The following is a 110,709-nucleotide window of genomic DNA, read 5'->3' on the forward strand; positions in this document are numbered from 1 at the left end:
TCCGTCCGGGAATATCTCGATACCCTGGATGAGGCTGCCTGGGGCGCAGCCAGCGAGACGGTACCGAAGTTCATCTCCAGATCGGATCCGGCCGCGCAATGGACCGGCGCTCACAAAGGGCATGCCTCGCCGATAACTACCTGATCGACCTGAAGGCGGCGATCATCGTCGATGTCGAGGCGACACGAGCTATCAGGCAGGCCGAGGTCGGTGCGGCACGCACAATGATTGAGCGCACCGAAGATCGCCTTGGGCTCTGTCCCGAGCGCTTGGCCGCCGACAGTGCTTACGGCTCAGCTGAGATGCTGGGGTGGCTGGTTAACGAGCACGCGATCGAGCCGCACATTCCGGTGTTCGACAAGTCGGCCCGCGACGATGGGACGTTCTCCCGCGAAGACTTCGCCTACGATCAGGAACACGATCTCTACATCTGTCCCGCCGGCGAGGTGCTGAGCTCTACCGGAACTCTGGTGAATGATGGGGCAACACTGCTCTACCGCGCCAGCAAGTATGACTGCGATGCTTGCGAACTGAAGCCGCGGTGTTGTCCGAAAATGCCTGCCCGCAAGGTCCCGCGTTCAATCCACGAACAGGCCCGAGACGTTGCGCGCGACATCTCGAAGACCGATGCCTATGTCAGGTCGCGCCGTGAACGGAAGAAGATCGAAATGCTGTTCGCGCATCTGAAGCGCATCCTGCGCCTCGATCGGCTTAGGCTGAGAGGTCCATTTGGTGCTCAAGACGAGTTCCTGCTGGCTGCCACCGCCCAGAACCTCCGAAAGCTGGCAAAGCTGATCCCGCTGCCCGTCCCAACGCCGGCCTGAGAGCAAACAAACTCACGCGCGCCCTGATTACTTACAACATCCCAAACATTTGAGCCGCCGACTTCTTCAACACAATCGGCACAAAGCGGACATTCCTACCCCAGTTCCAGTCGGGCACGGCCGGCGAGTTCTCGATGAAAGCCACCTATACGCTGCCGGTCGGGAAGCCACTGAACGTCCAGCCGGGTGTCGTGGAAGAAAGTCGCAGTCCTCAGCATGCTCGCCTGTGGTTTGAACTGTGGTTACGAGATAAGAAGCCCGTTAAGTGATTGAGTTGACGATAGTTCAAGCGGACAGGTGGGCCGTAGCACCATTTAAGGATATGGGTTCGACGACGTCCGACGTGGTTGATCTCCAGGCCGATGCGCATTGGCCATAGATAGCCACTTGGTTAGTCCTTGCGAACACATGTGGCCGTGGGTCACCCCCCGCGAAACATGTGGCGGTACCCCCCCGCAGAGAGACATTCTTACCCGCTCCATGCGCAACTGCGCCTGATGAATTTTCTGCTCAATATCCCTTGTTTCAGTGGGCAATCCCTCAATGGCGACTGCGCCGAACCCCCGCCACCGAAGCGCCCCACATTGAATCACAGGAACATCGGTGTTTTTCTCAAAATAGCCCTATGGTTAGTCGGTTACGAGACGCAATTGATGCCTCCGTTTCGGTTCACTATTTTAGTTCGGATGCTGATCATCTCCCTAGCTGCGGTTACCCAGAGGGGCTGCGGATCGGCGAGGGGGATAGTGCTGGCGCGTTGAGACGCCTGCCGGGCGAGAAGGCAAGCGCCTGCGCGAGAGCATCGCCGACAGTGCGTAGGAGACCAGAAGCTGATCGCCGTGGCCTGATCACCCGGGGGAGCGGACGATTGCACATTGCACGCCGCGCCGAGAGGCATCTTGACCAGGCACCCTTGCCGGCGCCGAGTCTGCCATCGCGGCGCGCTGGAACCGACTGGGTTTGCAACCGCCCCCCAGGAGCGACGCTCGCCCTTAGGATCGATGCGCAAGGCCCCCAAGGCCGCGGCGGGCACTTCGATCGCCATAGGGGTATGGGGGGATCGAACACACCCGACTGCAGGGGCGATGGAAGCCGAGGGCAGGGGCGATAGCAGGGCGATAGCATACCCGATGGAAGCGATGGAAGACCGGTGGCAGGGCGATGGAAGGTCACTGCAGCACCCGTGCAACGTGTTTAACTCGCTTCGAAGGCGGCTGGTCTCAACGGTCTTGATCTTGCCGGCGGTGTAACGGCGTCCCATCGCTGCGCAGAATGCCTGACTTCACTCCGTTTGCATCCGGGTTTTCCCTCGATGTCCGTTTTGACTGACGAATTCGCGCGGGTGGACAATTGCCGCGCCGCCCTGGAGCGTTCTGCGGTCGCTCCGCTCTAGACCCAAGGACATCCCGGCAGCCACCGGCATAAAGGGCGATTTGATCGACCTGGACGGCCATATTCGGCACCGCGTTGACTACGCGTCCGCTCAATCCCGTTAATTAATTTCGGCCTGACAGGCTTCAACCACCCGTTCGCGGGTCCGATATTCGTCCGTGCCCTGGGCGGCCAGCACCGAGGAGACGCATGTGCTGGGAGCGCAGCGTCTACTCTCGATCCGCCGTTGATGTTCCGAGCGGGTTTCAATTTTAAGAAAGGAAGCCTTTAGGCGTTCTCGTACTTCTGCTTGATGGCTCGACGGCCGACCTGCCAGTTTTTTAGCGGTGATGTGGTGCGGCCCTCCTGAATCGCCTCAATGGTGTTGGCGGTCTCCAGCAGTTTTCGCGCTGCGGACCTCTCCCGTGTGAAGGGAAAAATGGGTCCCATTGCGCAAAGAACGTCATTTTTGACTATAGCGTTTGGCCGAAATTCCGAAAATAGTCGGATCAACGAGTTAGCAGTTACCCCACCGTTACCCCAAGCCTGGGTGGTTACCTAGGGGCCTGAATGGCACGGTAAAAGCCCGGCCCGCTCGTGCGTTTATGGCTATGGACGATCAGGCGTCGCGCCCGGGCAGGCTTCCTGGAAAGGAGAGCCAAAGGCGTGTGGGGCCGGGGGCCTCTCCGAGCGATGAATTACATGTCCAAAATATCGAGCAAAAATTTTAGTTGCTATGATATTTGGCTGCATCAGCCCACCACCTAGCGGCGGACGCTGCGCTTGCGCCCTTGGCTTGGTGTTGTTTCCCTTTGTATTCGCCGGAAGCGATCCACACCGTCTTGGACTTCTGGTGGACGTCGATTTCCCCGGTCACTCCACACCACAACAACCATCTTCATTTCGGCTTCCCCTCGGCGTCGCCACGGCCTTGAACGCGTCCCGCATCCGTGTCTATCCGCCCCGGCGACGTCGGCGGCGTTTAAGAACCCCTTGGACTGTTCGGGGTCCTTTGGTCTCTTTTTCGTCGGCATGCCTTGGTCGTGTTGGAGCACCGATTGCCGGCGGCTGACTGCGGCGCCAGTCTGAGCCGCGTAGCCGACGGCCTGACGCACGTTATGCTCAACCAGAGTGAAGTCGTGATCACTGCTATCAAGGGTGGAAGCGGCTGCGAGTGCGCACTCGACAAATTTCATACTTTTGCTGTTTGGGTAAATCGCAGCGAATCTCGCTAAGCTGGCGCCGCGAAAGATCGGCAAGGCGTTAAGAGGATTCTCAGCCGCCCATGGTAGTGCCCGCAAGGCAGAACGAACCGCAATCACTGTTGACCATTGAAGCGGGTGATCAATCGACCAAGTGCCAATTCTGATCTCGACTGTGGGGCCACTGACACTAAGTCTTTTTCCGCACCGGCATCCGCCCGCCCCTGGGCTGGCGATCGTGTGGTTATAGCGATCGGCCGAGTCCGGTCCTTCCAGCGCCCGGTGCGTGTCAGGCCGTAGGAGTCGAGATTGCCGTAGCGCGTCATCCAGGTCCCGTAAGTGTGACAGAACAGACGGAACGCGCTGGCGACGCAGGAATGAAATGCCGGCGCGGTGCATGGCAAGCGCCAGCAGGTCATACAGCCGGCCGCCCTTGCAAAACCCGAACAGCTTTCATCCGCGCGTCGATCGAAAAACTTCACGCCGGCGTCGCGCCGCGGCCGGCCGGCCGAGCCGTTCATCAATGGCGTGCCGGCAGCCTTGCTGGGACGCGCCATGCGGGCTGGTTGATCGGAAGGCCTTGACCACGACCGACGGCAGGTGAACCGGGCGGGCTCTCCGTTCTCCGTATCGCGTGTAGAGCAAAGCCTGATCGAGTTTCAGGTCGCGGAGGCGCGCTCGCAGCGGATCGCTGAGCCGCATGCCGGCGTAAAGCAGCACCAGGCCGAACTCGGCTCGATCGCGTATGCCTTCTCGATGCGCCCGCAAGGCGCAGCGCGAGCTGGCGGGCATCGGCCGCCGTGGATCTTGATCTGTGCGCCGGCTGTTTCCGGTTCTTGACCTTGATCCAGTCGCAGGTTCGGGGCCGGTAGCGCCGCTCGCGGTGCTTTGAGACCAGATCTTCAAGCCCCATACGGCAGGCGCCTTCGAACAGCCCGGGCCGATCTCGCCGGCCTCATGCGGGGTAACAAAGATGCCCTCCGGAGCACCTCGCTGCCCTCGGCGCTGATGCGGCGCTCGAGGCGGCCGATCGTCACCGGAGGGTTAAGCGCTGCCGCCGAGTAGCAAAATGGTTTCGCCGGCTGTTTGGTCTGCGTAATTGAAGTCGTGACCGCTAAGGCAGCGCCGAACAACAGCGGGATCCACGCTGCTGCGGCCGATCGAGAGCAAGAAGGATGGGGCGGAACGAGAGTTGCGCCATCTCCTTCACGAAGGCTTTGCGATTCGCGCGTCGAGCACTGCGGGAACCAGCTAGTTCGGCTAACGGTATGATGATATGGGTTGCTGTTAAAGTTCTAGCATTTCAGTTTTAATTAGTTGCTAAAAGTTTGGACCTGCCATACGGTCGCGGCTTCTTCGTTCACCCCAGGAGCAAGCAATGCAGATTACGGCGGCAGGTTGGGCTCGGAATCATGGAGCCGTCACGGTCGTAGAAGTTGATCTCACCAGCGTCGAAGCGACTGAAGGACCATTCACATACGGACCGTCCAGTCCGGTGCTTGGGCTGGGCAAGGGCTGGTCGAAGAACATCCGGCAGGTGGTCCTCAACTGCTTCGCCTCGATGAAATTCACCGGCGACTACGGCTTGAAGGTCACAATTGAAAAAGAGGAGATCGCAAGGCTGTACCGCCTGACGCATCAAGCTGAGATTGCCGACGCTCAGAGAAGGATCGAAGCACTGCAAAGTGTGATCGAACTATTCGCGGAGCCCACGCCGGAGTCGCCAGCCGCGGTGAGCGCAAGGGCATAGAACGGCGCATCTGAAACGTAGTGCTCCCTGCTGTGGTCCGCGTGGGATGGCGTAATGGCCTTTTGCAAGTTCGAAATTTGAAGCAGCCTCGCCACCGGGTGCGGCAGTCTTAGAGATTTTCATTGCAGGAGAGTGCAAATGCTGTTTCAATTTCTGAGGATTAGATACTGCAGTGCCAAGTAACCAATTGATAGAAAACGAGTAATGAAGAAGGCGGGTGTCATATCTTCGGACATCAAGTGCCGCGAACGTTGGCGCGGACAAGGACAGTGACACGCGACAGCGATTGCCATTGACGCTTCCGCCCAGCGAGAGAAGCTGCAGATTGTCCAAGAGTTCTACGATGCTGATGTGAGCGGGGCCGATCCGATCGAGAGCCGGCCCGGGTTCGCTGCGTTGCTGGATCGCATCGAAACAAAGCGGTGTTCGAATAGTGCTGGTCGAGGATACGTCTCGATTCGCCCGGCAATTGATCGTCCAAGAAGCTGGGATCATCGCGCTTTTGAGCGGGGGGTCCGAGTGCTTACTGCATCGGCGATGACCTCACCGCCACGGATGTCCGTTCAAAGTTGCCATGCGCCAGATCGCTGGCGTCTTTGCTCAACTTGAGAAGGCGAGGCTGGTAGGCAAGCTGAAGGCCGCGCGCGACCGCAAGCGGGCCACGGGCGTGAAGGTGGAAGGTCGAAAAAATTACGCCGAAATTGATGCAAGGGACCACAATGGTCAAATGCTGACGCTCGCACGAAAACTTCGCCGCAAGTCGCCGAAGGGGGCCGTCGGTCCTTGCGGGCGATCGCTGCTGAACTGGCGAAGGCGGTATTTAAGAGCGGAACCGGAAAACCTTATGCCGCGACAGCCGTCGCTCGTATGCTCAGGGTAAGCCGGTGAAAGATCGGCCAAGCAAGCGCCAGCGCTCCCGAAAAGCTATGCTAAAGAGGTACACAATTCCGGGTTGCCAGCGCACATGCACATGATGCTAGTTACCGGTTAGGGGAAAATACAATGAATCATCAAACGTTGTCTGCCTTCATATGGTCTGTCGCGGACCTGTTGCGGGGTGACTACAAACCGGCTGATTATGGCAAGGTCATCCTGCCCTTCACGGTGCTACGGCGGCTGGATTGTGTGTTGGCGTCCACTAAGGTCGAGGTGCTTGCGGAGTTCGAGCAGCGCACGAAGGCGGGGCTGAACCCCGAGCCATTCCTGAAGCGCAAGGCCAAGCAGAGTTTCTTCAACACCTCACCGATGGACTTGAAGAAGTTGCTGGGCGATCCGGCCAACGTAGGGCCGAATCTCCTATCCTATCTGCAGAACTTTTCGACCGAGGTGCGGGACATCTTCGAGCGCTTCGAGTTCGCCAGTCAGGTAGACAAGCTGGCCAAGGCCAAACTGTTGTTCTTGGTAACCGAGAAATTCGCAGGGATCGACCTTCACCCCGTTCGCGTTTCCAACAGCCAAATGGGCTCGGTGTTTGAGGAACTGATCCGGAAGTTCGCCGAGGCCTCAAATGAGACTGCTGGTGATCACTTCACTCCTCGCGACGTGATCCGTCTGATGGTCGACCTTCTGTTCATCGAGGACGATGACGCGCTCTCCAAGCCCGGTGTGGTGCGGACCATTTATGATCCCACCGCCGGTACGGGCGGCATGCTTTCTGTGGCCGAAGAACACCTTAAGACCGGTTCGAAGGACGTGCAGCTCACTATGTTCGGCCAGGAGTTGAACCCGGAGTCATATGCGATCTGCAAGGCCGACATGCTGATCAAGGGCCAAGATGTATCCAACATTGCTTTCGGCAACACGCTTTCCGAGGATGGCCACACGGGGCGTACTTTCGATTACATGTTGGCCAACCCACCGTTCGGTGTGGAGTGGAAGAAGGTTGAAAAGGCGGTCCGCGACGAGCACGAGCAGAAGGGTTTCGCTGGCCGGTTTGGGCCAGGTTTGCCTCGGGTTTCCGACGGCTCCCTCCTATTTCTGATGCACATGTTGGCGAAGATGCGTCCGGCCACCGAGGGAGGCTGCCGGTTCGGCATTGTGCTCAACGGTTCGCCCCTGTTTACCGGTGGCGCTGGCTCGGGCGAGAGCGAGATTCGCCGCTATCTGCTGGAACATGATCTCGTGGAGACTATCGTGGCGCTTCCCACGGATATGTTCTTCAACACCGGCATCGCTACCTACGTATGGGTTGTGACGAACCGAAAGTTGCCGCACCGGCGTGGCATGCTGCAACTAATCGATGGTTCGGGCTTCGGACGCAAGATGCGCAAGTCTTTGGGCTCCAAGCGCAAGTTCCTGTCCGAAGAAAGTATTGCAGAAATCACCCGCCTGTTCGGTCGATTCGAGATCGCCGAGGTCGCCGTCGTGTTAGGCGCTGACGGCAAGGAGATTGCGCGTGTGGCCGTCCACGAAAGCGAGAAGCCACCGGAAGCGCCTGAAGGAGGCAAGGTCAAGCTCGCGCCATTGTCGCGCATCCTGCCTATTACCGCCTTCGGATATCGCACCATCACGGTCGAGCGGCCCTTAAAGGATGAGCATGGGCGGCCCATGTTGGCCGAACGCGGCAAGAACAAGGGCAAGCCTCAGTCGGACACGGCCTTGCGCGATACGGAAAACGTACCGTTACTGGAGGACATCCAAACTTACTTTGCGCGCGAGGTTCTACCGCACGCGCCCGATGCCTGGATCGATGCCGATAAGACCAAGGTCGGCTATGAGATCCCTTTCAACCGCCTCTTCTACGTTTTCGAGCCACCCCGGCCGCTGGAGGAAATCGACGCCGACCTCAAGGCTGTTACCGATAGCATCAAGGGCAGGATCGCGGAGCTAGCAGCGTGAGCATCCGGCGCTATGATAGTTACCGCGAGAGCGGCGTGGAGTGGATAAGAACCGTGCCCACGCATTGGGAAGTCAAACCGCTTCTTGCCGTTGCAGCCGAATGTAATCGCCCGAACCGGGGGATGATCGAGAACAATTTGTTGTCCCTTAGTTATGGCCGAGTTGTTCGCAAGGACATCAATGAAAACGACGGCCTTCTGCCCGAGTCGTTTGAGACTTATCAAATTGTTGAACCAAACGACATCGTTTGGCGCCTCACGGACCTTCAGAATGACAAGCGCAGCTTAAGGACGGCCTTGGTTGGAGAGACGGGGATTATTACGTCCGCCTATCTCGCTACCGCGCCCACCGGTATCGACCCTCGCTACCTAAGCTACTTGCTTCGAGCCTACGATCTTCAGAAGGTCTTCTATTCGATGGGAGGTGGTTTACGTCAGGGGATGAGGTTCTCTGATGTGAAGCGCCTGCCGATACTATTGCCATCTGAGCGAGAACAGGTCGCAATTTCCGATTTTCTTGATCGCGAGACGGCCAAGATTGATGCGTTGGTCGAGGAGCAGCAGCGGTTGATCGGACTACTTGAGGAGAAACGCGAAATCGTCAACTCCCACGGCGTCACTAAGGGTCTTAACCCAGCCGCCCTCATGAAGAACGCCGGCGCCGAATGGCTCGGCGATGTGCCGGCTCATTGGAGAGTGGTGGCACTGAAGCGCCTCATTCCGAGGGGCGTGTCCATTTCCTACGGCATAGTCCAGCCCGGCGAAGCTCAAGACGAAGGCGTGCCGTTTGTCCAAACGAGCAATATGAGCGATGAAGACTTTGCCATCGCCAACCTACAAAAGACAACGCCTGAAATTGCCGCGATGTACCCTCGGTCGTGCCTCGCTGGTGGCGAGGTAATATTAGGCATTCGCGCGTCAATTGGAGCGTGCCATGTGGTTCCTGATCTTTTAAAGGGATGCAACTTATCGCGCGGAGTTGCACGAATCGAATGCGACTCCAGCATGCTGAGCGAATACTTGGTCCTTTACCTAAGATCCGCCAACGTTGCCCGCTACTGGGGCCTTGCTAGGCAAGGGACAACGTTCAACGAGGTTTCCATTGAAACTGTTCGAAATGCACTAGTGACGGTGCCGCCTAAGGATGAACAAGAACAAATAGTCTCAGTAGTTACTGCCCAACTTCGGCAATTTACTTCCATACTTAACGAAGCCAAGCGGACAATAGAGCTCCTAATGGAGCGCCGTGCCGCTCTGGTCTCAGCCGCAGTAACTGGAAAGATCCAAGTGTGCGGGGTCTTTGCACCGGCCTCGCCAAAGCTCGACCGCAAAAGACTAAGACTCATTGTCGGCGCGACAATCATTGAAGCTCTCGCCGGTAAGCCGAACTCGGGTCGAGTCAAGTCACATAAGATCGTCTATCTAACTCAAGCTCATGCAGGCGTGCACGAATTGGAAGGCGCTTATCTACGACAAGCTGCAGGGCCTCTCGATGTGAATCTGCTCGATGAGATCGAAGCTGAGGTTCAGAACGCGGGCCACGTCTCGATTGAACAGCCCAAGGGTAGCGGCAGCCAGGTTACCTACAAGATTTGTGGGAAACGCGGGCACTTTCGAGGTGAGCTCGATGCCGCGCTAGGGTGTCGCGCTGACATTCTCGATAAGCTTATAGCGGACCTGGGCGACCTCGATACTAGGCACGTCGAGGCTGTCGCCACGCTGTATGCTGTCTGGAATGATGCGCTTCTCGATGGTGAAATTCCGAGCGATGACATCATTGTTTCCGGGTTCCTCAATGAATGGCATCCTGAGAAGCGAGAGAGGTTCGTGGCGGGCGAACTGCATACCTGGCTAGATTGGATGCGTCGGCATGGGCTCGTTCCGCAGGGCCGAGGCTCAAGGACCACAACAGGACGGCTATTCGCGTGACCACACTGCACCGCGAGATTAACTTTGAGTCTGAGGTGTGCACCGTCCTCGCCGCCAACGGTTGGCTCTACGCGGTTGGTGACGCTGAGGCCTATGACCGAGCCCGGGCGCTGTTTCCCGCCGATCTGATCGCCTGGGTGCAGGCAACCCAACCAAGCTCTTGGGAGGCATTGCGGAAAACTCACGGTGCCGCCGCGGAGATCACACTTCTGGACCGCGTGCGGAAATCGCTAGACGACCGGGGGACGCTGGATGTGCTGCGAACCGGCGTCGAGATGATTGGTGTGCGTGCTCCGGTCTCGCTTTCACAGTTCAAGCCCGCCATGCGGATGAACCCAGAGATCGTAGCGCGTTATCAGGCCAATCGCCTGCGGGTAGTGCGCCAGGTCCGTTACTCACAGATCAATGAGAATTGCATCGACCTAGTGCTATTCCTGAATGGCCTCCCCGTAGCGACGGTTGAGTTAAAGACGGACTTTACCCAGGGTGTTGGCGATGCTGTCGATCAATACCGCTTCGGCCGCGTGCCGCGGCCAAAGGGCGGAACGGCCGAACCACTGCTAAGCTTTCCTTCCGGCGCGCTGGTCCACTTCGCGGTGTCGAACCGGGAGGTGATGATGACAACCAAGCTGGAAGGGCCAGCGACGACCTTCTTGCCGTTCAACAAGGGGGACGAGGGCGGAGCTGGCAATCCGACACCTCCCTCTGGCCACCCGACGGGTTACCTCTGGGAGGAAATCTGGCAGAGCGATAGCTGGCTAGAGATACTCGGGCGCTATGTCGTCGCCCAGAAGGACGAAAAAAAGAGTATCAGCCGCGTCCTCTTCCCGCGCTATCATCAACTTGACGCAACGCGGAAGTTGCAGGCAGCAGTGCTGGCCGAGGGGCCGAGCGGCAAGTACCTGATACAGCACTCCGCAGGATCGGGTAAGACCAATTCCATTGCTTGGTCAGCCCACTTCCTATCAGAACTTCACGACGCGAATGACGAGAAGCTGTTCTCGACCGTGATCGTCGTCTCCGACCGGCGCGTGATCGACGCACAGCTGCAGGACGCCATCTTCGACTTCGAGCGCACTCACGGCGTGGTCGAGACCATCAAAAACGAGGGCGGTGCCAAGGGAGGTCAGCTCGCGCAGGCCTTGGCTGCTGGCAAGAAGATAATCGTCTGCACTATCCAGTCGTTCCCTACTGCGTTGGCGGCTGTGCGGGAGCTGGCCGCGACACAGGGCAAGCGGTTCGCGGTAATCGCTGACGAGGCCCATTCCAGTCAGACCGGGGAGGCGGCTGCCAAGCTGAAGGAGGTGCTGTCGCCCGAGGAGATGGCCGAGTTGATGGACGGCGGCGAGGTCGATACGGAGGACTTGCTGGCCTCCCAGATGGCCGCGCGGGCCAGCGATAAGGGCGTGACCTATGTGGCCTTCACGGCGACCCCCAAAGCCAAGACCCTGCAGCTTTTCGGCCGCCCCGGGGCCGACGGCATGCCCGCTCCCTTCCATGTCTATTCGATGCGTCAGGCGATTGAGGAAGGTTTCATTCTCGACGTGCTGAAGAATTACACGCCGTACAAATTGGCGTTCCGGCTTGCTAATGGTGGGAAGGAGTTGGATGACACCGAAGTGGAGCAAAGCGCCGCCACAAGGGGAATCATGCAGTGGGTACGACTGCATCCCTACAATATCAGCCAGAAGGTGCAGATCGTTGTAGAGCACTTCCGCGAGAACGTGCAGCCGCTGGTGGAGGGGCAGGCCAAGGCGATGGTTGTGCTTGCGAGCCGAAAGGAAGCCGTTCGCTGGAAGCTTGCCATCGACAAATACATTCGCGAGCAGGGCTATGCGCTTGGAACGCTGGTTGCCTTCTCCGGTGAGGTGAACGATCCGGAGTCCGGCGACGAGCCGTTTACAGAAATGAGCGCGGCGATGAATCCGGGCCTAAAGGGGCGTGACATCCGCGACGCCTTCAAGGCTACGGACTTCCACCTCCTATTGGTCGCCAACAAGTTCCAGACCGGCTTCGATCAACCGCTGCTATGCGGCATGTATGTGGACCGAAGGCTGGCTGGCGTTCAGGCGGTGCAAACCCTCTCGCGGCTAAACCGGTCGCATCCAGGCAAAGACACAACGTACGTCCTCGACTTTGTGAACAGCTCCGAGGAAGTGCTGACGGCCTTCAAGACCTACTACGAGACCGCCGAATTAGAGGGCGTCACCGATCCAAATCTTATCTTCGACATGCGAGCCAGACTCGACGCGGCTGGCCATTATGATACCTACGAGGTGGATCGTGTCGCTGCCGTCCTAATGAATCCAAAATCTGCCCAAGGTGATTTGGTATCGGCGATAGCACCGGTTGCCGACCGCCTATTGAAGCGCTATGCGGCGGCCAAGATCACTTGGGCAACGGCTTTAGAACGAAACGAAGCCAAAGACGCGAAAGTGGGGAAGGATGAGATGGATGCTCTCGTCCTCTTCAAAGGCGACATGGCAAGCTTCGTCCGCATCTACACCTTTCTGTCTCAGATCTTCGACTACGCAAATACTGACATCGAGAAGCGCTTCTTGTTCTTCAAGCACTTAATTAAGTTGCTTGAGTTCGGACGCGAGCACGCGACTGTGGATTTATCTCAGCTCGTCCTCACGCATCACACGCTGAAGAATCTCGGTAAACGTCCCTTCCCGGTTAGGGATGGTGAAGCGCCAAAGATTGCTCCAGTGAGCGACGTCGGCACCGGCTCGGTACAGGAAAAGCAGAAAGCGCTGCTGGCCGAGATCATCGCCAAAGTAAATGAGCTCTTTGTCGGCGACCTCACTGATGGCGACCAACTCGTTTATGTAAACGACGTAATCAAAGGTAAGCTCTTGGAGTCTCAAGCCTTGGTGACCCAAGCGGCTAATAACACCAAGGCGCAGTTTGCGGGCTCGCCCACGCTCGATAGCGCCCTCCTCGACGCGATCATGGAGGCTTTGGACGCCCACCAAAATATGAGTCGGCAAGCCTTGGACTCGGTCAAAGTCAGAGCGGGGCTGAAGTCCATTCTGCTAGGTCCGGGGCAACTGTATGAGACGCTTCGAGGAAAGGCCGGCCGTTCGAACCCATCGCGTTCACCATTCGGTGAACATCAGCTAGTCAAGACTCGGCGCGCTCTCCAAGGCGAAGGGGTTGAGATTCCTGCCGGGACGGTGGGCGTCGTTGTCGACGTATACGGAGATGGGGACGCCTATGAAGTTGAGTTCCAACAAAAGCCGGCGCTTGTGTTGACGTTGGACGGGGACGTACTGGAGTCTGCGCATGACCACTCTTGAGCCGCTACGCGAGGATGGCTCGTGGCTGATTGATGCGCACTTGCTTCGAGTGGAGACGATCAAAGTAACTGATTACTTATTGTGTTCAGACCATCCCAGAGGCGGAGGGAAAGCGAAGTTCTTCGAAAGCGTTGGCTTCTCCAAGGAGAACGTGCAGGAGTTTGCCGCCGCGTTGCGAACCCATGCCGCGAAGAACCAGATTGCGGAGGTAGTGCCACATTCCTATGGAGTTAAAACGGTGATTGATTGCTTTATGCCGACGCCTTCCGGCAAGGATTACTGCATCCGGAGTGTCTGGAACGATCATGGGGATGGAGCGCCGCCGAAACTCATTACGGCACATCCGCTTTGATGAGGCAGTTCGGAGCGGCGGATCGGATGCGCACTTCTTCGACAAGATTGGCCAGAGGTAGAATATTCCAGTGAAGGTATTCATCGCCAACTTTGGCCGAGAAAACTATGCTTGGCCAAGCTGTCTCACCCGAAGCACGATTGCCACTATGAACGATGTTGCGGTGCAGGGCTTCTGGGAGGCGGGGGATCGCGAGAGCTATATCCAAAATCGAATGAAGTTCAATAAGACGGCGGCGGGGATCTCTCCGACACGCCCTGTCGCTTCCCGCTGGTTCAATCTGATGACAACGATCGTCGAAAGTGCCGGTGACGTCTGGATACACCGAGAAAAAAGTCAGTTGTGGTGGACAACCTCACTCCTGGATGCGGCAACGTTTGAGCCGTTGAAGGAGCCAGCAGGTGTCCGGCGGGACGTGATTATATGTCATAAGCCCTGCGACCCATGGTCGAATATAAATCGTAAGGGTAACAGGCTCGACTGGAGCGGGCTTCATCCGCGTGCACAGGAGTTTCTCTTTACCGAAGGCACCCTGCAGCAGCTAAAGCCTACAAACGCAGAATACGCGATGGCCTTGATCGATGGTGATGACCTTTCCCCGTGGCACCGATTGCCAGCGTGGCGTGCTAAGGCAAGCAGGAGGCAGTCGAATCCAGGAGTTACGTTCAACGCGCGGCAGAGGTCTATTGCGTCCATGGCAATGGTCGCAAAGGGCACAGTAGCCGCATCGAACGGCCAGCAAGTCTTGCGTACGATCAAGAACAAGGAGCTTCGAATTCCAGAGGGCAATTTGGAGCCGTATTTGGATGCACTGCTAGAAGCGCAAGAAGGGCTTTGCGCAATCACTGGGCTCCAGCTTCAGTTTCTTGGTGATGAAGATGATAAGGAAATGCTTTGCTCCCTTGATCGGATCGACAGCGACGGCCACTATGAGGTCGGCAACCTTCAAATCGTTTGTCGCTTCGTGAACCGCTGGAAGAGTGATGACGATGATCGGCAGTTCCGGCGTCTGCTGGAATTGGTTCGCTCGAGCGAAATCGCAGCCGAAAATGGTTAGCAATCCGAGACGGCCCTGTGGAACGCGACGCAACCGTGAAATATTTCAGGGGAGTGGATAGGGGCGCAAGAGGTGGTGGCTAACTGGTCGCCTTCGCCTCCCTAAGACTTTCCATTTTCGAATACCACTTCTTGGAGATGTCCGCGATTTCCTTGTGCCGTAGCTGCAAGACATGGAGGTTAATATGCGGCCACTCGACCAAATGCTGGCCCCCGTCGCGGTCGTCCGGGTATCGGAACGTCATGCCGTAAGCGTCGATTTCCTCAATTGCATTCACAACTGTATTGAACTTCTCGAAATCCGCGTCCTGGGGTGAGAACGACTTTTTGTGTTTCAGCACGATTTTCCAATTCGCAAGAATGCTATGCTTCTGCTCGAACTTGTCCTCGGAATCATTCAGCAGCGCGAGCTGGGTTACAAGAAATTTGACGAAAAGCTCGACGCCATGCCGGAAGGTGAGACACACAGGATAGACGATATCGTCGATGGTTACCTTCCCGTGTTTGGCCGCCTTCAATAGAGTCTCAGTGGCCTCGAAATACCCGCAAGCGTAATCGTAAAGATCGTATCGTCCACCATTCTGCCCGACACAGGCGTTGAGACCGGCGTACTGATCAGTGCCGCTCTGGAAGAGAGCATTCTGCTTTCGTGGTTGTTCAGCCATTTCGTGCCTCAAAATCGAAGGTATATTCATAATGTCTACGGGGCAGCCGGCAAAAGAAAAGGGCGGCGCGCCTGCCGCCCTGATTTTGGAGTGTCATTCGATTACTCGAACGTGACCGCGAACTTGCCGATTGCGCCAGGCGTTGCTGCCTTGGGATTATCCTGCCAGGCGAAGATGACTTCCACGGGCATCTTGAGGGCCTGGAGAACGTTGTAGGTGGTCTTTCAGGCGTTGTTGGCGTCCTGACCTTGGATCGAAACGCCTACTTCTTCGACGTACTTGTAGCCATTGTCTTCCTTCTTTCCTGTTATCTTGTTGCACAGGATCAGGTTACGAGCCTGCTCCTTGGTCATGTGTTTCACGCATTCGCGGATGACGATGAACATCAGCGACGAGGGGAGTTGGCTAGGCAAACCGTTGTGTTTCTCGGGCGAGTAACCAACCATCGGCTAGAATTCTCCGCAAGAGCGAAGGATCAGCGATTACTATTACTGCGAGTATCGCGAAAAGAGCTTCAAGGTTGGGAACGTGCCTGGACATGGCTCACACATGTTGCACATCTCCGCACACGTGTTCTTGCTCTGTCCTGCTCGATGGCGTATTCAAGCGCCAATTGGCATGCCCAAGTCAAATTTGTGAGTGAATTCCTTGGCTTAGCTAGTGGACATCGAACCTTGGACCTCTCACGTGTGAAGGGAGGACCGCCGCCCAGGTCGCTGTCGAGTACTCCAAGGCCGCGGCGGGGCTTCGATAGCCATAGGGGTACGGTGGAATCGAACATTGGGCGAATGCATACCCGATGAAAGCGAATGGAAGACCGATGCAGAGTCGAGGGAAGGTCACGGCAGCATCCGTTCAATGTGCTTAACGCGCTTCGAAGGCGGACCGGTCTCAACCGTCTTGATTTTGCCGGCGGCGTAGAGGCGATCCATCGCTGCGCGGAAAGCGCCTGACTTCACTCCGTTTGCATCCGGATCTTTCTCCATCTCCGCGGGGGCACTGCCCCGGCCGGTACTAGGACGAACCGGGCGGTTTTGAGCGTTCAGCCTGTCGAGGATGCGCAAGAACAGTTCATCAACCTCACGGTCCGCTGCTGCACGGTACGGCGACAATCGTGCGGCAAACTCGGTTGAGAACGTGAGGCCGTTCCAGCGAAGCCTGATCTTCTCCACGATCTTCCCGCGATTGGCTTTCTTCAACTCGAGCGTACGGACGTCAGGGTCTTGCTTGTCCGGGTCACTGAGAAACATCATCGACCGCACCGAGTTACGCCAGTCTACCGAGCCGGCGGTACCGCTGCCGTCCGACATTCCCCGCACGCTGGGATGATCGAGCATCACGATGGCGGCGCCGGTCTTGATCGCCAGCTTACGAAGCATCCCCAGGAAGGTTCTCACCAGCCGGCGCGAGATGGCGTCGCCGTCGAACACGGCCGCGGCGGAATCGATAGCGATCAGCGCCGGCCTGTGTTTTTCCGCGAAAGCGATCAGACTGTCGAACATGGCCGTTTTCACGACGGTGCCGCTGCGGTCGACAGAGACAAGGGATGTTGCTTCAAGGTCAGGATAATGAATGTGCATATCTGACAGTGCATAGGGATCGAGGCCTCGATGCTTGCAGATCCGCTCTACGCGATCGCGGATGTTGTCCTCAGGCTCCTCACATGAAAGAAACAGCACGGGGCCGCGCTCCACGCGACAACCAAGCCAGTCGCCGAGCCCCGCCGCCGCGCTAATCAGCAGGTCCACAACGGTCTCGGTTTTCCCAGAGCCTCCATTGCCTGTGTAAAGCGTCACGTCGGCCGCCGGTATGCGATCCTGGGCAAACCAGCGCATTTTCTTCAGCTCAATCCCACGCCATGCCTCCGGCGTCATGGTCAATAGCTGCTCTGCGAAACGCTTTCTCCCCGTTCTGGCGCCCAATTCCTCAAGCTCGGCGTTTGTCAGTTTAAATTGTTCCCGGTTCATGCAGCGGCCTCCCCAAGCGCCTCCGCCATGACCTTTTGGATCCGGTCCGTGCCGTACTCGAAGTAGAGTTGGTTGTAGATAGCGGTTTCGTGCAGGTAATCCGCCGCGGTCTGACAATTGACGAATCCAAGCCGCCGGAATTCGGCGATGCGCTTGGATTCATGAATGAAGGCGTGAAACTTCGCGTTTGCGACGTTAATGCAAATTTCGGTTTGCAGCGCCGTCCAATCGTTCATGCTGCACGCCCGATCAAAATGCCCCAAGTCTCAAGTTGAGAGATTGATGCGTCCGGGCCCATCGTGATGGCTAAAGTGGCGCTAGCCGCTACCATGGCGGCAATTGTTTCGATTTGTTTGGCAGTCGACTTGCCTTCCTCCGCCTCGAGCTTCAACCCGAACGTATGGCCCTTGCGGATTGCGATGATGTCGGCAACGCCGGCGGTGATACCGCGGCCCTTTATGATGGCGGAATCGATCGGCTTGCGCTTGCGACCGTTGGGGTCGTGGAAAGCGAACGTCCCCCGCGCCTTCCGGACCGTGGGATACTGCGAAGCCGCCAGCCAGATCAGATCCTCCGGCCTTGCCCTACTTCTCCGCATCATCACCTCCGGAGGGAAATGCGATCGAGCGCGGCGCCGATTGGCGATCGATGCAACGCCAAATTTGTCAATCGTCAAAGCGTGAGTGATCGAAGGAAGCGGGACGCCATGTTGCAAGGCAAGGCTGACGATGATTGCGGCAGCGCTCATCAACACATCCAATATAGAATTGGACCGATCGGCATTCAGAAATAATACTCCGCCAACCTCACCCGTGTTGTAGAGGCCAACCGTCATGGTGATCTGAATGCCGTCTCGATCGGATGCCCGGGTTTCGTTCAGCCGGGGGTTCGTCGCAGTGCAGGGCAATTGGTCGCAGATCGCGGCCAAGTGTTGCGCGAAGCTATCCAGGCAATTTGCGGAAGTGATTGAAGCCTCAGCCAGATCAGGTTTCAGAGCCCCGCACGCCACAAGCGCTGCGGGGTTTTGCGTGAAGATCATGCGTTAGGCGACCTTCCGCTGCTTCATCAGATGTTCGATGTAGGCGTCGAGTTCTTCCTCAACATGTCCCACTGACTTCGGCCCCAGCCGGACCAGGGCAGGGAGGGTGCCGTTTTTCACGTCCCGCCAAAATTTGTCGTGGCCGATCCCGAGCCGGGCTTGCGCCTCTTTCGGCCGGACAATTCGCTTTCCTGTCATTCTATATTCTCCGAATGCACCGCGCGGATTGGTGCGGCGATGTTCGGAGAATGGCGGCGGCTGAGATCAGCGTCTATTTCTTTACTTTGAGTTCTGCTGAGAAAGGCCGGGTATTGGATGGTTGACCTGCAGCAGCTTCGCGACTGCGTAGAACCATCGGCTGACGACCGCTGCGCTCACTACGGGCGTTGCTTCCTTTCCTATTTTTTCGAACAATTCATTTATCGGAGTCACCGGCTGTTGGCCGTTGGCCATTTCCTCCTCTCTTAGTTCTTTCACCCGAGCGTAGGCCCAAAGAGTATTTCGTTGCCGTTGGATCTCTCCTGGCTTGGTCCCTTTCGGCCAAGGCTCTCCGAATACCTCATTCCAGGACTTCATCACGCGCCGATCGTTCCAGCGTTTGCTGTAAGCGTTTCCGAAGGCATCTGCCAGCCACCGCGGCATCGGTAATCCCCATGCTGCGCAATCACCGACGGCTTCAAGAATAACGCTATTATCGCCTGCTTCGAATTTTGAGCGCTGGTATTCAAGAGCGGCGTGTATGTGCTTATTCGTAGCATCAAACGACGCCACGGAAGGGCCATCGCCGAGCTTTACAGGATGCTGGGATTTGTTGAGTGTTCGAAGCGTTTTGCGCTTGGTCACGGCGTGCCCGCACAAAACGCTGCCCAATATTCCATCAGCTTTCGGCGCTTATCGAGCAATTCTCCACGCCGGTATGCGGCCTCTACCTCGTTGCCAATTTCATGAGCGAGCGCCATTTCAACAACGTGGTTCGGAAAGTCAGTCTCTTCCGCTGCCCAGTCGCGGAAGGTTGATCGAAAGCCGTGAACTGTAAACTCTGGATGCGAGCCTTTGAGCAGGTTCAACATCGCCATGTTGCTCAGCGGCTTATTTTCTTTGGCCCCGGGGAAAAGGAAATCGCTCTCACGATGCAAGGCATTTAGTACTTTCAGGGCCGGTTCGGTCAGCGGCACACGGTGATCGTCCTCGCGAACATCGACCTGGCCTTTCAGCCTTTCCGCCGAGATCGTCCAAAGCTTTTTATCTTGATCGACCTCGCTCCAAAGCCCGCCGATCGTGTCGCCGGTCCGCACCGCGGTTAAGATCGTAAATTCCAGCGCTCGTGCGCTGATGCTTTCCTTGCTACGCAAAGCCACCATGTAGGTGGGCAGGGCAGCGTAGGGCATCGCGGGATGGTGCTTCACCTTCCGTAATTTTCGCTTCTTTGCAAACTTCTCAGACAAATGTCCGCGCCAACGCGCCGGGTTTTCGCCTGCTCTAAATCCGCTGACTTTTGCCCAATCGAGGATTCGTTCAATTCGACCGCGAACGCGACCAGCGGTTTCAGGCTTGGCCGTCCAGATCGGATCGAGCGCCTTAATGACCATGGCGGTATCGACTGCGGAGACGGGTAAGCTGCCAAACGAGTTGTAAACGTAAGTCTCGAGCGTCGAGGACCATTGCTTGCGATGAACGGGATTTTTCCAGGTCGCTTGATGGTGAGCGATGTAACTCTCTGCGCAATGCTTGAATGTAACGGCCTTGGCTCGGTCGATTTTCGCCGCTGCGCGCTCTGTCTCGCGCTGCTTAACGGGATCGATGCCGGCAGAAAGTAATTGGCGGGCTTCGATCACCCGATCGCGCGCGGTCTTAAGTGGAATGCCATTGCGACCGGCGGCGCCGAGACCCATGTGGCGAGAAGTTCCGCCACGCTGATACCGGAAAATCCAGGATTTAGGCCAGTCTTTCCATTCACGCGCAGGGGAGGCCGTGATTTGCAAGTAAAGCCCGCGGGGCCCAACAGCGTGCCGGCCCGGCTTTTTCATCAGCTTTTGAACGGCCTTCTCAGTCAGCTCTGCCATGACCACAGTCCTACCTACAGCATGGAGCCGTACGGTATCGGACAGTGGCAGATTAGCAAGGACTTCGAAATGCAAGAAAGGCCCAATTCACAAGGGCTTTTTCAGACTACTGAGGTCCTGATCAGATGAGATTTTGGCGGAGCCGGAGGGATTCGAACCCTCGATAGGGCTTTACAACCCTATAACGGTTTAGCAAACCGCCGCCTTCAGCCACTCGGCCACAGCTCCGTAAGGGCGGATATGCCCGACGCGGGGGCGGGCCGCAAGCGGCAGATTCAGGTTACGCCGGGGCCATTTAAGGAGGCTGCCGCCCACTGGCGCGCGCGGTACGCCAATTCGCATCTGGCGGCGCCGGTTTGAGAGCTTCCGTGCGGCCTTCCGGGCCCCGAGCGGCCAGGCGGCGTCCATACAATTAAAGCCGGCCTCGAAAGCCGGCCCTGGGGCTCATTTCGCGCGTGTGCTGGCTTTGACGTCTTCAAAAGGCGGGATCCGTTCATTCGGGCGACACCCCTGTCAGCGATTCGGCGCGGCTCAGACGGTTGCCCGCAAAGGCAAAGGCGCGTTTCGGCCGCCGGTAATAGGACATTTGCAATCCTGGGGGCGGTTTCGCAGAGCCGTTTGTGGGCCGGACCCGTTCCGGTAAAGCAACACCGCGGCTCCATGAGCCTTTATATGGCTGCGATAGATGGTGGCGAACGGGCATTACGGCGGTCATTTCGCCGATCCTCATTTCACCACGAGTGTGACGGCCTGGCGGGGATTCGGTGATTTTGGACGCTCGATTCGACGCCGCCACATGCCCGGAAAGGGAAAACCGCCCGCCGGCCGGCCACCAGCAACAATTCGGGGGTCAAATGGAACTTTCAAAAAATATCTATTTGAAACAATTGGTTACGAAGAAAGTCTGATCACGTCTGCGTGTTATTTGTGCAACACCCTTTGGAAAAGGCGCTGAGTCATGCGTCTGTAAGCGGTTCCTTTGTTGCGTGTGCAGAAGTCCTCGGTAATTGTGATCTCGCGACGGAGGGGGGCATCCCGAGGTCGTCCCGTTAGGTGGTTCGCTTAAGTCCCTCGCGTTCATGCGGGAGTGTCCGAAGGCGCGAAGCGACTAAGCGGGTTTCAAGGGATTAAGGGAACCAACCTTAGGGTGTTTGCACCCGGCGGATCCGGAACCTTCCCTACAGAGCAACTTGGAGGTTTATCATGAAGATGGTTAAGAGCCTTATTCTCGGCTCAGCGGCGGGTCTGATCGCCATGAGCGGAGCACAGGCTGCCGATCTTCCCGTCAAGGCCAAAGCGGTCGAGTACGTGAGGATCTGCTCCCTGTACGGTGCTGGTTTCTACTACATCCCCGGCACGGACACCTGCATCAAGCTGGGTGGTTATCTGCGCGTTGACTTGGCGCTCAACACCAACAGCGATTACAGCGGCCAGTTCAGCGGCAACAACGGCGCCCGGAACCGGTTCACCAACTACTACACCGCTCGTTCCCGTCAGGACATCAACATCGATACGCGCACTGCGACCGAATACGGCGTCGTCCGCACCTACTTCGATGCGGTCTTCAGCTGGACCACCGGCAACTTCGCCGGAGCCGGCACGACCCCCGGCAGCAGCGCGTATTCGAGCATTGCTGGTGCTCAGGCTGACGGCCTCACCTCGCAGGGTTCGCTCGGCGTCTACCATGCGTTCATCCAGTTCGCTGGGTTCACGATGGGTAAGACGATCTCGCAGTTCGACGCTCCCTGGGTCAACTATCCCGCCAACAACTTCGACAGCCTCGTCGGCGGCAGCGGCATGGTCACTGGTGTGAACCAGTTCACCTACACCGCTCAGTTCGGCAACGGCGTGTCGGGTACCCTTTCGGCTCAGGACGTGGTCGCCTACGGGCAGGCTGGCATCCTGAACCTGACCGGTGCTACCGCGGGCGGCATGATGGGCGGCACCTACGGTGTAAACAACACCGCCGGCACGCGCTCTCCGGACCTGATCGGTGTCCTCAAGGTTGACCAGGCCTGGGGCTTGTTCCAGCTGTCGGCCGTGGCTCACAACAACACGGTTGGCTACTACGGCTCGAACGAAACGACCGGCCACCCGAGCAACAACTGGGGCTGGGCTGTCCAAGGTGCCTTGCAGATCAAGAACATCCCGACTGGTGCGGGTGACACTCTGAACCTGCAGGCTGTCTACACGGACGGCGCGACCCGCTACAACATCCAGAACCTGGCTCCGGCTTCCTACTCGATGTTCGGCAGCACCGGCCTGGCCGGCGCTTACCAGAGCGTCGCCTTCGCCAACGCTCCGGATGCTGTGTACACGGGAACCACGGCTGCCAACGGCAGCTCGCTCGAGAACATCAGGACCTGGGGCTTCCGCGGTGGTTTCAACCACAACTGGGATCCCTACTGGAGCAGCGGTCTCTACGGTGCCTACGCTCAAGTCAAGTACGGCAATCTGGGCCGGACCGCTGTTTGCGCCAACGCAGCCGTGCTGCTTGCCCTGGTTGGTACCTGCAACCCGGACTTCAACGTCGCTCAGGCGGGTCTCATCACTCGCTGGACCCCGGTGAAGGGCCTGACGTTCTCGGCTGACGTGAACTGGACGCGGATCGACCAGAAGTACGCCGGTACGGTTGTTTCCCCGCTCCTCGCGGCTCCGGCGAAGCCGGCCACCGTGTACGAACTGCGCGATCAGGACAGCATCGTCCTGCTGCTTCGCGCTCAGCGTAACTGGTAATCCAGTTCGTCTGATCGATCTCTAGCTGAGCCCCCGGCAGGAAACTGCCGGGGGCTTTGCCTTATTGGACCGAGTTCCACTGACCGCGTTCCTTGCAGCCGGGGTAAAGCGCCACAAAGGCCGCAAGACCGGCTTCGGTGCGGACATCTTGTTTCCAGTTCCTGACGCAATGCTGGACACCAGCCAAGTTTGGGCTGGCATCACATTTAGGGGATGGTCAGAAGCCGTTTCCGCTTAGTAGTGATCTGTGTGGCATTGAAGCGCTCACAACCGGGCTATTGAAATGTTAGACACGCTGCATCTCAAATTTCGCTGTCCTCGAGAGCTTGAGGGGTATCTGCCCGCGCCAGTGCCGGCCGCCCAAGGCGTTCCCGACTGGCTCAAGGCAATGCCGGCCAAGGCCTACAGCTCAATCAACATGCGTGAAGATGAGACGGTAAAGCGGTGCCCGCCGTTCATCGACGCAATGACCCACGGCTTTCTGCTTCCGTTGATTTGCGACTTGAGGGTCGCGAACGGCCAGATCACGTGGGACAACGAGATCCCACCGGGTGGAGCCCTCGATCTTCCCCGTTCGCCAATCGGATTTCACGATGAGGGGCAGGTCACCGGTACGCCACTTTTTGAAGCCGACCACTTCGTGGTCAAGTTCCACAATTTGTGGACCATCGAAGCCCCGGAAGGCTACTGCGTATTCTTCACGCATCCCGTCAATCGCTTCGATCTGCCTTTTACCACGCTGAGCGGACTGGTCGATTGCGACCGCTACAAGGACACCTGGGTGCACTTCCCGGCGCATTGGCATGACAGGGACTTCGAGGGTGTTATTCCGAAAGGCACGCCCATCGCGCAATGCATTCCCGTCAGGCGAGAAAACTGGAGCGCGCAAATTTCTTGCTTCACGGAAGAAGAAGCGCGGCGGGTTAGCGCTTTGCAACACCAGATCAGACGCGAGCCCGGATTGTACAGACGGAATTTCAGGACGTAGCTACTCCGGGCGCTTCTCGCCGAGGAATTGCACCACCGCACTCCGCCGGAAAAAAAAGCGCCCATGTGAGGAAGCGGAAAGGGCGTAGGTGGCGCGGCCGAGCATCTGAGGGCGTCCGCGCATGACGGAACGCAAGGCAGCCTCGCCACCATCGCGCTCTCCCAGCTCCAGCAGGCATGCTGCAAGGTTGGCGCGCGCCAGCGCATCCTGAGGACGCAGGCCGAGCGCGTGGCGGAAGGCATCGGCAGCCGCCGCGTATTCGCCGTCAAGGAGCAATGCCCGCCCGAGCTCTGTCAGGATGTCCGGGCGCCCCGGCGCTGCATCGCGCGCGACCATCAGAGTTTCGCGAGCCCTTGCGCGATCATTGTCCTCAAGCAGCAGGCGCCCCAGGTCGAGTTTCAAATCGATGTTTGCAGGAGCCAATGCGAGGGCATCCTCGATGGTCCTGATCGCTTCGTTGAGTTGTCCGGCTTTGGAGAGCTGGCCTGCCAGTTCCTGAAACGCAGGCAAGTATGGCGGACGCCGCGCCGCGGTGCGCCGCAATTGATCGATACCGTCCGACGATCGGCGTGCACCGCACAACACGGCACCAAGCAAGGTTTCGATCTCTCCGTCGCTGTTACGGCGCATCATCCTTTCGAGCGGCATGATCGCCTCAACGTGACGATTTTGACCGATCAGGGCATGAGCCAGAACGAGGACCGCGCTCCTGTCGGTGCGGTTCGATTTCAGTATGCCGGAGACCAGCTGCTGGGCTCGATCGAACTGCTGCATCTGCAGCGCTTGTGAGGCCTGCTGCAGCGTCTGATCGCGGGAATTGTTCTGCCTGTTACTCACGACGTCGATTCTAAACCACTTCCCCCGGGCGTCCAACAACGTCTAGCCGGGATCTCCAAGGTGCTGGTTTTCTACGGCACCTCGATCCAACCGCCCGGGAATCCTGGCCCACAAAACCCGTGCGACGGCGCTACTCGACGCTGGAGCCGCGCCGCAAATCGGCTTCAATCTGAAGCCTGGTCCCGCCGCCGAACCGCGCGCGGTAGACTTGGAGGTTCTCCATGATCCGCTGCACGTAGTTTCGCGTTTCGGAGAACGGGATCTGCTCGACCCAGTCGACCGCGTCGACCTTGGGGTCGCGCGGATCGCCATAGCGCTCGATCCATTTTTTGACGCTGCCGCGGCCGGCATTGTAGGCCGCGAAGGTCAGGATGTAGGAGCCGCGATAGTCCTCGAGCAAGCCGCCGAGTTCGGCGGCGCCCATCGCGGCGTTATAGACCGGATCGGTCTTCATCCGGTTGAGGTCGAAGCTGACGCCGGCCCGTTTGGCGACATAGCGCCCGGCATCCGGGGTCACCTGCATCAGTCCGTAGGCCTGCGCCGGGGAGACCACGGCCTGGTTGAAGGCGCTTTCCTGCCGGCAGATGGCGTAGACGATGCTCTGCTCGACCTCGGGCCCGATCGACTTGAACGGCGGGATGCCGTTGACGGGATAGGCGTAATGGTCGAACGGCAGGCCGCGATTGAGGGCGGCCTTGCCGAGCAGCAGCATGCCGCGGGCGTCGGTGTAGCGCGCGGTCAGCTCGCCAAGCCCGGCCAGCGCGTCGGGATCGCCATTCTCGCCCATGTCGCCGAAAATCGGGATGGCGAGCTCACGCTCCTGGAGTTCATAGAGCAATTGCACCGCGCGCACGATCTCGAGCCGCTCGGCGCCGCGCCCGCGGGGAACGCCGTTCAGGTCGATCTGCGGCAATCCAAGTTTGGCGCGCGCCAGCTGGCCATAATAGCTGGTCGATTGTTCGGCGGCCCTTGTGTAGGCGGCGCGGGCCTCCTGGGCGCGGCCGGCGGCCTCCGCCGCGCGGCCTTGCCAATAGCCGGCGCGGGCCAGCGCGGTCGGGTTCACGCTGCCGACGCCGATCCGCGCGAAATGCTGGGCGGCGACCGCAGGGTCCTTCAGGAAGCGCAGCGCAATCCAGCCGGCGGTGAATTCCTGCTCGGTCTTGTAGATGTCGCGCGAGGGCAGGGCGGCATCCCGCGCGATCAGATAGGCGTTGCGATGCTCGCCGACGTCCATCATCTTGCGCGCCAGCAGCCGCCGCTCGACCCACCATTCGTTGAGATTGTGCAAGCGGCCCGGATCCTTCGGCGCGCCCATCATCAACTGGGCTGCCTCGGCAAATTTCTCCTCGCGACGCAGCAGCTGGATCCTGGCAAAGGTGTAGCCGGGATCGCCGTGCAGTTCGCGCGGCACCGCGTCCAGCAAGGCCCGGAGGTTCGAGCCCTTCCTGGTGGCGGCGATGCGCGCCTTGGCCAAGGCCATGTGGCCCGCACCCAGCCGTTTCGCGGCGCGCAGGCCGCCGGCTTCCTGCTCGGTGCCATAGAGCAGAAAATCCATCCGTGCCTTGTGATCGCCGGCCGTCAGCAGGGCGCCGAACAGATCGAGCGCGGTGTTTTCGGTGTCCTCCGTCATGCCGTCGTGCCGCCAGGCATCGCGCACCAGACGTTCGGCATTGGCGCGATCGCCGCGCCCTATCATCACCCGCGCCAGCGCGAACTTGCCCTTGGCCGAGATCGGCGATTCGTTTTCGAACCACGACCAGACCGTGGCGTCGTCGCGGCGGTCGTCCCACAGCGCGGCCTCGATGCGTCGGCGCAGGAAGGTCTGCGAGGGCCAGCTCGGATTGGCTGAAATGAAAGCGCGGTAGCGCTCGACGGAAGCGCCATTGTCGTCGCTGCGCAGGATCAGCCATTCCGCAAGCTTGCGGGCGACCGGATCTGATATGGCAGCCTGTGCCTGCGTCGCATCGCCGGGCTTGCGCTTGCGAACCAGCTCGATGACATTCTCCAGCGCGTCCTTGTCGGACTGCGAGGTCGACGACGTCGCGGCGACCGCCGCAGGGGTCACGTGTTTGCGCGCCGCGGGCAGAGCGGCGTGCTGGCGCGTCGCAGGCGCGAGGATCGGTGCTGGACCTGGCGAAGCGGGAGCCGTCGTTTGCGCTGCTGAATGTTGCGTCGGGATCGCAGACGTCGGGTTTGCCGTTGTCGGGCTTGCAGGTGTGGTTTTCGGAACGACGTTGCGGGCGATCGGCCGCGGCTTCGGCAACGGAACTTTCGGCTTGGCCCAGGCCTCCACAGAAACTGCGGAAAGCCCAACCGACAGCGCCAGACCTGTCGCCAGTGCGGTCGATCGCAATGCGGCTGCGCGGGCGGATCGGGTCACGAATTTCCTCTGCGGCGGCGAATCACTCAATCGCTCAAGCCTTAGGTCTATTTGATTGAATATGCGTACAAAATGCTAAAACGTCGCGGCCGGGGGTGTTTGCGCCAACACCACGGCAAAATCGCGGCTACGGCATTTTCGAGCCGTCGGATTCGATCCGGGAACACTCGAGGCCTCGCGGCCGGAAAATGCGTCAAAAACAAAGGCCTGTGGTCATATCCTTCGGCCCTTTCGCCAGATCGCCAGACCCGATATGAATTGGCTGGTCATTTTTAGCGGTGCCGTCACGCGCGCGTTGGGAGGAAATCCATGGCAGCCAAGACAAAATTCCAGGGATCCTTCACCGCCTTGGTCACGCCCTTCAAGAACGGTTCGCTCGACGAGGCGGCTTTCCGCGGTCTCGTCAGCTGGCAAATCGAGCAGGGTTCGCACGGTCTCGTTCCCGTCGGCACGACAGGCGAAAGCCCGACGCTGAGCCATGCCGAGCATCACCGCGTGGTCGAGATCTGTATCGAGGAGGCAAAGGGGCGCGTGCCCGTCATCGCCGGCGCGGGCTCGAACTCCACGCGCGAGGCCGTCGATCTGGCTGTCCACGCCGAGAAGGCCGGCGCCGATGCCGTGCTGGTGGTCACGCCGTATTACAACAAGCCGACCCAGGAAGGCATGTATCAGCACTTCAAGGCGGTGAATGACGCGATCGGCATCCCGATCATCATCTACAACATCCCGCCGCGCTCCGTCGTCGATATGTCGGTCGAGACCATGACCCGGCTGTTCGAGTTGAAGAACATCGCCGGCGTCAAGGACGCCACCGCCAATCTCGCCCGGGTATCGCAACAGCGCCATGCGATGGGACCGGATTTTATCCAGCTGTCCGGTGAGGACATGACGGCGCTGGCCTACATGGCGGCGGGCGGACATGGTTGCATTTCGGTGGTCGCCAACGTGGCGCCGAAACTGTGCGCCGAGCTGATGACGGCCGTCCTGAAGGGCGACTACGCCACCGGACTGAAGCTTCAGGACCGGTTGGTGCCGCTGCATGATGCGGTCTTCAAGGAACCGGGTCTCGCGGGAGCCAAGCATGGCCTCAAGCTATTGGGACGGCTGGAAGAAGAAGTGCGTCTGCCGCTGATGAATGTGACGCCGGCAACCGGCAAGGTGATCCGCGACGCCATGGTCCATGCCGGCCTGATCAACTGAGGCTGGCCTCTCACTTCGCCCGATGCACGAAGGAAACCGACTATGCTGAAGGAATTCCGCGAATTTGCGATGAAGGGCAATGTCGTCGACCTCGCGGTCGGCGTCATCATCGGTGCGGCCTTCGGCGCCATCGTGACCTCGCTGGTCGGCGACATCATCATGCCGGTCATCGGTGCGATCACCGGCGGTCTCGACTTCTCCAATTACTTCACCGGACTGTCGAAGGCGGTGACGGCGACCAATCTGGCCGATGCCAAGAAGCAGGGCGCCGTGCTGGCCTGGGGCAGCTTCATGACGCTGACGCTGAATTTCATCATCATCGCGTTCGTGCTGTTCATGGTCATTCGCGCCATGAACACCCTGAAGCGCAAGGACGAGGCGGCGCCCGCGGCGCTGCCGAAGCCGACGCGCCAGAAAGAGCTGCTGACCGAGATCCGCGATCTCCTCAAGAAGAGCTAACGTGGCCGAGAAGAACGAGCGCCCGATCAAGGTCGTCGCCGAGAACCGCAAGGCCCGGTTCAACTATGCGATCGAGGACACCATCGAGACCGGCATCGCGCTGACCGGCACCGAGGTGAAATCAATTCGCAACGGCAAGACCACCATTGCGGAGTCCTATGCGGACACCAAGGACGGCGAGATCTGGCTGATCAACGCCAACATCCCCGAATATCTGCAGGCCAACCGCTTCAACCACGAGCCCAAGCGGCCGCGTAAACTGCTGCTGCACCGCAAACAAATCAACAAGCTGATGGGCGCGGTCGATCGCGACGGCATGACGCTGATTCCGCTAAAACTTTATTTCAACGAGCGCGGCCGCGCCAAGCTGCTGCTGGCGGTGGCCAAGGGCAAGAAGCTGCACGACAAGCGCGAGAGCGAGAAGAAACGCGACTGGGGCCGGGAGAAGGGCCGCCTGCTGCGCGCGCGGGGGTAGGGGGCGAATGGCGAACAGGGAATGGCGAATGGTAAATTCGGCAGCTATCCCTTCTATTCGGTATTCGCCATTCGCTACTCGCCACCTTGAGGGAGCGAGCATTCAATGAATCAAAAAAATCTGCTCGAAGTCGACTGGAGCAAGATCCCGGCGCCGTCGGACGATGGCGCAGCCGCCCACCTTGTCGGCTTGGCGATCCCGCCGATCAGCCTGATGGCGACCGACGACAATTCGGTCACGCTGTCGGTGCTGCCGGGCCGGGTCGTCGTATTCGCCTATCCCCGCACTGGCGAGCCCGGCAAGATCAGCCTGGTCGACGATTGGGACATGATCCCCGGGGCGCGCGGCTGCACGCCGCAGACCTGCTCGTTCCGCGATCTGTTCGCCGATCTGAAGGCCGCCGGCGCCAGGCACGTCTTCGGCCTGTCGACGCAAAGCAACATCTACCAGACCGAAATGGCGTCGCGGCTGCATTTGCCGTTCCCGGTGCTGTCGGATGAGAAGCTGGCGCTGACCCGCGCCCTCGAATTGCCGACCATGGAGGTGGCGGGGCTGACGCTGATCAAGCGGCTGGCGCTGATCATCGATGGCGGGCGCATCAGCCACGTGTTCTATCCGGTGTTTCCGCCGGACCGGAACGCCGGCGACGTGCTGGCGTGGCTGAAGGAAAACCGGGTCTAGCTCTTATCCAGATCCGCGCGCACTTTCGCAAACACATTGCGAAACATTTCCGGCGTCAGCACCCGCGTATTGGTATTGTAGCGGGAGCAGTGATAGCTGTCGTAAAGCTTGATCGGGCCGGCACTATGCACGGCGCCGTGCGCAAACGACGCCGCGGCGCTGCGCAGGCCAAGCGCTTTCAGCGTCGATTCATGGGCGATCCTGCCGAGCGCCACGATCGCGCGAAGTCTGGGCATGCCGGCGATGGTCGTGATCAGGAATTGCCGGCAGGTGTTGATCTCGACCGGCAGCGGCTTGTTCTGCGGCGGCACGCAGCGCACCGCGTTGCTGATCATGCAGTCGACCAGCCGCAATCCGTCGTCGGGTCGCGCCTGGTAACTGCCTTTGGCAAAGCCATATTCCAGCAAGGTGGCATAGAGCAGGTCGCCCGCGTAGTCGCCGGTGAAGGGGCGTCCGGTGCGATTGGCGCCCTGCATGCCCGGGGCGAGGCCTACGATCAGCAACCGGGCTCTTGGATCGCCGAACGAATCCACCGGCGCATTGTGCCAGCCCGGCTCACGGGCACGAGCCTGGTCACGAAACTCGGCGAGACGCGGGCAAAGCGGGCAGTTGCGGTCCGGTCCAATAGCGGAAAAGGCGGCGGCGCTAGCCATTCATGACCATGGCGTTTTCAATGTGGGCACCGGTTCGCGTCAGGACGTCGCGACAAAAACAAAAGCCCGGTTCTGATTCCAGAACCGGGCTCTAGCAGTGCAGCGGACTATTCTCAATCTTCGAAATCGTCGTCGCCGGCCCGCGGCGCCATGGTGGTCGCGCGCTGCAGGAATTGCGGAGCGTGATGACGCGGCTCGCGCGGAGCGGGGCGCTCGGAGGGATCGCGGCCGAGCTTCGATTGCAGCTCGACCAGATCGGTGAAGACGTCGGCCTGGCGGCGCAACTCGTCGGCGATCATCGGCGGCTGGCTCGAAATCGTCGACACCACCGTGACGCGAACGCCGCGCCGCTGCACCGCTTCAACCAGGGAGCGAAAATCGCCATCGCCCGAGAACAGCACAATCTGATCGACGTGCTCGGCGAGCTCCATGGCATCGACCGCGAGCTCGATGTCCATATTGCCCTTCACCTTGCGGCGGCCGCTGGCGTCTATGAATTCCTTGGTCGCCTTGGTGACGACAGTGTAGCCGTTATAGTCGAGCCAGTCGATCAAAGGACGGATCGATGAATATTCCTGATCCTCGATAATCGCCGTGTAGTAGAACGCCCGCAACAGCGTACCGCGACTCTGGAATTCCTTGAGAAGGCGCTTGTAGTCGATGTCGAAGCCGAGTGTCTTTGCGGTTGCATAGAGATTGGCGCCATCGATGAAGAGCGCGATCTTGTTGGAAGCGGGTGACATCAAAGGGTTCTCGCGTTGTTGTTAACGTTTTTAGCGCAGCGGGAATCGACCGCGCGCACTTTCCAGGTCAGCTGTCTAAAGTTCGGTGAATCTTTCCCCACGACAATCACCACTGCAATTATGGTGAGGCGAGGGCGAAATACCTAGTCTTTTGACGTTGTAAGGAGAGAATACTTGTCCCGAACGGTGTCCCGCCGTCTTCGGACGCTCCGGCCTTCTGGCCCCGGGAACTGGGTTACCAGAGCCCATTAAGAAGGCAAATCACAAATTTAGTCTTGCGAAACGCCATCCGCCCCTATAACTAGCCCCTATAACCGACATATTGGGCCCCATTTAACGGAGCGACAGTCTATGGCGCGCGTCACCGTGGAAGATTGCATTGATAAGGTCGACAACCGGTTCGACCTGGTCCTGCTGGCAGCACATCGCGCCCGTATGATCTCGTCCGGATCACAACTCACAGTTGACCGCGACAACGACAAGAATCCGGTCGTTTCGCTGCGGGAAATCGCCGACTCCTCGATCTCCCCGGAAGACCTGCGCGAGGAACTGGTTCATTCCCTGCAGAAATTCGTCGAAGTCGATGAGCCTGAGCCCGATACCGTGCCCTTGATCGGCTCGGCCGGCGCCAGCGTCGATGCCGACGACACCGAGGTCGCGGTCGAGCGCATGACCGAGGAAGAGCTCCTGAAGGGCCTTGAGGGCCTGGCGCCGCCGGAAGAGCAGCCCGAAGAGGACGAATAGACCCGGCAACGGGACGTCCCGAACACCCTGATCTGACAGAGGCCCGGACATTTGTCCGGGCCTTTGCTTTTGTTGACATTTTTTCAGGTACGATGCGTGCTTGGCGGATGGGTGCGAGATCGCCTGAACCGGGTTGGCCGCAGCTTGACCCGGGTTCGGCATCACAATCGTTCCAAGCCATGCGAAATTGATCGCTTGCGGACCCCCAACGGGGTGCAGCTTCGCTCGAAATCGCATTAGTGTTCTTGAGGCATTCTTGCAGCGGGCCGAGCTCGGCGCGCGGATGAGGCAGTGATTCGATGGCGTTCTGGCGCCGCATATCCCGGCAAATGCAGGCTGCGACCGATTCGGTCGCGGTGGCGCCGGCCTTGCCCGCGGTGGAGCGGCCCAAATCCCCCCGCTCGCGCATGATGCGGCAATACGATCTGGTCGAGCGCGTCCGCTCGTACAATCCGGACACCGACGAAGACCTGCTCAATCGCGCCTATGTCTACGCCATGAAGGCGCACGGCACCCAGACCCGCGCATCGGGCGATCCTTATTTCTCGCATCCGCTCGAGGTCGCGGCGATCCTCACCGGCCTCAAGCTCGATGATGCCACCATCGTCGCGGCGCTGCTGCACGACACCATCGAGGACACCGAGGCGACGCGCGCCGAGATCGACAACGTGTTCGGCCACGAGATCGGCGCGCTGGTGGAGGGCCTCACCAAACTGAAGCGGCTGGAGCTGGTTTCGCGCGAGGCCAAGCAGGCCGAGAACCTGCGCAAGCTGCTGCTGGCGATCGCCGACGACGTCCGCGTGCTGCTGATCAAGCTCGCCGACCGCCTGCACAACATGCGGACCCTGGAATTCGTGCCGCACGCCTCGCGCCGCAGGATCGCCGAGGAGACGCTCGACATCTATGCGCCGCTCGCCGGCCGCATGGGCATGCAGGAGATGCGCGAAGAGCTCGAGGACCTGTCGTTCCACACGCTCGATCCCGAAGCCTATGCGGTGGTGATGCAGCGGCTCGACGCACTGGCCGAGCGTAACCGCAATCTGATCGGCGAAATCGAAAGCCAGCTGTCGAAGAATTTGCAGAAGAACGGCATCACCGCGCGGGTCTATGGCCGCCGCAAGCAGCCGTTTTCGATCTGGACCAAGATGGAGCGCAAGTCCGTCGGCTTCGAACAATTGTCCGACATCTACGGTTTCCGCGTCGTGATGGCCGACGTCGAATCCTGCTATCGCGCGCTCGGCGTCGTCCACACCACCTGGCCGGTGGTGCCGGGGCGCTTCAAGGACTACATCTCGACGCCGAAACAGAACGACTATCGTTCGCTCCACACCACCGTGATCGGTCCCGGCCAGCAGCGCGTCGAACTGCAGATCCGCACCGAGGAGATGAACCAGATCGCCGAATTCGGCATCGCGGCGCATGCGTTCTACAAGGAGGGGGAGGGCTCGCCGACCGAGCGGCTCAAGCACGAGTCCAACGCCTTTGCCTGGCTACGCCACACCGTCGGCATTCTGTCCGAAAGCGCCAATCCCGAAGAGTTCCTGGAACACACCAAGCTCGAACTGTTCCACGACCAGGTGTTCTGTTTCACCCCGAAGGGCAAGCTGATCGCGCTGCCGCGCCAGGCCAACGTGATCGACTTCGCCTATGCCGTGCATACCGACGTCGGCAACAGCGCGGTCGGCTGCAAGATCAACGGCAAATTCGCGCCATTGTCGTCGGAATTGCAGAACGGCGACGAGGTCGAGGTGTTGACCTCGAAGGCACAGGCGGCGCCGCCATCGGCCTGGGAGTCGCTTGCGGTCACCGGCAAGGCGCGGGCGGCGATCCGCCGCGCCACCCGGACCGCCGTGCGCGATCAATATGCCGGACTTGGCCGCCGTATCGTCGACCGCCTGTTTGCCCGCGCCAAGATCGAATACGCCGATGACAAGCTGAAGGGCGCGCTGCCCCGGCTGGCGCGCGCCTCGATCGAAGACGTGATGGCCTCCGTCGGGCGCGGCGAACTGAAGGCGTCCGACGTCGCGCGGGCGATGTATCCGGACTACAAGGAAGAGCGGATGGTGCGTTACGGGGCCAAGCGAAGCCTCGCGGACAAGCTGAAGCTGAAATCGCCGCCACATCCGGCACGCAGCGCGTCGGTGATCCCGGTGCGCGGCCTCAATTCCGACCTGCCGGTCAAGTTCGCCCCGAACGGCGGCGCGGTGCCGGGCGACCGCATTGTCGGCATCGTTTCACCGGGTGAGGGGATCACGATCTATCCGATCCAGTCGCCGGCGCTGAAGGATTTCGAGGAAGAGCCGGAGCGCTGGCTCGACGTGCGCTGGGACGTCGACGAGACCATGCCGCAACGTTTTCCGGCGCGGATTCTCGTGCACAACGTCAACGAGCCCGGCAGCCTTGCCCAGGTCGCCACCGTGATCGCCGAGCATGACGGCAATATCGACAATATCAGCATGTCGCGCCGCTCCCCCGATTTCACCGAGCTGACCATCGATCTCGAGGTCTATGACCTGAAGCATCTCAGCGCTATTATCGCCCAGTTGCGCGCCAAGGCCGTCGTCGCACGGGTCGAGCGTGTTAATGGGTAACGTCACCCGCCAGGATTCCAAGAGAGTGAAATGCCGAAAGCTCTTCCGCTGCGCCTCGGGGTCAATGTCGATCACGTCGCTACCTTGCGCAATGCACGGGGCGGCGCGCGGCCGGATCCGGTGCGCGCCGCGCTGACCGCGATCGAGGCGGGCGCCGACGGCATCACCGCGCATCTGCGCGAAGACCGCCGCCATATCCGCGACACCGACATGACGCGCCTCAAGGCCGAAATCTCAAAACCGCTGAATTTCGAGATGGCGGCGACCGAGGACATGCTGCGGATTTCACTGGCGACCAGGCCGCACGCGGTCTGCCTGGTTCCCGAGCGCCGCGAAGAGCTCACCACCGAAGGCGGGCTTGACGTGGTCGGCCAGCACAATGCGCTGGCGCCGTTCATCGCGCGCCTGAACGATGCCGGCATCCGGGTGTCGCTGTTCATCGCCGCCGATCCGGCTCAGATCGAGATGGCCGCGCGCCTCCGGGCGCCGGTGATCGAAATCCATACCGGCGGCTGGTGCGACGCCGTGGTGGATGGCCATGCCGCCAAGGCCGAGGCGGAATGGCAGCGCATCGTCGCGGGCGCGCGGCTGGCGCGCGCCGCGGGGCTTGAGGTTCATGCCGGCCACGGCCTCGACTATGACACGGCCGAGACCATCGCCGCGCTGCCCGAGATCGCCGAACTGAACATCGGCTACTTCATGATGGGGGAGGCGCTGTTCGTCGGCCTCGGCGAAACCGTCCGCAGCATGCGCGCGGCGATGGACCGCGGGCGGCAGCGCAGCGTGGCTTCGACATGATCATCGGCATCGGCTCCGACCTGATCGATATCACGCGGGTTGCCAAGGTGATCGAACGCCATGGCGAGCGCTTCCTCGAGCGCATCTTCACCGATGCCGAGCGCGCCAAGGCCGCGCGCCGCGCCAACAACGAGAAGATGGTGATCGCGACCTATGCCAAGAGATTCGCGGCCAAGGAGGCCTGTTCCAAGGCCCTCGGCACCGGCATCCGTCAGGGCGTCTGGTGGCGGGATATGGGGGTGGTGAACCTGCCGGGCGGCCGTCCCACCATGAAGCTGACCGGCGGGGCGCTGGCCCGGCTCGAGAAACTGACGCCGGAAGGGTTCGAGGCCCGGATCGACCTTTCCATCACCGACGACTGGCCGCTGGCGCAGGCCTTCGTCATAATTTCGGCGGTCGTTCCGGGCAAATCATAGGGCAGGCGGCTGTTCGCGCCGGGGGACCGACGTAAAACTAAAAAACATTGATTTATCAATGTATTACGAAGTTTTACCGAGGCGCTTGATTGCACGGCCGCGAACAACCGTCTAAAACGCCGCAGCGACACTACCGAGCCAGGGCGAATTCGGGTTTTGCGCCGGAATTTGCCTTCAACATCAGTATCGAAGACCATTTTCTTGACGCGAACGGAACTGTTCGATTCGCGTGAGGAAAACGTTCTGCCACCGTGCAGGCCAAGCCTCTGTTTAGTACTTGCCTTGCTTGAAGCAGCCTTGCGGGAATTGGGAAAGCGATGAGCGTGACATCCGGGACAAAAACTGAAAGCGGCTTGGGCGAAACCATCCGTGTCGTCATCCACGCCCTCCTGATCGCGCTCGTGATCCGAACCTTCCTGTTCCAGCCGTTCAACATTCCCTCGGGATCGATGAAGGCGACGCTGCTGGTCGGCGACTATTTGTTCGTCTCGAAATATTCGTACGGCTATAGCCACTACTCGATCCCGCTGTCGCCGCCATTGTTCTCGGGCCGCATTTTCGGCTCGGAGCCGTCGCGCGGCGATATCGTCGTGTTCCGCCTGCCGAAGGACGATTCCACCGATTACATCAAGCGCGTGATCGGCCTGCCGGGCGACCGCATCCAGATGCGCGAAGGACTGCTCTACATCAACGACGCCCCGATCAAGCGCGAGCGCCTGAGCGATTTCATCGGTGAGGACCCGTGCGGCTCCGACGCCACCGCGCGCGTCAAGCGCTGGAAGGAAACCCTGCCGAACGGCGTCTCCTATGAGTCGCTCGATTGCGTCGACAACGGCTTCTACGACAACACCACCATCTATACCGTGCCGGCCGGCCATTTCTTCATGATGGGCGACAACCGGGACAATTCGACCGACAGCCGCGTGCTGTCGGCGGTAGGCTATGTGCCGTTCGAAAACATCGTCGGCCGGGCGCAAATGATCTTCTTCTCCATTGCCGAGGGCGAACATGCTTGGATGTTCTGGCGCTGGCCGACCGCGGTGCGCTGGAATCGCATTTTTTCAATCGTGCGATGAACGACGAAACGCCCGTCATCAGGGATACCCCGACACCGGGCGAGAGCCCGCAGCCTGATGCCGGTGGCGAACCTGCGGCCAAGAAGAAGCGCGGCAGAGGCTCGGCCAAGGAATCGGCGAAGGCCGCGGCTGCCGCGCTCGAAGCGCGTATCGGCCACAAGTTCGGCGATCCCAACCTCCTGACATCAGCGTTCACGCATGTGTCCGCGCTAAAACCCGCGCGCAATCGCACCGAAAGCTATCAGCGCCTCGAATTTCTCGGCGATCATGTGCTGGGACTGATTGTCTCCGACATGCTGTATCGCGCCTTTCCGAACGCCGACGAGGGCGAGCTGTCAAAACGCCTCGCCGATCTCGTGCGCAAGGAAAGCTGCGCCGACGTCGCCAAATCGCTCGGGCTGGTCGACGACATCAAGCTCGGCCAGGTCGGCGCCAGCGCCAGCGCCCGTTTGCGCAAATCCGTGCTCGGCGACATCTGCGAAGCCGTGATCGGGGCGATCTTTCTCGACGGCGGCTACGGTGCCGCCGCCCAATTCGTCGAACGCAACTGGACCGAGCGGATGCGCAAGCCGCGCCGGCCGCTGCGCGATCCCAAGACGGTATTGCAGGAATGGGCGCAGAGCAAAGGAATGCCGACGCCGGTCTATCGCGAGGTCGAGCGCACCGGGCCGCATCACGATCCGCAGTTCCGCGTGTCCGTGGAACTGCCGGGACTGGCGCTGGCCGAAGGCGTCGGCGGCAGCAAGCGCGCGGCCGAGAAGGTTGCGGCCTCGGTGATGATCGAGCGCGAGGGCGTCGGCGGCGGTGGTGGCAATGACAGCTGAATCTCCTGCCCAGACCGCTTGCGGCTTCGTCGCGCTGATCGGCGCGCCCAATGTCGGCAAGTCGACCCTGGTCAACGCGTTGGTCGGCTCCAAGGTCACGATCGTGTCCCGCAAGGTGCAGACCACGCGGGCGCTGATCCGCGGTATCGTGATCGAGAACAACGCGCAGATTATCCTGGTCGATACGCCCGGCATCTTCGCGCCGAAACGGCGGCTCGACCGCGCCATGGTATCGACCGCCTGGAGCGGGGCGCATGACGCCGATCTGGTCTGCGTGTTGCTCGATGCCAAAGCCGGCATCGACGAGGAGGCGGACGCGATCCTGAGCAGGCTTGCGAGCGTGCAGCATCCGAAAATCCTGGTGCTCAACAAGATCGATTTGATCCCGCGCGAGAAATTGCTGGCGCTGGCGCAGGCCGCCAATGACCGCATGAAATTCGAACACACCTTCATGATCTCGGCGCTGTCGGGCGACGGCGTCGACGATCTGCGCGCCGAACTCGCCAGAATGGTGCCGGCTGGCCCGTTTCACTATCCCGAAGACCAGATGTCGGATGCGCCGATGCGGCATCTGGCGGCCGAGATCACGCGGGAGAAGATCTACCGCCAGCTGCACCAGGAGCTGCCGTATCAGTCCACCGTCGAGACCGACAGCTGGACCGAACGCAAGGACAAATCGGTCCGCATCGAGCAGACCATCTTTGTCGAGCGGGAGAGCCAGCGCAAGATCGTCCTCGGCAAGGGCGGCGCCACCATCAAGTCGATCGGCGCGGATTCGCGGAAAGAGATCGCCGAGATACTGGGCCAGCCCGTGCATCTGTTCCTGTTCGTCAAGGTGCGCGAGAACTGGGGCGACGACCCGGAGCGCTACCGCGAAATGGGAATTGATTTCCCCAAAGAATAATCAAGAAACATCAGCGATGATCGGCGTCTTCGATGACCCTGCCCAGGAACGTAGTTTGGTTTGAAGTGCTGCTGTATATGTCGCTGACGCTGGATGCGGTGTCGGTCGCTTTCCAGGACCGCACGCCGAAAGGCGACATGACCGAACAGATGATCATGGTCGCGACCCTGATGGCGGCCGGCCTGATCCTGCTGCTGGTCAATTTCGTCCGGCTCGCGGCGCGGGAGCGCAAGAACTGGCCGCGCTGGGTGCTGGCCGCGGCGCTGGTGCTGTCGGTGATCTCGCTGGCGCAGGTGATCGGTGCGAACGGCCTGCAACTCGACAGCGCCATCGAGGTGGTGTCCTGCGCGCTGACGACGGCGGGGTTGTATTTTTCCTTCACCGGCGATGCCGTCGGCTGGTTCAACGCGTAACCGCGACACTGCGTAGGGTGGGCAAAGGCGCACTTGCGCCGTGCCCACCAATCTCGCGCGCACGGCTTTGTTGATCGTGGTGGGCACGCTACGCTTTGCCCACCCTACGTGATAAACTCCCACCCATGGAATGGACCGACGAAGGCATCGTGCTGGGGGTGCGGCGGCATGGCGAATCTTCCGCCATTGTCGAGCTCTTGACGCGCAGCCATGGCCGGCACCTTGGCCTGGTGCGCGGCGGCGCGGGGAAAAGGATGCGGCCGTTGCTGCAGCCCGGCAACAGCGTCACCACGGTGTGGCGGGCGCGGCTCGACGAGCATCTCGGATATTACGCCATCGAGGGCACGCGGCTGCGCGCGGCGACCTTGCTGGCGTCGGCGCACGCCACCTATGGCGTCACCCATCTGGCCTCGCTGGTGCGGCTGTTGCCGGAGCGCGACCCGCACGAGGACATCTACGAGATGTTCGAGCGCACGCTGGACGATTTCGACGATGTCGGCGGCGCCGCGGCGCATCTGATCCGGTTTGAGCTGGCGATGCTGGCCGAACTCGGCTTCGGCCTCGACCTGGAAAACTGCGCCGCGACCGGCGAGACCACGGAATTGATCTACGTGTCGCCGAAATCCGGCGGCGCGGTGTCACGGCGCGCCGGCGAGCCCTACCGCGACCGGCTGCTGCCGCTGCCGGCTTTCTTGCGAGAGGGCGAGGGCGGGACGAATGGCTGGTCGGACCAGGACCTGCAGGACGGCTTTCGGCTCACCGGCATGTTCCTGCTCCGCCACGTGCTGGAGCCGCGCGGGCAGGGCCATTCCGACGCCCGCGATGGATTCATCAACGCGGTGACCAAATACCGGGCGCGAATCAGTTCCACGGTCTGAAGGCAGGGCCCGTCGTCCCGGCCTTGAGCCGGGACCCATACGCCGCGGCTTATCGATAAGAGCCGTGGCTCCAGTCGATTTCCTTCAAAAACACCTGTGGTTATGGGTCCCCCGATGCGCAATTGCGCATCTGAGCCTTCGCCGGGACGACGCCAAGATGGTGTAGCCCCGATTCGCGGCTTGCCCGAGTCAGCCCAAAAGTTTAACCCGTCCCCATGGGAAAACGAACGTTACCGCCGGAAGAGCCGGCCGAAATCCATGAAGTCATGCTGCGGGATGCGCTGGAAGAGCGCTATCTCACCTATGCGCTTTCGACCATCATGCATCGCGCGCTGCCGGACGGCCGCGACGGTCTGAAGCCGGTGCATCGGCGCATCCTTTACGGCATGCGGCTGCTGCGGCTCGACCCCGGCACGGCGTTCAAGAAATCCGCCAAGATCGTCGGCGACGTGATGGGCTCGTTCCATCCGCATGGCGACCAGGCGATCTATGACGCCATGGTGCGGCTGGCGCAGGATTTCTCCTCGCGCTACCCGCTGGTCGACGGCCAGGGCAATTTCGGCAATATCGACGGCGATAATCCGGCAGCCTATCGTTACACCGAAGCGCGCATGACCGCGGTGGCGCAGCTGCTGCTGGAGGGCATTGACGAGGACGGCGTCGAGTTCCGTCCCAATTACGACGGCCAGACCAAAGAGCCGGTGGTGATGCCGGGCGGCTTCCCGAACCTGCTCGCCAACGGCTCTCAGGGCATCGCGGTCGGCATGGCCACCTCGATTCCGCCGCACAACGCCGCCGAGCTGTGCGACGCGGCGCTGCATCTGATCGACAAGCCGGATGCCAAATCGAAGTCGCTGCTGAAATGGGTCAAGGGGCCGGATTTCCCGACCGGCGGCATCGTCGTCGATTCCAAGGAAGCGATCGCCGAAGCCTATATGACCGGGCGCGGCTCGTTCCGCACCCGCGCGCGATGGACCCAGGAAGAGGGCGCGCGCGGCACCTGGGTCGTTGTGATCACCGAGATCCCGTGGCTGGTGCAGAAATCCCGCCTGGTGGAGAAGATCGCCGAACTGCTCAACGAGAAGAAGCTGCCGCTGGTCGGCGACGTCAGGGACGAGTCCGCCGAAGACGTCCGGCTCGTGATCGAGCCGAAATCTCGCGCCGTTGATCCCGCGCTGATGATGGAATCGCTGTTCCGGCTGACCGAGCTCGAAAGCAAGATTTCGCTGAACCTCAACGTGCTGATCAAGGGCAAGATCCCGAAAGTGGTTGGCCTTGCGGAATGCCTGCGCGAATGGCTCGACCATCTGCGCGACGTGCTGCTGCGCCGTTCGAATTACCGCAAGACCCAGATTGAGAACCGGCTGGAAGTGCTCGGCGGCTACCTGATCGCCTATCTGAACATCGACAAGGTGATCAAGATCATCCGCACCGAGGATGAACCGAAGCCGGAGTTGATGAAGGCCTTCAAGCTGACCGAGGTCCAGGCCGACGCCATCCTCGACATGCGGCTGCGCCGTTTGCGCAAGCTCGAGGAATTCGAGATCCGCACCGAGGACAAGAACCTTCGGGCCGAATTGAAGGGCATCAAGTCGCTGCTCGGCTCCGAGGTCGAGCAATGGTCCAAGGTCGGCGACCAGGTGCGCAAGGTCCGCGACATGTTTGGTCCGAAGACCCCGCTTGGCAAGCGCCGCACCACCTTCGCGGATGCGCCCGAACACGATCTCGCCGCGATCGAGGAGGCCTTTGTCGAGCGCGAGCCGTGCACGGTGGTGATCTCCGAAAAGGGCTGGGTGCGCACGCTCAAGGGCCATGTCGAGGATATTTCCGGGCTCGCCTTCAAGACCGACGACAAGCTCGACCACGCATTCTTTGCCGAGACCACCTCGAAGCTCTTGGTGTTCGCGACCAACGGAAAATTCTATTCGCTCGACGTCGCCAAGCTGCCGGGCGGCCGCGGCCATGGCGAGGCGATCCGCATGTTCATCGACATGGAGCCGGAAACCGCGATCGTGTCGCTGTTCGTCAACAAGGGCGGCCGCAAATTCCTGATCGCAAGCCTCGAAGGGCAGGGCTTTATCGTCAACGAGGACGATTGCGTCGGCAATACCCGCAAGGGCAAGCAGGTGCTCAACGTCGAAATGCCGAACGAGGCCTGCGCGATCACGACCGTGGCCGGCGACACCGTCGCCGTGATCGGCACCAACCACAAGATGGTGCTGTTCCCGCTCGACCAGGTGCCGGAGATGGCGCGCGGCCGCGGCGTACGGCTGCAGAAATACACCAGCGCCAAACTCTCCGACGTCGCGGTATTCGAGTCCAAGGCGGGGCTGAACTGGAAAGATTCCGCCGGCCGCGACCAAAGCATGAGCTGGAAAGAACTGGCCGATTGGCGCGGCAACCGCGCCGACGCTGGCCGCCTTGCGCACGGCCTGCCGAAGTCGAACAAGTTCCTGCGGGGCGTGGAGTAGGTTTCTGCGGCGTCGTCCCGGCCTAGTGCGCAATTGCGCACTAGGCCGGGACGACGATCAATTGCTGTGATAGTATTCGGATTTCCGTGCGCTATATATCCGCGCCATGGCGCAGGCTCACCACCACCACCACCACCACCACCACGACGACTCCCACGCACATGACCACGCCGGGCACAGCCATGCGCCCGACAGTTTCGGATGGGCATTTGCCATCGGCGCATCGCTCAATGCGGCGTTTGTCGCCGCCGAGCTGATCTTCGGCTATGCCGCCAATTCGCTGGCGCTGATTTCGGACGCCGTTCACAATCTATCCGACGTGATCGCGCTGCTGCTGGCCTGGGGCGGGGCGTGGCTCGCGCAGAAGCAACCGACCCAGCGGCATACCTATGGCTACCGGCGGGCCTCGATCCTCGCGGCGCTGTTCAATGCCGGCCTTCTGCTGGTCGCGGTCGGCGGCATCATCGTCGAGGCGATCAATCGCCTCTCGGCCCCCGCGCCGGTGGCCGGCTGGACCGTCGTGGCGGTCGCGGCACTCGGCATCGCCATCAATGGCGGCACGGCTTTGTTGTTCATCCGCGGCCGCCATGGCGACCTCAATGTTCGCGGCGCCTATCTGCACATGGCCGCCGATGCTGGCGTGTCATTTGGCGTGGTGATCGCGGCCCTGGTGATCATGTTCACGGGATGGCTGTGGGTCGATCCCGCGATCAGCCTCGTCATCGCCGCCGTGGTGCTCGTGAGCGGGTGGGGCCTGGCGCGCGACAGCGTCAATCTCGCCCTCGACGGCGTGCCGCGCGGCATCGAGCTGGCAAAGGTCAGGGACTATCTCGGTACCCTCGATGGCGTCTCGGAAGTGCATGACCTCCACGTCTGGGCCATGAGCACCAACGAGACCGCGCTGACGGCGCATCTGGTGCGGCCTGACGGCAGCGACGACGCCTTCCTGCATCGGGTTAGCGAAGAGCTGTTGCACCGGTTCAACATTCACCACGCCACGCTGCAGATCGAGTCCAGCGGCGCGGTCTGCAAGCTGGCGCCGGCGGAGAAAGTGTAGGCGGCAGCGCCGCCGCTCAAATCATCCCCGTCAGCCGCAGCGCCACGCCGGCCGCGCAGGACCCCGCCAGCACCCAGAGCATGCCGATATTGAGGCGGAAGATTGCGGTGGCGGCGGCCGCCGCCAATACGAACGCGGCGATATCGATGCTCGACAGCACGGGCATGTCGAACGACAGCCCGAACGATCGAACCGGCGTCGTCTGCCGGAACAGCGTATGCAACGCGAACCAGATCGAGAGGTTGAGGATCACGCCGACCACGGCGGCGGTGATTGCGGTTAGCGCGCCCGCTAGCCCCTTGTTGCCGCGCAGGGTCTCGATGAACGGCGCGCCGAGGAATATCCAGAGGAAGCAGGGCGTGAAGGTGACCCAGGTTGCCAGCAATCCGCCGAGCGTTGCCGCCATCATCGGCGACAGCGTGCCGGGATCGCGAAAGGCGGCCATGAAGCCGACGAACTGCAGCACCATGATCAGCGGGCCCGGCGTGGTCTCGGCCATGCCGAGACCGTCCAGCATCTCGCGCGGCTGCAGCCAGTGATAATGCTCGACTGCCTGCTGGGCGACATAGGCGAGCACGGCATAGGCGCCGCCGAACGTCACCATCGCCATCTTCGAGAAAAACAACGCGATCTGGCTGAACACATTGTCCTGGCCGAACGCGATCAGCAGCGCGGCCACCGGCACCAGCCATAGCAGCAACCAGACCGAACTGACTTTCAGCGCCTTGGCGACACTCGGGCGGACATGCTCAGGCAACTCCTCGCCGAGCAGGCTGTCGACAACGGCTGTCTTCTTGCCGCCGCCGCCATGTTCGACCGCGGCGAATTCCGACCGGCCGCTGCGGGCGCCGAGATAGCCGATCACCCCGGCGGCGATGATGATGATCGGGAAGGGGATGTTGAAGAAGAAGATCGCGACAAAGGCGATGCCGGCGAGCGCGATCATGACCCTGTTGCGCAACGCGCGTTTGCCGACCCGAACTACCGCCTGCACGACGATGGCGAGCACCGCCGCTTTCAGCCCGAAGAACACCGCCTCGACGAAGCCGACATTGCCGTAGGCCGCGTAGATATAGCTCAGCCCCATGATGGCGATGACGCCCGGCAGGATGAACAGGCCGCCGGCCATGATGCCGCCGGCGGTCCGGTGCAGCAGCCAGCCGATATAGGTGGCGAGCTGCTGCGCCTCCGGCCCCGGCAGCAGCATGCAGTAATTCAGCGCATGCAAAAACCGGCTCTCCGAAATCCAGTTCTTTTCCTCAACCAGAATGCGGTGCATCACCGCGATCTGGCCGGCGGGCCCGCCGAAACTCAAGCACGCCACCCGCAGCCAGACCCGGAATGCTTCGCCGAAGCTGATGCCGTGTGCGTATTCGCGGTTGGCACCGGCTTCGGCTGGTTTGTTGATGGTCGCGTCCATTACGGCTTCGCCTTGTTGGTCGGCCAGTTGTGGGTTTCGCCGGTCGCATCGCGGCACCAGCGATAGAAGGCATCATACAGCAATATGCCTGCCTCCAGCTGTTCGAGATCGTCGTCGAACATTCGCGACAGGCCGAGCGAGGCGGCCAGCAGCCCGGGTGCTTCCGGCGAAAGGTCGAGCCGTCCGGTATCGGCGGCGCGGACCATGGTTGCCAGCCGCAGCAACGCCGGCGTCGCCAGGCCAAATTCCTCGACCATCACATCGAAGGTGCAGAGTTCACCGCGGTGGCTCCAGAACACGTTCTCGACGTCGAACGGCGCTGCGTTAAAGCGCTCGCCGACCGCGAGGACTTCGGACGGTGCGACGAACAGGAACACCGCGTTTGGATCGACAAATCTGCGAACTAGCCAGGGGCAGGCGATGCGGTCGATCTTCGGCCGCGCCCGGGTGACCCAGACGGTGCGGCCTCGCGCATCGCGCGCGGGCAGCTTTGCGGCCGGCACCAGCGGCAGCTTGGCGGCCTTCCAGCCCTCAAAGCCGCCTTCGAGCGTTTCGGCCGACACGTCGAGATGCCGCAGCCAGGCGGCGGCGCCTTGCGCGAGTTTTTGGCCGCGCAGGCAAGCCACGATGGCGGGACGGCCGGAGAACTCCTCGCCCCAACTGGCGGCGTCTTGATGGCTGCGCCTGACGGCGCCGGGAATTAGCCGGGGGTCGGCGGCAAAGTCCTCGTCGGTACGGACGTCGATCAGGACAGGCATGTTTGCCGTGCCGATCAACCGTGCAAGCTTATCTGGAGATATCGTGGTGTAGGATGACATGGTTGCGCCCTCGTTATGAGAAAACGGGCGCGATACTTGGGCATGTCGCCTCGTGGGGAGATCGCAGAGTCCCCATGGGCCGAATTAAGCGCTTGCCGGTTCCGCTGTCAACCTTGCAACCTTGCGCCGGTGCAGATTCCGACCTAGCCTGTTTCACATCGGGGACAAAGCAGGCTCCCCGTCAGACGGTCCGCCGTCCAAGCTCTGCGCACCGCTCGACGTGTCGAGTTGCGCATGAAAGCATGGATCGATGGCCAGCATCCCCTCGGAATCGAACGTCTCGTCGGCAAATTCGCTGATCACCCTGCTCTATCTCGCGCGGGGCTTGCGCGGATTCGGCGACGGTTTTGCGATCATCATCCTGCCGGCCTACATGACGCTGCTGGGTTATGATGCCATCGCGGTCGGCATCGTCGCCACAGCCGCGCTGCTCGGAACCGCGCTGCTGACCTTGATCGTCGGCTGGATCGCGCCCCGGCATGATCTGCGTCCGCTACTGATGTTCGGCGCCGGCCTGATGGCGGCCACCGGGATTGCGTTCCCGGGCGTCGAGCATTTCGTCCTGATCGTGCTGGTCGCCTTTATCGGCACCATCAATCCGTCCGGCGGCGATCTCGGCGTGCTGGTGCCGCTCGAACATACGGTGCTGGCGCACAGCACGACCGACGAGCGCCGCACGCAGGTCTTTGCCCGCTACAGCCTGATCGGGGCGCTCGCCACCGCGGCGGGATCGCTGGCGGCGTCGTTGCCCGATTTTCTCGTCGCCGGCGGCAGCACCCAGCTCGGCGCGTTCCGCCTGATGTTCTATGGCTACGCCGCGCTCGGTATTCTCTGCGCCGCGCTCTATCGTCGTGTCCCGCACACGCGCGGCGAGGAGAGGGCGCCGCAGACGCCGCTCGGGCCCTCGCGCGGCACCGTCTACAAGCTCGCCGCGCTGTTCAGCATCGATGCGTTCGCGGGCGGTTTCGTCGCGCAGTCGTTGCTGGTGCTGTGGCTGTTCGAGCGCTTCGATCTTTCACTGTCCGCGGCGGGATTGTTCTTCTTCTGGTCGAGCACGCTGAGCGCCTTCTCCTATCCGGTCGCCGCCTGGCTCGCCCGGCGCATCGGCCTCGTCAACACCATGGTGTTTACGCACATCCCCTCCAGCGTGTTCCTGATCCTGGCGGCGTTCTCGCCGAACCTTTACCTGGCGCTGGGGCTACTGTTGCTGCGCTCGGCTTTGTCGCAAATGGACGTACCGACCCGCACCTCCTATGTGATGGCCGTCGTGACACCTGCAGAGCGGCCCGCCGCCGCCAGCGTCACCGCGGTGCCGCGCAGCCTTGCGTCCGCCATCAGTCCGGCGATCTCAGGCGCGCTGCTGATGACGGCATTCTCCGGCCTGCCGCTGGTGGTCTGCGGCGCGCTGAAGATCGGTTACGACCTCGCGCTGCTGTTCTCGTTCCGCCACATCAAGCCGCCGGAGGAGTCGTCCTGATGCGGCGGGGGAGGTGCACCGATCAGTCTTCGCGCACCGGCAACTGCCGGATCTGGAATCCGGTCTTGTTCTGTTCAAAGCCGACGCCGGAATAGAATTTCAACGTCGCCGGGCTTTTCGATCCCGTCAACAGCATGACTTTGTAACACTTGTGTTTCCAGGCCTCGGCGATCGCGTGTTTGAGAACGGCGCCGCCGTGTCCCTGTTTTCGATGGCTCGCGCCGGTGACCACGTTTTCGATCAGCGCATAGGGCAGGCCGCCGCGGGTCAGGTTTGGTACGACAACGAGGGTGCAGGAAGTGACGAGCAGGCCCTGCCGGACGCCGACGAAGACAGCGCTTCCGGGGTAGTTCGATATCTGCCGCCAGACGGATGTCGCATCCTCCAGCGCAAGAGGCGGATCGGAGGGGTTCAAGTCGCGGTACAATTCCAGCAGCGCCGGAAGATCGGCTTGCTCGACGGCGCGGATAAGCAGATCGCTGGACATGGTTCACCTCACGACATTCCAATTATTGGGAAGTTTATACACCGTGGAGCTGCGCAAGGCAGGATAGCGCGATGTCACGGACCGACATGCACGGACGCGGCTTGGCTTGCTTTCCTGCTGACACTTGCCGCCAGATCGCAGAAAGATTCGAAGGAAGAGCATTTTCGACTCGCGCGTTCGATTTACCACGACCATATCTCGCACGCGCGCTGCGCAGACGGCGCGACGGGAGGCGGCGTTGGGCGAATGGGTCGGGGTTGCAATCGCATTGGTCTCGAGCTCTCTCGGCGGGACCGCGGCGGCGATCACGCGCTATCTCGCCGGCAATACCGATCCGGTCACGATGGCGATCCTGCGCTGGGGCATCGGCTTTTGCTGCGTGTTGCCGGTCGCGCTGCTCCTGACGGCGCGCTGGCCGCAGCGCCGGGATTGGCCTGCCGTCGCCGCACTGGGCTTCTGCTTCTTCGGCGTGTTCTTCGTCCTCTACAACATCGCAATGTCCTACACGACCGCAGCGCGCGCCAGCCTCGCGCTCGCGACGCTGCCGCTGCACACCATGGTGGTCGGCGCGTTGCTCGGCATCGAGCCGCTGACGAAGCGGAAGTCGATCGGTGTGAGTATCGCCGTTTTCGGCGTCTTTGCGGCCCTGGCATCGGGGCTTTCGAACGCACCGCCGGGCGCGTGGCGCGGCGAACTGATTATGACGGCGGCCGTGCTGTGCATGGCGTTCTACAACGTCTGGTCCCGTCCGTTCATCCAGCGATCGAGCGCGCTCGGCTTCCTCACCGTCGGCATGGGCACGGGTGCCGCCGCGCTGATCCTGGTAGGCTCCCTGACCGGGAGCGTCGCAGTCTTGAGCCAGTTCGGAACGGCGCAATGGATCGCAGGCCTCTATCTCGGGATCGCCGGCGGCGCGCTGGCGTTCATCCTGTGGGTGCTGGCGCTGGAGCGCGCGTCGCCGACAAGGGTGGCCAACACCATGACCGTTAACCCGCTGGCAGCAGGATTGCTCGCCACGCAGCTCGTCGGCGAGCCGATCACGCCGAACCTCGTACTCGGGCTGGTCGCGGTGTTCGCCGGCATCTGGATCGCGACGTCGGCGGTTAAGCCCGAGCGGCCGTGAGAAGGGGCTATCACAAGTTGCCCGGCCGGATATCATCCGATACCGCTGTTCCGAACTGGTAAGGAAGCCGCCGCCATGACGATCGAGGTCCGTCAGATTCGCGAGGAGGACATTGAGAGCTTCCATGCAGCGATCGATGCGGTGGCCCGCGAGCACAGATATCTCGCGCTGCTCGAGGCGCCGCCGATCGAGCGCGCAACGGCCTTCGTCCGGCGCAACATCGAGAACGGTTATCCGCAGCTCGTCGCCATCACCAACGGGCAGGTGGTTGGTTGGTGCAATATCCCACCGGCGTCGCGCGAGGTGATGGCGCATGTTGGCGATCTCTTTATGGGACTGCTGCCGAATTGGCGTGGTCAGGGATTGGGCGAGCGCCTGCTGCGGGAATCCCTCGTGGCCGCGGATGCGTTTGGATACCTGCGTATCGAGCTCGGTGTGTTTGCGGATAATTCGCGCGCCGCGGCGCTCTACCGCAAGGCTGGATTCGTTGAGGAAGGGCTCAAGCGCCGTGCAATCTTGATCGACAGCGTTTTTCACGACGAGATCATCATGGCGCGGCTCAGGGATTGAGGCGTCGGCACCGCTCATGCCGCTGCGATGGCCTCGATCTCGATCAGGAAGTCGGGGCCATACAGTTTCGACACCTCGACCAGCGTCACCGCGGGCGCCGCCGGCGGCGTGACGGAGGCAAAGAAGCGGTTGCGGGCTTCCCGGTAGCGGCCGAGATTGTCCATGTCGGTGAGGAAGACCGTGAGTTTGACCAGGTTGGCGGTCGTGCATCCGCTTGCCCGCAGCGCGACGGTGAGGTTCTCAAACACCTGTTCTGCCTGCGCGGCAAAATCATTCTTGCCGACCACATTGCCGTCTCGATCGAGCGCGGTCTGGCCTGCGACGAAGACGAGACGGCCCGGGCTGACGTCAACGATCTGCGAATAGCCGGGTGGGATGCCGAGTTCGGGCGGATTGATGCGCCGGATCGACGGTGTTGTGTCATCTACCATTGGGAGTCCTCATGATGGCTTTGTCATGGGCGGATGGCTGCGCACCAAAAACAGCGCGAGCAGCGCCGCGAGGCTCAGCGCGGATGAGACGATGAGAACGCGGCTGCCCATGATGTCGATCAGGAGGCTGAACAGCAATGGGGCAGCAGCCTGCGCCATCCGCGCCGGCGCGCCGATAATGCCGAGGCGATAGCCGTAATTCTGGGGGCCGAAGATCGCCAGCGGCAGCGTGCCGCGCGCGATGGTGAGGATGCCGTTGCCGGCGCCGTAGAAGATCGCGAACACGCTGGCCGCGCCGCCACCGGCCAATCCGAGTATCGCCGCGCCGATCGGATTGGTGACACATGCGAGCTTGGTCGAGACCAGCGGATGAAAGCGGCTGAGGAAGCCGGCCTCGAAAATGCGCGCCGCCACCTGCGCCGGGCCGAGCAGGGCGCCGGCGAACACGGCCTGCGCGGTGGTGGCGCCGGCGGCTTCCATGATGCGCGGCAGATGCGCGGCCATCGCACCGGTGACGGTCCAGGCGGCGGCGAACACGAACGCCAGCAGGATCATGGTGCGGTCGATCGCCATGTGCGGCTTGACGGCGTTCGCCACCGCAGCCTTGGCGCCCTTCACCGCCGGCAGCATCAGCAAATTGATCGGCAGGCCGATCAGGATATGCGCCGCCGCCCAGGCAAAGCAAGTGTTGCGCCAGCCGATGGTCTCCAGCCCCCAGGCCGACAGCGGCCATCCGACCGTCGACGCAAAACCCGCGAGCAACGTGATGCCGGTGATCGAGCGCCGCGCGTCATTGCCGTAGATGCGCCCGAGCGCGGCGAACGCCGCATCGTAGAGGCCCGCGCCCATGCCGATACCGAGCAGCAGCCATGCGATGGCCATCACCGGAATGGAGTAGCTGAACCCAAGCAGCGTTAGTCCTGCCGCGAATACCATGTTGGACATCGACAGGACCGATCGGCCGCCGACCAGGTCGATCTGCCGGCCGACACGCGGGCCGAGCAAAGCCGAGAGCACCAATGCTGCCGAGAAGGCGGCAAATATCCAGTTCGAGGAGACGCCGAGATCGCGCGACATCGGGTCGGCCAAAATGGCCGGCAAATAATAACTCGACGCCCAGGCCAGCGTCTGCGTGGTGCCGAGCGCGATGATGATGGGGAGGGGGCGTGCGCTCATGGCTTATCTTTTTCGTTGCGCCGGCTTGTTGTCGTTGCCGTCGTTCCGGCGTGCCGGAATCAAGTTGTCTATGATAATAGACAACTTGGAACCTAAGCGCCATGATGCCAGCTGGCAACAGGCTTGTGTCGCACTCATGCCTGAACCGTGGTCCGTCTCGACCAGTAGAGTGCCAGTGGCCCCAGCAGAATGCCCACCGCGAGCACGGTAAACGCCGCCGTCCAGGCGGAGGCGCTCGACGGTCCACCGGCCGCATCCAGCGCGACGCCAAGGGCCCAGGCGCCCAAAGCCGAAAGGCTGAAGCCGACGGTCGAATGCACGGCCATCGTCGCCCCGCGGTATTTCGGGTCCGCCGCCATCGTCATCCCCGAAGTCAGCGCGCCGGAATCGGCGGGCACGGTGATGGCGTAGGCCAGGATCAGCGGCAGCAGCAGCCATGGCGATTTGTCGGCGAACGCGCCGATCAAGAGCGCCACGACCGCAGAACTGAACATCACGGCCGTGATGGCGCGGTGGCGGCCAAACCGGATCGCGCATTCATTGCCCAGAATGCTTGCGGGCATTGCGAGCACGGAGAACAGCACGCTGACGACGACGGGGGTCAGGATCGAGCCGTCCGAATTCCGCGCCGCCACGAACGTCCAGAACGCGACCAGCCAGGTTCGGATGCCGTAAAGCTCAAAGCAGTGCGCGCCATAGCCGAGAACGAAACCCATCGCGCTGGTGTTGCGGAACACCGGCGCAAAATCCAGCAAACGGCCTTGCGCGGGCTTTGGCGTCACCGGTTGCAACAGGAAGCAGACCGAAAGCATCACCAGCGGGCCCAGCGCCGTCACCAGGAAGGCGGCGCGCCAGCCCCAGGCGTCCGCGACGAGCTGCGAGACGAGGAACGACAGTCCGACGCCGAACGAGAAGCTTGATGTGTAGAACGTGACCGCGCGCGATGAATCGCCCGGCGCAAGCCGGTCGGTCAACGCCTTGAGGCCGGGCATGTAAGCGCCCGCAAATCCGATGCCCGCGATGGCGTTGCACAACGCCCCGGACCAGAGGCCGGTGGCAAACAGGCCGAACAGCAATGTACCGAGTGCACTGACCGCCGAGCCGGCAATCAGGATTTTTCGCGCGTCGATCCGGTCGGTCAGCGTCGCCAGCACCGGCACGGTCAACATGTAGCCCGCAGCGCCTGAGCCTGCGAGCAGGCCGGCCTGCGCGCCGCTGAGATGCCATTCCGGAATCAGGAACGCCGCGAGAATGGAGGGCACCACGACATGGGGGAGCAGGCTGCCGAGCTGCCCCACACACATCGCGACGATGACGGATCGGCCGTTCAAGGAAATGCGTTTCACCCCGGTTCGTTCAGGACGCGCAGCCGCATCCTGTTTTGCCTTGTTGCTTGGCATTAGCGTCCTCTGCGCAACAGGCGTCAACAGCTGATGGCGCCGGTCCGCCGCAGCACTGGCTTGCGCCGGGCACTTCCGCGCGGCTGCAAACGCCGGTTTCGGGCAGCACCAGTTCGACACGCTCCGCCGCTTCATGATCGCCGGCGATGTCGGCGGCAATTGAACGGACCTGCTCGTAGCCCGTCAGCATCAGGAACGTGGGTGCACGGCCGTAGGACTTAATGCCGGCGAAATAGAAGCCGGGTTCGGCCTGCGCCAGTTCGCGCGCGCCGTGGGGTCGAACGGTGCCACAGCTATGCTCGTTCGGATCGATCAGCGGCGCCAGCGCCACCGGACATTCGATCGCCGGATCAAGCTGGATGCGAAGCTCGCGCACGAAATCCAGGTCCGGCCGGAAGCCCGTGGCCACAATCAGCTCATCGACGACGATTTGACGGCAGCAACTGCCGGCACCGGTTGCGACGGTGAGGCGGGGGCCCTCCGCCGTGAGGTGCGAAACCCGAAACTCGCTCTCGACCTTGATGCGGCCAGCGGCGACCAGTGATGCAAAGGCCGCGCCCAGCTCGCCACGCGCAACCAGCTTGTCGTTCGCGCCGCCGCCAAAGGCCTTGGCGGGATCATTGCCCCGCAACAGCCAGACCGGACGTGTTTCCGGCACCTCGGCGGCGAGCCGCGCGAGATCGGTCAGCGTGCCGATCGCCGAATGACCGGCGCCCAGCACGGCGACGGTTTTGCCGGCGTAGCGCGCGCGATCTTTTCCGAGAACATCGGGCATGCCGTAGGCGATCTTGCCCGCGGCCTGCGTCTCGCCGATGGCGGGGAGGCCGTTGGCGCCGGCCGGATTTGGCGAATGCCAGGTGCCTGACGCGTCGATCACGGCGTCAGCCTTGACGACCTTCGGGCCTTGCCCGTTCTGATAGCGAATCTCGAACGGCGCGGACTCGCGTGCTTTGGTCTTGAGCTTGTCGAAACCAGCGCGGCTGATGTCGGTGACGCGACTGGAGGTGTGGATGTGATCGGCGAGGGCGGTCTTGGCCGCGAGCGGTTCAAGGTAGCCCTCCAGCAATTCCGCGCCGGTCGGATAGTGCTGCGGGTCCGGCGAGTTCCACCCCGTTGCCGCGAGCAGACGCTCAGCGGCGCGGTCGATGTTGTATTCCCACGGCGAGAACAGCTGGACATGGCTCCATTGGCGGACGGAATGCCCGACGCTGTCGCCTGCTTCCAGCACGATCGGCCGATGCCCGCGCTCCAGCACGTGGGCGGCGGCGGCAAGGCCGACCGGGCCGGCGCCGATGATCGCAACGGACTTTGCCTCGCTCATACTGTTCTCCCATCAAACTAGAAGTATCGAAATTGATGGCGGCGCAAATTCACGCCGCGGTCTGCGTATCGTTGCTTTCGGAGCCGGTGCAGCATTCAGCCACCAGGAAGTCCACCAGTCCCCGCATCACGTCGTAATTGGCGTGGCACACGAGTGTCGTTGCCTCTCTCTCCTGACTGATCAGGCCGACCACCATCAATGTCTTGATATGATGGGAGAGGGTGGATGGCGCGATCTTCAGCTTGTCCTGCAGCCGCCCGACCGGCATTCCGGCATCGCCGGCACGAACCAGCGCGCGATAGATTTTCAACCGGGTCGGATTGCCCAAGGCTTCCAAATGTGCAGCGGCGTCGTCGAGTTTCATGACGGCATCATGATATTCGGTACGAGGCTTGTCAACTGTATTTCTAGAATTATGGAAATAGTGGCGTGTCCCGAACTCCATCAACGCGTCGTCCCGGCGAACTCAGATGCGCAATTGCGCATCTGTGCTCAAGGCCGGGACGACGGCGGCGTTTGTTGTTGCACCATCATCCAAAACGTGGCTTCGCAATCTCGCGACGCATTGCGCCCGAGCTTTGCCAGAACTTCCCGCCCTCAATGAGAGGGCGCAGGGAATGCCGGATGCGCGCTGCACCCGCGGTCTCGTGTGCGAATAGTGCAAACAAAGCTGCACACGAGCATACAGGGCAGCGGAGAGCATCCGACATTCCCTGCGCAGTGGCTTTACGACTTATGGCGTGCTCTCCCCGGTGAGACGGTCTCTATTGCCACCGTCGTCCCTCGGAAGCGTTAGCTCCCGAAGACTTGACGCCGTTACGGGCGCCAGGACCACACGCTTTTGCCGTACGCTTCAGCCGCGACCGTCAATCGCAACCTCAGCGTCCACCGCGACCCGCCCCTCGTTGTGACGACGGCCGACGCCCCTCCGAGTGGGACGGGATGGCTATTGATGTGCAGGTGATTTGGGGTCGGAGGAAAGAGAAAAATTTTTGATTGTCGGAAATTTTCCGCTTGACACGATTTCGATAAATCAGAATTGATTTGCCCGTCGTGTTGTTTTGTCGCAGTCGAGAAATACTCGCCGTCGTCATTCCGGAGCTCGCGTAGCGAGAGCTTTGATGTGCAATTGCACATCAGAGAATCCATCGGGCGTCGGCGTGTGCGGCCTGATGGATTCCGGGTTCGCGCCAAGAGGCGCGCCCTCAGATGCGCAATTGCGCATCGGGGAATGACGGAGGAGGCGGCTGGGCTGGACTCGTTACTTCAAATTCTGGGCAATGCCGTCGAGGGTCTGAGACCACTTTGAGCTCACGTCCGACTGAGCCTTCGAGGCCCTCGAATAGACGTTGTTCGCTTCCTGAAGCGCGAACTGAAGTTGCTGACCGAGGTCGGACCGTCCGCCGCTGACGCCGTTCAGCTCATCCGTTGCGAGTTCGCGAATGTCATTGTTCAGATTGGTCATGTCGTTCCCCTTAATGCCTGGAGCGAGACCATTCCCGCCGCGATGATAAGGGCTACGCGATGCGGTCGTGTCGCTCTGTGACTTCGGGCACATTCTAGACCTGGCTTGGGAGAGCGATTCCCTTTCTGTTCTTGATTTCATTTCGCCACGCGTATTGGATGCGCTGACCATTCCTGGTCGTCCGCAGGCCCTTTGCATGAGCAAAAGACGAAACCGCGTCATCGATATGCCCGCGCCATATCTCCGGCGCGTCTGGCTCGATCCAGCTGCTATCGCCGACCGCGAGGCCTATCCGTTCTGCCTGCCGTTCCTGCGCGATGGGCTCGAACTGGAGTTCGACCGGCCCATCACCATCATCGCCGGCGAGAATGGCACCGGCAAATCCACGCTGCTGGAGGGCATTGCCGTGCTCTCGGGCTTTGACGACGCAGGCGGCGGCAAGGGCTACCGGGCCGTCGACCATTCGGATGCGCGTGAGAAGATGGGAGGGGAGCTTTCTGAGGCGCTGCGCGCGAGTTGGCTGCCGAAGATCACCAATGGCTGGTTCTTCCGCGCCGAGACCTTCTTCTCGATCGCCAGATATCTCGATTCGGTCGGAAGCAGCTCGGACTTCCTGTCCTACTCGCACGGCGAGGGCTTTTTGCGCTTCTTCGAAGAGCGCTGCCAGCGGCAGGGCCTGTTCATCTTCGACGAACCCGAAGCCGCGCTGTCGCCGGCGCGGCAGATGGAATTTTTGAAGTTGATGTACCGCATGGAACAATCGACGCATTGCCAGGTCGTGATGGCAACGCACGCGCCAATGCTGATGGCCTATCCCGGCGCGCGCCTGCTGCGGCTATCGAAGTATGGCCTGGAGCCTGTGACCGTCGAACAGACCGACCACTACCGGGTAATGCGGGAGTTCTGCAACGATCCGGCCGGATTTGTGGAAGCGGTGGTCGACGAGTGGATGCCGCAGCGCCGGGATGTCGACCAGTTCTGATAGCGCCGGGTGAACTTGAGACCGCCGACCGCACTAAGGAAACATGTGAGCGAGCTCGAGCGGCAAGCCACCATCGTAGCGCGCTGTCGCTGTCAATTGCCCGGTGTGATCGAAATCGGAGACGTTTCTTATGAATGAATGGATATCGTTTGCGGTCGCATGGCTGCCGTTCGTACTACTGATCGCGGTGTGGTGCTGGTTCGCGCGCCGCAACGGCATGCAGGCGCGTGGATCTTCCGGCTCGACCACGATCGAGCTTTACGAGCAGCAGGTCGCGGAGACGCGGCGGATGAACGGGTTTCTGGAGCGGATTGCCGCGTCGCTGGAGAAGCGGGAGAGGTAGGGCGCACCAGCGAAGCGAGTTGCGCCGCGCGAGCGTGCTCCAGGCTGAATACGCCGCGCGGTCCGGCGGCGCCACAAACCAGCCTCCTTTGGTATGAAAATGCGTTGCCATAACGCCGCCGCGCGCCTGCGCGGCCATAAGGACCAAGAGGAAACGACATGAGAACGACCGCGAGGGTGGGGGCCGTGGTGGCGGCGCTGGCAGTCATGGGGGTGGCCTGGGCGCACGGGCCGACCCGCCAGAAGGTGCGGGAATCGATCGAGATCAACGCGCCGCCGGCCAAGGTGTGGGCCGTGATCGGCAATTTCCAGGACATGAGCTGGCTGCAGCCGGTCAGCAAGACCGAGGGCAGCAAAGGCAACGAGATCGAGGCCACGCGGCGGCTGACGCTGGCTGGTGGTGCGACCGTCGATGAGGAACTCTATAAGTACGATGCCGAGAAGATGACCTATTCCTACCGGATCACGGCCGTCGACGTGAAGGTGCTGCCGGTCACCAACTATTCGTCCACCCTGACGGTCACGCCCAGCGCCGACGGCAAGGGAAGCAGCCTGGAGTGGGCCGGCGCGTTCTACCGCGGTTTTCCCAACAACGATCCGCCGCCGGAGCTGAGCGACCAGGCCGCCGTGAAGGCGGTGAGCGGGCTTTACAAAGCGGGCCTCGAGGCGCTGAAGAAGAAGGTCGAAAGCGGAAGCTGACCGTGCGGGCTAGAGTCTTGTCTTGACGCGTTTTCTGAGCGCGAACCGGGTCCACTTCGCTGGAAAACGCTATGTCGTTCTGGCGGCTGCGGTCGCCAGCATCGGCACGGTCTGGGCCGCCCGGGCCGAGGAGGCGTTCGTCACCAATCAGCTCAGCGAAAATCTCACCGTCGTTGACCTCGCGACGTCGCGGCCGGTCGCGACCATCGCGATCGGCGGCAAGCCGGCAGGGGTAGCCATCACGCCGGATGGACGCTTCGCCTATGTGACGAGCCCCGACGCCAAGGCGCTCACCGTGATCGATGCCGCCGCACGCCAGGTGGTCGGCAAGATCAACGTCGGCGGCGGTCCGCTCGGCGTTGCGGTGGCGCCGGATGGCGGCGCGGTCTATGTCGCCGACTGGTACGCCGCGGCGGTGCGGGTGATCGATCCGAAAGCGCAGCGCGTGATCGCCGATATCGCGGTCGGCGCATCGCCGTCGGGGCTTGCGGTAACACCGGACGGGCGGCTGCTGCTCTCGGCGGACCGCGATGCGGACAGCGTATCCGTCATCGATACCGCGACGCGCGAACGCCAGGCGGTCATCAAGGTCGGCACGCGCCCGTTCGGCATCACGATCGATGCGGAGGGCCGGCGGGCCTACACCGCCAATGTCGGATCGAACGACGTCTCCGTGATCGACATCGCGGATAACCGCGAGATCGGGCGCGTGAAGACGGGCCTGCGCCCCTACGCGGTCGCACTTGCCCAGGGCCGCGGCTTCGTCAGCGACCAGTATGACGGCACCGTCAGCGTGTTCGATCTCGCGACGCTTGCGCCGGTCAAGCGCATCCATGTCGGCGATTATCCGGAAGGGATCGCGGCGACGGCGAATGGCAGGCAGATCATCGTGGCGAACTGGGAGAGCAACTCGATCAGCGTGATCGATGCGGTCGAGCTGAAGGTGACCGGTGAGATCAAGGTCGGCGACGGACCGCGGGCGTTCGGGACGTTTTTGCGGCGGTAGAGGTCGTAGGATGGGTGGAGCCAACGGGTCGCGCGAATGCGCGCCCCGTTGGCTCTACCCATCCTACATGCGTCCGTGCGCCGCGGTTGCCGGGCCCGCGCCTGGTGCCCAGTGATCGCGTCGAGCAGGCGAACGTCTACGGCCGAGACGGCGCAAAACTCGGCACGATCGAACGACTGATGCTGGACAAGGTGCGCGGAACCGTCGCGTATGCCGTGATAAAAACCGGCGGGCTGCTCGCCACCCATCACCATTATCCCGTGCGGTGGGACGAACTCAGGTTTGATCCCGCGCGTCAGGCCTTCGTGGTCGAGCTGACGTTGGACGATTTGCGCGCCGGCCCGTCCGAGTTCGATGAAGACGGCTTCGACTGGGGCGACCGCTCGCGATCCTACCGGCACCCGCATTATTGGACGGTGTAGGGCGAGGGCGAGCAGCGCGTTACTGCAAAGGGACGTCCGGGGCACTGGCCGGCCGCGCTACCGCAACTTGCGCACGTGAATATTGATGTCGAGGTCGATGCTGCTGACGCAAGTTTGCTCGGTGCGGTGAGAGCCTCCCGCGTGCCATGGCCCGTTACGCGGATTGGCATTTCTGACGTCGGCAAGCCGCAGGCACCGCCACTGCGGTAGCTTGCCACTGCTTTGTCCGGCAAATTGCCACGCCAGCACGACTTCCTCACCACGCTTGTTGAGACCCAGGATATGCGGGCACAATTCGCGATGGCGGCCTTCATAGGTGCAGACCACCTGCTGTTCGGCCAGGATCGCATTGCGGAACAAGGTGTAAATCGGGCTGGGCATGGACCTAGCTTGTCTAGGCAGAGAGTGGTGTCAATTCAAATGCCCGACCCAGGGGTAACCTGCCGCTCGCGGATAGTGGAGCCGACGCTGTTCTATTCGTTCTCTATCCTTGCCTGTTCACCGCTTGACGTAGTATATTTATGCCATGATCCGATCATGGCGGAATTCCGCGACCCGCAAGGTTTGGGACGGCGAACAGCCAAATCAATTTCGCGGGCTGGATTTCGAAGCTGCGATCGATCTGTTGGTGGCATTTGAATGTAGCAAAGTCACTCAGCGACTTAAGTCCGTTGAAAAGCGTAGGCCTTCACAAGCTCAAGGGTGATCGCAAGAAGCAGTGGGCGATGACGGTCAACGAGCGCTGGCGTATCTGTTTCGAGTTTCACAAAGGCGATGCCCACGAGGTTGAGATCGTGGACTACCACAAAGGTTGACCGTCATGGCTCCTGTCGTACACCCCGGTCGTTTATTGAAGCGCGAACTAGCCGCTCGCAAGCTCAGTGCCAACCGTTTGTCGCTCGATATCGGCGTACCCTCAGGTCGCGTCACTGACATCCTCAACGGTCGCCGTTCGATTACGGCTGACACGGCGGTGCGCCTTGGACGCTATTTTGGCAATGGGGCGCAGTTCTGGCTCGACTTGCAGGGCCAATATGACATCGGCGTCGTTGAGCGGGAGAAGGGCGCGGAGATTGCGAAGCGGGTGAGGCCGGCGGACGCGGCTTAGGGCGCAGAAGAACGGAATACGCCGCGCTATTCCGCCCTACGAGCCAACCTGCTAAGCGGAAATTGGCGTCAATTCGAATACCAGGCCATGCCTTGCGGCTTCCGCGATTTCACCTCTGCGCAACGCCAGCCGGACGGCATCAAGCTTCTGTGCATCTTCCAAGGAAAGGTATGGCGACCATCCGGTATCGTCCTCGATGAGCTCAACCGGGACTTCTGCCGCATAACGGCCTTCGTGAATGAGTTTGACGGTTTTTCGGAGCATCATTTCTTCCGTCGCATGAAGTCAGATGACCATCGCTCTTGGTCGGGTCGATATGCCGTGACTAGTACCGCAGGAGCCGATTGATCCTTTGGGATTGCCCAAACCACATGAACCGGCCTCCGCAAGATGTCCCACTGTAGAACGAGAACGCTGGGTCCCCGCATTGCCGCCGGATAGTCCTCGACAACAACAGCGGTATCGATACCAGCCAGCACCTCAGTTACCAATATATCATCCTTGGCAAGCTCGTCATAGCCGTGATCGGAAATGCGGAGCAAACCCCGCGTCACAAGAGCCTGAATCTGAGTGAGCGTATCGCTCAAATGGCTCTCCTCACGTCCGGTTGTCTACTCCGCCGCCTCGCTCGTTCCCGTACTCTTCCGCGGCTTCCCCGCCGCCCGCTTCAGCACCGGCTCCAGAAACTTGCCGGTATAGCTCCGCGGCGCTTTCACGATATCCTCCGGCGGACCCCAGGCGACGATTTCGCCGCCCCCGTCGCCGCCTTCGGGGCCGAGGTCGATGACCCAGTCGGCGGTTTTTATCACCTCGAGATTGTGCTCGATGACGACGACTGTGTTGCCCTGCGACACCAGCTCGTGCAGCACTTCCAGGAGTTTGGCGACGTCGTGGAAGTGCAGCCCGGTGGTGGGCTCGTCCAGGATGTAGAGCGTGCGGCCCGTTGCGCGCTTTGAGAGTTCCTTTGCCAGCTTGACGCGCTGGGCTTCGCCGCCGGATAGCGTGGTGGCCTGCTGGCCGACATGGATGTAGTCGAGGCCGACGCGGTGCAGCGTTTTGAAAGTCTCGCGGACGCGCGGGACGGCCTTGAAGAACTCGGCAGCTTCTTCCACCGTCATGTCGAGCACGTCGGCGATGCTCTTGCCCTTGAACAGGACTTCCAGCGTCTCGCGGTTGTAGCGCTTGCCCTTGCAGGCGTCGCAGGTGACGTAGACGTCGGGCAGGAAGTGCATCTCGATCTTGATGACGCCGTCGCCCTGGCAGGCCTCGCAGCGGCCGCCCTTGACGTTGAAGGAGAAGCGCCCGGGCTCGTAGCCGCGCGCCTTGGCTTCGGGCAGACCGGCGAACCATTCGCGGATCGGCGTAAAGGCGCCGGTATAGGTCGCGGGGTTGGAACGCGGGGTGCGGCCGATCGGCGACTGGTCGATGTCGATGATCTTGTCGATATGCTCCAGCCCCTCGATGCGGTCGTGGGGCGCGGCGCCTTCGCTGGCGTTGTTGAGTTTTCGCGCGATCGCTTTGTAGAGCGTGTCGATCAATAGCGTCGACTTGCCGCCGCCGGAGACGCCGGTCACGCAGGTGAACAGGCCGAGCGGAATTTCGGCCGAGACGTTTTTCAGATTGTTGCCGCGGGCGTTGATCACCTTGATGGTTCGGCGATGGTTCGGCGGCTTGCGCTCGGGGATCGCCACCGACAATTCGCCGGTGAGGTACTTTCCGGTCAGCGATTTCGGATTGGCCATGACCTCGGCGGGCGTGCCTTGCGCCACGATGTGGCCGCCATGCATGCCGGCGCCGGGGCCGATGTCGAGCACGAAATCGGCGAGGCGAATGGCGTCCTCGTCATGCTCGACCACGATCACGGTATTGCCGAGGTCGCGCAGCCGCTTCAGCGTTTCCAAGAGCCGCGCATTGTCGCGCTGGTGCAGGCCGATCGATGGCTCGTCCAGCACATAGAGCACGCCTGTCAGCCCCGAGCCGATCTGGGAGGCGAGGCGGATGCGCTGGCTTTCGCCGCCGCTGAGCGTACCGGACGAACGCGACAGCGTCAGGTAATTGAGGCCGACGTCGAGCAGGAAGGACAGCCGCTCGCGGATCTCCTTCAGCACGCGGATGGCGATCTCGTTCTGCTGCGCGTTGAGCGCCTTGGGCACGCTCTCGAACCATTCGCCGGCGCGCTTGACCGAGAGTTCACTGATCTCGCCGATATGCTTGCCGCCGATCTTGACGCACAGCGCCTCCGGCTTCAGCCGGTAGCCGTGGCAGCCCTCGCAGGGAATGTCCGAAAAATACTTTGCCAGCTCCTCGCGCGCCCATTCGCTCTCGGTCTCGCGAAAACGGCGGTTGAGGTTGGTGATGACGCCCTCGAACGGTTTCTTGGTGTCATAAGAGCGCACCCCGTCCTCATAGGAGAACTTGATCTCGTCGTCGCCGGAACCGTGCAGGATCGCGGCCTGCGTCTTCTTCGGCAGGTCCTTCCACTTGGTGTCGAGCGTGAACTTGTAGAACTTGCCGAGCGCGGTCAGCGTCTGGATGTAATAGGGCGAGGACGATTTGGACCAGGGCGCGATCGCGCCCTTGCGCAGGGTCAGCTCCTTGTCGGGGATGACGAGGTCTTCGTCGATATGCTGCTCGACGCCGAGGCCGCCGCAGGCCGGGCAGGCGCCATAGGGGTTGTTGAACGAGAACAGCCGGGGCTCGATCTCGGGAATGGTGAAGCCAGAAACCGGGCAGGCGAATTTCTCCGAAAACAAAATCCGTTCCGGGCCGCTCTTGTCGTGGATCTTTGCCGTTTTCTTGTCGGACTTCTTTTCCTCGGCAGCGCCCGCGGGCGCGTCGGCGTATTCGATCACCGCGAGGCCTTCAGCGAGTTTTAAGGCGGTCTCAAAACTTTCGGCGAGGCGCTGGCCGATGTCGGGGCGGACCACGATGCGGTCGACGACGACGTCGATGTCGTGCGGGAATTTCTTGTCGAGCGTGGGCGCTTCGGCGAGCTCATAGAAGCTGCCGTCGATCTTGACGCGCTGAAAGCCCTTCTTGAGGTATTCGGCGAGCTCCTTCTTGTATTCGCCCTTGCGGCCGCGCGCGACCGGCGCCAGCAGGTAGAGCCGCGTGCCTTCGGGCAGCGCCAGCACGCGGTCGACCATCTGCGACACCAGCTGGCTCTCGATCGGCAGGCCCGTCGCGGGCGAATAGGGCACGCCGACGCGCGCCCATAGCAGGCGCATGTAGTCGTAGATCTCGGTGACGGTGCCGACCGTCGAGCGCGGGTTCTTCGACGTCGTCTTCTGTTCGATCGAGATCGCCGGCGACAGGCCGTCGATCTGGTCGACGTCGGGCTTCTGCATCATCTCGAGGAACTGGCGCGCATAGGCCGAGAGCGACTCGACGTAGCGGCGCTGACCCTCGGCATAGATGGTGTCGAAGGCGAGCGAGGATTTGCCGGAGCCGGACAAGCCCGTGAACACCGCAAGCTTGTCGCGGGGAATCTCGACGTCGATGTTTTTCAGATTGTGCTCGCGTGCGCCGCGGATCGTTATCGCGCGCGTTCCCGAGCCGGCGTTGGTTTGGCGCTTCGCCCTCAGCACTTCATCCATATCGGCATTTCCAGGCGCATGGAGGCGCGCCACGTTGGGCGCGCATGGCCAGGGAAGACCTTAGCCGGGCGCCGATGGCAGAAAGCTGGAACGTAGGAAGAACGGGCCGGGATTTCCAGTGCTCGCAGCAAGCCATCAACGGTTTGTTTTGCAAGGAGTGCCAGGGAACTGCAATGGCAGCAGATGGCAGCGGAACCGCGGGCAGGATGACGTCGTCGCCGCGAATAAAACCGCACCCAAAAGAAAAAGGCCGGCGCGAGGCCGGCCTTTCGAAATCGTCTGATGCAGCGAAGCTCAATACTTCGCGATCACCGGGCCACCCCAGCGATAGTTGACGCGGACGGTGACGAGATCGACGTCCTGACGGATGCGCTCGTTGAACGTCACGCCGGCCGGGCCGATGGCAGCGACAGCGCCGTTGCTCACAAAGGTATGGGTACGATCCTGCATGAACATGTGATTGTATTCGATGCCGGCCGACCAGTTCGGCGCGAAACCATATTCGAGGCCCACACCGACCACGCCACCCCAACGGGTATCGTCACCGGTCGTGGCACCCACAACGTTGGCGACATTGCTCCTGATGTCGAAGCGATCCGCGGTCACGGCCGCACCGCCCTTGACGTAGAACAGCACGTTGTTGGCGGCCCAGCCGACCTGACCGGTGAACGTGCCAAATGCGTCGATCTTCGATCGGATGTTCGTGGCGGGGACGAAGAGGCTCACATTGCTGCCGCGGAAGTCGGCCCAGTTGCCCTGTCCTTCAACGCCGAACACCCAGGTGCCCGCCTGCCAGCGATAACCAATCTGACCACCGGCCGTGCCGCCGGTCGCGTCATGGCAACCTTCGTTGGCAATGAATGCGCCAGCCGCGGTCACTGCGTCCCAGCACTTGCGGCTCGAACCCCAACCACCGTTGGCGCCGATGTAGAAACCGCTCCAGTCATAGACTGCCGCGATCATCGGGGGGGCCTTGGTGTAAGGACGCGCAGCGAGATCAGCCGCAGCGGCGGGAGCCGCAAAGGCAACGAGAGCAACAGTACCAAGCAAAAACTTCTTCATTTCAAATAGTCCCCAGTCCTTTGTCCGCTTCCCGTTGGTCCCGAAGCGTTTTTGTCCAAGACGCGAGCGCCGCGCCGCTGGACAAGCCATACGCCAATTCAACCGGAAATGCCGTCTCCGAAATGCAACACTCGCGGGCGAAGTGCAGACCTTCAAGGTAATGATTTGTTTAGAATATCCGCCATGCAGCTCCGGCTCCGCGCGGCTTCCGGCACGGAGCAAATACCGGAATACCGGTCGGTTGTGGATGACCTGAGGTTGCGTAGAACAAAACTGGAACAATGCCGCGGGCAATGCTATATGTGGATAACCGCTGCTTTGCCGAGGGATCGCTAAGTCGGGGCGGCCATCGGGCGTATAGGGTCGTCTCAAATGTCCCTGATGCGGATGAGGCGGCCAATCGGGCGGCCCGTGCCGGCCGATTGCAGCGGTCGCGCAGCAGTTTTTGGTACCGATTTTGAGTGGAGAGCGACGATGGCGGGAAGCGTGAACAAGGTGATCCTGGTCGGAAACCTCGGCAAGGATCCGGAAATCCGGCGGACACAGGACGGGCGGCCGATCGCCAATCTGAGCATCGCGACCTCGGAAACCTGGCGCGACAAGGGCACCGGCGAGCGCAAGGAAAAGACCGAGTGGCACCGCGTGGTGATCTTCAATGAAGGGCTCTGCAAGGTCGCCGAGCAGTACCTGAAGAAGGGCGCCAAGGTTTACATCGAGGGCGCGCTGCAGACCCGCAAATGGACCGACCAGAGCGGGGTCGAGAAATACTCGACCGAAGTGGTGCTGCAGGGCTTCAATTCGACCCTGACCATGCTCGACGGCCGCTCCGGCGGCGCGGGCGGCAGCTTTGGCTCCGACGATTCCAGCGGCGATTTTGGCGGCGGCCAGGCCACTTCCGCGCCGCGGCGCGCGGTTGCAGCCGGCGCCGGACGCAACAACGACATGGACGACGACATCCCGTTCTGATCGGGCACCGTTCAGGCCTGACCGGAGCTTGTGAGCCGCCGAAAAATCTGCGGCTCGAGCAAGCTCGGTTGGCTGGTGTTTATTCTTGAGAAGCTGACCCAACAGTTTGATTCAGCTATGTGTCGTTGTGCGCCGCAGCACTTTGACTCCCGCCGATGTAAAGGATATTTACATTAAGAGATCAGTTTAGCGTTTTCCGCCGCGCGTGATGCCGTCGAGCCGGCGGCCGCGGGATGGAGCCTTGGGGAGCGTCCGTCATTAGCCTCGCGCCGTTGCTGGATGCCGCTCCCGCGATCCCGCTTCATGCCTTTGCGGCCATGGCTGCGTTCGCGCTGGGCGTCGTCCAGTTCGCGGCCCCGAAGGGAACGCTGCCGCACCGGACGCTTGGCTGGATATGGGTTGGCCTGATGGCCGTGGTCGCGATCTCCTCGTTCTGGATCCACGAGATCAGGCTGCTGGGTCCCTGGAGCCCGATCCATCTGCTCTCGATCTTCACGCCGGTCATGCTGGTGCTCGGCGTGTGGTACGCGCGCCGGCACAAGGTCCGCGGCCACAAGATCACGATGATCTCGATCTTTGCCGGCGCGCTGGTCGTTGCGGGGCTGTTTACCTTCGTCCCCGGGCGGATCATGCATGCGGTGGTGTTCGGGCAGTGAGGGATTAGCGAATGGCGAATAGGGGTTCCATTCGCTATTCGCCATTCGCTATTCGCCTCTCCATGACAGGCGCTCCGGAACCCGGCGATTGCCCGGTAAGTCCATGAAAAAACGAAGGGAAAAACAGCTGGCCGGGAGCGCCCCGGGGTGGTTAAAAGCCCCCCGATACGCTATATGATTCCCAGCCTAGAACTGACCCGGATTTCCCCCTTTGTCTGACAACGATGAGAACAAGCCCGGCGAGCCGCCGGTGCCTTCCGATATTCGTCCCGTTTCCATTCTGGACGAGATGAAGCGCTCCTACCTCGATTACGCCATGAGCGTGATCGTGGCGCGTGCGTTGCCGGATGCCCGCGACGGCCTCAAGCCCGTGCATCGCCGCATTCTGTATTCGATGTACGAGCAGGGGCACACGCCGGACAAGAAATACGTCAAATCCGCGCGCGTCGTCGGTGACGTGATCGGTAAATATCATCCGCACGGCGACCAGTCGATTTACGACGCGATGGTCCGGATGGCGCAGGAATTCTCCATGCGCGTGCCGCTGATCGACGGGCAGGGGAACTTCGGCTCGGTCGACGGCGATCCCCCGGCGGCCTACCGGTATACCGAAGCGCGTCTGACGAAATCGGCGCTCGCCGTGCTCGGCGACATCGACAAGGACACCGTCGACTTCCAGGCCAACTACGACAATTCGGAGAAAGAGCCGTCGGTTCTGCCGGCCAAGTTCCCGAACCTCTTGGTCAACGGCGCCGGCGGCATCGCCGTCGGCATGGCGACCAACATTCCCCCGCACAATCTCGGCGAAGTCATCGACGCCTGCGTGGCATTGATCGACAACCCCGCGCTTTCCATCGACGAACTCATCAACATCGTACCCGGCCCCGATTTTCCGACCGGCGGCATCATCCTCGGCCGCCAGGGCATCCGCTCGGCCTATCACCTCGGCCGCGGCTCGATCATGATGCGCGGCAAGGTCTCGATCGACACCATCCGCAAGGACCGCGAAGCGATCATCATCACCGAGATTCCCTACCAGGTGAACAAGGCCACCATGGTGGAGCGCATCGGTGAACTGGTGCGCGAGAAGAAGATCGAGGGCGTCGCCGACCTGCGCGATGAATCCTCCCGCGAGGGCCTGCGTGTCGTCGTGGAACTGAAACGCGAAGCGGTTCCGGATGTCGTTCTGAACCAGCTCTATCGTTTCACGCCGCTGCAATCGAATTTCCCGGCCAACATGCTGGCGCTGGATTCCGGCCGCCCGCTGACCATGAACCTGAAGGACCTGCTGACGCTGTTCATCGCGTTCCGCGAGCAGGTCATCACGCGCCGGACCAAGTTCCTGCTCAACAAGGCCCGCGACCGCGCCCACATCCTGGTCGGTCTGGCCATCGCCGTCGCCAATATCGACGAGATCATTCGCGTGATCCGCGCCTCGCCCGATCCCACCACCGCCCGCGACAGCCTGATGGCGCGGGACTGGCCGGCGCGGGATGTCGAGGCGATGATCACGCTGATCGACGATCCTCGGCACCGGATGACTGCCGAAGGTACCGCGCGGCTGTCGTTCGAGCAGGCCAAGGCCATTCTCGACCTCCGCCTGCAGCGCCTGACTGCGCTGGGCCGCGAGGAGATTTCCGAAGAGCTCGACAAGCTCGCGGTGGAGATCGCCGACTATCTCGAGATTCTGCGCTCGCGTGCGCGGGTGCAGGCCATCGTTAAGGCCGAGCTCGCCGAGGTGAAGGACGATTTCGCCACCCCGCGCAAGACCGTCATCATGGAGCAGGAAGACGAGGTCGAGGACGAGGACCTGATCCAGCGCGAAGACATGGTGGTCACGGTCTCGCATGCCGGCTACGTCAAGCGCGTGCCGCTGTCGGCCTACCGGGCGCAGCGCCGCGGCGGCAAGGGCCGCGCGGGCATGCAGACCCGCGACGAGGATTTTGTTAGCCGGCTGTTCGTGGCCTCGACCCATACGCCGGTGCTGTTCTTCTCCTCGCGCGGCCAGGTCTACAAGGAAAAGGTCTGGCGGCTGCCGATGGCTGCCCCCAACGCGCGCGGCAAGGCGCTTATCAACATCCTGCCGCTGGAGCAGGGTGAACGCATCACCACCATCATGCCGTTGCCGGAGGATGAATCCTCCTGGGGCAATCTCGACGTGATGTTCGCCACGACCGGCGGCAACGTCCGCCGCAACAAGCTGTCCGACTTCGTCGATGTCCGCCGTTCCGGCATCATCGCCATGAAGCTCGACGAGGGCGAGGCGATCGTCGACGTGCAGATCTGCACCGAGCATGACGACGTGCTGCTGACGGCGGCCGGCGGCCAGTGCATCCGCTTCCCCGTCACCGACGTGCGCGTCTTTACCGGCCGCACCTCGATGGGCGTGCGCGGCATTGCGCTTGCCGGAAACGACAAGCTGATCTCGCTGTCGATCCTGCGCCATGTCGAGACCACGTCGGACGAGCGGTCGGCGTATCAGAAGATGCGCCGCGCGGTAGCCGGCGAGACCGGCACCGAGGAGCCCGCCGATGTCGAGGCCGAGGAGATTTCGGGTACGCTCCAGCTCTCCCAGGAACGCTATGCCGAAATGTCGGCGCAGGAGCAGGTGGTGCTGACCGTGTCCGTCAACGGCTTCGGCAAGCGCACCTCGTCCTACGAATACCGCACCACGGGGCGCGGCGGCAAAGGCATCGTCGCGATGTCGGTCAACAACCGCAACGGCAAGCTGGTGGCCTCGTTCCCGGTCGAGGACTCTGACCAGATCATGCTGGTGACCGACAAGGGCCAGTTGATCCGCTGTCCGGTCGAGGGCATCCGCATCGCCGGCCGCTCGACCCAAGGCGTGATCGTGTTCGACACCGCCGAGGACGAGCACGTGGTCTCCGTCGAGCATATCGGTGACGACGGCGAGAATGGCGAGAACGGGAATGGCGGCTAGCGCCTGGTCAAGGCGCGGCCTCATTTCGGAGGAGCTAAATCCGGTTTGAGGCGAGCTTGAAGGAAGTCAGCTTGCTGGGCGCTCGTTGCTCCGCCGGAGCGCCCGGGAGGGTGCGCGGCAGATCGCGAAGCAGGGTGCATGCTGATCGTGCGGCAGGACCAGTACGTGGCGCACGTCCTGCCGCTGCGGCACGCGGCCAACCGACGCTATTGACCCACAGCGGGCATCAGACCGCTTGAGCCGCGCGGGAAATTGCTTACGCTTGCGTTCAGGTCATCGTGGGCAAGATCTACAATGAAACGACGCGAGTTCATCTCGCTTCTGAGCGGCGCGGCGGCTGGTTGGCCGCTAGCGGCGCGCGGGCAACAGTCGGGGAGGGTGTGGCGGATCGGGTATCTGGGATTTGGCCCGGCGTCTAATTGGACGAGGGAAGTTGAGGCTCTGCGGAGCGGCTTGCGCGATCTCGGTTACGTTGAGGGCAAGAATATTCTCATTGAGTTCCGGTGGGCGGAGCGGGCTGATCAAATGCATGATCTCGCCGCCCAACTCGCCAGCATGAAAGTTGATGTTATTTTCGCCCCCGCCTCAACCCATGTTGAATCTGCCCGAAAGGTGACCAAAACGATCCCGATTGTCTTCGCAACACATGCAGATCCGGTCGGGCTTGGGGATGTGGCGAGCCTCTCGCGGCCGGGCGGCAATATCACCGGACTGTCGATGCTTCTCACTGAACTCTCCGTCAAAGAGCTGGAGATTTTGAGAGAAGCCCTGCCGCACGCAAGGAGACTTGGTGTTCTCTGGAATCCCACGACCCCCTCTCATCCAACCGCTATCAAGGCGATTAAAGCTGCGAGCGAAAAACTCGGCGTCGAACTAGTCATAACTCCCGCTGGAACTGTCACGGAAATCGAGAAAGCATTCTCGTCAATGACACGAGAAAGCGTCCGTGGTGTTCTCGTCTTGGGTTCCCCGATCTTCAACGCACTGGGACCACTCTTGGCCGAATTGCAATTGAAGTATCGGCTGCCCGCGATATTTGCGTACAGACCAAACGTGGACGCGGGTGGTCTTATGAGTTATGGCGCGGATTTCAGCGACCTCTATCGACGCGCGGCAAGCTACATTGACAAGATTCTCAAAGACGCGAAACCGGCAGACCTTCCAGTGGAGCAAGCGTCAAAATACGTACTAGTCATCAACCTTAAGACTGCGAAAGCACTTGGCCTGATCATTCCGCCGACCTTGCTCGCCCGCGCCGACGAGGTGATCGAGGATTAAGGGCGGGGACGGCCCTGTCGACGAAGCGCTGCGGTTGCGAGCATGCCCGCCTTTGACCAGCGGCGGACCTGGGGCCGATCAGCGCGTGAGCGCCCCTGAATTTGCGTGAGCCACACGTCTGACGCCGGAAACAGTCGTCGCGTCGAACCGATAGCGCGCTTCAATCAACGTGTGAAGAGTTGCTCATCATCATGGGTTAATGGCGGTTTCAGAACGGAAGCGACCGCAGCGGCGACTTGTGCCCTTGCCTGATGCCGACAAGCGGTATGTTGGTCTGGCGGCACGTGGGCCTGCCGCCAAGCGGCCAGCGGTCGTTCATTTCTACACCGGAGAGATTTCAATCCGATAAATTTCCATCTTCTGGCCGATGCCCTTCAAGTTCTCGTAGTCGCGCGACGCCGGTCGGCCTTTGACGACGTCACTGACTCCGGGCGCCTCCATCACCGATTCCGTCAGGCAAATTTCGTTGACGCGGGCGAGACCTTGCACGCGGGCGGCGATGTTCACGTCCTGCCCGAAGTAGTCCATCCGGTCGTTGAGCCTTACGGCGATGGCTCTGCCTCTGTGTACACCGACCTTGAGGCCGAGTGGTCGTGAAGCGGTTTGGTTGAACCGTAGCAGTTCTTCGATCATCTCGATGGAGGCAGAACGGCGTCCTGCGGACACTCGAAGCCAGCCATGACTGCATCGCCGATCGTCTTGACCATGGTGCCAGATCGCTCCCGAATGATCTTGTTCAGGATGTCGAAGTGCTGACGCACCAGAAATAGGCATTCACGTCGCCAACGCTTTCATACAACGGGGTGGAATCCTTTAGATCGGTGAACAGATAGGTGATGTCGGAGACTGCCAGGCTCTCCCGCTCATCCACCAACTGTGTCTTGTAGAGTTCGCCGAAGCACGGGGTGAGCAGCAGCCGCTTGCCGGAAAGAAACGGCTCATACTCGACCAGATGGGGCTCGAACTGGTAAGGGTATTGGAGGAACCAGAAGCGTCCGCGATCGCTGGTGCGGTTCTCGATCTGAATGGTGTGCTTGCCGGGGCTAAGATCGACCGTCTGTCGAAACGCAAAGCGCCCGTCGCCAAGATCCATTTCTCTCGGTCCAGTCGGCCGATCGGGAACTATGAATCGACCCGATTCGAGCCGGACCAGCGTTCCCTGGGGTTCCGCCGGCTCACCGTTCGCAAAGAAAACCAGAAGCAGCTTGTGGCTGAGATCGAGCACCTCGAAACGGCCGGCGGTTACGTCAATTCGAACCTGCTCTGCTGATTGGCCTCGATATCGGCAAATCCCCGTGACAGTGCTGCGACGAGTTGCTCGTGCGTCATTCCGTGCGGAGGCTTGAAGTCCTTGGAAAAGTTATAACGCAGGTAGTAGTCCTCCACGGACAGCATCTCAGGATGACGAAATACGATATCGCGGACGGCATTCGAGATCGTAAAGGTGACCTGGATGTAGTCGTCGAGCGCCACATCGTTGAGCGCATTGCAGAACTCGCACTGGAAACGTGGGTGGACCTGGTCTAGCTCCCGAAAACTGCCTGCAACCTGCGGGCAATAGGCGCAGGTGAGCAGCCACTGCATCTCGAACAGGCCGACTTTTGCGGCGTGCACAAACAGCTGGATTCCTTCGGACTCACTTAGGCCGTTTGCTGTCGCGTATTTGATAGGATTGACGCGAAAGAGATCATAGTCGCCGGCGGTGCGCACAAATCGCTCAAGGTCCGAAAGGATATGCGGCGTCCAGCTCGCTATTGAGTCCAGCTCCGTGAGGCGCTGCTTCAGAAGGCTGTCATTGACCAGCGATAGCTCGTTCATCTTGCCACCTCATGGCGAAGGGAAGCGATTACATGCGCTAATGAACCAACTTGGACACGGCAGTCGCCCGCGTCGACGAGGTCCGGCAGAGACCACACGAAAATCGCGTTGTCGGGTTATCGGATAAACCCAGTCAGCGCTGCTTCGGTGCTCGAAGCGCATATAGCCTTTGATAGATCATCGGCTCCGGTATCCAATCGAGCACGATGTGTCCAAGTGGCAGCTTGATCAGGCTGGCGATAATTCGAGATGAAGGCGGATGCCAGTAAACGGACAGGTTATGAAATTTAAGGGGAGCGAACCCCAGACTAGTGAACTCGTACATCAATCGCTTATGACTGAAGTGTCTTCGGTAGTCGACGATTGGACCCGAAAGCAAAAGTATCTTGCCGGAGTGTTCTTTGGCGACCTTCTCCCAAAACGCTTCTCGCTCGGGCAGGGACAGATAGTAGACGCATTCGAGGGCTGCGATCACGTCGTACCCCTCGAATGAGGCTTGCAAAAAATCGGCGCTTTCAAATCTGGCGTTTGGCAGGTTCAGCGATTTGGCCCGAGCAATTGCTACGTCGCTGATGTCGATGCCAACCACCGAGCGTGCCTTGTCAAAGACAGCTTGCGTCAAGTGGCCTTCGCCGCATCCGAGTTCAAGAACGGATTTGTCCCGGATGAATGGCTTCAGGCATCGGCGCAACACCTTGTCCCTGAATTGGGCGTGGGAAATATGCCAGGGGTCAGGGGTGGCGTAATAGAGATTGAAATCTGCAGCCGTTCGCATGGCTGATTTCCGTTTTTGAAAGACAAGCAATCTTCCCAGTCGCCAAGAACCAATGTCCGTGGCGCGTTAGCGAGATCCCGGCGCTTCAAGCCTTGCCTTTGGCGGCAACGCCTATTGCATGCTCACCCTTTCGCGCCATCGCGCTTCGAAAGTATCAAACTCCTTCAGTGCCCAGGCTTGCGAGTCCAATGGATTGCCAGGCTTCGCTGTAACCGCGCTTGTAACTGCTGCGGCGGAAACGGGTTGCGGGGATGCTTCCTTTGGCCATTCCAGCAACGATTTCGACAGCATGGGCTTGCCTTCGTACCAGCACTTTCGTCCATCGATCAGACGATAGGACCACCAACGCCCGTGCGTATTCGACGGCATCGCGGCGCTGCATTGTTGTTTGGCCTGCGCGTTTGGCATCCCAACTGGCAAGAGCGTAGCAATCCAAACCGCCAGCGCGATTGGTGAGAGTTTCCTCATTTGCGCACTTGTTGCTGCAAGCGGCTTACAGCGACTACCAAGTCGGGGCGGCCGAGAACTTCCACCAAGCTGTCGAGGATAGTTTCATTGTTCTGCGGCCGGGGCCGAAGGTATTCTTCCAGTATGCGTTGCGCTTCGCTAATCGCCTGAACAGTCAATTGTTGATCGGTCATGTCTTCTTACCCATCAAACAGAACGCGCCCCATAAAAGCGGAGCGAAAAATCAAGACGCTTTTGGGAAATATCCCCGCTATTTTGCCTTATTTGATCAATTTTTGTTTCAATGTGGAACCTCAGCGCGCGATCGCGCCAGCCTCGACCGGCGGATGATTACGTGAAGGCGACCGCACTGAAATCGATTGAGACCAGCAGCATGTCAGTGACGGGTCTGCGATCGGGACCGCGTGCGTAGGCGCGCCGCATGCTCGGAAGGCGAATACCGTCCGCTTCGATATGCGCAGACGTGAGCTGTGCGGCCGGAAAGCCGCCCGCGATGTTCACGCTGTAATCATGACGGCGCAGCATCATGTCCTCGCCGAAGAAGAAGTCCTGCACCATGCAGTGGGTTTCCATCCAGCCGGGGAAGCGGGCGCGCAGCACGCGCCAGGTCTCGGGCCCCTCGCGCCAGGCCTCGGTCTCCTCGACACGGACCCCGTCCATCACCAGCAGGAATGGCGTCGTCAGATATGTCCATACTGCTTCGCCGTTGAAGTAGGCACGGTGCAGCGGATCCCAGGGTGTGTGCATCTGGTGGCCCGCGAACGAATCCCGAGGCGCGTATCGCTCGGCGACCAGCGTACCGTCGAGCTTCTCGATGGCGATCCGATCCGGCGTGAACATCGTCCGCTGATCGGGAGCCCCGAACGGCGTGACGGACGAGCGCTCCTCATGCAGCCACACGGTCATGCGCCGCGGATTGCTATCCTGCAACAGGCCTTTGAGGGGAAAGAGGCCGCCGCCTGTGACCATGGTGGCCTCGACCTTATTGTATCTTTGCCAGCGCTCCAGACCGCCGTGCGCATCGAGAACTCTCGCAAGCAGCTCGTTCATGGCTTTCGTCTCCAATCCCCGGGAGAAATCGGTCAGGATCAGGCCGAAGTTCAGTCCGGTTAGGCGGTCGGCGTTGGTAGCGCCGATAGTTGGTAGCGCCGGGATATGTGGGCGCGCCCGTGACGAGGGCGGCGCCCCCCGGGTAGCGGTGCTCGTGGACATACCCCTTTGTGCGGTTCTAAGTTACGCCGTCCGAATTTGCCGCGATATGACAGATTGAGAGCTATCCTTTCGAAAGTGTATTCGATGGATCGCCTGGAAGCGATGTTGACCTTTCTGGCCGTCCTGGCTCGAAAGCGACAGCCGCGCGCTGCGACAAAGGGAATCCTGATTGGTCTCTCTGCGCTGCTGCTTGCAGGGGCTCAATTCCCCAATGCACGCCTCATCGCACAGGAAGCCATCGGACCGCACCGTTCCGCTCCGCAGCCGACTGTGCTCTCCGCCGACGCAGAGAGAGCAATGGCGTCAACGCCGGGCTCTGAATTCAGAGAATGCGCGCGCGGATGCCCGGTGATGGTTGTGATCCCCGCGGGCAGGTTCATGATGGGCTCACCCGATCACGAACCAGACCGCAGGACCAGCGAAGGTCCGCAGCACGAAGTGATATTTCGCGTACCTTTCGCTGTTTCCAGATTCGAGGTGACGTTCGAGCAATGGGACGCTTGCGTGGCCGCCTCGGCGTGTGCGCGCGCAACCGATGCATGGGGTCGTGGCGCGATGCCGGTGGTCAATGTGAGCTGGGACGACGCCAGGCAGTATGTGAGCTGGCTTTCGCAATTGACCGGCAGAGAGTATCGACTGCCGACCGAGGCTGAATGGGAATACGCCGCGCGCGCCGGCACCAGCAGCCGCTACGCCTGGGGCGAAGAACCCGGCGCGGAAAACGCCAACTGCGCCGGCTGCAGCGACAAGTGGAGCTTGCAGACCGCGCCCGTTGGATCGTTCAAGCCCAACGCCTTCGGCCTGAACGACATGCACGGGAATGTATGGGAATGGACTGAAGACGTTTGGCACGACAGTTACAACGGCGCGCCTGCAGACGGCTCGGCATGGATCGAGGGCGATCGGGATTATAGGACCATTCGCGGTGCGTCCTGGCACAACGAGACGGAACTAGCTCGGGCGGCGGTTCGCTTCGCACGTCACCGCAAGGTTCAGTTCGACACGCTTGGGTTCCGCGTGGCCAGGACAATGAGGCCGTGAGCCGCTGGTGGCGCCGGGGCTAAAGCGAGTCTTCATTGAGCAGGCGAGCCTCGATCATCCGATCCCGTTGTCCGCGGCATCGATGGCCGGCACGCCGAAGAACGCGGCACGCCCCGCGAGGATTTGATGCAGGGGAACGCGGCGACATTCGAGAGCCTGGTTCCATGCAATCAAACTTTTGCCAAACGTCGCCGCTACCTCGACCGCCGGCTGGCGGTCGCGATAAAATTGTGGAACTCAATCATGTCGGCATACCCGAGCGTCACGATCGATAGAGAGCCGCGTCGTCCAGGCGTCGAGGAAAGTCGTGTAGAGACGGCGGGCCGATCCGATCTCGACAGCGTCTTCGTCGCCGCACTTTACGCTGTGCTGGTCGTTCCTGTGATGACGGGGTGGTTGTACGTGCTCGGCTTGTCGTTCTGGAAGGTCATGATCTGGATGATTGCTTGATCATGCCCGATTGTCTGTCCGGCCCCCTCAGGCCCTGCGCGCGGAGCACATGAGATGCTGGACGTCCTTGTTATTTTGGTTTTGCTCGGAGCGGCCTACGCTGCTGGATATTATACGCGTGACCGTATGTCCCGAAAACGGCGTGAGAGCGCCCGCAGATGGAAGAACTACGTAGAGGCGGGGCGGCCGCAGCCCGCGAATACCAACCAGGCTCCCGCCAAACAGGCGCATGGCGATCTCGCTCAAATGCTGAGCCGCTGGGATGACAGGGCCCGAGCGCGTCGATTGCAGCACTGATCCTTCCCTAAAATGGATGCTGATTGCTTCCTGAAACGCCGAAGTCCTCGGGGGGCATCCCGAGGACTTCAAATCAGAGCAATCTGACGGCTAATTGGAAAGGTTGGCGTCTTATGGGGTGCGGTCGGCGGTAACCAAGCGCGCTTCCCGGATAAACGACTTGGAGCCGGCGGCGCGGAGGCAGGAAGCCTCGAAATTCGGCCAAGCCTGCTGCGAGCAATCCTTGCCGACGGTACGGATGTCGAGGCGGTCACCCTTGGCAAGCGCCTGCGGCACGCTGGCTTCGACCGAGGGGGCAAAGCCGGGCAAAATGGTCAGTGCGGTGGCGATCAGCGCGGCAAAGGCGATTGCGGAAAGTGCCTTGATCATGACGGTCCCCTGTCATGGGCCGTTCGGCCCGTCGTTTCGTTGGATGGATGTGTACCCAGGCGGCGTTTCCGGGTGTCTTCGCCAAGCCCGAAAATGGTTTCGTCCGGGCCGAGTTTTGTTTCGTCGCCCCGGAGAGGACGAAACATTGCCGGCTCGCCTAAGCAGACGCGCCGACCCCCACAGTGGTTCATTGGCCGATCCCAAATAAAAAGGCGGGTTTGCGGGGAACCGGAGCGTTTTCGAGCGGAGCCTGCCCCGGGCTTGATCCGGGGCGGGTACCGATTCGCGTGAAGAAAACGCGTCAAAACAAGAGAGTGGCCGGCTTGCCGGGCCGCCCGGGGCGGGTTAGGAGGGTTCTATGCCCCGTATCGCGCTCTATCCCGGCTCTTTTGACCCCGTCACCAACGGCCATCTGGACGTGGTCCAGCACGCTGTGACCCTGTGCGACCGCCTGATCGTCGCCGTTGCCGTCCATCCCGGCAAAAAGTCGCTGTTTTCGACCGATGAACGCCTGGAGATGCTCAAGGAGGTATGCGCCCCCATCGCGAAGAGCGCCGGTTGCGCCTTCGAGGCCTCCACCTACGACAATCTGACGGTCACGGCGGCCCGCGCGGCCGGCGCCACCATCATGATCAGGGGCCTGCGCGACGGCACCGATCTGGACTACGAGATGCAGCTTGCCGGCATGAACCAGACTATGGCGCCTGAGGTGCATACGGTGTTCGTCCCGGCGTCCCCCGCGGTCCGCCCGATCACCGCCACACTGGTACGCCAAATCGCGGGCATGGGCGGCGACTTTTCCGCGTTCGTGCCGCCCTCGATCGCAGCCAAACTCAAGGCCAAATTCGCCAGCTAGCGCCTGTGCTGCGCTCGCAAAGCCTTACTCTCTCGATCCCGGAGTTTTCATGATCCGCATTCTCGCTTTTGTCGCCGCGCTGATCTGCGCGGCTCCCGCGATCGCCCAGCCGCTGCCGGCCAATCTCGACAAGGCCAATGCGGTCGTGATCGACACGACGAAAGGTCGCATCGTGATCAAGCTGCGGGCCGACCTCGCGCCCCAGCATGCCGAGCGCATCAAGCAGCTGGCACGCGAGGGCTATTACAACAACGTGCCGTTCCACCGCGTCATGGACGGCTTCATGGCGCAGACCGGCGACGGCCAGAACTTCAACGGCACCGGCGGCTCGAAATATCCGAACCTGAAGCAGGAGTTCTCCAAGGTGCCGTTCACCCGCGGCATCGTCGGCATGGCGCGGCGCGGCGACAGCGTCGATACCGCGAACTCGCAATTCTTCATCATGTTCGCGGAAGGCTCGAGCCTGAACGGCCAGTACACCGTGATCGGCGAGGTCGTGTCCGGCATGGATGTGGTCGACAAGCTGAAAAAGGCGCCGCCGGGATCGTCCGGTGGACAGGTCACCGACCCTGACAAGATGGTGAAGGTGCAAGTCGCATCCGACATCAAGTGAGCCATGAGAGCGTCACGCAGCAAACCGCTCCTCGGGTTTGCCGCGCTGCTGTTGTGCCTGGTATCGACGGCGCAGGCGCCGGCACAACCGGTGCAACTCGACACGCTCAAGGACATCTTTGTGCGGCTGCATTCGTGCTGGAAGCCGCCGCCGCTGTCGCAAGCCAACCCGATCGACATCACCGTGGTCGTCAGCTTCAACCGTCAAGGCGCCATTCTCGGCCAGCCCAAGATTACCTATGAATCGGAACACGCCAGCGATAACGACCGGCTCAAATACCGCATCGCGGTGATGGAAACATTGCAACGCTGTACGCCGTTGCCATTTACCGAGGGACTGGGCGGTGCCGTTGCCGGCCGGCCTTTAGCGGTCCCTTTTCGAACCCGCAAACGTCCACCCAAACCTGATGAGAGAAGAGCATGGCAGCCACAGAAAATACTTTGATCCTTGAGACCACGCAGGGTCCCGTCACCATCGAGATGCGCCCGGATCTGGCGCCGGGCCACGTCGCCCGCATCAAGGAACTGGTGCGCGAAGGGTTTTACGATGGCATCGTGTTCCATCGCGTGATCGAGGGCTTCATGGCGCAGACCGGTTGCCCGCAGGGCACCGGCACCGGCGGTTCCGGCAAGAAGCTGAAGGCCGAATTCAACAAGGAGCCGCATGTGCGCGGCACCACCTCGATGGCGCGCGCGGCGAGTCCGGATTCCGGCGACAGCCAGTTCTTCATCTGCTTCGACGACGCGTCCTTCCTCAACGGCCAGTACACGGTCTGGGGCAAGGTCACGGACGGTATGGAGAACGTCGACAAGATCAAGCGTGGCGAGCCTGTGCAGAACCCGGACAAGATCGTCAAGGCGCATATGGCGGCTGACGCGGCGTAACGCCGACGCCGTCATTCCGGGGCGCATCGAAGATGCGAACCCGGAATCTCGAGATTCCGGATTGCCGCGTTTCACGCGGCCTCCGGAATGACGCTGAGAGGCAACGCTGGAGCGCATTGCGCCATGCGCACCGATCTCTTCGACTTCGAATTGCCCCCCGCCAACATCGCGCTGCGGCCGGCGAGCCCGCGCGATTCCGCGAAGATGCTCGTCGTGCAGCCGGACGGCGTGTTGCACGACCGGGCAGTGGCCGAGCTGCCGCAATGGCTGCAGCCTGGCGACCAGCTCGTCGTGAACGATACCAAGGTCATTTCGGCCCAGCTCAAGGGACGCCGCATTGGCCGCGAGACCGAACCGAAGATCGAGGCCACACTGATCAAGCGGCTCGACGGCTCGCGCTGGCAGGCGCTGGTCAAGCCGGCCAAGAAGCTGGCGCCGGGCGACGTGGTGCGCTTCGGCAATGAAGGCAAGGTCTGCCTGCTCGGCCATCTCGACGCCGAGGTCGAGGCCAAGGGCGAAGAGGGCGAGATCACGCTGTCGTTCTCGTTTCATGGACCTGCGCTCGACCAGGCGATTGCCGACCTCGGCACGCCGCCATTGCCGCCCTACATCGCCTCCAAGCGCACGCCTGACGATCGCGATGCCGCCGATTACCAGACCATGTTCGCGGCCAATGAGGGGGCGGTCGCCGCACCCACCGCAGGGCTGCATTTCACGCCGGCGCTGGAGGCGGCGCTGCGCGAGCGCGGCGTCGGACTGCACCGGATCACGCTGCATGTCGGGGCAGGGACCTTCCTGCCGGTCAAGGTGGAAGAAACGTCGGAACACCGGATGCATGCCGAATGGGGCTCGATCTCGGCCGAGACCGCGGCGGCACTCAATGCGGCGCGCGCCAAAGGCGGCCGCATCGTCGCGGTCGGGACCACATCGTTGCGGCTGCTCGAGAGTGCGGCCACCGAGGACCGCACCATCCAGCCGTTTGGCGCGGAGACCGCGATCTTCATCACGCCGGGCTATCGCTTTCGCGCGGTCGATATTTTGCTGACCAACTTCCATTTGCCGCGCTCGACACTGTTCATGCTGGTGTCGGCGTTCAGCGGGCTGGAGACCATGAAGCAGGCCTATGCCCACGCCATCGCCGGCGGCTATCGCTTCTATTCCTATGGCGACGCCTGCCTGTTGTTTCGCGCGCGGGAGTGATCGACGCTGCTAGCTTTTTTTTGACGCGTTTTCTTCACGCGAACCGGTATCCACTTCGCTCGAAAACGCTCTCGTCTAGCTTCGCTCGACGGCGCGCTCGAGCTTCTTGCTCAAGAACCAGGACAGGCCGAGGAACACGACCAGCAGCGCGAAGGCGACGCCGGAGGAAGCATCGCTCATCATTTTCTCCGAGACCTGACCAAAAGCGTAGCCGGCCGTGACGACCGTGCAGGACCACAGGCCCGCCGCGACGAAATTGAACGCCAGGAAAGTGGACCAGGGCAGCTGCGATATCCCATACGCAAAGCCCGCGACGCCGCGAATGCCGTGCGGAAAACGATGGAACAGGATCATCCAGGCATAGTGGCGGTCGGCCAGCCGGGCTGCGATCTGGACGGCACGTTCCAGCCTCGGAAAGGATCCGAGCCAGCGTGTGCCATAGCGCCGCCCGACCCAGAACCGGATCACGTCGCCGGTAAAGGTGCCGAGCCAGCAAACCATGATCAGCGTGCCGAAATTAAGTGCGCCTGCATGCGCGGCGTAGCCTGCGAACAGCGTTAGCAGCAGGCTGTGCGAGGCCGCATATGCAAACATGAGGCTGTAGGCCGCATCGCCGTGCTGGCGTATGAGATCGAGAAACGATGCGAGATCGGTCGGAAACAGCAAATCAGCTCCGCTTTGACGACTATCCCCCGGTGACACGTCCTGTCGCCGGGGGACCGGGGCGAACGCTACTACGCGGCCGGAGCATTTGAAAGCAAAAGGCGGGCTGGTTTTATGGGCATATTCGCGCAGGGCGCAGGGCGGCCAGAACGCAGCGCACCCACCAACATATTTGCGCTATCTTGTGCCTAGGGGCGCGGGAAACGCACTCGATCAACGCGGCTCGCTCGGCTTGTCCCGCTCCCGACTTTCGGCGGCTTGAGCGGCGCATTCATCCATGCCGTGGCACTTGCTCTTGTAATAATAGTACCATGATCCGGCTATCGCGCAGATCAAGACCAGCCCGAGGAGATAGACCCAGCTTCGCTTCGGCATCGTCAGCCTTCAATTTCGGTAGCGATCGCGAACTTAACCAACGATTCGCCGTGAAGCCAGCAGGCGACGCGCCTCTCATCGATGTCAGGAATTTCTCATTTCCGACGACGCAACGAAGGCGCGTCAGCTCAAATCCAGGGTTCTTGCAAATGCTCCTGTTGCAGCGCGCGTTGAACCGCCGGTCTGGCCAGAATGCGACTCATGTACGGACCGACATGAGGCCAGCTTGTTCCCGGACGCGGCATTCCACGTGACCATCGACACAGGGTAAGCGCGCAGGCGTCAACTGCCGAGTAAGCATCACCCAACAGCCACTGGCCACCGTGAGATTCGAGCGCACCGTCGAGCAAATCGAACAAGCCATACACCTTCTGTTCGGCACACGCTCGCAACTCGGGAAATATGGCTGGATCGTTGGCCCATTTATGGGGATGCAGATACATCGACAATGCAGGCTGTAACGTACTTGAGGACCACATCAGCCACTTATAGAAGTGCGCGCGTTCGCCAGTCCCTATGGCCGGAGCCAACTCGCAACCTGGATAGGTATCGACCAAATGCAGGCAGATAGCTGCGGATTCGTACAGGACCAGGTCATCCTGCACGAGGACCGGGATCAGACCGTTCGGATTCAGCCGGAGATGATCGGGTCCCTTGTGTGCGCCGCCGCTCAGATTGACAAAAATGAGCTGATACGGAGCCCCGATTTCTTCCAACAATATATGCGGAACGAGGCTGATGAAGCCGGGATAGTAGTAGAGCCGCATCATCAGCGATCTCCTCGCGAACAAAGGCGAGCATGCTTCGCCGCACAAAAATGATGCGCGAAGCGTGGAGTTGGTTAGCGACGTCTAACCTACTCCACGCGTTCACCTCACGCCATCGCGCGCTGCGGCAGCAATTCCGCAATCTGGACGGCGTTCAGCGCGGCGCCCTTCAACAGCTGGTCGGCCGAGACGAACATCGCGATCGAATGACCTGATGGATCGCTAAGATCCTTGCGGATGCGGCCGACCAGCACGTCGTCCTGGCCTGAAGCGTCGATCGGCATCGGGAAGTAATTCTTCGCCCGATCATCGACGATTCTGACACCCAGCGCCTTCGACAGGATCGCGCGTACCTCGTCCTCCGAGATCGGGCGCTCGCATTCGAAAGTGATGGCCTCGCAATGCGCGCGCAGCACCGGCACCCGCACGCAGGTGACGCCGATCGCGATCTTCTCGTCCTCGAAAATCTTCCGCGTCTCCTTGATGACCTTGGTTTCTTCGTCGTTGTAGCCGGTGTCAGGATCGATCGCGGTGTTGTGGCTGAACACGTTGAACGCGTAGGGGAGCGGGATCACCTTGGGCGTAAACGGCCGCCCCTCGAGGCTGGCGCGGGTCGATTCCTTGAGTTCCTCCATCGCCGCCGCACCGGCACCGCTGGCGGCCTGATAGGTCGAGATGATCATGCGTTTGATGCGGTTTTGCCGGTGGATCGGCCACAGCGGCACCAGCGCCGTGATCGCCGAGCAGTTCGGGTTGGCGATGATGCCCTTGTGGTCGCGGATGCGGCCCGCGTTGATTTCGGGAATGACCAGCGGCACGTCCGGATCCATCCGGAAGGCGGACGAATTGTCGACCACGACGGCGCCCGACTTCACCGCGATCGGCGCATACTTCTTCGAAATGCTGCCGCCGGCCGAGAACAGCGCGATGTCGACGCCGTGGAAGGAGTGCGGGGTGAGCTCTTCGATCATCACCTGCTCGCCGCGGAAGTTGACGGTCTGGCCGGCCGAGCGCGCGCTCGCTAGCGCCTTCAGCTTGCCGACGCGGAAATTGCGCTTGTCCATGGTGGCGATGAATTCGGCCCCGACGGCGCCGGTTACGCCGACAATGGCCACTACTGGATCGTTGCTCACGTTCGTCTTCCTTTGGTTTGAGTAGGCTGCAGGCAATAAAAAAAGCCCCGGTCCTTTTCAGGCGGGGCTTCGGTTCAGATGATGCGATCGTCAGGTTACGCGCGCACGGCTCCCGAGCCCCCCAAGGGTGCTTTGGTTTTCGCGGTACGTTTGGTGGTCGCGTTCATGGGGCGGACTTATGCGGGAGACTTTTGCCGTCGTCAACGGGTTTTGGAGGGAAAAAGAGGCCGAATGGCCTGTTGAACAGGGCGCGCTTGTTACGCCATAAGCTCACCCATGGACGTTCCCAATCATTTCGAGCTGCTCACCACCAGCGGGCGGGCCCGGCTCGGCCGGCTCTCCACCCCACACGGCGTGGTGCGGACGCCGGCCTTCATGCCGGTCGGCACCGCGGGCGCGATGAAGGGCATGCACTGGCGCGAGGTGCGCGATGCCGGCGCCGATATCGTGCTCGGCAATACCTACCATCTGATGCTGCGGCCGGGGGCCGAGCGGATCGCCGCCCTTGGCGGCTTGCAGAAATTCACCGGCTGGCAGGGGCCGATGCTGACCGATTCCGGCGGCTTCCAGGTGATGTCGCTTTCAGAGCTGCGCAAAGTGACCGAGCACGCCGTGACCTTCCGCTCACATATCGACGGCGCCAAGGTCGAACTGTCGCCGGAACGATCGATCGAGGTGCAGCGGCTGCTCGGCTCCGACATCGCCATGCAGATGGACGAATGCGTTCGGCTGCCGGCCGAGCGCGCCGACATCGAACGCGCGATGCAGCTCTCGTTGCGCTGGGCCGAGCGCTCAAAACGCGCCTTCGAGAGCGCGCCTCCCGGCTACATCCTGTTCGGCATCGTGCAGGGCGGCGATGTGCCCGAACTTCGCCACGCCAGTGCGCGCGGGCTGGTCGAGATCGGGTTCCACGGCTACGCGATCGGCGGTCTTGCGGTCGGCGAACCCCAGGCGGTGATGCTTGCCATGATCGAGGAGACCGCGCCCCGGCTGCCACAGGATCGTCCGCGCTATCTGATGGGCGTCGGCACGCCCGAGGATCTGCTGGAGGCGGTGGCGCGCGGCATCGACATGTTCGACTGCGTCATGCCGACCCGTAACGGCCGGCACGGCATGGCGTTTACCCGCTTCGGCCAGATCAATCTGCGCAATGCCCGCCACGCCGACGATCCGAGGCCGCTGGACGAGGAGAGCACGTGGCCGGCGACGCGCGAATACTCGCGCGCATACCTGCATCATCTGGTGCGGTCGGGCGAGACGCTGGGCGCGATGCTGCTGTCTGAAATCAATATCGCGTACTATCAGAGCCTGATGCAGGGCATGCGGGACGCGATCGGCAACGGCAGCTTTGAAGCGTTCAAAAAACAAACGCGCGCCGGATGGGCGCGCGGTGACATTGCTGTGAGGTGAAGACCTCAGTTACAGGCGAACCTCCGGATCGAATGCTTGGTCACGAAGCCGTAACCGCAGGTATCGCAGGTCCAGAGATAACCGATGACGTGGTCATACATGTAGGCGGAAGCTTCCGCGGCCACCATGGAGTCCGCACATACCGGGCAGGTTGGTAAATCACAGCCACGCGGGTCGGGCCTAGACGCGACGGACAGGACTTCAGCAATTGCTGGCATCGTGACCTCCTTGCGACCTGAAGCGGAAGCTCAACTCACGACGAAAGTATAAACCGATTTATTTGACGTTGTCGCAACACAAATGCGTTGGAACGACTTTATTGGCGAACTTTCGATTTTGCGATGCAGCGAATTTTGACTCTGACGTTTCGGACTTGCGCATCAGCTCGGCCACCTCCTAAGTAAGAGAGCCCCGAATTCCGGGCATATTATCACTATGGGAGCGTTGTAATGGAGGCATCGTCAGCCACGGGTGCAGTGCACCGTCCCGGGCGGGGCAGGGTGTTCGACAGCATCGTCGATGCCGTCGGCGACACGCCGATCGTCCGCTTGCGCAAACTGCCGCAAGCCCACGGTGTCAGCGCTACCATTTTAGCTAAACTTGAATATTTTAGCCCGGCGGCAAGCGTCAAAGACCGCATCGGCGCGGCGATGGTGATCGCCATGGAGAAGGCCGGCGTGATCAACGCCGACACCGTGCTGATCGAGCCGACCTCCGGCAATACCGGCATTGCGCTGGCATTCGTTGCGGCCTCACGAGGCTACCGGTTGAAACTGGTGATGCCGGAATCGATGTCGATCGAGCGGCGCAAAATGCTGGCCTTCCTCGGCGCCGAGATCGTGCTGACGCCGGCGGCGCAGGGCATGAAGGGCTCGATCGCGACCGCCGAAGAGCTGGTGCGCACGACGCCGAACGCCGTGATGCCACAGCAGTTCAAGAACCTCGCCAATCCCGAAATTCACCGCCGCACCACCGCGGAGGAAATTTGGAACGACACCGGCGGCAATATCGATTTCTTTGTCGCAGGCGTCGGAACCGGCGGCACCATCACCGGCGTCGGCCAGGTGCTGAAGCCGCGCAAGCCTTCGCTGCGGGTGATCGCCGTCGAGCCGGAGGAAAGCCCGGTGCTGTCGGGCGGGCAGCATACGCCGCACAAGATCCAGGGCATCGGCGCCGGCTTCATTCCGGACATTCTGGATCGTTCGGTGATCGACGAAATCGTCAAGATCAACTCGGCGACTGCGATCGAGATGTCGCGCGCGCTGGCACGCAACGAAGGCATTCCGGGCGGCATCTCCTCGGGCGCGGCGATCGCGGCCGCGCTCGAGATCGGCAAGCGGCCGGAGGCCGCCGGCAAGACCATCCTCGCCATTGTGCCGTCGTTCTCCGAACGTTATCTGTCGACCGTATTGTTTGAAGGAATTTAGCGATGGCGGACCAGCCGAGACGGCCGAGGACCCTGAACGACGCCCGCAGCGAGGCCGAAGCGGCATTCAAGCGCACCACCACCAAGGTGGTGGAGGCGCCACCGAAGCCGACTGCGCTTCCCGGCGTGAAGGAACTCGTGTCGCTACGCATCGACCAGGATGTGCTCGAATATTTCCAGGAAGGCGGCGCCGGCTGGCAGGACCGGATCAACGCGGCGTTGCGCAAGGCCGCCGGCAAATAGCCCCGCGAAACAGATCCGCGCGAATGCGTCCTGTCCTGGCCCACTTCCGGCTGGTTGTCCTGAGCTGCTTCGGATTGGCGATCGGCGGCCGCCTCGCCGATCCGGCGATCGCGGATCAGGCGCCGTTCACTTGCACGATCCTGCCGGGCGAGGAGATCGCCAGCATCGCGATGACGAACCCGCTCGCCAGCCACGCTTCCTGCATCGTCACGTGCAGGTTCTCGACCACCAAATATGACAACAATCCGCAGATCACCTGTGCCAAGTCGGTGCCCGCGGGCAAGGAAGTGGAGATGTGCCGGCTGACGTCGGGCGGCGACAAATTCGTCAAGCTCGCCGAAGGCCGCGCGGACTGCTTGGGGCTGTCCAATCCCAGCTCAGAATGAAAAAGCCCGGGATGATCCCGGGCTTTTTGCCGTAAATTGTCTTTGAGCAACTAGCGCAGCATGCCGCCCACGACGCCGCCGATGAAGCGGCCGGCACCGGCCGGATCGGGATTACTCTGATACTGGCGTTGAGGCTGAGGTTGGGGCTGTGCCTGCTGCTGGCCACCGCCGCTGGTAGCGCGGCGCTTCGGCCGCTCCTCGTCAGAACTCGCGGTCGGCGGCGCCGCCACGATCTCGGTCAACAGGGCTTTGTGCTGCAGCCTGTTGAGGTAGCCGGTCTTGGGGTAGCCACGGGCGGCCTGCCATCGCGTGATCACGGCCCGGGTCGGGGCATCGAAATTGCCGGACACCTTGGTGTCGAAGCCGAGACCGTTCAGGCGGCGCTGCACGTCGCGGCGCTGGCCCTTGTCGAGGCCAATCTGGTCCTCGGTGGTCTGGTTGGCTTCTTCCTTGAACGTCGCCGGATCGATGCCGGCGGTCAGGTTGCGCGTGGCATTGTCCGGTTTGCTCTCAAGTGAGGCGATCCGTGCCAGCGCCAGCGATTTGAACTGACCGTTGGGATACTGAGCCACGTAAGCGTTGAGCTCTTCCGGCTTGCTCGAATCCTTGATCGAGCGCCAGAACTCGAGCTCGACGTCGCTGCCCGGTGCGGCGGCAGCCACAGCCGGCGCGGTTCCGGGCGCGGCAGGCGCGGGCGCACCGTTCAGGTAAACCGCACCGGTCAGGTTGGTGTTGCCCCAGGGCAATTGACCCTTGTTGGTTTCCTCCTGGACCTGAGCGCGGACCTTGGTCATCGCCTGCTGAAGCTCGACGCCGGGCTGGGTGAGGTTGGCGAGCAGCGCGCGGGTGAACGGGCTGTTGCCGCCTTCCTTGCCGTCAAGCGCAGTCTGGCCGGGGCCGGTCGCAAACGCGATCAGCGTGCCTTCGCCGGATTTCATTTCGGCAAGGCCGGTCTGCACCGACACGCTGCGAGTCGACGGCGCGTTGGACTTGATCTTGGCGGCGAACGGATTGTCGCGGCAGGCATCGAGCAGCACCAGCTTGACCTTGGCGTCGCTCATGGTCTGGTCGAGCGTGAGATCGATATTGATGGCTGCGCCGAGCTTGACGTCCATTTCCGATTTGATGTCGGCGTCGATCGGCAGCAGGTAATTGGTGCCGCCGACGGCGATGCCGTGGCCGGCGTAGAAGAACACGGCCACGTCGGCGCCCTGCGCCTTTTTGCCGAAGTCGAGCAGCTTCTCCGTCATCTTGTCGCGGGTCAGGTTGGAGCCTTCCACCACTTCAAAACCGACATTGCGCAACGCGGCCGCCATCGCCTTCGCGTCGATCGACGGATTGGGCAACGCGGCGACGTGCTTGTAGGTGCCGTTCCCGACCACGAAGGCAACTCGCCTTTCGGCGCTGGCGGCGCCGGCGGTGAAGACCATGCAGATCAAGGAAAGGACAAGGGTTGGGAAGCGCATCAGAAAAATCCCCCTGGCAGAATCGAAAAAGATTTCGGCGGCAACGTTGGCCGCAGGTTACACGAAAAAAATACACACCGCGCCAGAAAAATGGGCAGCCTGCCCAGATCCGGGAGCCGTATGATTCGCTCTTAAGCTATTGAATCTATCCAATATCTCATGAGATCCAGATCACAATTTGGTGGGTAAAATCCAAATTCAGGTTGCTGCCCGCGCGGGAACCGGATTGGTCGGGCGCAAGTTCAGCAGATTGCCGGCCAGGATCAGGATGGCGCCGAGCACGGTGAACAGGTCGAGCCGCTCCGAATAGATCAGCCAGCCCGCGGTGGCGGTCAAGGGAACCCGCAGGAAATCCATCGGGATCACGACCGTTGCATCGGCGTGCCGCAACGCCCGCGCCATGCAGTAATGCGAGAATGTGCCGCAAAACGCGATCACTGCCGCCCAACCCCAGATATAGGCCGGGGGCCACTTCCAGACGTAGAGCGCGGGAATAAATCCGGCCACAGATTGCACCACCAGCATCCAGAAGATGATCGCGACCGCCTGCTCGGTGCGGGTCAGCGACTTCACCATCGCGACCGAAACGCCGAAGCCCACGGCGGCGGCGAGCGCAATCAATTGTCCCGGATTGACTTCGCCGGTGGCGGGACGAACGATGATCACGACGCCTACGACTCCGAGCACAATGGCGGCGACCTTCCACACCGTCATGCGTTCGCCGAGAAACATTGCCGCCAGGATCGCGGTCCAAATCGGCATCGTGAATTCGATCGCAACGACTTGACCGATCGGGATCAGCGTCAGCGCGAAGAACCAGCCGAGTTGCGCGCCGTAGTGAATGATGTTGCGCACGACATGCATGTGCAGCCGAGCGGTCTTCAACACCGAGAACCCGCCGCTGGCCCGGATCAGCGGATACAGCATGAAGAACCCGAGGATGGTGCGCATCTCCATCAGCTGGAACACATTCAGTTCCCGCATCGCCTCGCGGCCAGCGACCACGATAATCAGCATCAAGGCGAGCCAGCCCGACATCCACAGCGCGGCCAGTGATTTGGAAGGTGTGCGGTCCATGCTGACGGCTGAGTTGGTTGACTTGGAGGGGCAGGCCGGTATCGGCGAGCGCCCGGCGATTTGCAACGTGCAAATCTGCGGACGCAGCGATGCGCGGGCGCCAATTTCGCTGTGGGAGGCGGCGCCGGATCGGTGCTAAGGATCGCCCGTCTCAGGAGGACTCATCCATGCGTATCCTACAACCGGCCGAATGGTCGAAACCCCGCGGCTTTTCACACGGTGTCGAGGTCGACGGTCCAGGCAAATGGATCGTGCTGGCCGGCCAGACCGGCGGCGACGAGAAGGGCGATTATCACCCCGACATGGCCGCGCAGGTCGGCACGGCGCTGAAACGGGTCATCAAGCTGCTCGGCGAGGCAGGGGCCGGTCCCGAACACATCGTCCGCCTGACCTGGTATCTGACCAGCCGCAGCGAATATGAGGCGGCGGGCGCCGGCATCGGCGCGGCCTGGAAGGAGACGCTCGGTCGCAACTTCCCGCCATCGACGCTGCTCTATATCGACGGACTGGTCGATGTCAGGGCCAAGGTCGAACTCGAAGTCACCGCTTACGTGCCCAGATCTCAAGTGCCCAAATCCTGAATCGGACTTGAGGCGCACCCGAACAACACAGGAAACATAGTCCATGACCAACCGCTCGACTTCAGAAGCCCGATCGACTTCAGCGAGTTTCGTGACGGCCTTTGCAACCGGCTGGCCCGAAGCCCAACCCGACATCATGGTGCTGTCGCTCACGACCCATAACGGGGTGCAGGATTTTGCCTTCAACAAGGAACAGGCCCTGCTGATCGCAAAGACCATCAAGGATACTGCTGCGAGGCTGGAGACGCCCAAAACCGGCTAGTCACCGCAAATACCGATCATAACGAAAATCGCCCGCTCTTCAGCGGGCGATTTGGTATTCGGGAGAGTGCGGTCGGACCGCTGCGGTTTTACTTCGAAAGCGAAATATTGGCGGCGCGGAACTGGCTGTCGGCCCGGATGCTGACGGACTGCTTGTTGCCGGCTGTCTTGAGCGCGATGTTGGCGTTGAAGCCGGCGGTGACGGCCGTGACCTGGAAATTGCCACCGCCGCCGCGGCCCTGCAGGCTGCCGGTGATGCCGCGGCTGGTTTCGCTCCACTGCCCGACAATCGCGCCGCCCTGGTCGACCACGTTGGCCGTCAGGTTGAACCGATAGGCGTCGCTCGCGCAGGTGAGGCTCATGTCCATCTTGGCGCCCGCAACGTCATAGACCGCGCGGCAGCGGATGCGTTCGTTCGATCCGTCGTCCAGCGTGACGGTGCCGGCGCCGGCCCACTTGCCGGCCATGCCGGCGTAGGGCCCGGAGGACTGGGCATAACTTGCTGGGACTGCAAGCGAAGTCATAAAAAACGCGACGGCTGCAATTGTCAGCCGCCGCGGATAGGCGAAGAAATCTGATGTTCGGCCTGTCTTACTGACGGGAGGCTTCCCATCGACCGCTACACGGTACACCAGCTGATGCCCCATTCCATTTCCCCGATCCGGAGTTGCCACTGAGTTGACCGTTCGCATATGCACCATTGATCGAGACTCGCACAAGTCCCCCGGAACTGACGGTTCCGGAAACCGGGGCGCCGGACCCCGTTACCTTGCCGTCGCTGACCGTGACGGTTGAGGCGGTGCGCGCATCGCAGCTGCCGGTTTTGGTGACGACGGTAACCTGCCAAAGCCCGTCATAGGGCTGCGCGGCGGCGGCGGGAGCGGCCGCGAAGGCTGCGGTGGCAAGAAACGAAGTCAAAAAAAGCTTGCTGATGCGGTTCGAACGCATGGATCAAATCCCCGAAAGATGTGTGTGATGAGCGCGTTATCCGGTCACAATGTGTTCAAACTTTGGTGCGCCGCAAAAACGCGGAAAGTTCCTGTGCACTCAAACACATCAAGGTGAATCCGGTTCCGGCCTCGGAACGAATAAAAGCGCATAATGGGCTCTTTTTCGGGCCATGATTCGGGGCCGGAATGCTTAACTGGTTGAAACGGCCGGATATTCCCCCGTTTGGTCAGTGCCTGGCGTCGGATAGCTTTGGCGCGAGGGTGGCGAATTGCTCGTCCTGGGGCCGGGCCGGCAGGGTCTTGTGGATCCTGGCGTAATCGATGACTTCGCCGAGCAGCTTTTGGCCGAGTGGAGCCAGCGCGCGCTCCCAGAGCTCGCGTGCGGTCTCGCCTTTCTTGACGAAAACCCACTCCTGCGCCGCGATCGCGCCGGCGTCCATGCGGTCGGCGAGGTGGTAGATGGTGCCGCCGGCGATCGGATCGCCTTCCTTGATGGTCCATTCGACCGCGGCGATGCCGCGGTGCCGGGGCAGCAGCGAGGGGTGATAGCCGATGCCGCCGAGCTTGGCGACGGCGAGCGCCTCGCGGGTGATGCGGGCGTGGCTGTGGGCCGTCACGATCAGGTCGCTGTCGGGGGCGATTTCCGCCGCCGAGACGAATCTGGCGTCGGCCTGCACGACGACCTCAACGCCGGCGGCCCTCGCTGCGGCGGCCAGCCGGTCTTCGTTGTCGTGGACGACGATCCTCGCGATTTCGACGCCGTGTTCGCGCAGCATGGTGAAGGTCGTCACGCCGAAATGGCGGGAGCCGACGAGGGTGATCCGCATATGTTCCGTCCGTCGTTAGTCAGGCCGATATGCGGATAGCACACCAAAGCCGTCAGACTCGCCGCCGGGGTCGGCTAGTCCGGGTTATCAACAGTCAGGGTTATCAACGAAAGGGCGCACCGGGCAAGTCGGCCTGCCGACGCCGCAATTAGTTCCTGCTGGCACAGCTCGGGTAGGGCGCGGGCTCGCCGGGCACGATCGGACAGACACGAATCGGCTGCAATTGGCGCAACCGCTCCAGCCATTTGGTCTCGTCAATTGTGCTTCGCCCAGTCGCCGGCGTGCGTTCGGCCCATTGCACCGTGTAGTAATCGGCGCTGCCTTTGACGGTGACGATCAGGGTGGTTTCGCTGTGTTTGTCGGCGCTGGTTTCGACCCGGCCGCAGCTTGCCACCGCGACATACGCATCTTGATCGCCGAATTTGGCCGGGCCAAATCCTTGCGCTGCGAAGGTGTCGGGGCAGGCCGACTTGAAGCCACCGACCATCGAGCCCGCAAAGCGCTCCGGCGAAACCCCGGCGTTGCCGGCGGCCCCCTTGGCGCCGGTCACCGTGATCATCTGGGTCCAGCTCTTGACGGTCTCGCCCTTCAGCACGGCCTCGCGGACATAGTTCGTCCCCTTGGTGTTCTCGAACACCGTGGCGAAACTGGCGGGCAAGCTGAACATGACGAGTTGACCGAAGATCGGCGAGATCACCTTGAAAGTCGTGGGGGCCGGACCTTGGGCCGATGCCGACGTCGCGAGCAGCGCGCACAAGGCCGCCGAGAAAACTGTCACTCTCGTCACTGGCAGCTTCCTCGCCGACTTCCGTGCAATCCGCGCGTTCGATCATAGGCCCGCGACGGCGCGCTGCCGGTTGGCGCGTGATCCCAATGGGATCCCCAAGGGGTCAAGTGAGGATACGAAGCTCCGGCCGGCCGCGGGTGCGGGGCTGGTCCTTGGCCGGCTGTGACTGGCGCGTCGCCACCAATTGAAGCTGGGTTCGCAGGTCGGCGCTGCATTGCTTCATCTGATTGCGCAGTTCGCGGCGCGTAAAGGCGGTGAGGGAGGGATCGGCCAGTTGCTGCCAGGCCGAGCGCAGCCATTCCTGCAGGGCGCGGATATCATTATCACGGATTACGGGCTGGTTCATGCCGCCGAATCTCCAGATGTGATCGCCGCCAAGTTACGTCTGATTCGTTTACAGATGCCTACTCCGGTAATTGACGGGCGCGACCTTTACCCCCGGAACGAGCGCCCCACATGAACGTTGGGCCCACAGCTTTCCCTGGAGATTCAATGTCCGGCCATTCGGCGCTTGTTGGCTTTGCGATGCTTGTCAGCCTGATCGTGCCCGGCACCGCGTTCGCGCAGTTCCCGCCGCCTGCCGGCTCGGCCGGAGCGGGCAATTCTGCGATCAGCGGCATACCTTACGGTCCGGCCAATCCCAGCGCGGTCGGCGACCCGAGCGGAATCGGAAACGCTTCCCGGATCCCGCCGCCCGGCACCAACACGCCGGCGCCGATCATCGGCTCCGGTTCGGTGAACGCGTCGCCCTCGGGTTCGCGCGTGGTCGTGCCGCCCTATGCGGGGGCGTCGCAACGGATCACCGTTCCGCGCCAGGCAAGGTCAAAGAGGCCACCCGTGCGCCCGCGCGGCCGGGTTGAGACCAGCAAGTTCACCGGGATATGTCGGGGCTGCTAGGGGGCGCGTTGCCTCGGGACGCTGCCTTGACGCTGCCTTGGGACAAGGCCATGCGATCGGCAGGAGCCCTGCCTAATGCGGTTGCAGATCGTTCGCCTTCCAGCCGGTGGAAAGCACAAGGAACAAGGCGCGATACGCGTGATAGCGGGCGGCGGGCCGGGTTTTCTCCCGTCCGCCTGCAATCATTTTCCCGCTCTGATCGCGCACTTGCCAGCAAAAGTTCCGGCGGCGCTTGAAGATCACAAATTGCAGCATCGGAGGCCGGAACACCGCGCGGGGCCCATTATTCCAAAGAAAATGCGGGCAATGCATGTTTCGGTTCATGGCGTGCGCTGCTCCGATTGAGAGCGGGAGGAACGTTCAACGCGTTATGGCCGATTCTCTTCCAAAATATCCGATTCGCAGGCTTGATTGCGGATCGTGGGGGCTGGCTCAACGGGGCACGGTGTTGTTGCCCGCCGCTGCGGATTCCGGAGATTCCAAGAATGAAACCCCCGCCGTCCCTGAGGGTCGGCGGGGGCGAATGGGAAAGATGGTGCGAGGCTGGGGATTGCCCAGGTGTCGCGCCAAGGACCCGCGTGAAATCAGCCCTATCGAACAGTTCCGGGCAAGACGATTTTGTAAGCAATGCTGCCTGCGTTTCGTGCACACGCGACCAATCGATTACTCAGCGATGAATGACGTCGTCTTGGTCCCGGAATCGTAGCGCAGCCTGAGCACGTTGAATTTGCACAGATTGACGTTCTTCCAGAGCACCGATTCATCGTAATTCGCCCAATCCACCTTGATGTTCCAGACGCAGCCGTCCTCGTCCTCGTCCTCATCGAATTCAACGTAAGCGGTGTCCTGGTTCTTCAGGGTCCTGTCGAGTTCGTTCTCCCATTCGTCGAGGCCGTCATCGGGCGAATTGAAACCCAAAAACTTGATCGCATAGCCGGTCTCGTTGATGACCGAGACGTTGCGGTTGTCGGCGGCCAAGGCGGGCGCGGCGGCGAGCGATAGTCCAAGCACAATCAACGCGGATAAAATCGGTTTCATTTGAAATGCTCCTGGCGGCACAAGGCGTGCGGCGATGCGTTTAGCAACCTTTGCGTTGGCGGTCCTCTCACGCAGCGCACGATGATCGCAATCTGGACATCCGTATTCGTCCGGGTTAGCGGCGCGCGGTTTCGCAATCTATAACGGCGTCGCTAACAGCGGGGGGCAGCGCGTTCGCTCATCACAGTGAACGCCATTCCACTGGAGGCTCACGAGGCCCGGACTCCTAGGCACTCCGGGCCTCGTCTACCTCACCCACACATCCGCACAGCCGGTCAGCAACCGACGGCGATCTTTTCACCGCTGAGATTGCGAACACCTTCATTCTGTAGCTGCCGCGCGGTTCATCCGACTGTCGCAAAACCTTCGGGCTGCGGTCAATTTGGACAGGCACCCTTCGTCGCGATTCGACGAGGATGCCTTGAATGCCGATTGGAATACGCGCGAAGCAAGATCTGACTGGACAAGGCTTGACCAGACGTCAATTGCTGGTTCGATCCGCATCCACGGCCGCGGTCGCAGCGTTGGGAAGTGTTGCCAAGCCCTATCTCAGCCGCGCCGCGGATCGTCCGCACATCGCCGGCGGGATCGCGTCAGGCGACGTCTCGGCCGATTCCGCGGTGATATGGGCAAGGGCCGATCGGGCCGCGCGCATGCAGGTGGAGTGCTCGATCGACGAGAGCTTCAAGTCCATCCTTCGCGTCGCATCGTCGGAAGCGCTGCCCGAGCATGACTTCACCTCGAAGCTTTTGCTCGATGGCCTTCCTCCGGGGCGGGATATTTTCTACCGGGTGCGTTTCGCTGATATCGGCGAGTCCGGGATCTCGGGTGAGGCACAGGTCGGCCATTTCCGTACCGCGCCGGTGGCGCGACACGCGGTATCCTTTGTCTGGTCGGGCGATACCGCCGGCCAGGGCTGGGGCATCGATCCCGCCCGCGGCGGCATGCGGACTTACAAGACCATGCTCGAAAACCGCCCGGACTTTTTCATCCATTCGGGCGATCACATCTACGCCGACTGTCCGATCGAAGCCGAATTGAAGTTGCCGGACGGAGGCTTGTGGCGGAACATCGTCACCGAAGACAAATCCGTCGTTGCCCACAGCCTCGCGCAATATCGCGCCAACTACAAATACAATTTGCTCGACGAGAATCTGCGCGCCTTCAACGCGCAAGTGCCGATGCTCGCGCAGTGGGACGATCATGAAGTGACCAATGACTGGGCACCGATCGGCACCGCCGACGAGACCGGCTACGCCGAAGACGGCAGCTCTCACCTGGTGGCGCGGGCGGCCCGCGCGTTCCATGAATTCATGCCGATCCGCAACCTGGCTGGGCAGGCGGGGCGGATCTATCGCAAGGTCGCCTATGGGCCGCTGCTCGACGTCTTTCTGATCGACATGCGCAGCTACCGCGATTCGACGTGGAATAATCGCGACGACCGCAGCGACACCTGCATTCTCGGCCCGGCGCAACTGGCCTGGCTGAAGCGTGAACTCACGGCGTCCGATGCGACCTGGAAGGTCATCGCCGCCGACATGCCGATCGGATTGATCAGCGAGGATGCGATCGCGCTTGGCGACGGCCCGCCGGAGCGGCGCGAATGCGAGATTGCCGATCTGCTGTCCTTCATGAAGCGCATGGGCATCAGCAACACTGTGTGGCTGACGGCCGACATGCATTATACCGCCGCACATCGCTACCATCCGAACCGCGCGGTATTCCAGGATTTCGAGCCGTTCTGGGAGTTCGTCTCCGGGCCACTGCATGCGGGGACCTGGGCGCCGGCTCCGCTGGACAATACGTTCGGACCGGCGGTGGCGTTCCAAAAAGGCTGCAGCGCGGAGCAGGGCGAAAACCTCGCGCCGTGTTTCGGACTTCAGTTCTTCGGCCGGGTTGATATCGATGGCCGCTCGGAGGTCATGACGGTGACCTTGAAGGATGTCGACAATCGGGATCTATGGTCGGTGGATATCGACCCGCGGCCGGATGGACGGCAGAAGCAAGTGCTGTCTCAACACATCTGATCCGCCTGACGCGGCGGCAATGCGGATGCGCCTAACCCTGGCCTGGCATGAGGACGAATTGCCTGGCGATCCGGAAGCGGGAATCCGCGCTGTCCTGACGGAATAGCGCGAGCCGGTCGATCGCGAGCGTCTCGAGGCCGAGCGTGGAAAACCTATTCCTCAGCATCGCCAGAACGGTCTCCAGCCGGCTTGCGTCAAGCCGGCCTGTTAACGTCATGTGGAATCGAAACTCTTCCATCACGTAGGGATAGCCCCAGCGGTCGAGATGAGCGCGCTGCGCCGATGTCAGGCGGGAAGGATTGCGGCGCGCACGGTCCGCTTCAGTGAGCGGCGCACGGAACATATCGAACTCGCTGACGCTGTCGGCCGCAAGCCGGATCAAATCACGCGGCGGCTCTGCCGGGATGACAGCAATGAAGCCGCTGATCGAACCGACCACCGGCCTGATCACTGGAATCGCCCGGGTCGTTGCGGCGAACGCGGCACACGCCGCGAGGAGTTCGGCTTCCGTCCTGCCTTGTGCCAGCGAAAAGGGCGCCTTCAGCGTGGCGTGAAAGCCGTATTTGCGGGGATCGGCGGTCAGGTCCTGCCAATCCGGCGCAGCGCTGGCGACATCTACCGGAAACGGCAGGTCTTCGCCGCCAAAAGCGTCATAGCCAAGCAATTGCGCGCCGAAGCGGTTGAGATCGCTGGCCTGCGCCGGGGCGTAGTAGATCGCGTAACGCGGATAATTCGACATCGGTGCAGACTAAAGCGTTTTCGAGCGAAGTGGAGCCCGGTTCGCGTGAAGAAAACGCGTCAAGACAAAAGACTCGGCGCGTCAGGCGGCCGCAACCGTCTTGCGCGGCGCCGTTGAGGGACTGCGCAGGCGGCCAGCCTCCGTCAGATGCACCAGGCGTCCCGCGGCCATGACGGCGACGACACGCGGCCGCAACGGCACCCTGTCATCGACGAAGATGATGTCGGCACGCTGGCCGGCGGCGAGAACGCCGCGATCGGTGAGGCCGGCGGCTCGGGCGGGGGCTGAGGATATCAGCTGCCAGGCCTCGGCCAGCGGCAGCACGCCATCGGCAGCAAGACGGAACGCTGCCAATAACTGCGCCGGATAATAATAGTCCGACGCCAGCACCGAGCATAAGCCCTTGGCGATCATGTCGGACGCCTTGGTCCAGCCGGTATGGCTGCCGCCGCGGACGACATTGGGCGCGCCGAACACGATGAAGTCGCCAGCCTCTGCCGCCTCACGTGCGGTTTCCTCATTGACCGGAAACTCGGCGATGCCGACGCCCTGCGCCCGAAACGCCTTCCGCATCTCGGGGCTTTCGTCGTCATGCGACAGCATGCGCACGTTGGCGTCACGCGCCGCTTTCGCCAGCCGGGCGATCGAGGCCGGCACCTCGTGCGCGCGGCCGACGACGCTCGCCACCAGCAAATCGAACGCCTCGTTCGAAAGCCCGGTGCGCTCGACCATGCGGCTGCGCTTTTGCGGCTTGTCGAGGTTGGCGACCGTCGCATCCATATGGTCGTTGAACGCGAACAGGTCGATGCGCCCGTCCGACAACCATTCGATGATCTCGGCTTCGGCGTCGAGATTGTAGGTCTCGTGACGCAGATGGAAGCGGGTATCGGCCGAAAGCTGCGGCCGCATCGACTCGATTGCTTCCAGGAGCCGCCTTGCATTATCGCCAGAGCGCAGGCCCGGCTCCCACGACCAGGTGGTGCCATGATAGACCGTGGTGATCCCGTTGCTGATTGCCTGCCGGTCGCTGTCGATCAGCGCCACGTCGATCGGGAAGTCGACGCCCGGGCGCCGCATCATCTGCCGTTCGAACGCGTCGCCATGCAGATCGACGATCCCCGGCAACACCAGCAAGCCGCCGGCGTCGATGCCCAGCGAAGCGCGGCCCTGGTCGGCGCCGATGGCGCTGATGTCACGGCCAGCGATCCGCAGTGAGGCCTCGTGGATTTCTTGGCCGAGCAGGGCTCGGCCGCCTTCGATGAAAATGTCAGTCACGATGCTGCCCCCTGATGCCTGATCTGCGCGCGGACCGAGCCCGTGCCTGCTTCATATTTTGCCAGAAAATCCTCGACCGTGAGCTTGCGGAAATCGGGCAGGGCGCAGCGCAGCGTCTCATGGTCCCAATTCCACCAGGCAAGCTCGGCGAGCCGGCCGGCGACCTCTTCCGAAAACCGCCGCTTGATCGGCCGCGCCGGATTGCCGCCGACGATGGTGTAGGCCGGGACGTCCTTGGTCACGATCGCGCCGGCGGCGACCACGGCGCCGGTGCCGACGTTGCGGCCGGGCAGGATGATCGCGCCATGGCCGATCCAGACGTCATGGCCGATATGGATGTGGTGCGCGCGCCGCCATTCGAAGAACGCGGCGTCGTCGCTCTCGCCGGAAAAATAGGCGCTGGCCCGGTACGTGAAGTGCGCCTGCGTCGCGCGGTGCATCGGATGATTGCCGGGATTGATCCTGGTCATCGCCGCGATCGAGCAGAATTTGCCGATGGAAGTGTAGGTGATCTGGGCGTCATTGACGACGTAGGAATAGTCGTCCATCGACACTTCATGCAGGATCGTGCCCGCGCCGACTTCGCAATAGGCACCGAGCCGGGTGTCGTGCAGTTTCGCCGTGGGATCGACGGTCGGGTCGACTGAAAGCATTTTGCCGGCCATACGGGCGTCTCTCCGCGACAAAGGTGGTGTCACGATGGCACGTCATCGACGGGCATGATGACATCTTCGTGACGGTTGCATGACGGATGTCGCGTGGGCGACGAGGGTGTGGACGACGCCGCACCGCAGCGTGATTGTCACACAACTGTAAAGTCCAATCGCTAGCGATGATCCACGAGTGGGATTCTGGAGCATTGCATGCTGGTAGTGGAAGGTTTGACGTGCCGTTTCGGCACAAAAGCCGCAGTGGATGATGCGTCATTCTCAATCGCGCCCGGCAACTTCGTCGGCGTGATCGGCCGCTCCGGCGCCGGCAAGTCGACGCTGCTGCGGATGATCAATCGCCTCGCGGAGCCTTCCGAAGGTCGCATCCTGTTTGAAGGCGTCGAGGTGACCGCGCTGCGCGGCAAGGATTTGCGGCAGTGGCGCGCGCGCTCGGCGATGATCTTTCAGCAGTTCAATCTGGTCGGCCGGCTCGATGTGCTGACCAATGTGCTGATGGGGCGGCTCGCCGAAATCCCGTCCTGGCGTTCGCTGACGCAAACCTGGCCCGAACGGGACAAGGCGCTGGCGATGTCGGCGCTCGAGCAGTTCGACATGGCTTCGCTTGCAGCCCAGCGCGCCGACCAGCTCTCCGGAGGTCAGCAGCAGCGGGTCGCGATCGCTCGTGCGCTGGTGCAGGAGCCGGATATCATTCTCGCCGACGAGCCGATCGCTTCGCTCGATCCACGCAACACGAGGATCGTGATGGATGCACTGCTGCGCATCAACAAGCATTTCGGCATCACCGTGATCTGCAATCTGCATTCGCTCGATCTGGCGCGAGCCTATTGCGACCGCCTGATCGGCATGTCCGCGGGCCGCATCGTGTTCGACGGGGCGCCGGCGACGCTGACCGACCTCATTGCGCGCGAGCTTTACGATCTCGAAGCCAACGACGTCATGGGCGCAGCACCCGCACATGCGCCCGATGGAGCCGCCGTCCCTGAGCTGGGCACTGCGGCGGCGGCCTGAGCGTTCTTCTGTAACAGGGCGGCCGCTTGCAAAGCTGCAAACCGCCGAAAAAATGCGTAACACAACAAGAGGGCACACCATGATCAATCGTCGTATCGTTCTGGCCGGCGCGGCCGCGCTGGCGTTTTCGGCCTCCAGCGCTTCCGCGCAGGACTGGAAGGGCAAATATCCGGAACTGACCTTCGCCGTCGTGCCGGCGGAAAACGCCTCGGGTGTGACCGAGCGCTGGGCGCCGTTCGTCGCCTATCTATCCAAGGAGCTCGGCGTGAAAGTGACGCTGCGCATTGCCAACGATTACGCCGCCGTCATCGAAGGACAGCGCTCCGGCAACATCCATATCGCCAGCTACGGCTCGGCGTCGTTCGCGCGCGCGCGGATGACCGGCGTCAAGACCGACGCCTTTGCCAACGACATCAATGCCGATGGCTCTACGGGTTATTACTCGGTGTTCTTCGTCAAGGCGTCGAGCCCGTACAAGAACATCGACCAGCTGAAGGGCAAGAATCTGGCTTTGGTCGATCCGAATTCGACGTCGGGCAACAACGTGCCGCGCTTCGAACTCGACAAGCTGGGAGTCTCCGATGCCGACACGTATTTTGGCAAGGTCGTGTTCAGCGGCAGCCATGAGAATGCCATCCTGGCACTCACGCAGGGCACCGTCGAAGTCGCCGCCAATCAATGGACCACCGACGACGACTCCACGCTGGCCCAGATGCTGACCAAGGGCATGCTGAAGAACGCCGACGGCACAGCGATGAAGAAGGATGATTTCCGGATCGTCCATAAGTCCGCGCCCATTCTCAATGGGCCCTATGCCTATAATTCGGACCTTCCGGCAGATTTGAAGGCCGCCATCGCCAAGGCGTTTGCGGATGCACCGACCAAGGACAAGGCCGCCTTTGAGCGTCTTTCCGACGGCCAGAAAAAGGCCTTCAATCCCGCCACGACAAAGGATTGGGACGGCATGATCGACCTGATCAAGTTCGTGGACAATCTTCGCAAGAAGAAGGCGTCCTGATCGATCGGCGGAGCGAGACCAGGCCGGGTCCATGCGACCCGGCCTTTTTCCGTTCAGGACATAACCGGCACAGCAGCCTTCCATGACATCAGCCGTATCCATCCTTCCAGCTCAGCAACTTGCGGCACTCAACGACGCGTATCGTGTGGCGGTGGCGCGCAAGCGGCTGCGGATGACGCTGGCAACGGCGGTATTCTTTGCCGTTCTCGTCATCGCCGCCATCGGCGCCGAGGTGAATCCGGTCACGTTCGTCAACAAGATCGGAAATTTCGTCAGCTACTTCGACCGCATCGGCACGCTGGAAAGCGGCGCGCGGGTCTGGTCCGATATCGGCGAGTGGTTCTGGGGCTGGAAAAAATGGCTGGCGCTGCTCGGCGAGACCGTCCTGATCAGTTACGTCGGTACCCTGGCCGGGGCGATCCTTGCTTTTGCGCTCAATTTTCTCGCCGCCGAAAATACCTCGCCGGCGCCATGGCTGCGGTTTACCATTCGCCGCCTGATGGAATTCTGCCGTACCGTTCCGGACATCGTGTTCGCGTTGATCTTCGTGATTGCGTTCGGTCTCGGGCCGATGGCCGGGGTTCTCGCCATCATGATCCATTCGGTCGGCGCGCTCGGCAAATTGTATTCCGAAATCGTCGAGAACATCGACATGAAGCCGGTCGAGGGGGTGCGATCGACCGGCGCGAGCTGGATCGCGTGCATCCGCTTCGCCGTCGTGCCGCAGGTTGCGGCGGGTTTTGCCAGCTACACATTGCTGCGCTTTGAGATCAATGTGCGCGGCGCGTCGGTGATGGGTTTCGTCGGAGCCGGCGGCATCGGCCAGGAACTCGTCGTCGCCGTCAGAAAGTTCTTTTATTCCGACGTCAGTGCGATCCTGCTGATGATCATTGTCACCGTGTTCCTGATTGATATCGGCACCGGATGGGCGCGCGGGCGGCTGTTCGGCAAGGAGGCACGGGCATGACACGGTTGCTGGCACCGGACTCCGGAGAGCTGCGTGGCCGCTATCCCGAGGTTTTCGACCGGCCGGCTTCCTCCCGTCTCGCGATCCCCGCGATGCTGCTCGCAGCATTCGGGATCTTCGTGTTCGGGCTGGTCGAGCTGGAGTTTTCGCCGGCACGGATGCTGGCCGGGTTGAGCCAGCTCGGCTGGATCACGATGATGATGATCCCGCCCGATCCCGGCGGTTCGCTCCCGGTCTATCTCGTTGCACTCGGTGAAACACTGTCGATCGCGCTGCTGGGCACCACCCTTGCCGCGTTGCTCGCGCTGCCGGTCAGTCTGCTGGCGGCAAAGAACATCGTGCCGTCGGGTATCTTCCGCTTCCCGGTCCGCCGCTTTCTCGATTCGATCCGCGGCGTCGACACGCTGATCTGGGCGCTGGTCTGGATCAACGTTGTCGGGCTTGGGCCGTTCGCGGGAGTGCTGGCGATTGCGGTGGCGGACTTTGGCGCGTTCGGCAAATTGTTCTCCGAAGCGATCGAGGCCGCCGACAAGAAGCAGGTCGAGGGCATCCGGGCCTCCGGCGGCAATGCGCTGCACGAAATACGGTTTGGGCTGATGCCGCAGGTGCTGCCTGTGATCGCAGGGCAGGTGCTCTATTTCATCGAGTCGAACACCCGCTCGGCCACCATCATCGGCATCGTCGGCGCCGGCGGCATTGGATTGCAGCTGGCCGAGCAGATCCGGGTGCTGGAATGGCAGAAAGTCTCATTCCTGATCCTGATGATCCTGGTGGCAGTCGCCGCCATCGACTGGATTTCGGGCAAGCTGCGGTTTGCGATCATCGGCCAGCGCGCGGTGGTTTGATGGCAGCCCGTAGGGTGGGCAAAGGCGCACTTGCGCCGTGCCCACCAATCCTTTGGTGGGGAAGCAAGAGGTGGGCACGCTTCGCTTTGCCCACCCTACAAGCCTAATCGCTTTCCACCAGAAACTCGACGCGTTCGGCGGCAAAGCGCGAGCGCTTGGTCACGATTGGCTTGCCGTCGGGATCGACGTCGGTGCTGTCGACCACCAGCACCGGGCGGCCGAGCGCGAGATCGAGCCGTGCGGCGTCGCTGGCGTCGGCTATGGCGGCGGTGATGCGGGTGGAAGATCTGCGGTAATCGCGGATGCCGTAATGTGCGACCAGCTTGGTCATCGAGCGCACGCTGGCAAAGACCCGTCCCGCGTCAGGGAAGCGCTCGGCGGAGAGCCATGAGGTGCTGACGCAGATCGGCGTCCGGTCGGCCAGCCGCAGCGCCTCGATCCGGACCAGGGGGGCGCCCGTCTTCAGTCCGAGTTCCCGCGCCAGTTCACGTGTAGCGACATCGTCGGACGCTGCGATCAACTGGCCACGCGGTTCATGGCCGCCGGCGCCGACGATTTCGGAAAACCGCGTCCGCGAGCGCAAGGGATAGGCGAGACGTTGGGCCTCGACATAAGTACCGCTGCCGCGCTCGGCGCGCACCAGCCCGCGTTCGGCGAGCGTCGCCAGCGCCCGGCGCACGGTATGGCGGTTGACCCGATAGGTCTCGGCGATCTCCATCTCGCCCGGCAGCTTCTCACCCGCGGCGAAGCGGCCCTCGGCAATGCCGCGTTCGATCCCGTCGGCGACCTGCCGCCACAACGCCACACCGGTGGCCGCATCCTGCATGCTCATGCTGCAAATTTATCCGGGACGGTCATCCGAAAAACAACCCTGTTGTCACCAAACAGTCATGGCGTTTGGTTATGAAGTTGTCTATTAGCATAGACAACTTGATTCCGGCAAGGTGGACATGACGGCAACCGAGAACGACAAGCAGGCGCAGCGCAAGGCGGTCATGGCGGTGCTGGCGCACTCCGATCCATCAGAGATATCCGGCCGTCTGGCGGCGATCACGCTGCCTGATCACGAGAATCTGCGCGAGCCGGAGAACGGCCTTGTGATGGTGCGCGGCCGTATCGGCGGCGACGGCTCTGCCTTCAATCTCGGCGAAGCAACGGTATCGCGCGCGGCGGTGCGGCTTTCGACCGGCCAGGTCGGCTTCGGCTACACGCTCGGCCGCGACAGGGAAAAGGCGCGCATGATCGCGCTGTGCGACGCCATGGTGCAGTCGGATGAATTCGCTGGCCTCATTGAGACGAAGGTGATCGCGCCGCTGCGCGCGGCGATATCTGCGAAACGGAGCCGCAAGGCGGCCGAGGCCGCGGCGACGCGGGTCGATTTCTACACCTTGGTGCGGGGAGAGGGCTGATGACGACGGTTGCCGAACTGCCCGCAGGATTTGCCGACAAGGTGTTGTCGGCGCAATCAACCTTCCGCTCCGTGATGGACGCGATGGCGCGTCCCGGCAGCGTGCAGCGCATTGCGGCCGACGCCGGCACGCCCGCCGCCATGATGCGCGGCACCGCGGCTATTGCGCTGACCCTGTTCGACCATGATACGCCGATCTGGCTCGACAGCCGGATGTCGGAAACATCCGACGTTGCCAAATGGCTCAAGTTCCACACCAGCGCGCCTGTGATTGCGGATTCCTCGATCAGCAGCTTTGCCCTGATCGGCAGCCCCCGCGAGCTTCCGGCGCTCGACCGCTTCGCGTTCGGCAGCAATGAATACCCGGATCGTTCGACGACGCTGATCCTGCAGATCGACAGCCTGACGCAGGGTCCCGCCCTCGAGCTGCGCGGCCCCGGCATCGACGGCACAGCGATCCTGCAAGCCGCGATCCAGCCGCATGATCTGTTCGAACGGCTCGCCATCAACGTGGCGCTGTTTCCGCGCGGCATCGACGTGGTGCTGGTCCATGACGATGCGATCGTCGCGATACCGCGCACCACGCGGCTGGTAGCGAGGGGAGGCTAGTTATGTACGTTGCCGTCAAGGGAGGCGAACGCGCCATCGAGAACGCTCATCGGCTGCTGGCGCATGAGCGGCGCGGCGACCGTGACGTTCCCGAGGTCTCGCTGTCCCAGATCTCCGAGCAGTTGTCGCTCGGCGTCGACCGGGTCATGACCGAGGGTTCGCTGTACGATCGCGAGCTCGCGGCGCTCGCGATCAAGCAGGCACGCGGCGACATGATCGAGGCAATCTTCCTGGTGCGCGCGTTCCGCGCCACGCTGCCGCGCTTCGGCACCACCGAGCCGGTCGATACCGGCGCGATGCAGGTGCGACGGCGGATTTCGTCGACCTTCAAGGACATTCCGGGCGGGCAAATCCTCGGCCCGACGTTCGATTATACCCATCGTTTGCTGGACCCACAGCTTGCTGAGGGGTTTTCTCCGGAAACGCTGGAGACCAGCGAAGCCTCGCTCGCGGCGACGCCGCGCGTGACGGACATTCTCGGCCGCGATGGCCTGATCGAACCGTCGCCAGCGGCGGATGCGGAGGCGCCGGTCGGCGACCTCACGCGCGAGCCGCTCAGCTTCCCGGCGGACCGCGACCTGCGCCTGCAGAACCTGGCGCGCGCCGACGAAGGCTTTCTGCTGGCGCTTGGCTATTCCTCGCAGCGCGGCTATGGCCGCAACCATCCGTTTGCCGGCGAAATCCGCTTCGGCGAAGTCGAGATCGAATTCATGGCCGAGGATGTCGGCTTCGCCGTGCCGATCGGCGCGATCGCGATGACCGAATGCCAGATGGTCAACCAGTTCAAGGGCTCGGCCACCGAGGCGCCGTGCTTTACGCGTGGCTATGGGCTGGCTTTCGGTCAGAGCGAGCGCAAGACCATGTCGATGGCGCTGGTCGATCGTACGCTACGTGCCCGGGAGCTCGGCGAGGAGGTGATCGCACCCGCCCAGGACGAAGAGTTCGTGATGTCGCATTCGGACAATGTGCAGGCGACCGGTTTCGTCGAACATCTCAAGCTGCCGCATTACGTGGACTTCCAGTCCGAACTCGGCCTGCTGCGCAAACTGCGCAAGGAGTTCACTGAGGCCACGGAATCGGCGCCGATGCAGGAGGCTGCGGAATGAACGCGCCAACGTATAATTTCGCCTATCTCGACGAACAGACCAAGCGGATGATCCGCCGCGCGATCCTCAAAGCGATCGCGATCCCCGGCTATCAGGTGCCGTTTGCCAGCCGGGAAATGCCGATGCCCTATGGCTGGGGCACCGGCGGCGTGCAGGTCACGGCCGCGATCCTGGGACCCGAGGACGTGCTGAAGGTGATCGACCAGGGTTCCGACGACACCACCAACGCGATCTCGATCCGAAAATTCTTCGGCAAGACCGCGGGCGTCGCGACCACGACCGCCACGGCGGATGCCACCGTGATCCAGACAAGGCACCGGATTCCCGAAGCGGCGCTGCATGGCGGTCAGGTGCTGGTCTATCAGGTGCCGATCCCCGAGCCGTTGCGCTTCCTCGAGCCACGCGAGACCGAGACGAGGCGCATGCATGCCCTTGGCGAATACGGCCTGATGCACGTCAAGCTGTATGAAGACATCGCGCGCTTCGGCCACATCGCGACGTCCTACGCCTATCCGGTCAAGGTGAACGCGCGTTACGTGATGGACCCGTCGCCGACGCCGAAATTCGACAATCCGAAGATGGACAATTGCGCGGCGTTGCAATTGTTCGGCGCCGGGCGCGAGAAGCGGATCTATGCGATCCCGCCGCATACGTCAGTGGTCTCGCTCGATTTCGAGGACCATCCCTTCACGCGCTACCGTTTCGACGCGCCCTGTGCGTTGTGCGGCGCCGGCGATTCCTACCTCGACGAAATCGTTACCGACGACAAGGGCGGCCGGATGTTCGTCTGTTCGGATACCGATTATTGCGAGAGCCGCCAATCGGCCGGCCATCGCGGCAGCGAAAGCGCGGCACCGCATAAGGAGAGGGCGCATGGCTGAGCAAACCCTCGACGATAAACCGCTTCTGGTCGCCGAAAATCTCGGCAAGACCTATGGGAAGCTGGTCGCCTGCCGCGACGTCTCCTTTGCGCTCTATCCCGGCGAGGTGCTGGCTGTGGTTGGCGAGTCCGGCTCGGGCAAGTCGACGCTGCTGCAATTGGTATCAGCACAGCTGGCGCCGAGCGCGGGCAGCGTCTCGTACCGGATGCGCGACGGTGTGCTGCGCGATCTGGCGGCGCTCGGAGAGGCCGAGCGGCGCTTCCTGTTCCGCACCGACTGGGGCTTTGTGCATCAGGACCCGGCGCAGGGCCTGCGGATGGCGGTCTCGGCCGGGGCCAATGTCGGCGAGCGGCTGATGGCGGTGGGCTGGAATCATTACGGCCGCATCCGTGACACCGCGTCATCCTGGCTGGAGCGGGTCGAGATCGACACCGACCGTATCGACGACGCGCCGCGGACCTATTCCGGCGGCATGCGCCAGCGCCTGCAGATCGCGCGCAACCTCGTCACAGAACCGCGGCTGGTGTTCATGGACGAGCCGACCGGCGGCCTCGACGTATCGGTGCAGGCGCGGCTGCTCGACCTGATGCGCAACCTCGTCAGCGAACTCGGCCTTGCGGCCATCGTCGTCACCCATGACCTTGCGGTGGCGCGGCTGCTGTCGCATCGCGTGATGGTGATGAAGGGGGGCCGGGTGATTGAAACCGGGTTGACCGATCAGGTGCTCGACGATCCCCGCGAACCCTACACCCAGTTGCTCGTCTCCTCGATTTTGCCGGCATGAGTTAGGCCAATGAACGCGATGATCGACATCACCAACGCCGAAAAAACCTTCACCATGCATCTGCAGGGCGGGGTCGAGCTGCCCGTCGTACGCGGGGTCTCGTTCCACGTTGTATCAGGCGAATGCGTGGTGCTGTCGGGCCCGTCGGGCGCCGGCAAATCCTCGATCCTGAAGATGATCTTCGGCAATTATCGCTGCGACGGCGGCCGGATCGGCATCCGCCACCAGGGCACCGTGATCGATCTCGCCACCGCCGAACCGCGGCAGGTGCTGAGCGTGCGCCGTTCCACCATCGGCTATGTCAGCCAGTTCTTGCGGGCGGTGCCGCGGGTAGCGACCATCGACGTGGTGGCCGAGCCCCTGATCGTGAACGGGATCGCCCGCGCGGAGGCGCGCGAGCAGGCCGGCTCCCTGCTGCGCCGGCTGAATATCCCTGAGCGGCTGTGGGCGCTGCCGCCCTCGACGTTCTCGGGCGGCGAGCAACAGCGCGTCAATATCGCGCGCGGCTTCATATCCGATCTGCCGATCCTGCTGCTGGACGAGCCGACGGCATCGCTCGACACCGCCAATCGCGCGGTCGTGGTTGAATTGATCGATCAGAAGAAACATCAGGGGGTGGCGATGGTGGCGATCGTCCATGACGACGAGATACGCCATTTGATCGCGGACCGGATCGTCGATGTGACGTCGTTTGCCTCGGCGGCATAGGGAAGAAAAGTGAGATGAGCGCAACGAAGCACGAAACCATTTTGGGCAATGCCGGCATCATCCTCGCCGATCGCGTGATCGCGCGCGGCTGGGTCGCCATATCAGATGGCCGTATCGCCGAATTCGGCGAGGGCGATGCCCCCGGGCAAGCCGAGGACGCTGCCGGCGATCTGATCATGCCCGGCCTGATTGAGTTGCACACCGACCATCTCGAAGCGCACTACGTGCCGCGGCCAAAAGTGTTCTGGGATCCGATCGCCGCGGTCGTCTCTTACGACGGGCAGTTGGCGACTTCGGGCATCACCACGGTGCTGGACTCGCTGCGGGTCTGGCGCGAGGACGGCGCCGAGGAGGTTGATGGCAGGGCAGGCGTGCTCGCGAAGGCGATCACAACTGCGCGCGAGGAAAACCTGCTGCGTGCCGATCATTTCCTGCATCTGCGCTGCGAAATACCAATGCCGAGCGTCGTCGAGGAGGCAAAGGAACTGATCGACCGGCCGGACATCCGGCTGATGTCGTTGATGGACCACACGCCGGGGCAGCGCCAGTTCCGCGACGAGGTCAAGCTGCGCGACTATTACCGCGGCAAGGGCGGCGGCATGACCGACGCCGAGCTCGACGTGCTGTTCGAGCGGCGCTTTGCCTACCAGAAGATATATGCCGCGGCCAACATGCGCGAGATCGTAGCATTGGCGCATCAGTACAAAATACCGCTCGCCAGCCATGACGACACGACCGAGGAAAACGTCATCGACGCCGTTCGCGACCGCGTCGCGGTGGCCGAGTTTCCGACCACGATGGAAGCCGCGCGCGGCCTGCACCAGGCCGGCATCGGCATCCTGATGGGCGCGCCGAATGTGGTGCGTGGTGGTTCGCATTCCGGAAACATCGCCGCCGTCGATCTCGCCCGCGAGGGACTGCTGGACATCCTGTCGTCCGACTACATTCCCTCGAGCCTGCTGATGGCAGCCCTGCAATTGCCGCGGCATGTTCCCGCCATTGATCTTGCTTCCGCCGTACGCACCGTCACCAAGACGCCCGCCGAGGCCGTGGGGCTTTCGGACCGCGGCGAAATCGCGGTCGACAAGCGCGCCGACCTGATCCGGGTGCATGTGGCGCGCGACATCCCGGTGGTGCGCAGCGTCTGGCGGGAAGGACAGCGTGTGGCATGACCGACATACTCACGACATCAACGGGCCATGCGGACGCAATCGGGCCGGGCCGGCTCATTCTGGTGGTCGGACCGAGCGGCGCCGGCAAGGATACGCTGCTCGGGCTTGCCAGGGCCGCCTGCGCCGACGATGGCACCATCGCATTCCCGCGCCGCGTGATCACGCGGCAGGCCTCGGCCTCCGAGGACAATGAAGAGGTCAGCGCCGGCACTTTCGAGGCGGCGCTGGCGCGCGACGAATACGCCATGCATTGGGAAGCGCACGGCCACCGCTATGCAATATCGCGCGCCATCGACGACGAAATCCGCGCCGGGCACACTGTTGTCGGCAATGTTTCGCGCACCATCATTCCAGCGATGCGCCAGGCCTATGCCGACGTCACGGTGATCTCGATCACCGCGCCGCCGAACGTGCTTGCGGACCGGCTGGCGATGCGAAACCGCAGCAGCGACGGCAGGATCGAGCATCGGCTTAGCCGGACGGTGGACGAGGCCGCGCCCGACGTCACCATCGTCAATACCGGCAGCGCCGAATTTCACGCGCGTCAGCTTGTGCGCGCGATCAAGGGCGAGAAGTGGGACGAGTAGAATAGGAGAAGCGATGACCATCGTCTCGACGTTCGAACAACTCGAGGCCATCTACGGCTTTCCCAACGATGCTTCGACGGTGAAGGTCGCCGACCGCGTGACCCCGTCCTACCGGGCGCTGATGGATCAGTCGCCTTTCGCGGCGCTGGCGACCTGCGGGCCGGAGGGGCTGGATTGCTCGCCCCGCGGGGATCTCGCCGGCTTCGT

General features: G+C 61.8%; 119 protein-coding genes, 1 tRNA gene and 1 pseudogene (1 of these 121 only partly in view). 69 read left to right on the plus strand and 52 right to left on the minus strand.

Going from position 1 to position 110,709, the window contains the following annotated elements:
- Positions 1-824, plus strand: a pseudogene (locus JQ574_RS25310) (transposase); the annotation flags it as partial.
- A gap of 2,689 nt (positions 825-3,513) precedes the next feature.
- Here the strand turns inward: JQ574_RS25310 and JQ574_RS25315 are convergent.
- Complete coding sequence (locus JQ574_RS25315; RefSeq protein ID WP_212383980.1) at positions 3,514-3,954, minus strand: hypothetical protein; 441 nt, start codon at positions 3,952-3,954, stop codon at positions 3,514-3,516.
- Positions 3,955-4,775: 821 nt separating this feature from the next.
- On the opposite strand from JQ574_RS25315, the gene JQ574_RS25320 reads away from it, so the two are divergent.
- The 7 genes from JQ574_RS25320 to JQ574_RS25350 all read left to right on the plus strand — a co-directional run bounded on the left by JQ574_RS25320 (position 4,776) and on the right by JQ574_RS25350 (position 14,624).
- Positions 4,776-5,147 carry a hypothetical protein gene (locus tag JQ574_RS25320; protein ID WP_212383981.1) on the plus strand — a complete coding sequence of 124 codons (372 nt, stop codon included), beginning with the start codon at positions 4,776-4,778 and terminating at the stop codon, positions 5,145-5,147.
- 574 nt (positions 5,148-5,721) lie between these two features.
- Entirely contained in the window at positions 5,722-6,027 is a 306-nt protein-coding gene (locus JQ574_RS35230) for a hypothetical protein (RefSeq protein ID WP_249119580.1), read from the plus strand.
- A 122-nt stretch (positions 6,028-6,149) separates the two neighbouring features.
- On the plus strand, positions 6,150-7,985 hold the full coding sequence (locus JQ574_RS25330) for a class I SAM-dependent DNA methyltransferase (RefSeq protein ID WP_212383982.1): 1,836 nt from the start codon (positions 6,150-6,152) through the stop codon (positions 7,983-7,985).
- On the plus strand, positions 7,982-9,913 hold the full coding sequence (locus tag JQ574_RS35235) for a restriction endonuclease subunit S (RefSeq protein ID WP_212383983.1): 1,932 nt from the start codon (positions 7,982-7,984) through the stop codon (positions 9,911-9,913). Before JQ574_RS25330 ends, JQ574_RS35235 begins: the two co-directional genes overlap by 4 nt.
- Entirely contained in the window at positions 9,910-13,215 is a 3,306-nt protein-coding gene (locus JQ574_RS25340; protein WP_212383984.1) for a type I restriction endonuclease, read from the plus strand. Before JQ574_RS35235 ends, JQ574_RS25340 begins: the two co-directional genes overlap by 4 nt.
- Positions 13,202-13,567 (plus strand): DUF6883 domain-containing protein, encoded by a 366-nt coding sequence (locus tag JQ574_RS25345; RefSeq protein ID WP_212383985.1) that lies wholly within the window; start codon positions 13,202-13,204, stop codon positions 13,565-13,567. The genes JQ574_RS25340 and JQ574_RS25345 overlap by 14 nt, the downstream gene beginning before the upstream one ends.
- 70 nt (positions 13,568-13,637) lie before the next feature.
- Positions 13,638-14,624, plus strand: a complete 987-nt coding sequence (locus JQ574_RS25350) for a hypothetical protein (RefSeq protein ID WP_212383986.1) — start codon at positions 13,638-13,640, stop codon at positions 14,622-14,624.
- 79 nt (positions 14,625-14,703) lie between these two features.
- On the opposite strand, the gene JQ574_RS25355 is transcribed toward JQ574_RS25350, so the two are convergent.
- The 9 genes from JQ574_RS25355 to JQ574_RS25395 form a co-directional block, all read right to left on the minus strand.
- Entirely contained in the window at positions 14,704-15,288 is a 585-nt protein-coding gene (locus JQ574_RS25355) for a hypothetical protein (protein WP_212383987.1), read from the minus strand.
- 224 nt (positions 15,289-15,512) lie between these two features.
- Positions 15,513-15,734: a hypothetical protein gene (locus JQ574_RS25360; RefSeq protein WP_212383988.1), complete on the minus strand. Its 222-nt coding sequence runs from the start codon at positions 15,732-15,734 to the stop codon at positions 15,513-15,515.
- 393 nt (positions 15,735-16,127) lie between these two features.
- The gene (locus JQ574_RS25365; RefSeq protein ID WP_212383989.1) at positions 16,128-17,255 is read right to left on the minus strand and encodes an AAA family ATPase; all 1,128 of its coding nucleotides are present in this window, start codon (positions 17,253-17,255) and stop codon (positions 16,128-16,130) included.
- Positions 17,252-17,491, minus strand: a complete 240-nt coding sequence (locus JQ574_RS25370; RefSeq protein WP_212383990.1) for a hypothetical protein — start codon at positions 17,489-17,491, stop codon at positions 17,252-17,254. Before JQ574_RS25370 ends, JQ574_RS25365 begins: the two co-directional genes overlap by 4 nt.
- Positions 17,488-18,294 (minus strand): hypothetical protein, encoded by an 807-nt coding sequence (locus JQ574_RS25375; RefSeq protein WP_212383991.1) that lies wholly within the window; start codon positions 18,292-18,294, stop codon positions 17,488-17,490. Before JQ574_RS25375 ends, JQ574_RS25370 begins: the two co-directional genes overlap by 4 nt.
- Positions 18,295-18,297: 3 nt before the next feature.
- On the minus strand, positions 18,298-18,492 hold the full coding sequence (locus JQ574_RS25380; RefSeq protein WP_212383992.1) for an AlpA family transcriptional regulator: 195 nt from the start codon (positions 18,490-18,492) through the stop codon (positions 18,298-18,300).
- An 81-nt stretch (positions 18,493-18,573) separates the two neighbouring features.
- Positions 18,574-19,137 carry a hypothetical protein gene (locus tag JQ574_RS25385; RefSeq protein WP_212383993.1) on the minus strand — a complete coding sequence of 188 codons (564 nt, stop codon included), beginning with the start codon at positions 19,135-19,137 and terminating at the stop codon, positions 18,574-18,576.
- On the minus strand, positions 19,134-20,357 hold the full coding sequence (locus JQ574_RS25390) for a site-specific integrase (protein WP_212383994.1): 1,224 nt from the start codon (positions 20,355-20,357) through the stop codon (positions 19,134-19,136). Before JQ574_RS25390 ends, JQ574_RS25385 begins: the two co-directional genes overlap by 4 nt.
- Positions 20,358-20,491: 134 nt before the next feature.
- Positions 20,492-20,585 (minus strand) — tRNA-Ser (locus JQ574_RS25395).
- 975 nt (positions 20,586-21,560) lie between these two features.
- Here JQ574_RS25395 and JQ574_RS25400 point away from each other — a divergent pair.
- Together JQ574_RS25400 and JQ574_RS25405 are read left to right on the plus strand one after the other, a co-directional pair.
- A complete protein-coding gene (locus JQ574_RS25400) occupies positions 21,561-23,093 on the plus strand; it encodes a porin (protein WP_212208226.1) in 1,533 nt (510 codons plus the stop codon).
- Between the two features lie 283 nt (positions 23,094-23,376).
- Positions 23,377-24,081 carry a hypothetical protein gene (locus tag JQ574_RS25405; RefSeq protein ID WP_212208225.1) on the plus strand — a complete coding sequence of 235 codons (705 nt, stop codon included), beginning with the start codon at positions 23,377-23,379 and terminating at the stop codon, positions 24,079-24,081.
- Here the strand turns inward: JQ574_RS25405 and JQ574_RS25410 are convergent, their stop codons facing one another.
- Together JQ574_RS25410 and JQ574_RS25415 are read right to left on the minus strand one after the other, a co-directional pair.
- Positions 24,082-24,918: a tetratricopeptide repeat protein gene (locus tag JQ574_RS25410; protein WP_212208224.1), complete on the minus strand. Its 837-nt coding sequence runs from the start codon at positions 24,916-24,918 to the stop codon at positions 24,082-24,084. It lies immediately after the preceding gene.
- 130 nt (positions 24,919-25,048) lie between these two features.
- Positions 25,049-27,298, minus strand: a complete 2,250-nt coding sequence (locus JQ574_RS25415) for a lytic transglycosylase domain-containing protein (protein ID WP_212208223.1) — start codon at positions 27,296-27,298, stop codon at positions 25,049-25,051.
- 309 nt (positions 27,299-27,607) lie between these two features.
- On the opposite strand from JQ574_RS25415, the gene dapA reads away from it, so the two are divergent.
- From dapA to JQ574_RS25435, 4 genes are all read left to right on the plus strand, one after another.
- Complete coding sequence (gene dapA / locus JQ574_RS25420; protein ID WP_212208222.1) at positions 27,608-28,498, plus strand: 4-hydroxy-tetrahydrodipicolinate synthase; 891 nt, start codon at positions 27,608-27,610, stop codon at positions 28,496-28,498.
- A gap of 42 nt (positions 28,499-28,540) precedes the next feature.
- Positions 28,541-28,957: a large conductance mechanosensitive channel protein MscL gene (mscL, locus tag JQ574_RS25425; RefSeq protein WP_212383995.1), complete on the plus strand. Its 417-nt coding sequence runs from the start codon at positions 28,541-28,543 to the stop codon at positions 28,955-28,957.
- Between the two features lies 1 nt (position 28,958).
- The gene (gene smpB / locus JQ574_RS25430) at positions 28,959-29,432 is read left to right on the plus strand and encodes an SsrA-binding protein SmpB (RefSeq protein ID WP_027537130.1); all 474 of its coding nucleotides are present in this window, start codon (positions 28,959-28,961) and stop codon (positions 29,430-29,432) included.
- Positions 29,433-29,537: 105 nt separating this feature from the next.
- A complete protein-coding gene (locus JQ574_RS25435) occupies positions 29,538-30,113 on the plus strand; it encodes a peroxiredoxin (RefSeq protein ID WP_212208220.1) in 576 nt (191 codons plus the stop codon).
- Here JQ574_RS25435 and JQ574_RS25440 read toward each other — a convergent pair.
- Both JQ574_RS25440 and JQ574_RS25445 read right to left on the minus strand, forming a co-directional pair.
- Entirely contained in the window at positions 30,110-30,766 is a 657-nt protein-coding gene (locus tag JQ574_RS25440; RefSeq protein ID WP_212208219.1) for a uracil-DNA glycosylase, read from the minus strand. The two genes, JQ574_RS25435 and JQ574_RS25440, sit on opposite strands and share 4 nt — an antisense overlap.
- A gap of 113 nt (positions 30,767-30,879) precedes the next feature.
- Entirely contained in the window at positions 30,880-31,509 is a 630-nt protein-coding gene (locus JQ574_RS25445; protein WP_212208218.1) for an NYN domain-containing protein, read from the minus strand.
- A 351-nt stretch (positions 31,510-31,860) separates the two neighbouring features.
- On the opposite strand from JQ574_RS25445, the gene rpoZ reads away from it, so the two are divergent.
- The 11 genes from rpoZ to JQ574_RS25500 all read left to right on the plus strand — a co-directional run bounded on the left by rpoZ (position 31,861) and on the right by JQ574_RS25500 (position 43,681).
- Positions 31,861-32,253 carry a DNA-directed RNA polymerase subunit omega gene (rpoZ, locus tag JQ574_RS25450; protein ID WP_074276225.1) on the plus strand — a complete coding sequence of 131 codons (393 nt, stop codon included), beginning with the start codon at positions 31,861-31,863 and terminating at the stop codon, positions 32,251-32,253.
- 299 nt (positions 32,254-32,552) lie between these two features.
- The gene (locus JQ574_RS25455) at positions 32,553-34,844 is read left to right on the plus strand and encodes a bifunctional (p)ppGpp synthetase/guanosine-3',5'-bis(diphosphate) 3'-pyrophosphohydrolase (RefSeq protein WP_212208217.1); all 2,292 of its coding nucleotides are present in this window, start codon (positions 32,553-32,555) and stop codon (positions 34,842-34,844) included.
- 30 nt (positions 34,845-34,874) lie between these two features.
- A complete protein-coding gene (locus tag JQ574_RS25460) occupies positions 34,875-35,642 on the plus strand; it encodes a pyridoxine 5'-phosphate synthase (protein ID WP_212208216.1) in 768 nt (255 codons plus the stop codon).
- Positions 35,639-36,058 (plus strand): holo-ACP synthase, encoded by a 420-nt coding sequence (gene acpS / locus JQ574_RS25465; protein WP_212208215.1) that lies wholly within the window; start codon positions 35,639-35,641, stop codon positions 36,056-36,058. The genes JQ574_RS25460 and acpS overlap by 4 nt, the downstream gene beginning before the upstream one ends.
- A gap of 317 nt (positions 36,059-36,375) precedes the next feature.
- On the plus strand, positions 36,376-37,134 hold the full coding sequence (gene lepB / locus JQ574_RS25470) for a signal peptidase I (protein WP_212038338.1): 759 nt from the start codon (positions 36,376-36,378) through the stop codon (positions 37,132-37,134).
- Positions 37,131-37,958 carry a ribonuclease III gene (gene rnc, locus JQ574_RS25475; RefSeq protein ID WP_212208249.1) on the plus strand — a complete coding sequence of 276 codons (828 nt, stop codon included), beginning with the start codon at positions 37,131-37,133 and terminating at the stop codon, positions 37,956-37,958. The genes lepB and rnc overlap by 4 nt, the downstream gene beginning before the upstream one ends.
- Entirely contained in the window at positions 37,948-38,862 is a 915-nt protein-coding gene (gene era, locus JQ574_RS25480) for a GTPase Era (RefSeq protein ID WP_212208214.1), read from the plus strand. Before rnc ends, era begins: the two co-directional genes overlap by 11 nt.
- 32 nt (positions 38,863-38,894) lie before the next feature.
- Positions 38,895-39,275: a hypothetical protein gene (locus JQ574_RS25485; protein ID WP_212208213.1), complete on the plus strand. Its 381-nt coding sequence runs from the start codon at positions 38,895-38,897 to the stop codon at positions 39,273-39,275.
- 125 nt (positions 39,276-39,400) lie between these two features.
- Entirely contained in the window at positions 39,401-40,153 is a 753-nt protein-coding gene (gene recO, locus JQ574_RS25490) for a DNA repair protein RecO (RefSeq protein ID WP_212208212.1), read from the plus strand.
- Positions 40,154-40,368: 215 nt separating this feature from the next.
- Positions 40,369-42,624: a DNA topoisomerase IV subunit A gene (parC, locus tag JQ574_RS25495; protein ID WP_212208211.1), complete on the plus strand. Its 2,256-nt coding sequence runs from the start codon at positions 40,369-40,371 to the stop codon at positions 42,622-42,624.
- A gap of 106 nt (positions 42,625-42,730) precedes the next feature.
- A complete protein-coding gene (locus JQ574_RS25500; protein ID WP_212208210.1) occupies positions 42,731-43,681 on the plus strand; it encodes a cation diffusion facilitator family transporter in 951 nt (316 codons plus the stop codon).
- A 16-nt stretch (positions 43,682-43,697) separates the two neighbouring features.
- Here the strand turns inward: JQ574_RS25500 and chrA are convergent, their stop codons facing one another.
- Together chrA and JQ574_RS25510 are read right to left on the minus strand one after the other, a co-directional pair.
- Positions 43,698-45,101 carry a chromate efflux transporter gene (chrA, locus tag JQ574_RS25505; protein ID WP_212208209.1) on the minus strand — a complete coding sequence of 468 codons (1,404 nt, stop codon included), beginning with the start codon at positions 45,099-45,101 and terminating at the stop codon, positions 43,698-43,700.
- Positions 45,101-45,919, minus strand: a complete 819-nt coding sequence (locus JQ574_RS25510) for a chromate resistance protein ChrB domain-containing protein (protein WP_212208208.1) — start codon at positions 45,917-45,919, stop codon at positions 45,101-45,103. The genes chrA and JQ574_RS25510 overlap by 1 nt, the downstream gene beginning before the upstream one ends.
- Positions 45,920-46,169: 250 nt before the next feature.
- Here JQ574_RS25510 and JQ574_RS25515 point away from each other — a divergent pair, with 250 nt between their 5' ends.
- Positions 46,170-47,396 (plus strand): MFS transporter, encoded by a 1,227-nt coding sequence (locus tag JQ574_RS25515; protein ID WP_212208207.1) that lies wholly within the window; start codon positions 46,170-46,172, stop codon positions 47,394-47,396.
- A 22-nt stretch (positions 47,397-47,418) separates the two neighbouring features.
- Here JQ574_RS25515 and JQ574_RS25520 read toward each other — a convergent pair whose 3' ends face one another.
- Positions 47,419-47,883: a GNAT family N-acetyltransferase gene (locus tag JQ574_RS25520; protein ID WP_212208206.1), complete on the minus strand. Its 465-nt coding sequence runs from the start codon at positions 47,881-47,883 to the stop codon at positions 47,419-47,421.
- Between the two features lie 238 nt (positions 47,884-48,121).
- Between JQ574_RS25520 and JQ574_RS25525 the strand changes: the two genes are divergently transcribed.
- Entirely contained in the window at positions 48,122-49,006 is an 885-nt protein-coding gene (locus JQ574_RS25525) for a DMT family transporter (protein ID WP_212208205.1), read from the plus strand.
- A 75-nt stretch (positions 49,007-49,081) separates the two neighbouring features.
- Complete coding sequence (locus JQ574_RS25530) at positions 49,082-49,576, plus strand: GNAT family N-acetyltransferase (RefSeq protein WP_212208204.1); 495 nt, start codon at positions 49,082-49,084, stop codon at positions 49,574-49,576.
- Positions 49,577-49,590: 14 nt separating this feature from the next.
- Here JQ574_RS25530 and JQ574_RS25535 read toward each other — a convergent pair whose 3' ends face one another.
- The 6 genes from JQ574_RS25535 to JQ574_RS25560 all read right to left on the minus strand — a co-directional run bounded on the left by JQ574_RS25535 (position 49,591) and on the right by JQ574_RS25560 (position 55,369).
- Positions 49,591-50,007, minus strand: coding sequence for a RidA family protein (locus JQ574_RS25535; RefSeq protein ID WP_212208203.1), 417 nt, complete (start codon positions 50,005-50,007; stop codon positions 49,591-49,593).
- A gap of 9 nt (positions 50,008-50,016) precedes the next feature.
- Complete coding sequence (locus JQ574_RS25540) at positions 50,017-51,183, minus strand: MFS transporter (RefSeq protein ID WP_212383996.1); 1,167 nt, start codon at positions 51,181-51,183, stop codon at positions 50,017-50,019.
- Positions 51,184-51,317: 134 nt separating this feature from the next.
- Positions 51,318-52,487, minus strand: coding sequence for an MFS transporter (locus JQ574_RS25545; RefSeq protein WP_212208248.1), 1,170 nt, complete (start codon positions 52,485-52,487; stop codon positions 51,318-51,320).
- Positions 52,488-52,539: 52 nt separating this feature from the next.
- Complete coding sequence (locus JQ574_RS25550) at positions 52,540-53,904, minus strand: NAD(P)-binding domain-containing protein (RefSeq protein ID WP_212208201.1); 1,365 nt, start codon at positions 53,902-53,904, stop codon at positions 52,540-52,542.
- 49 nt (positions 53,905-53,953) lie between these two features.
- Positions 53,954-54,268: a helix-turn-helix transcriptional regulator gene (locus tag JQ574_RS25555; RefSeq protein WP_212208200.1), complete on the minus strand. Its 315-nt coding sequence runs from the start codon at positions 54,266-54,268 to the stop codon at positions 53,954-53,956.
- 897 nt (positions 54,269-55,165) lie between these two features.
- Positions 55,166-55,369, minus strand: a complete 204-nt coding sequence (locus JQ574_RS25560) for a hypothetical protein (protein ID WP_212274926.1) — start codon at positions 55,367-55,369, stop codon at positions 55,166-55,168.
- A 196-nt stretch (positions 55,370-55,565) separates the two neighbouring features.
- On the opposite strand from JQ574_RS25560, the gene JQ574_RS25565 reads away from it, so the two are divergent.
- The 5 genes from JQ574_RS25565 to JQ574_RS25585 all read left to right on the plus strand — a co-directional run bounded on the left by JQ574_RS25565 (position 55,566) and on the right by JQ574_RS25585 (position 58,820).
- Complete coding sequence (locus JQ574_RS25565) at positions 55,566-56,351, plus strand: AAA family ATPase (RefSeq protein WP_212210443.1); 786 nt, start codon at positions 55,566-55,568, stop codon at positions 56,349-56,351.
- Positions 56,352-56,481: 130 nt separating this feature from the next.
- Positions 56,482-56,694 carry a hypothetical protein gene (locus JQ574_RS25570; protein ID WP_212210441.1) on the plus strand — a complete coding sequence of 71 codons (213 nt, stop codon included), beginning with the start codon at positions 56,482-56,484 and terminating at the stop codon, positions 56,692-56,694.
- Between the two features lie 158 nt (positions 56,695-56,852).
- On the plus strand, positions 56,853-57,392 hold the full coding sequence (locus JQ574_RS25575) for an SRPBCC family protein (protein WP_212210439.1): 540 nt from the start codon (positions 56,853-56,855) through the stop codon (positions 57,390-57,392).
- Between the two features lie 79 nt (positions 57,393-57,471).
- On the plus strand, positions 57,472-58,398 hold the full coding sequence (locus tag JQ574_RS25580; protein WP_249119593.1) for a cytochrome D1 domain-containing protein: 927 nt from the start codon (positions 57,472-57,474) through the stop codon (positions 58,396-58,398).
- 104 nt (positions 58,399-58,502) lie between these two features.
- Positions 58,503-58,820, plus strand: coding sequence for a PRC-barrel domain-containing protein (locus tag JQ574_RS25585; protein WP_312014656.1), 318 nt, complete (start codon positions 58,503-58,505; stop codon positions 58,818-58,820).
- Between the two features lie 57 nt (positions 58,821-58,877).
- Here the strand turns inward: JQ574_RS25585 and JQ574_RS25590 are convergent, their stop codons facing one another.
- Positions 58,878-59,201, minus strand: coding sequence for a hypothetical protein (locus JQ574_RS25590; RefSeq protein WP_212210436.1), 324 nt, complete (start codon positions 59,199-59,201; stop codon positions 58,878-58,880).
- A gap of 290 nt (positions 59,202-59,491) precedes the next feature.
- Between JQ574_RS25590 and JQ574_RS35240 the strand changes: the two genes are divergently transcribed.
- Entirely contained in the window at positions 59,492-59,635 is a 144-nt protein-coding gene (locus JQ574_RS35240; protein WP_249119581.1) for a type II toxin-antitoxin system RelE/ParE family toxin, read from the plus strand.
- Positions 59,636-59,640: 5 nt separating this feature from the next.
- Complete coding sequence (locus JQ574_RS25600; RefSeq protein WP_212210434.1) at positions 59,641-59,928, plus strand: HigA family addiction module antitoxin; 288 nt, start codon at positions 59,641-59,643, stop codon at positions 59,926-59,928.
- Between the two features lie 51 nt (positions 59,929-59,979).
- Here the strand turns inward: JQ574_RS25600 and JQ574_RS25605 are convergent, their stop codons facing one another.
- The 4 genes from JQ574_RS25605 to JQ574_RS25620 all read right to left on the minus strand — a co-directional run bounded on the left by JQ574_RS25605 (position 59,980) and on the right by JQ574_RS25620 (position 64,586).
- Positions 59,980-60,195: a hypothetical protein gene (locus JQ574_RS25605; RefSeq protein WP_249119582.1), complete on the minus strand. Its 216-nt coding sequence runs from the start codon at positions 60,193-60,195 to the stop codon at positions 59,980-59,982.
- Positions 60,192-60,515, minus strand: coding sequence for a DUF4258 domain-containing protein (locus JQ574_RS25610; protein ID WP_212210432.1), 324 nt, complete (start codon positions 60,513-60,515; stop codon positions 60,192-60,194). The genes JQ574_RS25605 and JQ574_RS25610 overlap by 4 nt, the downstream gene beginning before the upstream one ends.
- 24 nt (positions 60,516-60,539) lie before the next feature.
- Complete coding sequence (gene uvrA, locus JQ574_RS25615) at positions 60,540-63,524, minus strand: excinuclease ABC subunit UvrA (RefSeq protein WP_212210430.1); 2,985 nt, start codon at positions 63,522-63,524, stop codon at positions 60,540-60,542.
- 294 nt (positions 63,525-63,818) lie between these two features.
- Positions 63,819-64,586, minus strand: a complete 768-nt coding sequence (locus JQ574_RS25620; RefSeq protein WP_212210428.1) for an outer membrane protein — start codon at positions 64,584-64,586, stop codon at positions 63,819-63,821.
- Between the two features lie 474 nt (positions 64,587-65,060).
- Between JQ574_RS25620 and JQ574_RS25625 the strand changes: the two genes are divergently transcribed.
- From JQ574_RS25625 to JQ574_RS25640, 4 genes are all read left to right on the plus strand, one after another.
- On the plus strand, positions 65,061-65,552 hold the full coding sequence (locus tag JQ574_RS25625; RefSeq protein WP_212210426.1) for a single-stranded DNA-binding protein: 492 nt from the start codon (positions 65,061-65,063) through the stop codon (positions 65,550-65,552).
- Positions 65,553-65,809: 257 nt separating this feature from the next.
- Positions 65,810-66,208 (plus strand): DUF2306 domain-containing protein, encoded by a 399-nt coding sequence (locus JQ574_RS25630; RefSeq protein WP_212210518.1) that lies wholly within the window; start codon positions 65,810-65,812, stop codon positions 66,206-66,208.
- Positions 66,209-66,419: 211 nt separating this feature from the next.
- On the plus strand, positions 66,420-69,149 hold the full coding sequence (gene gyrA, locus JQ574_RS25635) for a DNA gyrase subunit A (protein WP_212210424.1): 2,730 nt from the start codon (positions 66,420-66,422) through the stop codon (positions 69,147-69,149).
- A 294-nt stretch (positions 69,150-69,443) separates the two neighbouring features.
- On the plus strand, positions 69,444-70,427 hold the full coding sequence (locus JQ574_RS25640) for an ABC transporter substrate-binding protein (RefSeq protein WP_212210422.1): 984 nt from the start codon (positions 69,444-69,446) through the stop codon (positions 70,425-70,427).
- A 321-nt stretch (positions 70,428-70,748) separates the two neighbouring features.
- On the opposite strand, the gene JQ574_RS35245 is transcribed toward JQ574_RS25640, so the two are convergent.
- From JQ574_RS35245 to JQ574_RS25655, 5 genes are all read right to left on the minus strand, one after another.
- A complete protein-coding gene (locus JQ574_RS35245; protein ID WP_312018276.1) occupies positions 70,749-71,093 on the minus strand; it encodes an adenylate/guanylate cyclase domain-containing protein in 345 nt (114 codons plus the stop codon).
- 70 nt (positions 71,094-71,163) lie between these two features.
- Positions 71,164-71,652: a hypothetical protein gene (locus JQ574_RS35250; protein WP_249119584.1), complete on the minus strand. Its 489-nt coding sequence runs from the start codon at positions 71,650-71,652 to the stop codon at positions 71,164-71,166.
- Positions 71,653-71,669: 17 nt separating this feature from the next.
- Entirely contained in the window at positions 71,670-72,245 is a 576-nt protein-coding gene (locus JQ574_RS35255; protein WP_249119585.1) for a DUF5939 domain-containing protein, read from the minus strand.
- Between the two features lie 133 nt (positions 72,246-72,378).
- Positions 72,379-73,020 (minus strand): bifunctional 2-polyprenyl-6-hydroxyphenol methylase/3-demethylubiquinol 3-O-methyltransferase UbiG, encoded by a 642-nt coding sequence (locus JQ574_RS25650; RefSeq protein WP_212210420.1) that lies wholly within the window; start codon positions 73,018-73,020, stop codon positions 72,379-72,381.
- A gap of 111 nt (positions 73,021-73,131) precedes the next feature.
- Positions 73,132-73,488 carry a hypothetical protein gene (locus JQ574_RS25655; protein ID WP_249119586.1) on the minus strand — a complete coding sequence of 119 codons (357 nt, stop codon included), beginning with the start codon at positions 73,486-73,488 and terminating at the stop codon, positions 73,132-73,134.
- 8 nt (positions 73,489-73,496) lie between these two features.
- Here JQ574_RS25655 and JQ574_RS25660 point away from each other — a divergent pair, with 8 nt between their 5' ends.
- Positions 73,497-73,826 carry a hypothetical protein gene (locus tag JQ574_RS25660; RefSeq protein WP_212383997.1) on the plus strand — a complete coding sequence of 110 codons (330 nt, stop codon included), beginning with the start codon at positions 73,497-73,499 and terminating at the stop codon, positions 73,824-73,826.
- Here JQ574_RS25660 and JQ574_RS25665 read toward each other — a convergent pair.
- Positions 73,819-74,538, minus strand: a complete 720-nt coding sequence (locus tag JQ574_RS25665; protein ID WP_212210416.1) for a hypothetical protein — start codon at positions 74,536-74,538, stop codon at positions 73,819-73,821. The two genes, JQ574_RS25660 and JQ574_RS25665, sit on opposite strands and share 8 nt — an antisense overlap.
- 246 nt (positions 74,539-74,784) lie before the next feature.
- On the opposite strand from JQ574_RS25665, the gene JQ574_RS25670 reads away from it, so the two are divergent.
- Both JQ574_RS25670 and JQ574_RS25675 read left to right on the plus strand, forming a co-directional pair.
- Complete coding sequence (locus JQ574_RS25670) at positions 74,785-75,741, plus strand: formylglycine-generating enzyme family protein (RefSeq protein ID WP_212210415.1); 957 nt, start codon at positions 74,785-74,787, stop codon at positions 75,739-75,741.
- A 126-nt stretch (positions 75,742-75,867) separates the two neighbouring features.
- Positions 75,868-76,191, plus strand: a complete 324-nt coding sequence (locus JQ574_RS25675; protein ID WP_212383998.1) for a hypothetical protein — start codon at positions 75,868-75,870, stop codon at positions 76,189-76,191.
- A gap of 408 nt (positions 76,192-76,599) precedes the next feature.
- Here JQ574_RS25675 and JQ574_RS25680 read toward each other — a convergent pair whose 3' ends face one another.
- Positions 76,600-76,857, minus strand: a complete 258-nt coding sequence (locus tag JQ574_RS25680; protein WP_212210411.1) for a hypothetical protein — start codon at positions 76,855-76,857, stop codon at positions 76,600-76,602.
- A gap of 358 nt (positions 76,858-77,215) precedes the next feature.
- On the opposite strand from JQ574_RS25680, the gene coaD reads away from it, so the two are divergent.
- From coaD to queA, 5 genes are all read left to right on the plus strand, one after another.
- Positions 77,216-77,713: a pantetheine-phosphate adenylyltransferase gene (gene coaD / locus JQ574_RS25685; RefSeq protein ID WP_212210409.1), complete on the plus strand. Its 498-nt coding sequence runs from the start codon at positions 77,216-77,218 to the stop codon at positions 77,711-77,713.
- Positions 77,714-77,762: 49 nt separating this feature from the next.
- The gene (locus JQ574_RS25690; protein ID WP_212210407.1) at positions 77,763-78,326 is read left to right on the plus strand and encodes a peptidylprolyl isomerase; all 564 of its coding nucleotides are present in this window, start codon (positions 77,763-77,765) and stop codon (positions 78,324-78,326) included.
- Positions 78,327-78,329: 3 nt separating this feature from the next.
- Positions 78,330-78,770 carry a hypothetical protein gene (locus JQ574_RS25695; protein ID WP_212210405.1) on the plus strand — a complete coding sequence of 147 codons (441 nt, stop codon included), beginning with the start codon at positions 78,330-78,332 and terminating at the stop codon, positions 78,768-78,770.
- Positions 78,746-79,210 carry a peptidylprolyl isomerase gene (locus JQ574_RS25700; RefSeq protein ID WP_212210403.1) on the plus strand — a complete coding sequence of 155 codons (465 nt, stop codon included), beginning with the start codon at positions 78,746-78,748 and terminating at the stop codon, positions 79,208-79,210. The genes JQ574_RS25695 and JQ574_RS25700 overlap by 25 nt, the downstream gene beginning before the upstream one ends.
- Before the next feature lie 123 nt (positions 79,211-79,333).
- A complete protein-coding gene (queA, locus tag JQ574_RS25705; protein WP_212383999.1) occupies positions 79,334-80,410 on the plus strand; it encodes a tRNA preQ1(34) S-adenosylmethionine ribosyltransferase-isomerase QueA in 1,077 nt (358 codons plus the stop codon).
- 75 nt (positions 80,411-80,485) lie between these two features.
- Here queA and JQ574_RS25710 read toward each other — a convergent pair whose 3' ends face one another.
- The 4 genes from JQ574_RS25710 to JQ574_RS25725 all read right to left on the minus strand — a co-directional run bounded on the left by JQ574_RS25710 (position 80,486) and on the right by JQ574_RS25725 (position 83,348).
- Entirely contained in the window at positions 80,486-81,076 is a 591-nt protein-coding gene (locus JQ574_RS25710) for a DedA family protein (RefSeq protein WP_212210401.1), read from the minus strand.
- A gap of 210 nt (positions 81,077-81,286) precedes the next feature.
- Positions 81,287-81,448: a hypothetical protein gene (locus tag JQ574_RS25715; protein ID WP_212210400.1), complete on the minus strand. Its 162-nt coding sequence runs from the start codon at positions 81,446-81,448 to the stop codon at positions 81,287-81,289.
- 128 nt (positions 81,449-81,576) lie between these two features.
- On the minus strand, positions 81,577-82,218 hold the full coding sequence (locus tag JQ574_RS25720; protein ID WP_212210399.1) for a glutathione S-transferase family protein: 642 nt from the start codon (positions 82,216-82,218) through the stop codon (positions 81,577-81,579).
- Between the two features lie 104 nt (positions 82,219-82,322).
- On the minus strand, positions 82,323-83,348 hold the full coding sequence (locus tag JQ574_RS25725) for an aspartate-semialdehyde dehydrogenase (protein ID WP_212210398.1): 1,026 nt from the start codon (positions 83,346-83,348) through the stop codon (positions 82,323-82,325).
- Between the two features lie 276 nt (positions 83,349-83,624).
- Here JQ574_RS25725 and tgt point away from each other — a divergent pair, with 276 nt between their 5' ends.
- Positions 83,625-84,758: a tRNA guanosine(34) transglycosylase Tgt gene (gene tgt / locus JQ574_RS25730; protein WP_212210397.1), complete on the plus strand. Its 1,134-nt coding sequence runs from the start codon at positions 83,625-83,627 to the stop codon at positions 84,756-84,758.
- Positions 84,759-84,763: 5 nt separating this feature from the next.
- Here the strand turns inward: tgt and JQ574_RS25735 are convergent, their stop codons facing one another.
- Positions 84,764-84,976: a hypothetical protein gene (locus JQ574_RS25735; RefSeq protein WP_212210396.1), complete on the minus strand. Its 213-nt coding sequence runs from the start codon at positions 84,974-84,976 to the stop codon at positions 84,764-84,766.
- A gap of 231 nt (positions 84,977-85,207) precedes the next feature.
- Between JQ574_RS25735 and cysK the strand changes: the two genes are divergently transcribed.
- The 3 genes from cysK to JQ574_RS25750 all read left to right on the plus strand — a co-directional run bounded on the left by cysK (position 85,208) and on the right by JQ574_RS25750 (position 86,813).
- Positions 85,208-86,185, plus strand: coding sequence for a cysteine synthase A (gene cysK / locus JQ574_RS25740; RefSeq protein WP_212210395.1), 978 nt, complete (start codon positions 85,208-85,210; stop codon positions 86,183-86,185).
- 2 nt (positions 86,186-86,187) lie between these two features.
- The gene (locus JQ574_RS25745) at positions 86,188-86,427 is read left to right on the plus strand and encodes a BrnA antitoxin family protein (protein WP_192736086.1); all 240 of its coding nucleotides are present in this window, start codon (positions 86,188-86,190) and stop codon (positions 86,425-86,427) included.
- A 74-nt stretch (positions 86,428-86,501) separates the two neighbouring features.
- Positions 86,502-86,813, plus strand: coding sequence for a hypothetical protein (locus tag JQ574_RS25750; RefSeq protein ID WP_212210394.1), 312 nt, complete (start codon positions 86,502-86,504; stop codon positions 86,811-86,813).
- A gap of 50 nt (positions 86,814-86,863) precedes the next feature.
- Here the strand turns inward: JQ574_RS25750 and JQ574_RS25755 are convergent, their stop codons facing one another.
- Positions 86,864-88,279, minus strand: a complete 1,416-nt coding sequence (locus tag JQ574_RS25755) for a caspase family protein (protein WP_212210393.1) — start codon at positions 88,277-88,279, stop codon at positions 86,864-86,866.
- A gap of 198 nt (positions 88,280-88,477) precedes the next feature.
- On the minus strand, positions 88,478-89,356 hold the full coding sequence (locus JQ574_RS25760) for a DMT family transporter (protein WP_212210392.1): 879 nt from the start codon (positions 89,354-89,356) through the stop codon (positions 88,478-88,480).
- A 167-nt stretch (positions 89,357-89,523) separates the two neighbouring features.
- On the opposite strand from JQ574_RS25760, the gene JQ574_RS25765 reads away from it, so the two are divergent.
- Entirely contained in the window at positions 89,524-89,937 is a 414-nt protein-coding gene (locus tag JQ574_RS25765; protein WP_212210391.1) for a RidA family protein, read from the plus strand.
- 43 nt (positions 89,938-89,980) lie between these two features.
- Entirely contained in the window at positions 89,981-90,199 is a 219-nt protein-coding gene (locus JQ574_RS25770) for a hypothetical protein (RefSeq protein ID WP_212210390.1), read from the plus strand.
- An 88-nt stretch (positions 90,200-90,287) separates the two neighbouring features.
- Here the strand turns inward: JQ574_RS25770 and JQ574_RS25775 are convergent, their stop codons facing one another.
- The 5 genes from JQ574_RS25775 to JQ574_RS25795 form a co-directional block, all read right to left on the minus strand.
- The gene (locus tag JQ574_RS25775; RefSeq protein WP_409363423.1) at positions 90,288-90,845 is read right to left on the minus strand and encodes a hypothetical protein; all 558 of its coding nucleotides are present in this window, start codon (positions 90,843-90,845) and stop codon (positions 90,288-90,290) included.
- Positions 90,790-91,146, minus strand: a complete 357-nt coding sequence (locus JQ574_RS25780; RefSeq protein WP_212210388.1) for a hypothetical protein — start codon at positions 91,144-91,146, stop codon at positions 90,790-90,792. Before JQ574_RS25780 ends, JQ574_RS25775 begins: the two co-directional genes overlap by 56 nt.
- A gap of 229 nt (positions 91,147-91,375) precedes the next feature.
- A complete protein-coding gene (locus tag JQ574_RS25785) occupies positions 91,376-91,975 on the minus strand; it encodes a formyltransferase family protein (RefSeq protein WP_212210387.1) in 600 nt (199 codons plus the stop codon).
- Between the two features lie 148 nt (positions 91,976-92,123).
- The gene (locus JQ574_RS25790) at positions 92,124-92,762 is read right to left on the minus strand and encodes a hypothetical protein (RefSeq protein ID WP_212293448.1); all 639 of its coding nucleotides are present in this window, start codon (positions 92,760-92,762) and stop codon (positions 92,124-92,126) included.
- Between the two features lie 103 nt (positions 92,763-92,865).
- On the minus strand, positions 92,866-93,108 hold the full coding sequence (locus tag JQ574_RS25795) for a hypothetical protein (RefSeq protein WP_212210531.1): 243 nt from the start codon (positions 93,106-93,108) through the stop codon (positions 92,866-92,868).
- A gap of 146 nt (positions 93,109-93,254) precedes the next feature.
- On the opposite strand from JQ574_RS25795, the gene JQ574_RS25800 reads away from it, so the two are divergent.
- Positions 93,255-93,659, plus strand: a complete 405-nt coding sequence (locus tag JQ574_RS25800; RefSeq protein WP_212210386.1) for a hypothetical protein — start codon at positions 93,255-93,257, stop codon at positions 93,657-93,659.
- A gap of 75 nt (positions 93,660-93,734) precedes the next feature.
- Positions 93,735-94,004, plus strand: coding sequence for a hypothetical protein (locus JQ574_RS25805; protein ID WP_212210385.1), 270 nt, complete (start codon positions 93,735-93,737; stop codon positions 94,002-94,004).
- A gap of 318 nt (positions 94,005-94,322) precedes the next feature.
- Here JQ574_RS25805 and JQ574_RS25810 read toward each other — a convergent pair whose 3' ends face one another.
- Entirely contained in the window at positions 94,323-94,697 is a 375-nt protein-coding gene (locus tag JQ574_RS25810) for a hypothetical protein (protein ID WP_212210384.1), read from the minus strand.
- A 425-nt stretch (positions 94,698-95,122) separates the two neighbouring features.
- Between JQ574_RS25810 and JQ574_RS25815 the strand changes: the two genes are divergently transcribed.
- A complete protein-coding gene (locus tag JQ574_RS25815; RefSeq protein WP_212210383.1) occupies positions 95,123-96,724 on the plus strand; it encodes an alkaline phosphatase in 1,602 nt (533 codons plus the stop codon).
- A gap of 31 nt (positions 96,725-96,755) precedes the next feature.
- On the opposite strand, the gene JQ574_RS25820 is transcribed toward JQ574_RS25815, so the two are convergent.
- From JQ574_RS25820 to JQ574_RS25830, 3 genes are all read right to left on the minus strand, one after another.
- The gene (locus JQ574_RS25820) at positions 96,756-97,463 is read right to left on the minus strand and encodes a DUF1045 domain-containing protein (RefSeq protein WP_212210382.1); all 708 of its coding nucleotides are present in this window, start codon (positions 97,461-97,463) and stop codon (positions 96,756-96,758) included.
- An 81-nt stretch (positions 97,464-97,544) separates the two neighbouring features.
- Positions 97,545-98,738, minus strand: a complete 1,194-nt coding sequence (locus JQ574_RS25825; RefSeq protein ID WP_212384000.1) for an alpha-D-ribose 1-methylphosphonate 5-triphosphate diphosphatase — start codon at positions 98,736-98,738, stop codon at positions 97,545-97,547.
- Positions 98,735-99,403: a DapH/DapD/GlmU-related protein gene (locus JQ574_RS25830; RefSeq protein ID WP_212210380.1), complete on the minus strand. Its 669-nt coding sequence runs from the start codon at positions 99,401-99,403 to the stop codon at positions 98,735-98,737. Before JQ574_RS25830 ends, JQ574_RS25825 begins: the two co-directional genes overlap by 4 nt.
- Before the next feature lie 198 nt (positions 99,404-99,601).
- On the opposite strand from JQ574_RS25830, the gene phnC reads away from it, so the two are divergent.
- The 4 genes from phnC to phnE (JQ574_RS25850) all read left to right on the plus strand — a co-directional run bounded on the left by phnC (position 99,602) and on the right by phnE (JQ574_RS25850) (position 103,247).
- Positions 99,602-100,417 carry a phosphonate ABC transporter ATP-binding protein gene (gene phnC / locus JQ574_RS25835; protein WP_212210379.1) on the plus strand — a complete coding sequence of 272 codons (816 nt, stop codon included), beginning with the start codon at positions 99,602-99,604 and terminating at the stop codon, positions 100,415-100,417.
- Positions 100,418-100,496: 79 nt separating this feature from the next.
- A complete protein-coding gene (gene phnD, locus JQ574_RS25840; protein ID WP_212210378.1) occupies positions 100,497-101,435 on the plus strand; it encodes a phosphonate ABC transporter substrate-binding protein in 939 nt (312 codons plus the stop codon).
- Between the two features lie 82 nt (positions 101,436-101,517).
- A complete protein-coding gene (gene phnE, locus JQ574_RS25845) occupies positions 101,518-102,402 on the plus strand; it encodes a phosphonate ABC transporter, permease protein PhnE (protein ID WP_212210377.1) in 885 nt (294 codons plus the stop codon).
- Complete coding sequence (gene phnE / locus JQ574_RS25850; RefSeq protein WP_212210376.1) at positions 102,399-103,247, plus strand: phosphonate ABC transporter, permease protein PhnE; 849 nt, start codon at positions 102,399-102,401, stop codon at positions 103,245-103,247. Before phnE (JQ574_RS25845) ends, phnE (JQ574_RS25850) begins: the two co-directional genes overlap by 4 nt.
- A gap of 103 nt (positions 103,248-103,350) precedes the next feature.
- Here phnE (JQ574_RS25850) and phnF read toward each other — a convergent pair whose 3' ends face one another.
- A complete protein-coding gene (gene phnF, locus JQ574_RS25855) occupies positions 103,351-104,079 on the minus strand; it encodes a phosphonate metabolism transcriptional regulator PhnF (protein WP_212210375.1) in 729 nt (242 codons plus the stop codon).
- Between the two features lie 118 nt (positions 104,080-104,197).
- On the opposite strand from phnF, the gene phnG reads away from it, so the two are divergent.
- The 9 genes in view from phnG to JQ574_RS25900 are tightly spaced (at most 14 nt apart) and all read left to right on the plus strand, a layout consistent with a single transcriptional unit that may run on beyond the window.
- Positions 104,198-104,656, plus strand: coding sequence for a phosphonate C-P lyase system protein PhnG (phnG, locus tag JQ574_RS25860; RefSeq protein ID WP_212274894.1), 459 nt, complete (start codon positions 104,198-104,200; stop codon positions 104,654-104,656).
- Entirely contained in the window at positions 104,656-105,264 is a 609-nt protein-coding gene (gene phnH, locus JQ574_RS25865) for a phosphonate C-P lyase system protein PhnH (protein ID WP_212210373.1), read from the plus strand. The genes phnG and phnH overlap by 1 nt, the downstream gene beginning before the upstream one ends.
- 2 nt (positions 105,265-105,266) lie before the next feature.
- Complete coding sequence (locus JQ574_RS25870) at positions 105,267-106,370, plus strand: carbon-phosphorus lyase complex subunit PhnI (RefSeq protein ID WP_212210372.1); 1,104 nt, start codon at positions 105,267-105,269, stop codon at positions 106,368-106,370.
- The gene (locus JQ574_RS25875; protein ID WP_212210371.1) at positions 106,367-107,251 is read left to right on the plus strand and encodes an alpha-D-ribose 1-methylphosphonate 5-phosphate C-P-lyase PhnJ; all 885 of its coding nucleotides are present in this window, start codon (positions 106,367-106,369) and stop codon (positions 107,249-107,251) included. The genes JQ574_RS25870 and JQ574_RS25875 overlap by 4 nt, the downstream gene beginning before the upstream one ends.
- Complete coding sequence (phnK, locus tag JQ574_RS25880) at positions 107,244-108,035, plus strand: phosphonate C-P lyase system protein PhnK (RefSeq protein ID WP_212210370.1); 792 nt, start codon at positions 107,244-107,246, stop codon at positions 108,033-108,035. Before JQ574_RS25875 ends, phnK begins: the two co-directional genes overlap by 8 nt.
- A 9-nt stretch (positions 108,036-108,044) precedes the next feature.
- Positions 108,045-108,743, plus strand: coding sequence for a phosphonate C-P lyase system protein PhnL (gene phnL, locus JQ574_RS25885; RefSeq protein WP_212210369.1), 699 nt, complete (start codon positions 108,045-108,047; stop codon positions 108,741-108,743).
- 14 nt (positions 108,744-108,757) lie between these two features.
- Positions 108,758-109,915, plus strand: coding sequence for an alpha-D-ribose 1-methylphosphonate 5-triphosphate diphosphatase (locus JQ574_RS25890; protein WP_212210368.1), 1,158 nt, complete (start codon positions 108,758-108,760; stop codon positions 109,913-109,915).
- Positions 109,912-110,502, plus strand: a complete 591-nt coding sequence (gene phnN / locus JQ574_RS25895) for a phosphonate metabolism protein/1,5-bisphosphokinase (PRPP-forming) PhnN (protein ID WP_212210367.1) — start codon at positions 109,912-109,914, stop codon at positions 110,500-110,502. Before JQ574_RS25890 ends, phnN begins: the two co-directional genes overlap by 4 nt.
- 13 nt (positions 110,503-110,515) lie before the next feature.
- Positions 110,516-110,709, plus strand: partial view of a pyridoxamine 5'-phosphate oxidase family protein gene (locus tag JQ574_RS25900; RefSeq protein WP_212210366.1) — the start only. Its footprint extends 418 nt past the window's final position; the window shows 194 of its 612 coding nt (coding positions 1-194); it begins with the start codon at positions 110,516-110,518; the stop codon falls past the right edge of the window.

Source organism: Bradyrhizobium sp. AUGA SZCCT0158 (assembly GCF_018130065.1).
Classification (GTDB): domain Bacteria; phylum Pseudomonadota; class Alphaproteobacteria; order Rhizobiales; family Xanthobacteraceae; genus Bradyrhizobium.

What these genes read in the sequence shown, in the direction of transcription:
- JQ574_RS25775 (WP_409363423.1), bottom strand. Translation starts at nt 90,845, where the DNA reads ATGGGGCATCAGCTGGTGTACCGTGTAGCGGTCGATGGGAAGCCTCCC.
- JQ574_RS25365 (WP_212383989.1), bottom strand. Translation starts at nt 17,255, where the DNA reads ATGAACCGGGAACAATTTAAACTGACAAACGCCGAGCTTGAGGAATTG.
- JQ574_RS25520 (WP_212208206.1), bottom strand. Translation starts at nt 47,883, where the DNA reads ATGTCCAGCGATCTGCTTATCCGCGCCGTCGAGCAAGCCGATCTTCCG.
- JQ574_RS25625 (WP_212210426.1), top strand. Translation starts at nt 65,061, where the DNA reads ATGGCGGGAAGCGTGAACAAGGTGATCCTGGTCGGAAACCTCGGCAAG.
- phnK (WP_212210370.1), top strand. Translation starts at nt 107,244, where the DNA reads ATGGCTGAGCAAACCCTCGACGATAAACCGCTTCTGGTCGCCGAAAAT.
- JQ574_RS25380 (WP_212383992.1), bottom strand. Translation starts at nt 18,492, where the DNA reads ATGACAGGAAAGCGAATTGTCCGGCCGAAAGAGGCGCAAGCCCGGCTC.
- JQ574_RS25670 (WP_212210415.1), top strand. Translation starts at nt 74,785, where the DNA reads ATGGATCGCCTGGAAGCGATGTTGACCTTTCTGGCCGTCCTGGCTCGA.
- lepB (WP_212038338.1), top strand. Translation starts at nt 36,376, where the DNA reads ATGAGCGTGACATCCGGGACAAAAACTGAAAGCGGCTTGGGCGAAACC.
- JQ574_RS25780 (WP_212210388.1), bottom strand. Translation starts at nt 91,146, where the DNA reads ATGCGTTCGAACCGCATCAGCAAGCTTTTTTTGACTTCGTTTCTTGCC.
- phnE (WP_212210377.1), top strand. Translation starts at nt 101,518, where the DNA reads ATGACATCAGCCGTATCCATCCTTCCAGCTCAGCAACTTGCGGCACTC.
- JQ574_RS25550 (WP_212208201.1), bottom strand. Translation starts at nt 53,904, where the DNA reads ATGAGCGAGGCAAAGTCCGTTGCGATCATCGGCGCCGGCCCGGTCGGC.
- JQ574_RS25570 (WP_212210441.1), top strand. Translation starts at nt 56,482, where the DNA reads ATGAATGAATGGATATCGTTTGCGGTCGCATGGCTGCCGTTCGTACTA.
- JQ574_RS25675 (WP_212383998.1), top strand. Translation starts at nt 75,868, where the DNA reads ATGCAGGGGAACGCGGCGACATTCGAGAGCCTGGTTCCATGCAATCAA.
- JQ574_RS25560 (WP_212274926.1), bottom strand. Translation starts at nt 55,369, where the DNA reads ATGACCAATCTGAACAATGACATTCGCGAACTCGCAACGGATGAGCTG.
- recO (WP_212208212.1), top strand. Translation starts at nt 39,401, where the DNA reads ATGGAATGGACCGACGAAGGCATCGTGCTGGGGGTGCGGCGGCATGGC.
- phnG (WP_212274894.1), top strand. Translation starts at nt 104,198, where the DNA reads ATGACGGCAACCGAGAACGACAAGCAGGCGCAGCGCAAGGCGGTCATG.
- JQ574_RS25535 (WP_212208203.1), bottom strand. Translation starts at nt 50,007, where the DNA reads ATGGTAGATGACACAACACCGTCGATCCGGCGCATCAATCCGCCCGAA.
- coaD (WP_212210409.1), top strand. Translation starts at nt 77,216, where the DNA reads ATGCCCCGTATCGCGCTCTATCCCGGCTCTTTTGACCCCGTCACCAAC.
- JQ574_RS25460 (WP_212208216.1), top strand. Translation starts at nt 34,875, where the DNA reads ATGCCGAAAGCTCTTCCGCTGCGCCTCGGGGTCAATGTCGATCACGTC.
- JQ574_RS25485 (WP_212208213.1), top strand. Translation starts at nt 38,895, where the DNA reads ATGACCCTGCCCAGGAACGTAGTTTGGTTTGAAGTGCTGCTGTATATG.
- chrA (WP_212208209.1), bottom strand. Translation starts at nt 45,101, where the DNA reads ATGGACGCGACCATCAACAAACCAGCCGAAGCCGGTGCCAACCGCGAA.
- phnE (WP_212210376.1), top strand. Translation starts at nt 102,399, where the DNA reads ATGACACGGTTGCTGGCACCGGACTCCGGAGAGCTGCGTGGCCGCTAT.
- uvrA (WP_212210430.1), bottom strand. Translation starts at nt 63,524, where the DNA reads ATGGATGAAGTGCTGAGGGCGAAGCGCCAAACCAACGCCGGCTCGGGA.
- JQ574_RS25700 (WP_212210403.1), top strand. Translation starts at nt 78,746, where the DNA reads ATGGCAGCCACAGAAAATACTTTGATCCTTGAGACCACGCAGGGTCCC.
- JQ574_RS25890 (WP_212210368.1), top strand. Translation starts at nt 108,758, where the DNA reads ATGAGCGCAACGAAGCACGAAACCATTTTGGGCAATGCCGGCATCATC.
- JQ574_RS25360 (WP_212383988.1), bottom strand. Translation starts at nt 15,734, where the DNA reads ATGGTTGGTTACTCGCCCGAGAAACACAACGGTTTGCCTAGCCAACTC.
- JQ574_RS25735 (WP_212210396.1), bottom strand. Translation starts at nt 84,976, where the DNA reads ATGCCAGCAATTGCTGAAGTCCTGTCCGTCGCGTCTAGGCCCGACCCG.
- JQ574_RS25715 (WP_212210400.1), bottom strand. Translation starts at nt 81,448, where the DNA reads ATGCCGAAGCGAAGCTGGGTCTATCTCCTCGGGCTGGTCTTGATCTGC.
- JQ574_RS25815 (WP_212210383.1), top strand. Translation starts at nt 95,123, where the DNA reads ATGCCGATTGGAATACGCGCGAAGCAAGATCTGACTGGACAAGGCTTG.
- JQ574_RS25545 (WP_212208248.1), bottom strand. Translation starts at nt 52,487, where the DNA reads ATGTGTGTGGGGCAGCTCGGCAGCCTGCTCCCCCATGTCGTGGTGCCC.
- JQ574_RS25375 (WP_212383991.1), bottom strand. Translation starts at nt 18,294, where the DNA reads ATGATCTTCACGCAAAACCCCGCAGCGCTTGTGGCGTGCGGGGCTCTG.
- JQ574_RS25500 (WP_212208210.1), top strand. Translation starts at nt 42,731, where the DNA reads ATGGCGCAGGCTCACCACCACCACCACCACCACCACCACGACGACTCC.
- JQ574_RS25720 (WP_212210399.1), bottom strand. Translation starts at nt 82,218, where the DNA reads ATGATGCGGCTCTACTACTATCCCGGCTTCATCAGCCTCGTTCCGCAT.
- JQ574_RS25440 (WP_212208219.1), bottom strand. Translation starts at nt 30,766, where the DNA reads ATGGCTAGCGCCGCCGCCTTTTCCGCTATTGGACCGGACCGCAACTGC.
- mscL (WP_212383995.1), top strand. Translation starts at nt 28,541, where the DNA reads ATGCTGAAGGAATTCCGCGAATTTGCGATGAAGGGCAATGTCGTCGAC.
- JQ574_RS25515 (WP_212208207.1), top strand. Translation starts at nt 46,170, where the DNA reads ATGGCCAGCATCCCCTCGGAATCGAACGTCTCGTCGGCAAATTCGCTG.
- JQ574_RS35255 (WP_249119585.1), bottom strand. Translation starts at nt 72,245, where the DNA reads ATGAACGAGCTATCGCTGGTCAATGACAGCCTTCTGAAGCAGCGCCTC.
- JQ574_RS25510 (WP_212208208.1), bottom strand. Translation starts at nt 45,919, where the DNA reads ATGTCATCCTACACCACGATATCTCCAGATAAGCTTGCACGGTTGATC.
- queA (WP_212383999.1), top strand. Translation starts at nt 79,334, where the DNA reads ATGCGCACCGATCTCTTCGACTTCGAATTGCCCCCCGCCAACATCGCG.
- phnF (WP_212210375.1), bottom strand. Translation starts at nt 104,079, where the DNA reads ATGAGCATGCAGGATGCGGCCACCGGTGTGGCGTTGTGGCGGCAGGTC.
- JQ574_RS25605 (WP_249119582.1), bottom strand. Translation starts at nt 60,195, where the DNA reads ATGATGCTCCGAAAAACCGTCAAACTCATTCACGAAGGCCGTTATGCG.
- JQ574_RS25695 (WP_212210405.1), top strand. Translation starts at nt 78,330, where the DNA reads ATGAGAGCGTCACGCAGCAAACCGCTCCTCGGGTTTGCCGCGCTGCTG.
- JQ574_RS25435 (WP_212208220.1), top strand. Translation starts at nt 29,538, where the DNA reads ATGAATCAAAAAAATCTGCTCGAAGTCGACTGGAGCAAGATCCCGGCG.
- JQ574_RS25875 (WP_212210371.1), top strand. Translation starts at nt 106,367, where the DNA reads ATGAACGCGCCAACGTATAATTTCGCCTATCTCGACGAACAGACCAAG.
- JQ574_RS25390 (WP_212383994.1), bottom strand. Translation starts at nt 20,357, where the DNA reads ATGGCAGAGCTGACTGAGAAGGCCGTTCAAAAGCTGATGAAAAAGCCG.
- JQ574_RS25565 (WP_212210443.1), top strand. Translation starts at nt 55,566, where the DNA reads ATGAGCAAAAGACGAAACCGCGTCATCGATATGCCCGCGCCATATCTC.
- JQ574_RS25755 (WP_212210393.1), bottom strand. Translation starts at nt 88,279, where the DNA reads ATGCGCTTCCCAACCCTTGTCCTTTCCTTGATCTGCATGGTCTTCACC.
- JQ574_RS25445 (WP_212208218.1), bottom strand. Translation starts at nt 31,509, where the DNA reads ATGTCACCCGCTTCCAACAAGATCGCGCTCTTCATCGATGGCGCCAAT.
- JQ574_RS25540 (WP_212383996.1), bottom strand. Translation starts at nt 51,183, where the DNA reads ATGAGCGCACGCCCCCTCCCCATCATCATCGCGCTCGGCACCACGCAG.
- JQ574_RS25800 (WP_212210386.1), top strand. Translation starts at nt 93,255, where the DNA reads ATGTCCGGCCATTCGGCGCTTGTTGGCTTTGCGATGCTTGTCAGCCTG.
- JQ574_RS25455 (WP_212208217.1), top strand. Translation starts at nt 32,553, where the DNA reads ATGGCGTTCTGGCGCCGCATATCCCGGCAAATGCAGGCTGCGACCGAT.
- JQ574_RS25870 (WP_212210372.1), top strand. Translation starts at nt 105,267, where the DNA reads ATGTACGTTGCCGTCAAGGGAGGCGAACGCGCCATCGAGAACGCTCAT.
- JQ574_RS25760 (WP_212210392.1), bottom strand. Translation starts at nt 89,356, where the DNA reads ATGGACCGCACACCTTCCAAATCACTGGCCGCGCTGTGGATGTCGGGC.
- dapA (WP_212208222.1), top strand. Translation starts at nt 27,608, where the DNA reads ATGGCAGCCAAGACAAAATTCCAGGGATCCTTCACCGCCTTGGTCACG.
- phnD (WP_212210378.1), top strand. Translation starts at nt 100,497, where the DNA reads ATGATCAATCGTCGTATCGTTCTGGCCGGCGCGGCCGCGCTGGCGTTT.
- JQ574_RS25690 (WP_212210407.1), top strand. Translation starts at nt 77,763, where the DNA reads ATGATCCGCATTCTCGCTTTTGTCGCCGCGCTGATCTGCGCGGCTCCC.
- JQ574_RS25405 (WP_212208225.1), top strand. Translation starts at nt 23,377, where the DNA reads ATGTTAGACACGCTGCATCTCAAATTTCGCTGTCCTCGAGAGCTTGAG.
- JQ574_RS25650 (WP_212210420.1), bottom strand. Translation starts at nt 73,020, where the DNA reads ATGCGAACGGCTGCAGATTTCAATCTCTATTACGCCACCCCTGACCCC.
- phnL (WP_212210369.1), top strand. Translation starts at nt 108,045, where the DNA reads ATGAACGCGATGATCGACATCACCAACGCCGAAAAAACCTTCACCATG.
- JQ574_RS25655 (WP_249119586.1), bottom strand. Translation starts at nt 73,488, where the DNA reads ATGAGGAAACTCTCACCAATCGCGCTGGCGGTTTGGATTGCTACGCTC.
- JQ574_RS25665 (WP_212210416.1), bottom strand. Translation starts at nt 74,538, where the DNA reads ATGAACGAGCTGCTTGCGAGAGTTCTCGATGCGCACGGCGGTCTGGAG.
- JQ574_RS25820 (WP_212210382.1), bottom strand. Translation starts at nt 97,463, where the DNA reads ATGTCGAATTATCCGCGTTACGCGATCTACTACGCCCCGGCGCAGGCC.
- JQ574_RS25315 (WP_212383980.1), bottom strand. Translation starts at nt 3,954, where the DNA reads ATGGCGCGTCCCAGCAAGGCTGCCGGCACGCCATTGATGAACGGCTCG.
- JQ574_RS25785 (WP_212210387.1), bottom strand. Translation starts at nt 91,975, where the DNA reads ATGCGGATCACCCTCGTCGGCTCCCGCCATTTCGGCGTGACGACCTTC.
- JQ574_RS25400 (WP_212208226.1), top strand. Translation starts at nt 21,561, where the DNA reads ATGAAGATGGTTAAGAGCCTTATTCTCGGCTCAGCGGCGGGTCTGATC.
- rnc (WP_212208249.1), top strand. Translation starts at nt 37,131, where the DNA reads ATGAACGACGAAACGCCCGTCATCAGGGATACCCCGACACCGGGCGAG.
- parC (WP_212208211.1), top strand. Translation starts at nt 40,369, where the DNA reads ATGGGAAAACGAACGTTACCGCCGGAAGAGCCGGCCGAAATCCATGAA.
- JQ574_RS25345 (WP_212383985.1), top strand. Translation starts at nt 13,202, where the DNA reads ATGACCACTCTTGAGCCGCTACGCGAGGATGGCTCGTGGCTGATTGAT.
- JQ574_RS25370 (WP_212383990.1), bottom strand. Translation starts at nt 17,491, where the DNA reads ATGAACGATTGGACGGCGCTGCAAACCGAAATTTGCATTAACGTCGCA.
- JQ574_RS25330 (WP_212383982.1), top strand. Translation starts at nt 6,150, where the DNA reads ATGAATCATCAAACGTTGTCTGCCTTCATATGGTCTGTCGCGGACCTG.
- JQ574_RS25640 (WP_212210422.1), top strand. Translation starts at nt 69,444, where the DNA reads ATGAAACGACGCGAGTTCATCTCGCTTCTGAGCGGCGCGGCGGCTGGT.
- JQ574_RS25680 (WP_212210411.1), bottom strand. Translation starts at nt 76,857, where the DNA reads ATGATCAAGGCACTTTCCGCAATCGCCTTTGCCGCGCTGATCGCCACC.
- phnN (WP_212210367.1), top strand. Translation starts at nt 109,912, where the DNA reads ATGACCGACATACTCACGACATCAACGGGCCATGCGGACGCAATCGGG.
- JQ574_RS25590 (WP_212210436.1), bottom strand. Translation starts at nt 59,201, where the DNA reads ATGCCCAGCCCGATTTACACCTTGTTCCGCAATGCGATCCTGGCCGAA.
- JQ574_RS25765 (WP_212210391.1), top strand. Translation starts at nt 89,524, where the DNA reads ATGCGTATCCTACAACCGGCCGAATGGTCGAAACCCCGCGGCTTTTCA.
- JQ574_RS25795 (WP_212210531.1), bottom strand. Translation starts at nt 93,108, where the DNA reads ATGAACCAGCCCGTAATCCGTGATAATGATATCCGCGCCCTGCAGGAA.
- acpS (WP_212208215.1), top strand. Translation starts at nt 35,639, where the DNA reads ATGATCATCGGCATCGGCTCCGACCTGATCGATATCACGCGGGTTGCC.
- JQ574_RS25320 (WP_212383981.1), top strand. Translation starts at nt 4,776, where the DNA reads ATGCAGATTACGGCGGCAGGTTGGGCTCGGAATCATGGAGCCGTCACG.
- JQ574_RS25575 (WP_212210439.1), top strand. Translation starts at nt 56,853, where the DNA reads ATGAGAACGACCGCGAGGGTGGGGGCCGTGGTGGCGGCGCTGGCAGTC.
- JQ574_RS25600 (WP_212210434.1), top strand. Translation starts at nt 59,641, where the DNA reads ATGGCTCCTGTCGTACACCCCGGTCGTTTATTGAAGCGCGAACTAGCC.
- JQ574_RS35230 (WP_249119580.1), top strand. Translation starts at nt 5,722, where the DNA reads ATGCGCCAGATCGCTGGCGTCTTTGCTCAACTTGAGAAGGCGAGGCTG.
- phnC (WP_212210379.1), top strand. Translation starts at nt 99,602, where the DNA reads ATGCTGGTAGTGGAAGGTTTGACGTGCCGTTTCGGCACAAAAGCCGCA.
- phnH (WP_212210373.1), top strand. Translation starts at nt 104,656, where the DNA reads ATGACGACGGTTGCCGAACTGCCCGCAGGATTTGCCGACAAGGTGTTG.
- JQ574_RS25810 (WP_212210384.1), bottom strand. Translation starts at nt 94,697, where the DNA reads ATGAAACCGATTTTATCCGCGTTGATTGTGCTTGGACTATCGCTCGCC.
- JQ574_RS25530 (WP_212208204.1), top strand. Translation starts at nt 49,082, where the DNA reads ATGACGATCGAGGTCCGTCAGATTCGCGAGGAGGACATTGAGAGCTTC.
- cysK (WP_212210395.1), top strand. Translation starts at nt 85,208, where the DNA reads ATGGAGGCATCGTCAGCCACGGGTGCAGTGCACCGTCCCGGGCGGGGC.
- era (WP_212208214.1), top strand. Translation starts at nt 37,948, where the DNA reads ATGACAGCTGAATCTCCTGCCCAGACCGCTTGCGGCTTCGTCGCGCTG.
- rpoZ (WP_074276225.1), top strand. Translation starts at nt 31,861, where the DNA reads ATGGCGCGCGTCACCGTGGAAGATTGCATTGATAAGGTCGACAACCGG.
- JQ574_RS25770 (WP_212210390.1), top strand. Translation starts at nt 89,981, where the DNA reads ATGACCAACCGCTCGACTTCAGAAGCCCGATCGACTTCAGCGAGTTTC.
- JQ574_RS25555 (WP_212208200.1), bottom strand. Translation starts at nt 54,268, where the DNA reads ATGAAACTCGACGACGCCGCTGCACATTTGGAAGCCTTGGGCAATCCG.
- JQ574_RS25745 (WP_192736086.1), top strand. Translation starts at nt 86,188, where the DNA reads ATGGCGGACCAGCCGAGACGGCCGAGGACCCTGAACGACGCCCGCAGC.
- JQ574_RS25620 (WP_212210428.1), bottom strand. Translation starts at nt 64,586, where the DNA reads ATGAAGAAGTTTTTGCTTGGTACTGTTGCTCTCGTTGCCTTTGCGGCT.
- JQ574_RS25355 (WP_212383987.1), bottom strand. Translation starts at nt 15,288, where the DNA reads ATGGCTGAACAACCACGAAAGCAGAATGCTCTCTTCCAGAGCGGCACT.
- JQ574_RS25830 (WP_212210380.1), bottom strand. Translation starts at nt 99,403, where the DNA reads ATGGCCGGCAAAATGCTTTCAGTCGACCCGACCGTCGATCCCACGGCG.
- JQ574_RS25805 (WP_212210385.1), top strand. Translation starts at nt 93,735, where the DNA reads ATGCGGTTGCAGATCGTTCGCCTTCCAGCCGGTGGAAAGCACAAGGAA.
- tgt (WP_212210397.1), top strand. Translation starts at nt 83,625, where the DNA reads ATGGACGTTCCCAATCATTTCGAGCTGCTCACCACCAGCGGGCGGGCC.